The sequence below is a fragment of the Pseudomonas sp. B3(2017) genome (genome assembly GCF_002113595.1).
Classification (GTDB): domain Bacteria; phylum Pseudomonadota; class Gammaproteobacteria; order Pseudomonadales; family Pseudomonadaceae; genus Aquipseudomonas; species Aquipseudomonas ekonensis.
Window position 1 is genome coordinate 1 of the sequence record NZ_NEIU01000015.1, and the last position, 115,343, is coordinate 115,343.

Below are 115,343 nucleotides of genomic sequence, written 5' to 3' on the forward strand. Positions count from 1 at the left end.
GCGTTACTACATCGATTACATGAAAGAAAAAGCCGAGGAGCGTGGCTGGGTTTTGACCATTCGAGGATGTCGGGGTGGGGCAGGTCGGGGGGTGGATAAAGCTTCTTCCTTTGCAGATATGTGGCGAGAGGAGCGTTGAAGATAAAGACGCCGACGACGCCTTCCCACAGCAGTGTCAAAACCCAGCCACGCTCCTCGGCTTTTTCCTTCATGTAATCGATGTAGTAACGCAGGTTCACGCCCGCCCCGAGTGCCGCGGCATCCGGCACTGCTTGCGGCCCGACCTCCATGTAACTGCGCATGCATTCCCACAACGCCATCGCCGTGGTGCCGCCGCCGCAAGGGAAGCCCAGCGAAAAATGCCTGTTGTCCTCGCTGGCGGTCGGGTCGGGGTTTTCGAAGCCGATGACCAACAGGCCCATCGTGGCCCTGCCGCCCTGACTGACCGATGAATGCTGGGTGGCGGCGGCGGTCACGGTCTCCCAGGGGACGATCCAGTATTCGCCGTTGTCGCGGGGCACGCAGACTTCGCGGCGCTGGCGGTTGAAGCGGACGGGCAAGGGGACTTCGCGGAGGAGGCCCTGGATCAACCAAAAAATCGGGAGGGCCATGACGCAAGCGCCGAAGATCAAAACATCGCGACTGAACTCAGGGTCGAAATTCCGAGTAAAGAATGACATGGCAAGAACCACCATTACTCCCGGCCACATCACCATCACCGCCGAGCCAATGCTGTAGTTGCCGATGTCAATAAAGACATCGCTCTTGCGCCAGATGGTATTGAGCACGTCACAGGGCTTCTTCCCCGTAGGGATCGGCAACGGCGCCAGATAGTCATTGCGCGAAAACAGCCCTTTCTTCGTGGTGCCTGCCGTTGGCGTGCTCATCGTTTGTCCTTGGGTTGCAGGTAAATGGCGCCGGGGTGACCGTCGCCGAGCGGGTAGTTCGGCACGCGATCCAGCTCGGGGGTCGGGTCGCCCCGCAGCGCGACGACGCCGGTGTCGTTGTTCAGGGTAAACGCCAGCCCTCGCTCCCCGCCGATGAACGTGCGGGCACCGAGCATCCCGGTGAGGGGCGTGCGGTAACGCAAGCGAAACGACACCGTGCTCGGCGGGGAACCGAGCACGTTCGGCAGTTCCTTGAACGGCCCGCTGAGGCGCAGCCCCTGGCCTTCCTTGACCGGTATCCACCCGCACCGGCTGCCGGACAGCCAGTGCGGCGCCAGGTCTCGCCAGGGCCGTGGCGCCTTGTAGCCGTTGGCCGGGCTGTTCTTGATCAGGTGCCTGTAGCCCTGGGTGTCGATGGGATCGCCGATCATGCTCAGCTCCAGGTAGGCACTGCCGGGTTCGGCACCCGGCAGGTCGATGGTCAGCGCGTCAACGGCGCTGACGTGTTTCAGGCCGGCAAAGCTGTCGTCACGGGCCGGCCTTGCGCTGCTCTTCATGCTGACCCGGGGGGTGTAGAGGATCAGGTACAGGCGGTCGAGCTCGTCCTGCTGGGCTTTCGGCGCGATGGGCGCCAGGTCGCCAGCCCGTGCCTTGGACCAGCAGCAGGTGTTCAGGAAATGCTGCAGCGGCGTTTTCTCGAAGATCCAGGCCGTCAGGTACAGCACGCCCAGTGCGGCGATGACCCAGTTCACCGGGCCCATGTACAGCGTGTAGCGCAGGATGGCGACGTCCACGGTTATGGAACCGGCGAGCGCGCGAGCGGTGTAACTGAATCCCAGAATCGCTTGGGCACCGAAGGCGGCTGCTTGCCCACCGACCACGATCTGACGCATCTCCAACCATGGATCGACGGCGTTCTGGGCTTTTTCAATTTGCTCCTGAAGAGACTTGAATTCGGCCGATGCGGCACCGCCAGATATAAGGCCAATCACCCCACCAAACAACGTAAGCGCTGGCGCAGCAGAACCAAAGAAGTAAAACCGATCCCTCCCCAGCCCCACCCTAACCTGACTATCCACCACCGCCACCAACGCCGCCGCCCCATACAGGCTCGCCGAAACCGTTTCACCCGCCGGCTTCCCATCCCCTCCAGCACCGCAGCCTCGCGCAAGTGGTTCTGCACATTCACCACGTTCACCAGCAACGCCGCCAGCGGCACCACGCCGCCGCTGTTGACCACCGCTGGCGAGTTCAGGATCCGCTCTCCCCGCCCGGCCCCGATCGCCTTGCCGGTCTTGCGCACCCATTCATCCAGGGCTTCGGCCCGTTGACCCAGCAGCTTCCACACCTGCCGCGCGCCCTCGTTCACGCGCTGCAAGCGGCTTTCGCCGCCCAGTCTTGCGGCGATGAAGAGGCTCATCCACGACGCACTGAAACTGCTGTCGCCCTTGAGCAACAGCAGCGCGGCGCCCAGCCGGTTGACCAGCACGTTCCATTGGCTGGCGGTGTCCCGGGCCATGCCGGCGATGTCGTCGAGGATGTCGCTGCCCAGCGGCGCCAGTGCCTGATGGGTGGCGCTGAGGTTGTCGGCGGACAGCGCCGCCAGCAGTTCGCTCAGGCGCGAGGCGTTGTTGACGACGGCTTCCAGCGACGGCGTCCAGGCGTTGAACAGTTGCCGCAGGGCGCCGCCGTCGGCCGAGCGCACATGGTCGGCGTACTGCTCGGCCCCCTGGGCGCGGATGCATTGGGCGCTCAGGCAGCCGGCGGCCAGTTCGCTCAGCCAGCGGCGCGTCGGCAGGTCGTCGTAGTCTACGAACCAGGTGCCGCTGGCCGAGCGTTTGAGGTACACGCCACGGTCGGCGAACAGCACCGTGTGGCGCTGCTCCAGCTGCCGGAAATGCGCGGCGGCGGTGTCGCTGAACCAGGTGTCCATCGCATCGAGGTCGATGCAGTCGCCGACCTTGGCGCTGAAGGCATGGTTGTCGCGGTTGGCGCTTTTCTGCGCCCGGTACTCGCGGACAACGGCCTGGATCTCGTGGTGCAGGTCGGCCGGGATGAAGCCGCGCACAGGGGCCAGGATCTCGGCGATCCGGGCATCGCGGGCCGCCGTTTCTGCCGGGCCCGGCTGCCCGCCGTACTGACGGGCGCGGGTCTCGGACTTCAGTTCCTCGTCCAGCCGATGCTGGCTGTCGAGGATGACCTGCCCCTGTTCGGACGTGAGCCGGATGTCGCGGTCCTTGTAGCGGTAACTGAGGTCGCCGGCCAGTTCGGCGCCATCCTCGGTGATCAGGCTGCGCACGAAGCCGCCGATGCTCAGGCGCAGGCTGTTCTCGCCCAGCCACTGTTCGTGATCGGCTTCCAATCGCTCCTGTTCGTGGTTGATGTCGCGCAAGACGCCCAGGTCGTCGTCCAGGCAGGCGAACACCGCGTACAGCCCCTCGGCTTGGGTCTTGGCATTGTCCAGCCAGTCGCGGGTGCCCTGCCCGTCCCATGGTTCGGCGCTCCACTCGCCCGGCGGCTGGTCGCTGGCGCCGGGGTGTTGCGCGATGACACGCTCGCGCTCACGGGCGCGGTGCATGGCATCGGTGTAGGCCTTGATGTTGGCCCGGGTCGGATCCTTCAGCAGCGTCGCGCCGAGGGCGTCGGTGTCCTCGGCGTTGTCCTTGCGGTCGGCCTTCATCGAGCGGGCGTAGGTGCCGTGGATGAGTTCGGCCATGACCGCCTCGCCCTTGTCCAGCGGCGGGCAATGCGGCGCCTGCAGTTCGTCGGCCACGGTGCGCAAGGCGATCTGGCGCATGTGCTGGCGGCGCTTGGCGTCGCTGTCGCCCAGCGCCCGGCAGTGTTCGGCGTTCAACGGAAATTCGCTGTACAGCATCCAGGCGTCGTGGACTTTCGCCAATCGCAGGCCGGCCGACGGCGCGTCGGCCACCGGGCCGGGGGCAGCATCCAGCGCCTGCTCCTGCAACAGCCCCTGCGACGAGACGGCAAAACGCCTGAGCGGCCCCTGATGCTGCCAGAGGTACACGAAACCCGCCCGCAGGCGACGGGCCGCCATCGGGCGGCTTGCGGGGGTGACGCCGGGCATGACGCAGGCGTTTTCGGCCTGCTCGTGCGCCAGCGCATAACGCACCGGCACGACGAACAGCTCGGCCTGGCTCGCCGGGCACGGCATCACCGGGCTGTTGATGTCCACATGGGGCTGGGCTCTGGCCGCGCGGTAGGCCTGAGCAGCCTGGTCAACCATGGCCAGTTTTTCGGCGCTCATCGGGCGAGGTCCTTTTCAGTCAGTAACTGTTGCGTCAATGCATGGTTGAGGTTGTCCAGACGCTGATGGGGTGTGACGCCGGGTTCGGTCAGTAGCTGCCGATAAACGCCATGCTCCGAACCATCGGGGAAATCCCTGCCCAGCACGGCCGGCAATCGAGACCAGATCAGTACTTCATCGACGGCGCTGAAACCGCTGCGCGCGGCGCTCGACTGACAGTCCGATGCCCATTGCCGCAGCGCGCAGACGTCCAGGGACTTGAGCGATCCGGGAAAGTGGCGCCGAACGTGCTCGATCAGTTGCCGGTCGAAAGACTCGCGCCTCGCGGTGTCGAGGTGATCGAGCTGCTCGGCTGCCAGCCCCAGCCAAGGCTGCTGCGCATAGGGGATTGCCGGTTGCGCGGCTTGCTGACGGATCTCCAGGCCCGGCAAACGGATCAGTCGAATCGGCCCCATCAGGCGATCCCGCTCAAGAAAGGGCAAATCCGCCAGCCAGGAGGCTGTGACGCGCGGATCGTAGAAGCGGAAAAAAACCGTCGCGCCTCCTTCGACCCGTGCGTGGACCAAACCACGCAGATGCTCCAGCACCTGAAGTTCGTCGGCCTCCGACTCCAGCCAGATACCCGCTGTCGCGCTCCACGCCTGCCAGAACACCCGTTCCAGCGGGCTGTCAGGCAGAACTTCCGTCAACAACGGCCCGACACCGTCCAGGTCGCTGTAAGCGGTGTGCTGATAAAGCGAATGAACCGCCGCGCGGCCCGTCAGCTCGAACAGGCGATCGGCAAGGTTGGCGATCTGGATTCGATCCAGTAACAGATAAGCCCGGTTCATGCGCCCACCTGCGCCAGTTTTTCGCACACGGCGCACACTGAAGAGGCCTGCTCGGCGGCCTGGGCCAGCGCGACCTGTTGTGCGGTCACGGACAACAAGACCTGCGCGTGCTGTTCCTCGGGCACCGCCGCCAACGCTGTCTGCGCAACCACGCCTGCCACCGGCGCACCGCCCTCGACGATGGCGACACTGCTGAAGATCCCGCCCGAATTGATCACGATGTGATGACCGCCTGCCGTCAGCGTCAAGCTAGCGCCGGCATCGATCACCACCTGGCTGGCGGTCACCCGTGCATGCGGGCCGGCCTGAATCACCAGCGTGCCGCTGGCCGTGGTGCTGCTGTTGCCGCTGATGCTGAGCAGGTCATCGGTGCCGATGACCGTGTTGCGCGTGCCGTCGGTGGTGTGCCGTTCATCAGCCTTGATCAGGCTGACGCTGTGCTGGTCGACCTGCTCGAAACGGTCGCGGCGGATCTGGCTGCGGCTGTCGTTGAGGATCAGTTGCTCGAAGTCGCGCTCGGCGCGCAGGTAGATTTTTTCCTGGCCGGCGCGGTCTTCGATCATCAGTTCGTTGTAGCCGCCGGTGTGCGGTGTGCTGTGACTGCGCAGCACGGTTTTGCTTTTGTTATCCGGCAAGGCATAGGGCACCGAGTTGACCTTGTTGGCCACGCAACCGGTGATCAAAGGCCGATCCGGGTCACCCTCCAGAAAGGTCACCAACACTTCCATGCCGATGCGCGGAACCGTCACCGAACCGAAGGCTTCACCGGCCCAATTCGACGAGACCCGCAGCCAGCAACTGCTGCGTTCGCTGTTGAGTTCGGCGCGATCCCACGGGAATTCGCACTTCACCCGCCCGTATTCGTCGCAGTAGATCTCTTCGCCGGAGGGGCCGGTCACCCGCGCCGTTTGCGCGACCAGCGGTCGGCGTCGCGGTGGCAGAGCAGGACGAAACACCACCTCGGCAGGGATCACACTGAACGTGTTGCGATAGCCCTGGGTGAAGCCGTCAGTGTCTTGAGTGTCACCGGTGACCGACTCCTCAAGCACTTGCGGCTGCTTCCCGGCATGGCTGACGCTCACCAGCAACCACAGGTCATTGCAGTGCGGACGCGGATGCCCGGTGAGTTCGAAGAGGTGGCCGCAACGCAGATGGGCCTGATCGCTTTGCCCCTCGCCCAGTTCATAGTCGCTGCGATGGCGCTCAAGGGCCTGACGCGCCAGTTGCTTGCCGCGCCGTTCATTCTCGATCAACAGCGGATAGCGATAGTCCTCCAGCACTGGGGTGAACTCGGCGGTGAAACGGCTTTCGAGCAACAGGCTGGGGCGCTTGAAGTCGTAGTCGCGGCGGGTGACGGTGCTGGTTCGTGTGCGGTTACGCAGGCTGAAGCGGCTGACCACCGAGTGCTCGGCGACCATGCCCGAATCCTGCTGGTACGGCGTGGAGCCAAGCTTGGGCAGGAACACCTGATCATCGGTAAACACCAACAAATGGCCATCCGCCGAATGCTGGTGATGCCAGGCGATGCCCTCCTCGGCGCACAGACGCTGGATGAATTCGAAGTCCGATTCCCCGTACTGGGTGCAGTACTCACGCGGTGGATTCGTCGCGACATGAAAGCGAAAGGCATCGCCTTGAATGCCATGCCCCTTGAGCACGTGCGCGATGATCTGCGGCACGGTGCGCTGTTGAAAAATCCGCTGATCGTGGCTGAACTGCAGGTAATAGAGGGCCGGCACCAGCGTCAGGTGATAGCGGGTCAGGCGTTTGCCCGACTCGCCAGCCATCACCTCGTCGATGTGCCCGTGAAGGCCTTCGCCGTTATGGCCGAACTGCAAAAACGCCGGTTGGCCGAGCAGCCCACCCAGATCGAAATCGGGATGCTCGCTGACCAGTTCAACGTGGATGCCGTAAAGCGTGCTGATGGTTTCGGTGCCGCTGAAAGCCAGCACCTTGAAGTCATGACGAACAGCGGGAATCTGCAACGCGAAAGGCGCGGCACTGACCGACCGGAACATACGCTTATCCTTAAGCAATGAGGAGAAGAAGCGCGATGTCCAAACCGTCCGTGGTCTGTGCTCGCGAAAACTGGCGGGCACACTAACAAAGCAGAAAAGGGCCGAATGTAGGACAGGTCTTTAAACAAAGAAGGACGCCTCCCAAGTCGGTAAACCTGTCCGGACAACGCCCACAAAAAAACCGACATGACTGTCGGTTTCTTGTGGGTTGTGAGTGGAGCGGCGAACTATTTCATCAGCCGGCCCAACCCTTCCAGCAACCGCTGCAACGCCCCCTGATTGCGGCGCATCACGTCCAGCCCCGCCTCGGCCATGCGCTGCGCATCCCGGGGCAGCTCGAACAGGCGCTGCACTTCAACCGCCAATCCTTCGGCATCGTCCACCTCGGCCAATGCCCCGGCGCTGCGCAGCTGCGCGGCGATGTCGAGGAAGTTGAACAGGTGCGGGCCGCTGATCACAGGCTTGGCCAGCGCCGCCGGCTCCAGCAGGTTGTGCCCGCCGTTGGGCACCAGGCTGCCGCCGACGAAGGCGCTGTCGGCCAGGGCGTACAGGAACAGCAGTTCGCCCATGGTGTCGCCGAGCAGCACCGACGTGCCGGCCTCGACATTCGCGCCCGTGGAGCGGCGCACCGTGGCGAAGCCTTGCCCTTGGCACAGCTCGAACACGGCGTTGAAACGTTCCGGATGACGCGGCACCAGGATCAGCAGCGCATCGGGATGGTTGGCCAGCAGGCGACGGTGGGCGTCGAGCACCACTTCGTCCTCGCCGACGTGGGTGCTGGCGGCGATCCACACCGGACGCTCCAACGCCTGCCACTGCCCGCGCAGTTCGGCGGCGCGCTGCAGCAATTGCGGGTCGACGGTCAGGTCGAACTTGATCGAGCCGGTGACCTCGACCGTCTCCGGTCGTGCGCCCAGGTCGCGGAAACGCTGGGCCTCGGCCTCGGTCTGCACGGCGAACAGGCTCATCTCGGCCAGCATCGGCCCGGTGAGCTTGCCGAACCGCGCATAACCCTTGGCCGAACGCTCGGACAGCCGCCCGTTGGCCAGCGCCACCGGTATCCCGCGCTTGGCGCACTGGTGGATGTGGTTGGGCCACAGTTCGGTTTCCATGATCACCGCAAGCTTGGGCTGCGCACGGTCCAGGAAACGCGCCGCCGCGCAAGGCAAGTCGTAGGGCAAGTAGCAGTGCTGGATGCGCGGCTCGTCGGCGAACAGGGCGCGGATCCGCTCCGAACCGGTCGGGGTCATGCAGGTCACGGTGATCGGCAGCTGCGGATAACGCTGCAGCAAGGCGCGGATCATCGGCGCGGCGGCGATGCTTTCGCCCACCGACACCGCGTGTACCCAGATCCCGCCGTGCCGCAGCGCCGGCATCCCGTAGGAGAAACGCTCGCCGATCCGTTTGGCGTAGGCCGGCGCCTTGCGCGAACGCAGCCACAGCCGAATCGCCACCAGCGGCAGCCCCAGGTAAAACAGCGCGGAGTAAAGAGTTCTATTCATGGCGGCGCAGTCTATCGGCTTTTGTCGCCGATCGCCCGCAAGTGCACGGCAAATCGTTCGGCCAGCCAACGGGCCGCCGGCCCCAGCGGTTCGTCGCGGCGCCAGACCAGCTCCACCACCAGCGCCGGCGGCGTCCATTCGCTGTCGAGTTCGACCATCAGGCCCTGGTACGCCGAATACTGCACCACATGGCGCGGCAGCCAGGCCCAGCCCAGATCCCGCACCAGCCATTCGGCCATCACGTAGAAGCTGTCGGCCCGCCACACCTGCGGGCTGGCGGGCTCATTGCCGGGGTAGACGCTGGTCTGGGTCGACATCAGCAACTGCCGGTGCTGCGCCAGTTGCCGGGCATCAACGTACGGCTGCGCCGCCAGCGGATGGTTGACGCCGCACACCGTGACCATGTCCACGCTGCCCAGCACCCGGCGCTCCAGCGCTTCGGGGATTTCATCGTGATAGAACAGCAGCCCCAGATCGGCACGGCGCTCCACCAGCTTGCGCGCCACTTCGCCCTGGGCGGCGCTGGTCAGCTGCACTTCCAGGCTGGGGAACTGCTCGGCCAGCGCGCCGAAACTTTCCACCAGGGCCTGATAGGGCATCGCCTCGTCCTGGGCCACCCGCAGTTGCGCTTCCTCACCGCGCATCATCGCGATCGCCCGGCCGTTGAGGCGCTCGCACTGGCGCAACACTTCCCGGGCGTCCTCCAGCAGCGCCTCGCCGGCCTCGGTGAGGCTCGGCTGGCGCCCGCTGCTGCGCTCGAACAGGCTGACGCCCAGGTCATCCTCCAACTGGGCGACCGCGCTGCTGATCGCCGACTGCGCCTTGCGCTGCCGGCGCGCCACGGCGGAAAACGAGCGCTGCTCGGCGACGTCCACGAAGACCCGCAACTGATCCAGGTTCCATTGCATGTTCATTGCGCAACCCATCTTCAAAACAGATAGGTAATGACTTTACCGCATCCGGGCAATCCCTAAAATGCGGACTCGAAAAGCAACGTTTCACATGAGGATCGAACCATGACCGCCTACGCCTACCTGGCCATTGCCATCTGCGCCGAAGTGATCGCCACCGTCTCGATGAAAGCGGTCAAGGGATTCAGCACGCCCCTGCCGCTGCTGCTGGTCATCGTCGGCTACGGCATCGCCTTCTGGATGCTGACCCTGGTGGTGCGCAGCGTGCCGGTGGGCGTCGCCTACGCGGTGTGGGCCGGCATGGGCATCGTGATGGTCAGCGTGGCGGCGCTGTTCATCTACGGGCAGAAGCTGGATATCCCGGCGATGCTGGGCATGGCGCTGATCGTGCTGGGCGTCGTCGTGATCCAGCTGTTCTCCAAGACCGCCGGCCACTGACGGCGAACCCGTGGCGAGCAAGCGCGCTCGCCACGGGAATCTGTCTGGGCTTGCAGACGGATGATCAGCAGCAAATCCCCTTTTCCCCGAGTCTGTATACTGCGCCCTCGTCTTGAACACTGAGGTCGTCGCATGCCATCCACAATTTCCACCGACGTGCTGATTGTCGGCGCCGGTGTCGCCGGTCTCTGGCTCAACGCGCGCCTGCGCCGCCAGGGCTTTTCGACCGTGCTGGTGGAAAGCGCCAGCCTCGGCGGCGGGCAGAGCGTGAAGTCCCAGGGCATCATCCACGGCGGCGCCAAGTACGCGCTGCACGGCGCCCTGACCGGCGCCTCGGAGGCCATCGCCGACATGCCGCGCCGCTGGCGCGAAGCGCTGGCCGGGGACGGCGAGCTGGACCTTGCCGGCGTGCGCCTGCTGTCCGAGGCCCATTACCTGTGGTCGCCGGGCACCCTGGCGGGCAACCTCACCAGTTTCTTCGCCAGCAAGGCCGTGCGCGGGCGGGTCGATCAGGTCAAGGGCGAGCAACTGCCGCCGGCCCTGCAGGACAAGCGCTTCAAGGGCAAGGTCTACCGCCTGGCCGAACTGGTGATCGACGTGCCGAGCCTGATCGCACGCCTGGCGGAACTGGCGGGCGACGGTCTGCTGTCCGGCCAGAAGATCGAGCCGCTGCTGGAGAACGGCGCGCTGGTGGGCCTCAAGGTGGACGAACGCGAGATCCGCGCCCAACGCATCGTCCTCAGCGCCGGCGCCGGCACCGCCGACCTGCTGGCGGCGCTGGGCCTGAGCCAGCCGGCCATGCAGACCCGCCCGCTGCACATGATCATGGTCAAGGGCCCTGGCCTGAAGCCGCTGTACGCCCACTGCCTGGGCGGCGGCACCAAGCCGCGCATCACCGTGACCACCCACCCGGCGGCCGACGGCCAGTGGGTCTGGTACCTGGGCGGCGACATCGCCGAAGCCGACGGCGTGGCCCGCGAGCCGGCCGAGCAGATCGCCACCGCACAGAAAGAGCTCGGCCAACTGCTGCCGTGGATCGACCTCGGCAGCGCGCGATGGGCGACCTTGCGGGTGGACCGCGCCGAGCCGCTGCAGACCGGCCTGACCCGCCCCGACAACGCCTTCCTCGCCGAACAGGACCGCCTGCTGGTGGGCTGGCCGACCAAACTGGCCCTGGCGCCGGACTTCGCCGACCGGGTGCTTGCCGCCCTGGAGCGCGACGGCATCAAGCCGGGCGCCCCCACCGCCCTGCCGGCCCTGCCCAAGCCGCCCCTGGGTGTGCCGGCCTGGGAGCAATTGCTGCCATGAGCCAAGCGACCCTGCACGATCTCCACCGCCCCCTGGGCAGCACCGGCCTGAGCGTTTCGCCGCTGGGCCTGGGCACGGTCAAGCTTGGCCGCGACCAGGGCGTGAAATACCCCAACGGCTTCCGCATCCCCGACGACGACGAAGCCCGCATGCTGCTCAAGCTCACCCGGGACCTGGGCATCAACCTGATCGACACCGCACCGGCCTACGGCCGCAGCGAAGAGCGCCTCGGCCCGCTGCTGCGCGGCCAGCGCCATGACTGGGTGATCGTCAGCAAGGTCGGCGAAGAGTTCGCCGACGGCCAGTCGCGCCACGACTTCAGCGCCGCCCACACGCGGATGTCGGTGGAACGCAGCCTGCAGCGGCTGGAGACCGACTTCATCGACCTGGTGCTGGTGCATTCGGACGGCAACGACATGGCCATCCTCGAAGGCTGCGAAGTGTACGCAACCCTTGCGGCGCTCAAGGCCGAAGGCAAGATCCGCGGCTTCGGCATGTCCGGCAAGACCGTCGAAGGCGGCGTGAAGGCGCTGGAGCAAGGCGACTGCGCGATGGTCACCTACAATCTGAACGAACAGAGCGAAAGGGCCGTCATTGACTATGCTGCTGCCCACGGCAAGGCCATTCTGGTGAAGAAGGCCCTGGCCAGCGGTCACATTTGCCTCGATCCCGGCGTGGATCCGGTGCGCGCCAGTTTTGAGCTGCTGTTCGGGCAGCCCGGCGTGGCCAGCGCCATCGTCGGGACGATCAACCCGCTGCACCTCGCCCACAACGTCGCGACCGTTGCACAGGTCCTTCGTGGTCTCTGACGCCGCCCCGCGGCCTTAAGCAGGAGCCGACATGCCGCGCACGCTCATCAGAAAGAACCCGAGCAATTTCAAGACCCTGCCGCTGTTCGTCGAAGCCACCCCGGAAGGCCTGACCTACCAGAGCGTCGGCAGGCCGCTGAACTTCGCCCAGACCCTGCAGCGGCGGCGGCCGGTCACGGTGCCGGACGCCGAGCGCTTTGCGCTGGAGCTGGCCAACCTCGGGGTTTCGGTGCGCCTGACCCTGCGTTGGCAGAGCCGCGACTACTGGGTACTGGTGCGCCAGCGCCGGCAGGACCGCGGCGATGTGGTGCTGAAGCTGATCTCAGGCTATGTGCCGGCCCATGAGCTGAACCTGCCCTTGCACACGGCCATCCAGGAAATCGCCGAGGAATGCCTGCTGGAGACGCCCGAAGGCTGGCTCGGCGGGCGCTTCAACGACACCTGGCTGCCGGCGCCTTACGCCTCGGCACTGCATTACCGCGAAGCCCTGCCGTTTCGCCTGACGCCGGAGTCCGGCTCGGCGCGGCCGGTGCGCTGCGCCAGCCTGCAACTGATGGAACGCCCGCGGGCCTACGTGCACCTGCCGACCGCCTCGTTGCAGCTGATCTACGACCTGCGCCTGGACGTGCCCAAGGAAGCCAAGAACCTGAGCCTGTTCCATGTGGACGAGCGGCTGGAAGGCGACCAGTTGGTGGCGCGGCTGGACCGCAAGCGTCCGGACCTTTACCTGATGCCGCTGCAGGACGGCGAGCCGCTGGCCGAGCTGTACACACTCAAGAAAGGCCAGCTGCACCCGGCCGGCACCCGGGGCCTGTACCTGGCCGAAAGCTTCGCCCGGCAGGACGGCTGGCTGGTGCGCGATGAGCGGATCCGCTGGAAGGACTGGCTGCGCCAGCAAGGGCTGACCGCGCCCGCCAAGGACACGGGGCTGGCCCGGTTGCGGGGCAAGGCGACGCAACTGCTCAAGCGAATCGTGCCGAGCAAGAACGTGGGTTCCTGAAAGCCAAAGACCGCGCCGGCGATGGCTCTTGCGAGCGCATCACCGGCGCGGTCTTTTTCAGGGCTTCACTCGGACTTGCGGATCTTTTCCACGATCGCCGTGGTGGAGCTGTTTTCCACCAGCCCCAGCACCTTCACCGTGCCGCCGTAGGCCTTGACGATGTCGGCGCCGACCACTTGGTCGATCCCGTAGTCGCCGCCCTTGACCAGCACGTCCGGCTTGACCTCGCGCAGCAGGTTTTCCGGGGTGCCTTCAGGGAAGCTGATCACCCAATCCACCGCACCGAGGCCGGCCAGCACGGCCATGCGCCGGTCGACGCTGTTGATCGGACGGCCCGGCCCTTTCAGGCGGCTGACCGACGCGTCGTCGTTGATCGCCACGATCAGACGGTCGCCCTGGGCCCGAGCTTGCTCGAGGTAGGTCACGTGGCCGGCGTGGAGGATGTCGAAGCAACCGTTGGTGAACACGATCCGCTCGTTGTGCGCGCGGGCATCGGCCACCGCCAGCAGCAGTTGCTCCAGCCCCAGCACGCCGCGCTCGGAGCCTTCTTCGCGCTGGATCGCGCGGCGCAGTTCCGGGGCGCTGATCGCCGCCGTACCGAGCTTGCCCACCACGATGCCGGCGGCCAGGTTGGCCAGCGCCACCGCATGGGGCAGGTCCTCGCCGGCGGCGATCGCCGCCGCCAAGGTGGAGATCACCGTGTCGCCGGCGCCGGTCACGTCGAACACTTCGCGGGCGCGGGCCGGCAGGTGCAGCGCCGGATGCTCCGGGCGCAGCAGGGTCATGCCGTGTTCGCCGCGGGTGACCAGCAGCGCGCCCAGCTCAAGGTCGTGCATCAGCGCCGCGCCCTTGCTCACCAGTTCGTGCTCGTCGGCGCACTTGCCGACGATGGTCTCGAACTCGCTGAGGTTCGGGGTGATCAGGCTGGCGCCGCGGTAGATCGAAAAGTCCTTGCCCTTCGGATCCGCCAGCACCGGGATGCCCTTGGCGCGGGCGGCCTGGATCAGCGCCTGGTGGTTCTTCAGCGCACCCTTGCCGTAGTCGGACAGCACCAGCACCTTGATGCCTTCGAGCAGGTCGTCGACCTGTGCGCCCAAGGCCAGGGCATCGGTGGCGAACGGTTCTTCGAAATCGATGCGCAGCAATTGCTGGTGCCGGCTCATGACCCGCAGCTTGACGATGGTCGGCTGGTGCGCGATGCGCTGGAACAGGGCCCGCACGCCCGCGCCCTTGAGGCTGTTGCTCAGGCTGTCGGCGGCCTCGTCGTCGCCGGTCACGCCGACCAGCGAAGCCGGCGCACCCAGCGCGGCGATGTTGAGGGCAACGTTGGCGGCGCCGCCCGGACGGTCTTCGATTTGCTCGACCTTGACGACCGGAACCGGCGCCTCAGGGGAAATCCGTGAGGTTCCGCCATGCCAGTAACGGTCGAGCATGACATCGCCGACCACCAAGACAGGGGCTTGATCGAATCGCGGCATGGACAACTTCATGGAGCAACCCACATACAAAATGAACAGGGGCGCGATATTAGCACAGGGTGGGCGAAGGCTTGTGCAGCGGCTGCAACAGGATGAAACAGCTGACTTTTTTGCTCGTTTTTTGAGCACCTACGCCGCCGTAGGCAGGCCGGCGCACGTCACCGTTCACTCATAGCCGAGCAGGTCGTAGTCGCGCTGGTACACCCGCCGCACCAGCCGACGGGTGCGCACCGAGCAGAACTCCCGCGCCGGCATCGGCTGACGCTGGCGGGAGCCGTTGACGTGAGGCAACCGCCCTTCGATCCCCAAATGTTCGCAGACCAGGTGGAAATCCCGCTCCAGATGTTCCTGGTAGCCGATGAAGTCCAGCGCCAGGTGCCCCAGCGAATCGACGAGAAAGTCGGTTTGCGCGGCGAAGTGCAATTGCCGCGGGATCGTTTCGGCGTGCAGCCAGCGGGCGACGAAGTCATCGAAATCGCGGTAGCGCCTGACCAGCCGCTGGGCCCCTTGGTCACGGCTGCCCAGCTCATTGCCCCGCAGAAAGACATAGGCCGAGTAGGCGCGCTCAAGCGGATCGCGCACAAAGGCGAACTTGTACGCCGCCGCGTAGCGCTCGGGGAACTGCTCTTCGTACCAGTACAGCGGCAGGTGGCCGGGGCGCCAGCCTTCGAACAGCGCCGTGCAGATGCTGCTGCCGGCGCATTTGGGCACATGGATGAACAGGCAGGCACGCTGCTCGAACGCCTTGGGAAAGGCCCGTTGGGCCGACATCGACTTGTTCACCACTTGCCGGTCGACCACCGGCAGGCGCCCCAGCAGGAAGGCGCGCTGGGGTTTGGGCAGCAGTTTCCAGAGATAACGTTGCAGCATGACGGGATCCGCGTGAAGGGGATGGCCCTTCGGTTCAGGTTCTGGGTTCGTTCAGGAACCTTAACAAGCGCGGTGCCGGGATTTATTCCGGTTTGGTCAAGAAGCGTAAAGGAGCGGATACAAACCGGACCGGTGGCGAGGGGAACTGCTCCCTCGCCACCGCAAGGGGTCAGGCGATGTCTTCGGCCGGGGCGTCCAGGCCCATGGCGTTGAGGCGGGCGTAGTAGCCGTTCTGCGCCAGCAGCGACTGGTGGGTGCCGCGCTCGACGATCCGGCCCTGATCCATCACCAGGATCAGGTCGGCCTTCTCGATGGTCGACAGGCGGTGGGCGATCACCAGTGTGGTGCGGCCCTTCATCACTTGATCCAGCGCTGCCTGGATGTGCCGCTCGGATTCGGTGTCGAGCGCCGAGGTGGCCTCGTCGAGAATCAGCAACGGCGCGTTCTTGAGCAAGGCGCGGGCGATCGCCAGGCGCTGGCGCTGGCCGCCGGAGAGCAGCACGCCGTTTTCGCCGACCTGGGTGTCCAGGCCCTGGGGCAGCTGCGCGATGAAGTCCATGGCGTAGGCGTCGCGGGCCGCCTTCTCGATGTCCTCGCGCGGCGCGCCGGCCAGGTCGCCGTAGGCGATGTTGTTGGCCACGGTGTCGCTGAACAGGGTCACGTGCTGGGTCACCTGGGCGATGTGCCGGCGCAGGTTCAGCAGCTTGTATTGCTCCACTTCCACGCCGTCGATCAGGATTTCGCCCTTGTCGTGGTGGTAGAAGCGCGGAATCAGGTTGGCCAGCGTCGACTTGCCGCTGCCCGAACGCCCCACCAGCGCCACCATCTGCCCCGGCTCCGCCGAGAAGCTGATGTCGTCGAGCACCTGACGTTCGGTGCCCGGGTAGGTGAAGCTCAGGTTGCGCACATCGAGACGGCCGCTGACCGAATCGCGCGTGACCGTGCCGGTGTCGATTTCCGGCTCGACGTCCAGCTGTTCGAAGATGCTTTCGGCGCCCGCCACGCCCTTCTGGATGGTCGAGCTGACTTCGGACAGCTGACGGATCGGCTTGGGCAGCAGGCCGGCCAGGGTGATGTAGGCCACCATGTCGCCGGCCGAGGCGTCGCCGCGCAGGAACAGCACCAGGAACATCAGGATCGCCATGGCGGTGTAGATGACCAGTTGCAGCAGCGGCGTGTAGATCGCGCCGGTGCGGGTCATGCGCAGTTGCTTGTCGGTGTTGCCTTGGCTGGCGTCGAAGAAGCGCTTCTCTTCATAGGCTTCGCCGCCGAAGCTGCGCACCACGCGGTAGCCCTGGATGGTTTCCGAGGCGACATGGGTCACGTCGCCCATGGCCAGCTGGATCTTCTTGCTCTGCTTGCGGAATTTCTTGCTCGCGGTGCGCACCATCAAGGCGATGAGCGGCAGGATCGCGACCATCACCAGCGTCAGCCTCCAGTTCATGAACAGCAGCGAGGCGAACAGGAAGACGACGGTCATGCCCTCACGGATTACGACCTTGATCGCATCTGTTGCCGCCCCCGTGACCATCGTCACGTTGAAGGTGATGCGCGAAATCAGGTGGCCGGAGTTATGCTTGTCGAAATAGCGGTTGGGCAGGATCAGCAGGTTGTTGAACAGCTGCACCCGCAGGTCATGCACCAGGCCCAGGGAGACCTTGGCCAGGAAGTAGTTGCCCAGATAGGAGCCCAGCCCCTGCCACGCGGCGATCAGGATGATCAGCAGCGGCACGGCCTGCAGCAGCTGCAGGTCGCGCAGGTAAGGCACGGAGGGGAACAGCGCCGCCTCGGGGTTGGACAGGCCGTCGACGAAGTACTTGAGGATGTAGCCGAGCATCGGCTGGGTCGAGGCGAAGATCAGGAAACCGACGATGCTGATCAGGAACAGACTGATGTACGGCCTGACGTAACCGAGCAGGCGGAAGTAGATTTTCAAGCTCGATGGGCTTGCGGCGGGACTGGAGTCGGTCATATCACGCAGAAGTCGATAAAAAGGACGCTGACTTTAGCACAGCTTCTTCAGGTCTCTGGCAATCGGCGAAAGGCTGGTATTGTTAGGCGTCTCGTTCAGCGCCAAATAGCCATCATCCGAATGGCCGTACCTTTTCAGGATTTAAACTCACAGCATGCAACTTCGCGGCTTCAACAGCACCTCTAACCGGGTCTTCGATTTCATTTGCCTGTGGATTCTTCCCCTCGGCTATCTCCTGCTCCTGTGCGCGCTGTTTTTCCTGCCGGGACGCAGCCTGCACCACAAGCTGTTCTACGGCCTGTTCAGCATTCCGACGCTGATCGCCCTCTGCCTGCGCCCCAGGGAAGCCCGGGAACTGCTGCGCGAGCCGCTGATCGTCGCCCTCCTGCTGTTCGTCGGATGGGCGCTGCTCAGCCTGTGCTGGGGCCCCGCCGATGAACCGGTCGGCGGCATGTTCAAGCCGCCGCTGCACACCGTGCTGCTGTTTGCCGGCTGTTACCTGCTCGTGCGCTACCGCAGCGAGCTGCTGCAGCCGCTGCTGTTCACCGCCGCGCTGATCGCGCTGGCGGCCACGGCCGTGTTCCTGTTCCTGTTCGCCCGCGCCTACGAACCCGGCATGCGCCTGGTCGGCGGCGGGGCGTTCGACAACCCGCTGCTGAGCTCGCACCTGTTCGGCTTCTTCAGCGCCTACTGGCTGGGCATGACCATGATCGCCAAGCGCCGGCAGTTCCTGTGGCTCAGCGTGCCGGCCATGGCGGTGATGTTCATGGCCGTGATCGCGACCGGCTCCAGGACTCCGCTGGTGGCCCTCACGCTGGCGGCGCTGTGGCTGTGCTTCATCTGCTGGAACCGGCGCTCGCTGTTCCTGCTCGGCGCCATGGCCGTCGGCGGCCTCGGGGTGTCCTGGCTGTTCGGCCAGATGCTGATCGAGCGCGGCGACTCCTACCGCCTGGAGATCTGGCAGATGGCCCTGCACAAGATCGCCGAACACCCGTGGATCGGCCATGGCTACAACGCCAGCCTGGCCATCGACCCGGGGGTCGGCTACGACTTCGCCGAGCCCCACAGCTTTACCTTGGGCGTGCTCTATTACGTCGGCATCCTGGGCCTGCTGCCCTGGCTGTTCTTCCAGGTCTGGGGTCTGTACAGCAGCTGGCGCCAGCGTGTGCAGCCGCTGCTGATCCTCGCCTCGGCCCTGCTGGTGTTCGGCATCGGCGCCGGCCTGACGGAAGGCGGCGGCATCATTTCCCGGCCGAAGGAACACTGGTTCCTGCTGTGGATTCCCCTGGCGCTGATCGCCGCCCTGTCCATCAACCAGCGGGCCCGGCGCCTGCTGGCGCTGCCGGTGGAGCCGCTGTCGGCGGCCGGACTGCAGCAGATGGCCAGCGATGCCCAGGTGATCGAAGAGGACGGCCTGGGCCCGAAGGTCCTGCGCCTTGGCGACGGCAGTTTCCTGAAGCTGTTCCGCCCGCGCCGCTGGTACACCTCCGGCAGCTTCAACCCCTATTCGGAGCGCTTTGCCGTCAACAGCGAACAGTTGCGCCGGATGGGCATCCCGACCCCGCAAGTGCTCGGCCTCTATCGCCTGGACGACGGCAGCAGCGCCGTGCACTACTCGCCGCTGCCGGGCCACACCCTGCGCCAGGTGCTGCAGGGCATCACCGCCCCGGCGGTGCGTCAGGCACTGGTGGAGCGCTTCGGCCGGTTCATGGCGCAACTGCATGAGCAGGGCGTGTACTTCCGCTCGCTGCACCTGGGCAACGTGCTGGTGCTCGAGGACGGCGAGTTCGGCCTGATCGACCTGGCCGACCTGCGCATCTACCCGTCCGCGCTCGGCCTGTCGCTGCGTCAGCGCAACCTGCGCCACATGCAACGCTACACCGTCGACAAGCGCTGGCTGTTCGAAGACCATCTCGACGCGCTGCTTCAGGGCTATGCCATGACCGCGTCGCAATCCGCTGTGGATAACCTGCACAGGCAAGTGCTGGCCAGCACCGCTCCGGCCCGGGTTCACTGATGAACGAAACCAATCCCCTCATCGCGTTGGCCGCCTATGCGCTGGCCATCGCCAGCGCCGCCCTGCTGCTGCGGGCGGTCCCGACCATCACCCGGCACCTGCAGCACGCCGGAGAGAGCCGTTTCGCCAGCATCGACGGGCTGCGCGGCTACCTGGCGTTCGGCGTGTTCGTGCACCACTCGATCATCACCTGGATATTCCTGCGCACCGGGGTGATCGACTTTCCGCCGAACAACCTCTACGCCATGCTCGGCCAGGGCAGCGTCGCCCTGTTCTTCATGATCACCGGGTTCCTGTTCTGGGATCGGCTGCTGACCCACGGCCGCCGGCACGACTGGCTGGCGTTCGGGATCTCGCGGGTGTTCCGGCTGTATCCGCTGTACCTGCCCCTGATGCTGCTGGTGTTCGTCACGGTGTTCCACCTGCAGGGCTGGGAACTGAAGGAGCCGGGCAGCCAACTGGCCCGGCAGGTGCTGGCCTGGCTGACGTTCGACCGGCCCGACATCAACCGCTACCCGCAGACCGGCATGCTGATCTCCAACGTGACCTGGACGCTGGCCTATGAAGTGTTCTTCTACCTGGCGCTGCCGCTGGCCGGCATGGTGTTCATCTACCGCGGCAGCTGGCGGCAGGTCTTGCTGTGCCTGATCAGCATCTACGCGCTGTATCAGGCGGTGGGCTGGGAGCACTCGCTGAAGAAGCATTTCCTGGCCAGTTTCCTCGGCGGGATCGCGGCGGCCTACTGGATCCGCCGGCCGCAGCTGGTCGCCTGGAGCCGGACACGCACGGCCGGCATCGTCGCCCTGCTGGCCCTGGCGATCGCCTTCACGGCGTTCAACCGGGCGTTCAAGGCGCCGCCGCTGCTTCTGCTGGGGCTGTTCTTCGTGATCGTGGCGTCGGGCAATTCGCTGTTCGGCGCACTCAAGCCGCGCAGCATCCGCTGGATGGGCGAAATCAGCTACAGCACCTACCTGCTGCACGGTTTCGTGCTCTGGGCCATGGTGCAGCGCCTGCCGCTGTGGCTGCAGGTCGATGCACGGGACGCGTGGGTCTACCTGCCGCTGCTGGCGGTGTGCACCTGCCTGCTGATCCTCATCAGCAGCCTGACCTTCCTGTACATCGAGCGGCCGGGGATGGCCCTCGGCAAGACGCTGCTGAACCGGCTGCGCCAGCGCAAGGAAAGCCAGAAACGCCTGGCCCAGAAGGTCGCCCGCTGAAGCCGGGCGCCCTTCCCGGGGGTGGGCTCAATCCTTTTCCAGCGGCGAAAACAGCAAGCGGCCCAGGCCGCGCCAGGTTTTCTTGTTCCAGGCCTTGAACGGGATCTGCGCCAGCAGTTCCCGCGCCAGCTTGCGGTCGCGGTTGGCGGTCTTGAGGAACATCGAGTTGAGCGACTTGAAGCGCACCTCGTCGTACAGCGGATGGTCGCTGAACAACGCGTAGGTGCGCAGGATGTTGTCGATCATGAACCGGTGGTTCTTGTAGGAGTTGGTGGCGTGCTTGCGGTAGCGCGCCATCACCACGTTCAGGCCGTCGATGAAGTAGCCGGCGCGGGTGACCTTCAGTTCGATCAGCAGGTCCTCCAGCCGGATCGTCGGGTCGAAGCCGCCGACCTTCTCCAGCGCTTCGCGGCGGATCATCAGGGTCGGCGCCGGCGGATACGGCTTGCGCTCCAGGAACATGTCATCGAAGTCCAGGCGGCGGAACGGCACGTCGCGGCGCTGGCGCTTTTCCGGGTACAGGTTGCCGTCGGCGTCGATCAGTTCGATGTTGCCGGCGCAGATGCCCACCTCCGGCTTGCCGTCCATGTACGCGACCTGGGTGGCGATCCGGTCCGGGTACATGATGTCGTCGGAACCGAACGGCACGATCAGGCTGCCCTTGGCCCGGGCGATGGCGCCGTTGAGCGTGTTGGTCAGCCCCTGGTTCTGCTGCACGCGGAAGTCGAAGCCATGCTGGGCCTGCAAGGCGCCGATGCGCTGGGCGCTGTCGTCCTTGGAGCCGTCGTCGACCACCAGCAGCTCGATGTTCGGGTAGGTCTGGTTGATGACGCTGAGGATGCTTTCCTCGATGTACGGGCCGTGGTTGTACGACGCGATGATGACGGTGACGAGAGGTTGCGCGTCGCTCATGGCTGTTCCTTGCGGGCCTGTTCCAGGCCGGAGTCGATCAGGTTCAGGTATTCCTGACGGAACACCTCGATGTCGTGCTGTTGCTGCAGATAGCGGTAAGCTTGCGCGCCCTTGGCCTTGAGTTCCTCGTCCGACAGGCCGAGGTAGGCGTCCAGTGCCGCGGTCAGGCCCGACACGTCCTTGGGCGCGACCGCCAGGCCGCCGGCGCCTTCGATCAGCGGCAGCATGGCCGGCACGTTCGAGGCGATCACCGGCAGATGCCCGCTCATGCCTTCCAGCAGGGCCAGGCCCAGGCCTTCGGCCAGCGACGGCATGGTCCAGATGTCGAAGGCGCGAACGTACTGCAGGGCGTTTTCCTTGAAACCGAGCAGGTGCGCGCGGCCGGTCAGGCCCAGTTGCGCGATCTCCTCGGCCAGCGGCGCCTGCAGGCGGCCGGCGCCGATGATCGCCAGTTGCGTGTTCGGGTACTTGTCTTTCAGCGCGGCAAAGGCCTGCAACAGGTAGGTGTGGCCCTTGACCGACACCAGCCGCCCCAGGGCACCGACCAGACGCACGTCCGGGTCGATCCCCAGCAGCTCGCGGGCACGCTCGCGGCTGTGCTGCAGGCCTTCGGCCTGCTCGATGTCGATGGCGTTGGTGATGGCCCAGGTGTTGGCGTCGGTGAAGCCGCAGGCGCAGTCCAGCAGGTACTGCTTGACCGCCGGCGACACGCCGACGAAGCGCCAGTGCCGGTCGATCAGGCGCTGGGTCTGGCGTCGCCGGTAGAAGCGGTCGTATTCACCGAAGCCATGGGAGATGCCGATGCACAGCGGCACCTTCAGCCAGCGGTTGAGGGCCAGCATCATGTTCACCGGCTTGAAGCGGTTGCAGATCACCACGTCGAACTTTTCCCGGCGGCAGAACTTGTACAACTGCCACATCGCCCGCAGGCGCATGCCCTTGAGGGACTTGTCGGAAAACTCGAAGTACACCGAACGGTCGGCGCGGCTCACCGGCTCGCCCGGGCCAGGCTTGCCGCGCAGGAACGCGGCGGTCACCTCATAGCGATCCTTGGGCAGGGCCTTGACGATCTGCTCCGCGAGGTCGGCAAAATCATGGGCCTTGACGTTGTAGTCCGGCTGCAGCTGCAGCACCTTTGAACGTTGACTCATACCTCTCCCCGCTGGACGCCTGTCTCACCTGGGCGGACCTGCCAGAACAACTCCTGGCGCCGCACCGCTTTTCTGAAGAATTCGTTTTCGCCGTACACCGACGGCTTCCGGCCCGCCAGCAGCCGCTGGAGGCAACGGCGCAGGCGCCGCTTGAACGGGGCCGGCGGCTGCAGGTCGTGCATCATGCCCAGCGCCATGGCCTTGTCGCGCTGCTGCGCGAGCGACAGCGGCAGGCACAGCGGCTGCATCGCCACCGTCGCGTCGAACGCAGGCGGCAGCGCGATGCCCTGGCCGTTGTCGCCCATCGGCCAGCGGTCGTTGTCGTGCAGATGGTTGGCGTAGCCGAGCAGCGTCGGCTGCCAGTCCAGGCCCTCCAGCACCTGCATCACCGCCTGCTGCGAGCAGAGGTGGTCGGGGTGCGGATCGAGGGTCGGGTGCGGCAGCACAATCACGTCGGGACGCGCCCGCAGCAGCACTTCGCGCAGGTCCGCCAGCAGGTTGTTCCAGGTCGGCGCGCCGTCGGCATCGCCAGGCAGCGTGAACGGATTCAAGCGGCGGAACAGCCGGGTGTCGTTGAGGTCGGCCTCCCGCGAGCCCACCGGCCGATCCGGCGCGGCCTGCATCGCCGCCAGTTGCAGGCAGAAGTAGCCGAGCTGCACACAATGCGCCTGCGGCACGCCGGCCCAACGCGGCACGGCCAGGCTGTCCCAGGCACGCAGACGGCCCTTGAGCCGCGCCGCCTCGACCTTGTCCAGGCCCATCTGCCGGTAGTGATCGGCTTCGATCTCACCGGCGGTCAGCGTCACGATCCACGCCTCGTCGGCCTGGCTGTACAGCCCGTAGGCCGCCAGTTCGGCGTCGTCGGCGTGCGGCGCAATCACCATCACCCGCTGACGGCGGTAGTCCGGCTGCTCCAGCGCCCACAGCAGCGGCTCGCCGGACACCCGGCAAAAACGTCCGCGCAGGCGCAGCCGGCCTTGGGAAAGCGCCTGGGCCTGGCCGCTCAGGTTGAGGTAGCGCAGGCCGTTGACGCCCCGCTCGAAGGTCTGCGCATCCGGGTCGTCGCCGCCGAGCAACTCGACCCGCGGATCGAGAAAACGCCCCAGCCAGGTGCTCTTGACCTTCACGGCGAGGATCAGGGTGGCGTCGTCCACCAGCATCACGCCGTCATCCAGACGCAGTTGCCCACCGTTGAGGTGCACCTTGGGCTGCGGGGTGAACGGCGGGAAGCTGTAGCGATAGTCGTCCTTCGGCGAATAGAACAGGTGATCGGCGAACCAGGCCTCGTGGGCGATCCAGCCGAGCACCGCGAGCAGCGGCGGCAACCACCACGCCACCGCGAAGCCCAACACAGCCAGGACGATCAAGGCGACCAGCAGACCGATGCGCTTGTTGCGCCGGTGACGCTTGAGCAGTTGCTGTTTGCGGTTCATGGGCGCACTCATACGGTGAACACCGGCACAGGATTGCACCAGCGATCCTTGTATTCACGGTCGGCGCGACCGAAGGAGAAGCGCAGCGGCTTGCCCAGCGCCCGGGCGTCTTCCCAGGCGCTCTGGGTGTTGAGGAAGCTCAGCACGCTGCCTGGGCTGAATTCGCGGGTTTCCGGATCGACGCCGCCGTTGATGTATTCGACGCTGATCCATTGCGGCGCTTCGACGCGGTACACCAACTGGATGGCGATCGGCGCATCGTTGAGGAAGATCACCGAACCGATCAGCAACTCGCGCAACAGCTCGATCACCTCGGCCATCCGCGCCGCGCCGGTGGCCGGGAAGCCCCAACGGCGCTGGAACAGGTCGCAGTAGATCGCCGCCAGCTCGCTGCTGGAGAACCCGCCCACCGGCCGCACCACGCCGCCCGCCTCTTCCAGCAGGCGCAGTTCGCGGCGCTGGTTGTAGCGGAATTTCTTCGACAGTTCTTCCGGGGTGCGGGCCATGGCCAGCTGTTCGGCCTGCGGCTTGAGGCCGCTGAAGCGGGTTTCGTTGAGCGCCGACAGGTAGCGGCCGCGATGGCGCAGCGGCGCTTGGGCGTCGGGCGCCGCCGGCAGGATCAGCTCGGCGTTGCCGAGGTCGAACAGGCCCTTCTTGCCGCTGCGCTTGAGCACGTCCTTGGACAGCGCCAGATCGCGGCCCCAGGTCGGGATCGCGGCCTTGATCTCGCCGTGCTGCTCCCAGGCCAGGTAACGCACCGGGATCCCGGCCAGGGCCGCCAGACGTTCGACCACCATCGGGTGGGTCGCGACGCTGCCGCCGAAACGCTGCCAGGCCTGTGCATAAGTGGAGGCGTCGACGGGCGACCAGCCACGTTCGCGCCAGCCTTGAAAACGATTGAGCATCAGCCCCTCGGTGCCAGATCGGTGACTTGCGGCAAGCGCCAGAACGTGTCGCGCACCGCACGGTCGCTGAAGCGCTCGCGCAGCCGGTCGAACATCAGTTCGGCGCACTGGCGGCGCTGCTGTTCGTCCATGCCGGCCAGGTGCTGCAGGCCCTGGGCCAGGTGTTCGGCATCGCCGAGCGGGAACAGGATCCCCACGCCTTCGACCACTTCCTTCGCCCCGCCGCAGGCGGTCGCCAGCAACGGCACGCCGGCGGCCATGGCCTCCAGCAGCACCATGCCGAACGGCTCGTGGTCGGAGCTCAAGGCAAACACATCGAAGGCGCGGAAGTAGTTGCGCGCCTCCGGCACCTGGCCGAGAAACAGCACCCGGTCGCCGATGCCCAGTTCCCGGGCGAGGGCCTTGAGGCTGTCCTCAAGTCGCCCCTTGCCGAGGATCACCAGTTGACTGTTGGCCGGCAGCCCCGGCAACGCCGCGGCGAAACCGCGCAACAGGGTGGCCTGGTCCTTGTCCGGGTGCAGGCGGCCGACGTTGCCGACGATCCAGGCATCCGCCGTCAGCCCCAGGGTTTCCCGGGCTTCGCGGGCGGAGACCTGACGGGTCTGCAGCGCACCCACATCGATGCGGTTGTAGAGGGTCTGGATCCGGGTCGCCGGCCATTTCGGCAGGCAGCGCCGCATGTCGTCGCGCACCGCATCCGACACGCCGAGCAGGCTCAGGCGCTTGCGGAAGATGTGGGCGAACAGTTTGCGCGAACCGCGCTTGTAGTCGCCGAACGCGTGGTGCACGCCGATCACCGGCAGCGACGTGCCGAGCAAGGCGATGTAGATCGGCTTGAAGCGATGGGCGATGCAGAAACTGAAGTTGCGCGAAGCGGCGATCTTGCGCAGATCGCCGATGGCGCCCAGCTTCAGGCCACGGATGGCCTTGGAGCTGTATTCCATGAACAGCACTTCGTCGGAAGCGCAGGCCGCGGCCACCTCGCTGTCGGCGGCCCCGGTCAGGAAGACCGTGGTCACCCGGTAGCCGGTGCCCGCGAACAGGCTGGCGTACTGCCGCGCGCAGTCCAGGAACGGCCCGTCATAGCCGTGGCAGAACTGCAGCACATGGCGTTCAGCCGAGCGTGTCATAAGCGTTTGCGCCTTCTTTGACCACCAGAATGTCTTCCATGATCAGGTACTGCAGATCAGAACCGAAGAACATGTTCAGCGCGTCGGTCGGCGAGCAGATCATCGGCTCGCCGCGGCGGTTGAGCGAGGTGTTCAGCGACACGCCGTTGCCGGTCAGGTTCTCCAGCGCCTTCATCATGTCGTAGTAGCGTGGGTTGTATTCGCGCTTGAGCACCTGGGCACGGGAGGTGCCGTCTTCGTGGACGACTTCCGGCACGCGGGTCTTCCACTCTTCCGCCACTTCGAAGGTGAAGGTCATGAACGGCGCCGGGTGGTCGATCTTGATCATCTGCGGCGCGACGGTGTCGAGCATCGACGGGCAGAAAGGCCTCCAGCGCTCACGGAACTTGATCTGGTGGTTGATCCGGTCGGCCACGCCCTCGACGCTCGGGCAGCCGATGATCGATCGCCCGCCCAACGCGCGCGGACCGAACTCCATGCGGCCCTGGAACCAGGCCACCGGATTGCCGTCGACCATGATCTTGGCGATCTGCTCGGGCATGTTGTCCAGCTTGCGCCAGACCGGCTTGTTCTCGTGACGGGCGCACGCGGCGATCACGTCTTCGTTGCTGTACGACGGGCCGAGGTAGACGTGCTCCATCTTCTCGACCGGCACGCCGCGGGCGTGGGACACATAGGCCGCCGCGCCGACCGCGGTGCCGGCGTCGCCGGAGGCCGGCTGCACGAACAGCTCCTTGATGTCGTCGCGGGCGATGATCTTCTGGTTGAGCTTGACGTTCAGGGCGCAGCCGCCGGCGAAGGCCAGCTTGCCGGTTTCCTTGAGCACGTCGCCCAGGTAATGGTCGATCATCTGCAGGGCCAGCTTCTCGAACAGCGCCTGCATGCTCGCCGCGTAGTGGATGTACGGCTCGTCGGCGATGTCGCCTTCGCGTTTCGGGCCGAGCCATTCGATCAGCTTCGGCGAGAAGTAGAAGCCCTTGCCCTTCTCTTTGTAGCGGCGCAGGCCGATGACGTTGGCGTAGTCGGTGTTGATCACCAGCTCGCCGTTCTCGAACGAGGCCAGGCGCGAGAAGTCATACTTGCTGGCATCGCCGTACGGCGCCATGCCCATGACCTTGAACTCGCCGTCGAGCATTTCGAAGCCGAGGAACTCGGTGATCGCGCCGTACAGGCCGCCGAGGGAGTCCGGATCGAAGAATTCCTTGATCTTGTGGATCTTGCCGTTTTCGCCGTAGCCGAAGAAGGTCGTGGCGTATTCGCCCTTGCCGTCGATGCCCAGGATCGCGGTCTTCTCCTTGAAGCCCGAGCAGTGGTAGGCGCTGGAGGCGTGGGCCAGGTGGTGCTCGACCGGCTCGATCTTGATCTTCTTCGGATCGAAGCCCAGTTGCTCCAGGCACCAGACGATCTTCTTGCGGTAGCGCTTGTAGCGGCGGTTGCCCATCAGGATCGCGTCGAGGGCGCGGTCCGGGGCGTACCAGTAACGCTTGGCGTAGTGCCAGCGGGCCTTGCCGAACAGGCTGATCGGGGCGAACGGGATCGCCACCACGTCAACGTCGGACGGCTTGATGCCGGCCTGTTCCAGGCAGAACTTCGCCGATTCGTAGGGCATGCGGTTCTTTGCATGTTTATCGCGCACGAAGCGCTCTTCTTCAGCCGCCGCCACCAGCTTGCCGTCGATGTATAAGGCTGCGGAAGGATCATGGCTAAGGGCGCCGGACAGGCCAAGAATCGTCAATGCCACAGGGGTCTAGCCTCTTTAGTCTGCATGCAGGCGCGGTGCGCCTTGAAAAGATGATGTGCCCTCGCACCGGGCGAGAGACAGCTAAAGGGCGGGATTATAGCTTAAAAGCACCGACAAACCTCTAGCGGGAACTGGCCGGAAGCTGCGTTGACATGCCGCATCCCCCGCCATAGACTCAGGCGCAAATGGACTGGGAGATCCCGGTCGGCGTTAATGCCTCGGTGAGATCACCGGGGCTTTTCGCTTTCTGGAGACGGGAAAAGCTTCAGCCCCCAGTTTTCGAAACCCTCTCCAACTTTGTTCCGACCACCGCTGCAATAGAACTTGCGTTTGAGCACATCGAAAGCTCGATTCTCTTGCCCCGCCCTCAGTACGCTCATGCCAATGGGCCTCGCAACAAGGTCAGCCAGTTGCAATCCCGTGGAGTTCACCTGCTTGGTGGCAAACACGATGTCAAACGGCAGTTGAATGCCCAATCGGTTCGCACCACTGCACATCCTGCGAAACTCCAGCTCAAGCTCGTTATCCTCTCGCCTCCCCCGGCGCTCGAAAATCACATGCGTCAGTGCCTGCTGCTGATTCTTCTCCTGCAAAAACTCATAGAGCGTTTCCAGACAAAAACCGAGAGCAAGGTGATACGGGTTGTGGCCCAGGCCTTGTTTTTCACGAAGTGAAGCTTTGTCTATCACACAACTGATCAGAACGAAGTTGCTGGCCTCAATGATGCAGGTCAGTTCCTCAAGAAAAGCATTCTTGTGCTCCCTGGATACGAACAGACCGGAGAACGCTCCTTTTTCTTTACGGATTTCGAGCTCATGCAGACCAATCAAATCGTGCCCCATATGGGTGAACTTGAACTTCTGCAGGGCCGGAATGACTTTCTCGCAATAATGCTTTTTATGAAAGGCGCAAAACGCGAGCACAAAGACTGGATAGTTGCGATCCAGAGTCTGCATCCCATGATCACCGCTCTCATCGACATAAACGATGAAATCGCCGTACTGACAGGCCGAGGGCAATGGAATCACCTAAGGCTTGTTCGCCAGCAAATATGGTTTTCGCAGTCCTTGGACTGGCAATAGATCGCGCAGGGCAGCAGCATCGCGCAGAGGGCGCCGGACATCGACAGATTGACCAGCGGTCACAACCATTTTGATCTTCAAGATTTGCCCTCCAGAAACATCGGGGCAAACTAGCATCGGGGCTTTACGGGGGGCAGCTCATCGCTTCTGACAAGGCCGTAGGACAAGTCACTAGGATTTGTCACCACATGCCTTGCCCGATTCCATTGCAGAAATTTCTTACGTGCGTACGAACAATCACGCAGCGCCCAATACATCCTTAGGCAACCGCTGATCAATCACCCGGTGCAACGCACTGCCCTCAGGCCAGTTGCGCATGAACCGTGCGCGGTCGCGCGCGTAGGCCGGTGCGAAGCGGCTGGCCGATCCGTGCTGGCACATCGAGTCCAGGTCGATCAGCGCCCAACGGTCGCCCTGCCAGAACAGGTTGTGGCCCTTGAAGTCACCGTGGCTGATGCGCTCGGCGATCAGTTGCGCAAACAGCAGGTCCAGCGCCTTCAGTTCCGGCTCCGGGGCCTCGCCGCTTTCGACGTACGGCGCGAAGCGCTCGATGATGTCCGGCCCCGCCAGATGCTCGGTGATCAGGTAGGCCTTGCGGCGCAGCCAGAAAAACCGCGTTTCCAGCACCGCCAGCGGTTTGGGCGTGGCGATGCCGAGGAACGCCAGGCGATTGCCTTCGCGCCACGAATGCCAGGCCCGGCTCGGCCGCCAGAACCGCTTGAGCCAATGGGCGAAGCCCTTGATGTTGTAGCGTTTGATCACCAGCGTGCGCCCGGCCGCCTCGACCTTGCCGACGCTGGCCGCGCCGCCGGTCTTGTACAGGTGTCCACGGTCGAGCAAGGCATCGGCCTGTTCCAGCACCGGCAGCATCGCCGGCTCTTCTTCGCGGCGCACCGCGCGCAGGCCGAACGCGCCGCGCACCACGCTGAACAGCGTGCAGTCGCGGCCGACCTTGGTCAGGTAGTCCTTCAGGCGCCAGGCGCGCACCTTGTCGATCTGCTTCTGCAAGGCCTCCAGCGGCAGCGCGTGCTCGCTGTTGCCCAGCAGGTAATACACCAGCAATTCTTCGGTGAACGGCGCCAGCGACGGGGGCAACTGGGCGAAGAACACACCGAGGTTCTCCAGCACTTTCTGGCGCGACAGCGGCTGGCCGACGTTTTCGGCACGGATGCCGGCGCCGTCGATCAGGTACAGCTGCCCGCCATGGCGCAACAGGTTGTCCAGGTGCAGGTCTTCCTGCCACAGGCCTTTGCCGTGCAACTGCGCGATGGCGCCGAGCGCCTCGGCCAGCACCGCCGACTGTTCGTCCGCCAACACCGGCAGCGACTCGACCTGGCGCCACGCATCGCCCAGGCTTTCGGCGCCTTCGAGGAACTCGAACAGCAGCCAGCCGCCCTCACCGTCCTTCAGGCCGTCGGCCAGCAGCAACGGCGTGGTCATGCCTTGGGCCGCGAGCCGTTTCACGCCATCCAGCTCACGCTGAAAATGCCGCGCCGCCTTGCCGCCCACCAGCAGCTTGGCCAGCACCGGCCGGCCGCGCCACACGCCGGCGCCGACATAACGCTGCCCCGGCAGCACCCGCAGCAGGCTGAGCAGCTGCAGGTCCGCCGGCCCCGCCGCATCGGCCAGCGACACGGTCAACGGCAGCGGCGGCGTACGTCCGGCATCCTTGAGTTCAGACAACTGCATCAGCGGGTCTCCTTGCGGCTGCGCCGTGCGGTCAGGCGCGTGACCCAGCTGTCGACCAGCGATGCGTCGGCCGGCTGGTCGAGATAGGCGGCCAGCAATTCGCGCAACTGCGCCTCGTTCCATTCCGGCGCGCGGCGCAGCAAGGGCTCCAGGTCCTTGACCCGGTCACGCAGGCCGAACAGCAAGGGACGGGTCTTCTCAAGGTCAATCAGTTGCGCCTGATACGCAGCGCCGTCGGCCTTGAGGAAAATGTGCTTGGGATAGAAACAGCCGTGCACCTGGCGCCTGCCGTGCAGGTGACGGGCCAGTTGGCCGCAGGCCTTGAGGATGGCCGACTGCTGCGCCGCGCCCAGATCCGACCAGCGCTGCAGCAGCGAATCGAGGTCGTCCCAGCCGTCGAGGGCGCGGGTCAGCAGGATCGCACGGACTTCGCCGTTGACCTTGCGCGCGCCGAAGAACGCCGCCTGCAACGCCGGGATGCCGAGCTGGCGGTACCGGCTGATGTTGCGGAACTCACGGGCGAACGTCGGCTCGCCGAACGGCGCGTGCAACGTGCGGGTCAGGTAGTCGCTCTGGCGCTTGAGGTAGTAGCCGCAGCCTTCGAGCTCCAGCCTGTACACACTGCTCCAGCCGCCGCCGTCGGTGTTCGGCTCGTCCACCGCGTCGAGCTGCTTGGCCCACAGCGCCTCGAAGGTGCCGAGGCCGTGGCGCTCCAGCAGCGCACGGTCTTCAGCGGCCAGGAAATCAGTCATTCGCGTCCCTCGAAAAATCTCACCACGTGACGGATCCGTTTCTTGTCGGCGGCATTGAGCCGGTCACGCTGACGGTATTGCAGGTAGAAGCGCAGGCGCTGGGTGTTCGACAGGTGATACTTGGCCACCTTGTCGAGGCAGGCCAGGTCCTTGGTGATCCGGTACTTGAGCCAGAAGCCGCGCCAGAAGTCGCCGTTGGGGCAGTCGATCAGGAACAGCTGCGCCTGGTCGTCGATCAAAAGGTTGCGCCACTTCAGGTCGTTGTGGGTGAAGCGGTGGTCGTGCATCGTGCGGGTGTACACCGCCAGTTGCCGGCTGATGCCGTCGACCCAGGCGCGGTCCTTGAGCTTGGGATCGTTGCGCTCGGCGAGCGCCGAAAGGTCTTCGGTGCGCGGCAGCTCGCGGGTGATCATCGCGCCGCGGGCATAGGCCGCGCCCCGGCGCTCCAGGCCCCAGGCCACCACTTCGGCGGTGGGGATGCCCCACTTGGCGAAGCGCTTGAGGTTCTGCCACTCCATCTTCACCCGCGGCTTGCCGATGTAGCGGCGCAGGCCCTTGCCGGCGCCGGAGTAGCGCTTGACGTAATAGTTGACCCCGTCGCGCTGCACGCGGATGACCTCCGACAGCGGATCGCGGGTCAGGCGCTCGCCCTGAAGGGCGAACACCGCTTCGAGGGAACCGAAGTCTGCGCTGAGGTCGCGGTAAGTCGGCTCAAGGTTCCAACCCGCCATCAGAGCGCATCCCCGTAACGTTGCTTGCGTGCGTAGAGTTTGTTGGCCTTGCCCTCCAGCCAGCTCAGCAGCGACGCCTCTTCGGCGAGGATCCGGCGCAGCGGCTGCTGGAAGTAGCCCTTGAGGAAACGCAGCTTGTCGCGGCGGGTCAGGCCGATGTCCAGCGCGGAGAAGTACAGCGCCGCCAGGTCCTTGTCGCGCCAGCGCCGGGTGATGGCCGGGCGGGTCTGGGCGCGGTGCAGGTCGATCACCGATAGCTTGAGGTCACCGGCGGTGACCGGTCGGTCGGTGTGCAGCAGGAAGTGGCAGATGTAGCAGTCACGGTGGTTCACGCCGGCCCGGTGCATCATGCCGGTCATGCGCGCGACCTCGGCGATCAGCGCGCGCTTGAGCGCAGGCTGCGGCGGCTGCCGGACCCAGTCGATGCTGAAGTCTTCGAGGCTGACGGTCGGCGCCAGCTCCTCGGTGACGATGAACGAATGCTGGCCCGCCGGGTTGCTGCCCTTCTCGCCGTAGGCGACGGCGGTCATGGTCGGCACGCCGACCTGCTGCAGGCGCTGGATGGCTCGCCATTCCTGGCCCGCACCGAGCACCGGCAGCTTGGCGGTGAGCAGGTTCTTGAAGATCTCGCCCCAGCCGATGCCCCGGTGGATCTTGACGAAATAACCGTTGCCGTCGACTTCCGTGCGCAATGTCCGGCGGGCTTCCAGCTCGCGGTAGACCTCGCCCTTGAGCCCTTCGACCTGCGCGAACGCATCGCGGCCGGCCCACAGGCTCTTGAACGGTTCAGCCAGCATCAACTTCATTTAAGCGTGCTCCGCCAGAATCACATCGGCCGCGTGCTGCGGCATGCTGTACAGATCGGCCGTCCCGGCGAACGCCACGCCGTTGCGGCTCCAGGCCGCCCGCGCCGAGGCGTCGCCGAGCATGTCGGCCAGGTAGCGGGTCAGTTGCGCCTGGTCGAACGGCTCGTCCAGCACCCGCCCGGCGTCGGCCTCGGCGATGTAGTGGGCGTAGCCGCAGACCGCGCTGACCAACACCGGCAGGCCGGCCACCAGGGCTTCGAGCAGCACCGTCCCGGTGTTCTCGTTGTACGCCGGGTGGATCAACAGATCCGCGCCCAGCAGGAAACGCGGGATGTCGCTGCGCCCCTTGAGGAACGTCACGTTGTCGCCCAGGCCCAGGGTGGCGCTCTGCATCTGGAACAATTTGGGGTCATCCTGGCCGATTACAAACAGCCGGGTGCGTTTCCTCAGTTCCGCCGGCAGCGCGGCCAGCGCCTTCAGGCTGCGGTCGACGCCCTTGGTCTTGAAGCCGGAGCCGATCTGCACCAGCAGCAGCTCATCATCCTTGAGGTTGAATTCGGCGCGGAAACCGGCGCGGATCTCGTCCGCATCCGCCGGACGCCGACGGTCCTGGGCGATGCCCGGCGGCAGCAGGTGGAAGCGCTCCACCGGCGTGCCGTAATGCTTGATGAACAGCGGCTGCTGCACTTCGGAAATCATCAGCACTTCGGTCTTCGCATCTTTGGCGAACACCGCCCGCTCGTACTCGGCGAAGTGGCGGTAACGGCCCCAGCGGCGGTACAGCGAATGGCGCAGGTTCTGCGCCTTGTCTTCGAAGCAGCCGTCGGCGGCGTAGTAGACGTCCAGCCCCGGCATCTTGTTGAAGCCGATCAGACGGTCCACCGGGCGCTTGGCCAGGTCGGCCTCCATCCAGGCGCTGAGCTTTTCGTTGCGCCGATGGTTGAACAGCGCCTTGACCGGCGCCACCAGCACCTCGAAACCGGGCGGCACGTCGCCTTCCCAGATCAGGGTGTAGACGCGGATCGCATGGCCGCGCTTCTGGCATTCAAGGGCGATGCGCATGAAATCGCGCTGCAGGCCGCCGAACGGGAAATACTTGTACAGGACAAATGCCAATTGCATCAGCGCAGCTCCTCAGCCATCAACAACGTGCTCAGTCGGCTGGCGACACGCTCGGGGTTCACACGCGTGAAGCACAGGGGCGACTCGCGTTTCAGGTCGAATTGACGGGCGTCTTCGGCCGTCGGTTGGTAAGTGCATTTCTTCTGCAGGCACGGCGCGCAGGGGAAATCGCTGCCCAGGTGGATCTGCACCTTGCCGTAGGCGCCGGTCAGGCCGGGATTGGTCGGGCCGAACAGCGACAGGGTCGGCACATCCAGCGCGGCGGCCAGGTGGCCGAGGCCGGTGTCCACCGCCACGCAGGCCTGGGCGCCGGCCAGCACCTTGCCGACACCGGCCAGGTTGAGCTTGGGCAGCACCTCGGCGTGCCTGAAGCCGGCGGCGATGCGCTCGGCCCGGGCCTTCTCCACCGGGTTGCCCCACGGCAGCCTCACGCCGACGCCGAGGTAGCCGACCCGCTCGGTCAGCTCGCGCCAGTAGGCTTCCGGCCAGTGCTTGGTGTCCCAGGTGGTGCCGTGCAGGAACACCACGTAGGCGCTCTTGCGCGGCAGCTCGACCAGGCGCTCGACGTTGAGGCCGTAGTCGCCCAGACCTTTGGGCAAGTCATAGCCCAGGGCGATGGCGAACAACTGGCGCACCCGCTCGACCGCGTGCTGACCGCGGGCCACCGCCAGCTTGCGGTCGTAGAACCGCGCCGCGATCGGCTCGCGGGCCGAGCCCTTGTCCAGGCCCGCCACCGGTGCCTTGACGTAACGGGTCAGCCAGGCGCTCTTGAGCAGGCCCTGGGCGTCGATCACCAGATCGTACTTGGCCGCCCGCACGCTTTGCTTGAAGCGTTTCCACTCGCCGCTCTTGACGGTTTGCCAGAGGTTCTTGCGCCAGCGGCGGATCGCGACCGGAATCACCTTGCCCACGGCCGGGTGCCAGCTCGGGATTTCGGCGAAGCCTTCCTCCACGACCCAGTCGAACTTGATGCCGGGGATCGCCCGGGCCGCGTCGGTCAGCGCCGGCAACGCATGGATCACGTCACCCAGCGACGAAGTCTTGATCAGCAGTACCCGCAACTTAATGAACCTCGACCACGTTGCCCTGCAAACGCAGCAAGGCGTCGGTCACCGCATCCGGCATCAGTTGGCGCAGGCAGTTGTAGTGGCCGAACCGGCAGGTGCGGTCGAAGCACGGGCTGCACTCCAGACCCAGCCGCACGATTTCCACCTGGTCGGCCAACGGCGGGGTGAAGCCCGGCGACGTCGAGCCGTACACCGCCACCAAAGGGCGGTTCAGCGCGGCGGCCACGTGCATCAGGCCCGAATCGTTGGACACCACCGCGTCGGCGCAGGACATCAGGTCGATGGCCTCGGCCAGCGACGTGCCGCCGCTGAGGTTGACCGATTCCTCGCGCAGGCCGGGAATCAGCCGGGCGCGGATGTCTTCGCCGACCGCGTGATCGTTCTTGGAACCGAACAGCCAGACCTGCCAGCCTTCGCGGATCCGCGCCTCGGCGACCTTGGCGTAATGCTCGGACGGCCAGCGCTTGGCTTCGCCGAACTCGGCGCCGGGGCACAGCACCAGCACCGGGCGGTCGAGGGTCAGGCCGAACTTGGCCAGCGCCGCTTCGCGGGTCACCGGGTCGATCTGCAGGCTCGGGCGCGGATAGGGCTTGGGCAGTTCGGCGTTCGCGTCATAGGCCAGCGCCATGAAGCGCTCGATCATCAGCGGGTAGCGTTCTTTGTCGAGGGTGCGCACGTCGTTGAGCAGGCCGTAGCGGAACTCGCCGCGCCAGCCGGTGCGTTTCGGGATCCCGGCGAAGAACGGCACCAGCGCCGACTTCAGCGAGTTCGGCAGCAGGATCGCCTGGTCGTACCGGCCGGCCAGGGACTTGCCGATCCGCCGACGGGTCGCCAGTTCCAGCACGCCATGGCCGAGCGGGAAGCTCAAGGCCTGGCGCACCTCTGGCATGCGCTCAAGGATCGGCCGGCTCCACTCGGGGGCCAGCACGTCGATCTCGCACTGCGGGTGACGCTGCTTCAGACACTGGAAGAGTGTCTGGGCCATCACCATGTCACCGACCCAACTGGGCCCAACGATCAGAATATTCATGTGGTTTCCAAAAACGAACCGGGGAGGCATCACGCCTCCCCGCCTCGAGAGTTCTACAAACACTGTAGAGCCACTGTGGGAGCCGGCCTGCCGGCGATGGGGCCGTCGCATCCGGCATCGGTGCGGGCCTGCCATCCGCTTTCGCGCCCACAGGGATAATCAATGTGGCGACAGGGCGGTGTCAGCTCAACCCCAGCCCGCGCCAGATCCGCATCACCTGTCGCCGTTCGTCCGCGAACTGGTCGCCCGGTATCACCCCGGCCTCTTTCTGCAAGGCCTGCCGGTGGGCGGCGGAGCGGTAGGCCTTGTAGGCCTCGCGCAGCAGCGCGGCGTCTTCGACGGGCATCAGCCCTTCGTGCTCCAGCTCCTCCAGGATGCGGATGTTGTCCGTCCAGCGCAGCAGCGGCGGGTGCTTCTGCGACCACGCCAGGGCCGCGTATTGCACCATAAATTCAATATCGACGATACCTCCGGCGTCCTGCTTGAGGTCGAACGGCGCCGTGGCCTCGAAGGCATTCGCCCCGGTGCCGGCGGCGGTGGCCTTGCTGCCGAGGTTGTCGCGCATCTTGGCGCGCATCTCGCTGACTTCCTGACGCAGCGTCGCCGGATCCCGCACCTTGCCCAGCACTTGGGCGCGCACGCCCTCGAAGGCCTGGCCGACATCCTGGCTGCCCACCAGCACCCGCGCCCGCACCAGGGCCTGATGCTCCCAGGTCCAGGCTTCGCTTTCCTGATAACGGGCGAACGCCCCCAGCGAACTCACCAACAGGCCCGACGCCCCGGACGGCCGCAGGCGCATGTCCACCTCATAGAGCTGGCCGGAGTTGGTCTGCGCCGTCAGCAGATGGATGATCCGCTGGCCCAGCCGGGTGAAGAACTGCGCGCCGTCGATCGGCTTCGGCCCGTCGGTCTCCGCCTGGGGGTCGCCGTCATGGATGAACACCAGGTCCAGATCCGAACCATGCCCCAACTCGATGCCGCCGACTTTCCCGTAACCGACAATGATGAAGCCGGGATCGCACAACGTGCCGTCGGTGCGCAGCGGAGTACCGTACTTGGCCACCGTCTGGCGCCAGGCCAGGGCCAGCACCTGCTCCAGGATCGCCTCGGCCAGCCAGGTCAGGTAATCGCTGACCTTCATCAAGGGCAGGCTGCCGGCGATTTCGGAGGCCGCGACACGCAGGCGGTGCGCCAGCTTGAAGTGGCGCAGCGCTTCCATCTGCTGTTCGAGGTCGTCCTCCGGGATCCGGGTCAGGCGCTCGCGCAGTTCGGCCGCCAGCTCCGGGGCCAGCGGCGGCTTGAACAGCCGGCCTTCGTTGAGCAGTTCGTCCAGCAGCAGCGGGAACCGGGTGATCTGCTCGGCGATCCACGGGCTGGCGGCGCACAGGGTCAGCAGGCGGCGCAAGGCGCCGGGGTTTTCCGTCAGCAGCACCAGGTAGGCCGAACGCCGGGCCACCGCTTCGACCAGCGGCAGCACCCGTTCCAGCACCAGGTCCGGGTTGTCGTGCTCCACCGCTTGGGCCAGCAGGCGCGGAATGAAGGCATCGAGACGCTCACGCCCCAAGCGCTGCATCGCCCGCAACTGGGCGCTGCCGCGCAGGTTGGCCAACGCCTTCAGGGCCTTGGTCGCGTCCGCGAACCCGGCCTCTTCCAGCTGACGGCAGGCAGCCTCTTCATCCTGGGCCTCCTCCCACAGCGGCAGCCATTCGCCGCCGACCGCCACTTCGCTCGGGGCACCCTCTTCCTCGTCCGGATCGGCGATCACCTGGGCGAAATGCCAGGCCACCCGGTCGCGCCAGAACATGAGCTTTTCGTGGAAGGCGTCCCAATCGGCGAAGCCGAGCATGAAAGCGATGCGCGCCTGGTCCTGGGCGCCGTCCGGCAGCATCTGGGTCTGGCGGTCGGCGATCGCCTGGATGGCGTGCTCGGTGTAACGCAGGAACAAATAGCCTTCGCGCAACTCGCTGACCACCGCCGGCGGCAGGTAGCCTTGCCCCTCCAGCGTGGCCAGCACCTTTAATAGAGGGCGCTGCTGCAGGCTGAGGTCGCGGCCGCCGTGGATCAGCTGGAAGGCCTGGGCGATGAACTCGACTTCGCGGATGCCGCCTGCGCCCAACTTGATGTTGTCGGCCATGCCCTTGCGCCGCACTTCCTGCTGGATCAGCTGCTTCATGGTGCGCAGGGCTTCGATGGCGGAGAAGTCCAGGTAGCGCCGGTACACGAACGGACGCAGCATCTCCAGCAACTGCGCGCCGGCCGCCTGGTCGCCGGCCACCACCCGCGCCTTGATCATCGCGTAGCGTTCCCAGTCGCGACCCTGGTCCTGGTAGTACTGCTCCAGCGCATTGAAGCTCAGCACCAGCGCCCCGGACGAGCCGTAAGGGCGCAGGCGCATGTCGACGCGGAACACGAAGCCGTCGACGGTCATCGGGTCGAGGGCCTTGATCAGGCGCTGGCCGAGGCGGATGAAGAATTCCTGGTTGTCCAGCGGCCGTTTCACGCCGACGGTCTCGCCCCCTTCGGGGTAGGCGAAGATCAGGTCGATGTCGGACGACAGGTTCAGCTCGACCGCGCCGAGCTTGCCCATGCCGAGGATCACCATCGGCTGCGGCTGGCCGCTGCGCCGGCCGGTGGGCGTGCCGAACTGGGTGCAGTGGCGCTCGTACAGCCAGCGGTAGGCCTGGTCGATGCAGGCGTCGGCCATGTCCGAGAGGTCGCGGCAGGTCTGCGCCAGGTCGGCCTGGCGGGTCAGGTCGCGCCAGATGATGCGTACCTGGTGCCGGGCGCGCTGGCGGCGCAGGACACGCCCCAGTTCGTCGTCGGTCTGCGCGGCGCTCACGGCGTCGGCGATCTGCCCGCACAGCTCGCCGGGGGCGAACGGCCGGTCCAGTTCGCCGCAGCGCACCAGCGACAGCAACATCAAAGGGTCACGCAGGCTCTGTTCAATGACGAAGTCGCTGGCCGCCGTGACTCGGGCGAATTGTGACCAGCGCTCGGGCGTCCAAGTCGAAAGGCCATGGTCGTCGTCCAGGACACCGACGGCGGCACGGAACGACTGCTCGGATCGGCTGACCAACGGCAGGAGAATGGCGGGCAGTTCGGCAAGCGCAGGCAGGGTCATGGTCTATCCTTGATCGGCGTGTGAACGGCCGTTTGTAGTGACGAGTGAAAAACCGCTACGCGAAGGAGTGTCGAACAAAAGTGAGAAATAGCTGAAATTTCTTTCTCTTTGGCAGCCAGCATCAAACTTTCACCTTCTTCAGATGGAAAACGACCAAGCTTAACGATTATTCTCACAACGCAGTCCGAGGCCACAAGCCTTTCATCTGTAGTTTTACTACTCGTCTATACATCCGGGAGGCTGAAATGCCGGATCATTTGTAGTAAAACTACACGCCGCCGGAACAACCTGTCGGCAATCCAAGAATTTTAAATCGTCTGCCCACAAGGCCAGTCGCAACTCAGGCAACCGATTCTGGAAGCCTTTCCGCCCTGGAGCAAGCCATGCAAGACCTCGATCCCGTCGAAACCCAGGAATGGCTGGACGCCCTGGAATCGGTTCTCGACAAAGAAGGCGAAGACCGTGCTCACTATCTGATGACCCGTATGGGCGAACTGGCGACCCGCAGCGGCTCGCAGCTCCCTTACGCCATCACCACGCCTTACCGCAACACGATCCCCGTCACCCACGAAGCACGCATGCCAGGCGACCTGTTCATGGAACGCCGCATTCGCTCGCTGGTGCGCTGGAACGCGATGGCCATGGTAATGCGCACGAACCTGAAAGATTCTGACCTGGGTGGTCACATCTCCAGCTTCGCCTCCAGTGCGACCCTGTACGACATCGGCTTCAACTACTTCTTCCAGGCCCCGACCGACGAGCACGGCGGCGACCTGATCTACTTCCAGGGCCACACCTCTCCGGGCGTCTACGCCCGTGCGTTCATGGAAGGCCGCATCAGCGAAGACCAGATGAACAACTTCCGTCAGGAAGTCGACGGCAACGGTCTGTCGTCCTACCCGCACCCATGGCTGATGCCTGACTTCTGGCAGTTCCCGACCGTGTCCATGGGTCTGGGCCCGATCCAGGCGATCTACCAGGCGCGCTTCATGAAGTACCTGGAGCACCGCGGCTTCATCCAGCCGGGCAAGCAGAAAGTCTGGTGCTTCCTGGGCGACGGCGAGTGCGACGAGCCGGAATCCCTGGGCGCGATCTCCCTGGCCGGCCGCGAGAAGCTGGACAACCTGATCTTCGTCATCAACTGCAACCTGCAGCGCCTCGACGGCCCGGTCCGCGGCAACGGCAAGATCATCCAGGAACTCGAAGGCGTGTTCCGCGGCGCCCAATGGAACGTGACCAAAGTCATCTGGGGCCGTTTCTGGGATCCGCTGCTGGCCAAGGACGTCGACGGCATCCTGCAGCGCCGCATGGACGAAGTCATCGACGGCGAATACCAGAACTACAAGGCCAAGGACGGCGCGTTCGTCCGCGAGCACTTCTTCAACACGCCTGAACTCAAGGCCATGGTCGCCGACCTGTCCGACGACGAGATCTGGAAGCTCAACCGTGGCGGCCACGACCCGTACAAGGTCTACGCGGCGTACCACGAAGCGGTCAACCACAAAGACCAGCCGACCGTTGTCCTGGCCAAGACCATCAAGGGTTATGGCACCGGCGCCGGCGAAGCGAAGAACACCGCGCACAACACCAAGAAGGTCGACGTCGACAGCCTGAAGCTGTTCCGCGACCGCTTCGACATCCCGGTCAAGGACGAAGACCTGGAGAACCTGCCGTTCTTCAAGCCGGAAGAAGGCAGCGCCGAAGCCCGCTACCTGGCCGAGCGCCGCGCCGCGCTGGGCGGTTTCGTGCCGCAGCGCCGTGCGCAGAGCTTCAGCGTGCCGACCCCGGACCTGGACACCCTCAAGGCCATCCTCGACGGTTCGGGCGACCGTGAGATCTCCACCACCATGGCGTTCGTGCGCATCCTCGCGCAACTGGTCAAGGACAAGGAAATCGGCCCGCGCATCGTGCCGATCATCCCGGACGAGGCCCGTACCTTCGGCATGGAAGGCATGTTCCGTCAGTTGGGCATCTACTCGTCCGTCGGTCAGCTCTACGAGCCGGTCGATAAAGACCAGGTGATGTTCTACAAGGAAGACCAGAAAGGTCAGATCCTTGAGGAAGGCATCAACGAAGCGGGCGCCATGAGCTCCTTCATCGCGGCCGGTACTTCGTACTCCAGCCACAACCAGCCGATGCTGCCGTTCTACATCTTCTACTCGATGTTCGGCTTCCAGCGCATCGGCGACTTGGCCTGGGCCGCCGGCGACAGCCGTACCCGTGGCTTCCTGATCGGCGGCACCGCCGGCCGCACCACCCTCAACGGTGAAGGCCTGCAGCACGAAGACGGTCACAGCCACATGCTGGCCGCGACCATCCCGAACTGCCGCACCTACGATCCGACCTACGGCTACGAGCTGGCGGTGATCATTCAGGACGGCATGAAGAAGATGACCGAAGAGCAACAGGACGTCTTCTACTACATCACCGTGATGAACGAGTCCTACCAGCAGCCAGCCATGCCGGCCGGTGCCGAAGAAGGCATCAAGAAAGGCATGTACCTGCTGGAAGAAGACACCCGCGACGCGGCGCACCACGTTCAGCTGATGGGCTCCGGCACCATCCTGCGCGAAGTGCGCGAAGCGGCGAAGATCCTGCGTGAAGAGTTCAACATCGGCGCCGACGTGTGGAGCGTCACCAGCTTCAACGAACTGCGTCGCGACGGCCTGGCCGTAGAGCGCAGCAACCGTCTGCACCCGGGCCAGAAGCCGAAGAAGAGCTATGTCGAAGAGTGCCTGAACGGCCGCAAGGGTCCGGTCATCGCCTCCACCGACTACATGAAGCTGTTCGCCGAGCAGATCCGTCAGTGGGTGCCGTCCAAGGAGTTCAAGGTCCTGGGCACCGACGGCTACGGCCGCAGCGACAGCCGCAAGAAACTGCGTCATTTCTTCGAAGTCGACCGTCATTTCGTGGTGTTGGCAGCCCTGGAAGCCCTGGCTGACCGCGGCGATATCGAACCTAAGGTGGTGGCCGAGGCCATCGTCAAGTTCGGCATCGACCCGGAAAAACGCAACCCACTGGACTGCTGAGGAGAAACTCTGTGAGCGAACTCATTCGCGTACCTGACATCGGCAGCGGTGAAGGTGAAGTAATCGAACTGTTTGTGAAGGTCGGCGACCGCATCGAAGCCGACCAGAGCATCCTGACCCTGGAATCGGACAAGGCCAGCATGGAAGTGCCGGCCCCGAAGGCCGGCGTCATCAAAAGCCTGAAAGTGAAGCTGGGCGACCGCCTGAAGGAAGGCGACGAGCTGCTGGAGCTGGAAGTCGAGGGCGCCGCCGCTGCGGCCCCTGCGCCTGCCGCCCCTGCTGCTCCGGCCGCCGCGCCTGCCGCTGCACCGGCTGCCGCCCCTGCGGCAGCTGCAGCCCCTGCCGCCGCTTCGGTGCAGCAAGTGCACGTGCCGGACATCGGTTCGTCGGGCAAGGCCCAGATCATCGAGATCCAGGTCAAGGTCGGCGACAAGGTCGAGGCTGACCAGTCGCTGATCACCCTGGAATCCGACAAGGCGAGCATGGAGATCCCGTCGCCCGCCGCTGGCGTGGTCAAGGCCATCAGCGTCAAGCTCAACGACGAAGTCGGCACCGGCGACCTGATCCTGGACCTGGAAGTGGCGGGCGCTGCGGCCCCTGCCGCCGCTCCGGCCCAGGCGGCAGCCCCGGCGCCCGCCGCTGCCGCGCCTGCCCCGGCTGCCGCCCCTGCGGCGCCGGTGGCCGACAGCGTCCAGGACATCCACGTTCCGGACATCGGCTCGGCCGGCAAGGCCAAGATCATCGAAGTGCTGGTCAAGGCCGGCGACAGCGTCGAAGCCGACCAGTCGCTGATCACCCTGGAATCCGACAAGGCGAGCATGGAGATTCCATCGCCTGCCGCCGGCGTGGTGGAAAGCGTCTCCATCAAGCTGGATGACGAAGTCGGCACCGGCGACCTGATCCTGAAGCTGAAGGTCAAGGGCGCCGCTCCGGCTGCTGCCCCGGCTCCAGCTGCCGCTGCTGCTGCCCCAAGCGCTCCGGCACCAGCCGCTGCTGCTCCGGCTGCCGCTGCACCTGCCGCTGCCGCTCCGGTCGCCGCCCCAGCCAAACCGGGCGCCAAGGTTCACGCAGGTCCGGCCGTGCGTCAGCTGGCCCGCGAGTTCGGCGTCGAGCTGAGCGCCGTGAGCCCGAGCGGTCCGCACGGTCGCATCCTGAAGGAAGACGTGCAGGTCTACGTCAAGGCCATGATGCAGAAGGCCAAGGAAGCCCCGGCCGCCGCTGCCGGCGCGACCGGCGGCGCGGGCATCCCGCCGATCCCGGCCGTGGACTTCAGCCGCTTCGGCGAGATCGAAGAAGTGCCGATGACCCGCCTGATGCAGGTCGGCGCCGCCAACCTGCACCGCAGCTGGCTGAACGTGCCGCACGTGACGCAATTCGACTCGGCGGACATCACCGAGCTGGAAGCCTTCCGCGTCGCCCAGAAAGCCGTTGCGGAGAAGGCCGGCGTCAAGCTGACCATCCTGCCGCTGCTGCTCAAGACCTGCGCGCACCTGCTCAAGGAACTGCCGGACTTCAACAGTTCGCTGGCCCCGAGCGGCAAGGCGATCATCCGCAAGAAGTACGTGAACATCGGCTTCGCCGTCGACACCCCGGATGGCCTGCTGGTGCCGGTCATCAAGAACGTCGACCAGAAGAGCCTGCTGCAACTGGCTGCCGAAGCCGCTTCCCTGGCTGAGAAAGCCCGGACCAAGAAGCTGTCGTCGGACGAGATGCAGGGCGCCTGCTTCACCATCTCCAGCCTCGGCCACATTGGCGGCACCGGCTTCACGCCGATCGTCAACGCGCCGGAAGTGGCGATCCTCGGTGTCTCCAAGGCAACCATCCAGCCGGTCTGGGACGGCAAGGCCTTCCAGCCGAAGCTGATGCTGCCGCTGTCGCTGTCCTACGATCACCGTGTGATCAACGGCGCCGCCGCCGCACGCTTCACCCAGCGCCTGGGCAGCCTGCTGGCGGACATCCGCACCATCCTGCTGTAAAACGCTCGGCCCTCCCGCCACGGAGGGCCGAACGCCGCACGATTTCGGGCGCCACACGCCCGTACCTCAACCCCGCCTTTGGCGGGGCTTTTTTTGCCCTGAATACCCGCCTTCGCAGCGCTTATTCCCACAAGCCACGCTGACTTCGGCCACAGCCCGGGTCGACTTCCCGTCGATATTTTTTTAAGCCCCGCAACTAACCTTGGCGCGCAAAAGTTCACCCAGAAACTTCATTGCCTGTTTCTTTTTGTTCCACCTACATTCGAATGGATTCGAACATGTTCAAACCGACCGTTGGGCCGATTCTCGGCCACGTAACAACTCATCACGCCCGGATATTCATTCGCGGCGAGCACAATGGAAACACACCGGTATTTGCCGGTGTCCGCTATCGAAAGATCGGCGAAGCGCGTTGGTCAAACGCAACTTTCGTCAAACTCGATGCATGCAGTGACATGTCAGGCGTCGTGGCGCTCAACAACTTGAGCGAAGACACCGAACACGAATACCAGGCGGGCTGGTTCAGCCCGATGAGTCCGGCGCACACCGTGGAGAGCGTCGCGGAGTTGCCGCTGCAATGGCCCAGGGCGACCTATCGCCTGCGTACGCGCTCGGGCAAGCGGTCGCAGCCCCGGGCCTATGTCGTGGGCTCGTGCCGCTACTTGCGGATGACCGCCGGCATCGCCACGCTGCCCGCTCTGGGTGACCGGATCTTCGCGTCGATCCATCGGCTGGCCCATGATGCGCAACCGCCGGTGAGCGCCATGCTGATGACCGGGGATCAAGTCTATGTCGATGACCTGAACCGGATCGCGCCGGATCGGGAACACGAGGACATTCATAAAAAGTATCGAACTGCGTTCTCTCAACCGAACATTCGGCAACTAATGTCCGGCACTTCCACTTACATGATCCTCGATGACCACGAGATCGAAGACAACTGGCCGGCCAATGCCACAAAGAACGATCACGCGTTGTTTCGCAATGCCATGGCCGCCTACGAAAGTTACCAAGTCAGCCATAGCCCGGCACATGAGCTGGATGAACAGTCGCAAATCAATCGCGCGAAACCCGAACGCTATTGGTATCGGTTCGCCGACGGTGACATCGAATGGTTCGTGACCGACAGCCGCACCCGGCGCAACCTGGCAGCCGGCGACCGGCGCATCCTCGACGAGGAACAGGAGCAGGCCCTGCTCAAGTGGCTGATCCACAGCCCGGCGCGGGTGAAGTTCGTGGTCACCAGCGTGATGTTCTACCCGGACCGCAAGCTCAACGGCGACGATGCCTGGATGGGTTTCCCCGAGCAGCGCCTGCGCCTGTTGGAGACCATCCGCCGGCACAGGATCGAGAATGTCGTGTTCGTCAGCGGCGACGTGCACGGCTCACTGACCGCCCGCCTGAGCCACAGCGAAGATCCGGACTTCGAGGTGCACACCGTCGTGTCCTCGCCGCTGCACAACAGCATGCTGTTGCCCTACGCCAAGGCGTCCACCTTCATCCTCGACAAGCCGCTGGCCTGCACCGCGACCGGCGATTACCGACATGAACTGACCGGTCAGGTGATCAGCCAGGACAATTTCGCCCACCTGGTGGTGGAGGCCGACCGTCTGCAGGTTCACTATCACGACCGCGACGGCAAGCGTCTGCAGTCGGTCAGCATCCCGCTGCGCTGATCCGCCAGCACTGCCGTTCCGTGAGCAAAAGGCTCTGGGACGGCACTCTTGCGCCACCCCCGGATTGTTTTTCGCGGCCCGCTGGAGAAATGCGCCGGTCAGCCGACACATTCTTATAGCACTTGGCCTTCATCTCTCTTGTCAGTCGGTGCCGCAATGATGCAACCTTGCCGCAGGCAACAGTAAAGAGGGCGAGAGCCCGGCGCGTTCAGCATATTTCCAAGCGAGTTCCCTTCATGAAGAGCCAACCCGATGCCGCCAGCCGTATGGTGGCCGAGGTAGTGACGCAGTTGCCTGTGCCCTCGCGGCTCGGCATGCTGCGTTTCGAGCGCCTGAATGAAGCGAGCTGGGCGATGCTGTTCCTCGACCCCAACTGCGAACGCCAGTTCGGCCAGCCGGCCGTCGAGCTCTGCGCCCTGGTCGGCTCGCCCTACGCCAGCCTGATGGAGCCGGAGGCGCGCTATCAGCTGCACGACACGATCCAGCAGCAACTGAGCGCGAGCCCCCATTACCTGGTGCGCTACACCCTGCACACCGCCGCCGGCGTGCTGAGCGTGCTGGAACTGGGAGAGGCCTACAAACAGCACAACCGCCATCTGCTGCGCGGTTACCTGCTGGTGGTCGACGATGTGTTCGACGACGTGCCGGCGCTGCCCTCCGTCGACCTGGAAACCCAGAACTCACGCCTGCAGATCGCCCTGGAACTCAACCAGCGCGCCCAGCAGGAACAACTGCAGCACCTGGAGCGGGTGCGCGCCCAGCAAGACCTGATCCTGCTGCTGGCCCGCCAGCGCTACAGCAGCCACAACTCACTGCAGGAAGCGGCCGAACTGATCACCCGCTGCGCCTGCGACATCTATGAGATCGACTGCGCCAGCCTGTGGAACCTCGAAGGCCAACAGTTGGTGCCGATCTCGGCCTACCACCGCGCCAGCCAGGAATACCTGCTGCCGGACGTGATCGACGTCAGCGGTTTCCCCGACTACATGGAGGCGCTGCACAGCAGCCGCGCCATCGACGCCCACAATGCGATGCACGACCCGCGCACCCGCGACATGGCCGAAGCCCTGCGCCCGCGCGACGTCAATGCGATGCTCGACGCCAGCATCCGGGTCGACGGCCAGGTGGTCGGCGTGCTCTGCCTGGAGCAGACCGGCGTGACCCGCGCCTGGCAATCCGACGAGATCGCCTTTGCCGGCGAACTGGCCGACCAGTTCGCCCAAGTCATCAACAACCACAACCGACGCACCGCCACCAGCGCCCTGCATCTGTTCCAGCGAGCGGTCGAGCAGAGCGCCAACGCCTTTCTGCTGGTCAACTGCGAAGGCGTGGTCGAGTACGTCAACCCCAGCTTCACCGCCATCACCCAGTACACCACCGAGGAAGTTCACGGCCAGCGCCTGTCTGAGCTGCCGGCCCTGGAGAACCTCAGCGAGCTGCTGTTCGACGCGCCGTCGGCGCTGGCCAAGAGCAACAGTTGGCAGGGCGAATTCAAGAGCCGGCGCAAGAACCTCGAACCGTACTGGGGGCAACTGTCGATCTCCAAGGTCTACGGCGACAACCGCGAGTTGACCCATTACATCGGCATCTACGAAGACATCACCCAGAGCAAGCTGGCGCAGCAGCGCATCGAACGCCTGGCCTACACCGACAACCTGACCAACCTGGGCAACCGCCCCGCGTTCATCCGCAACCTGGACGAGCGCTTCGCCCGAGACAGCGATACCCCGATCAGCCTGCTGCTGGTGGACATCGACAACTTCAAGCGGATCAACGACAGCCTCGGCCACCAGACCGGCGACAAGCTGCTGATCAGCCTGGCCCGGCGCCTGCGCAACAGCCTGAGCCCGAGCGGCAGCCTGGCGCGGTTCGCCAGCAACGAATTCGCGGTGCTGCTGGACAACACCGACCTTGAGGCCGGCCAACAGATCGCCAGCCAGCTGCTGATGACCCTCGACAAACCGATGTTCGTCGACAACCAGCTGATCAGCGTCACCGGTTCCGTGGGCCTGGCCAGCGCGCCGCTGCACGGCCGCGATCCGCAGACCCTGATGCGCAACGCGGGCCTGGCGCTGCACAAGGCCAAGGCCAACGGCAAGCATCAGGTGCAGGTGTTCACCGAAGCCTTGAACGCCGAGGCCAGCTACAAGCTGTTCGTCGAGAACAACCTGCGCCGGGCCCTGACCCAGAACGAACTGGACGTGTTCTACCAGCCCAAGCTGTGCCTGCGCAGCGGCCGGCTGCTGGGCATGGAAGCGCTGCTGCGCTGGAATCACCCGGAGCGCGGCATGATCCGCCCGGATCAGTTCATCAGCGTCGCCGAAGAAACCGGGCTGATCATCCCGATCGGCAAATGGATCGCCCGCCAGGCCTGCCGCATGAGCAAGGCCCTGACCGCCGCCGGCCTGGGCAACCTGCAGGTGGCGATCAACCTGTCGCCCAAGCAGTTCTCCGACCCGGACCTGGTGGCGTCCATCGCCAACATCCTCAAGGAAGAAGCGCTGCCGGCCAACCTGCTGGAACTGGAACTGACCGAAGGCCTGCTGCTGGAGGCCACCGAAGACACCCACCTGCAGCTCGACCAGCTCAAGCGCCTGGGCCTGACCCTGGCCATGGACGACTTCGGCACCGGCTACTCGTCGCTCAGCTACCTGAAGAAATTCCCGATCGACATCATCAAGATCGACCGCAGCTTCATCCATGAGATCCCGGACAACCAGGACGACATGGAAATCACTTCCGCCGTGATCGCCATGGCCCACAACCTGAAGCTGAAGGTGGTGGCCGAAGGCATCGAGACCGCCGAGCAGCTGGCGTTCCTGCGCCGCCACCGCTGCGACGTCGGCCAGGGCTACCTGTTCGACCGGCCGATCCCCGGCGCCGAACTGATCGGCACGCTCAAGCGCTACCCGCGCGGCCCGCTGTCCCTGTAAGACCTGCCCCGGCCCGGATGGGCCAATCCCACATCGTTTGGCTAGTGATTAACTCGGCATCATTGGGCACACTGGCGGTCTGCTGATTGAACATCCCATCCTGACTGAGAGGAACGATCATGGTTCTGCGCTCGGAAATTCTGGTGAACAAAAACGTGCTACCGACTCAAGATCAAGCCCTGCCCGGCCGAGAAACCCCGATGGCCCTGCCCGAAAACCATTTCGTCTTCAAAGACACCCCGCTGCTCGGCCCGTTCTTCGACGATGTCGAGTTCGCCATTTTCGGCCTGGGTTGCTTCTGGGGCGCCGAGCGCCGCTTCTGGCAGCGCGAGGGCGTGGTCAGCACCGTGGTCGGCTACGCCGGCGGCTACACGCCGAACCCGACCTACGAAGAAGTCTGCTCGGGCCTGACCGCTCACGCCGAAGTGGTGCTGGTGGTGTTCGACAAGGCGAAAGTCAGCTACCAGGACCTGCTGAACATGTTCTGGGAACTGCACAACCCGACCCAGGGCATGCGCCAGGGCAACGACATCGGCACCCAGTACCGTTCGGTGATCTACGCCACCACCCCGGAGCAGCTGGATGCGGCGAACAAGAGCAAGGCCGTGTACCAGGCCGAGCTGAACAAGGCCGGCCTGGGCGAGATCAGCACCGAGATCGAGCAGGCCCCGACCGTGTACTTCGCCGAGGCCTATCACCAGCAGTACCTGGCGAAGAACCCGGAAGGCTACTGCGGAATCGGCGGCACCGGCGTGTGCATGCCGCCGAGCCTGGCGGGCAACTAAGCTTGAAACCGTGGCGAGGGCGTTGCTCCCTCGCCACAACTGGTTAAATGTTGATCAGCTCTCGGCGATCAACCAATCCATCTGCCAGCCGCCCTGGGTCTGCCCAAGCTTCTTGGACAGCCACGGCAGCAGCTCGCGCAACTCCTCTTCCAGCCCCCACGGCGGATTGGCGATCGCCAGTCCCGAGCCGTTCAGGCTGTTGGGCGTGTCCAGGGGATGCACCAGCAGTTCGACCCGCAGCAGTTTCGGTGCGCCGGTGCCGGCCAGGTCCTGGTAGAAACGGCGCAGGGCGCGCTGGTCCTTCACCGGGTACCAGATCGCCGCCACGGTCTGACGCATCCGCGAGATCGCCTCTTTCAGGGAAGCGGCGCAGCGCTGCATCTCGTCGAGCTTCTCGAACGGCGGATCGATCAGCATCACCGCACGTTTTTCGGCCACCGGCAGCAGCGCCCGCGCCACGTGCCAGCCTTCGCCCAGGTGCACCGCCACCCGACGGTCGCCCTTCATGTTGTCCTTGAGCAGCACGCCGTCCTGCGGGTGCTTCTCGTTGAGCAACACCCGGTCCTGCGGCCGGGTCAGGCGCCGCGCCAGTTCCGGCGAGCCGGGGTAGTAGCGCAGCTGGCCGTCCGGGTTCATCTCGTGCAGCACCTGCATGTAGTCGGCGGTCAGCGCCGGCAGGTCAGGCTGGTTCCACAACCGTGCGATGCCTTCCAGGTATTCGCCGGTGCGGTTGGCCTGATCGCCCTGCAGGTCATACAGGCCGATGCCGGCGTGGCTGTCGAGATAGGCAAACGGCTGCTCCTTGCGCGACATCAGGGCGATGAGGCGGGTCAAGGTCAGGTGTTTGAACACATCGGCGTGGTTGCCGGCATGGAAGGCGTGACGATAATTCATGGTGGCTCCTGCGAGGGCCGCAAAGTTTACCTTTTACCGGGCGGCAAGTCAGGGGGCCGCAGCCGAACGGGCCGCTAAGGCCCCTCGCCCGCCAACCTCACTGCGTTTCCTCCAACAGGTAATCCAGCAGCGCCGTTTCCGACGCCTCTTGCGACACCGAAACCCGATAAAACCTTGCGACCTTGTGGCGCAGCACATCGGCCGGAAATGCCTGGGCCAGCGCCGGATGCGCCTCGTTCAGCCACTGCAAAGCGTTGCGCATCCGGACATCGCCGCCGAACGACGCCAGCAGCCCTTGCGGCACCCGCCACCAAGGAAAGGCACACCCCGAGGCTTGCCCCCGGCCACCGACCGTCACCGCCCGGCCATTGACCAGGGCACGCCCGAAGACCGCCAGCAGCGTCTCCGCATCGACCTCAGGCGACGCCAGGATCGGCAATAGGAAGCGCCCGTCCCAGAACCGGAAGAACGCCGGGCGCCCATCCGACAGAAGCACTTGCGTCAGGCTGCAAAGATGCGCGGCCACTTCTTCAAGGCTTGCCGAGGACACCCCCAGCCACCCCCAATCCTCAGACTCGGTGCTCGCCGCCCATTCCAGAAACTCACTGTCGGCGGCAACGACTCCCACGTAAGGCATTACCGCTTCCCACTCGGAAAATGCCGTTTCCGCCCAGACCGGTGTCGGCGCCTGCGAGGGCCAAGCCTTGAGCGGCTCTCCCGCGCTGGCACCGCTCAACACCGCAAACAACTGTTCCGAAGGCTTCAGCGGCTCAGCCGCCAGCCATTGATCAGGTCGCACAGATTCCCTCCTTGCACCGCTCGCACTCTTCGCAGAACGGCGCATCACTTTTCAGGCTCATGATTTGCGCGGCGGTCAGGATCGCCGCCGGCGCTGCCGCCAACCCCGCCGCCTGCCCCGCCACCGCCGGGGCCGCCGCCATCGGCGCCATCGGCGCGCCGCCCACCTGGATCGGCACGCTGCTGAAGATCCCGCCGGGGCCGATATTGATCCACTGTCCGCCCGCCTGGATCGTCGCGCTGGCGCCGCCGTCGATCACCACCTGCTGGCCGGCGCTGACGTGGAACTGTGCACTGGCGCTGAACGCCTGACTGCTCACGCGGACATGCCGGTCGCCGGTCACCGTGAGGTGGTCGTCCTGCTTCACCTCGGCCTGGCGCCGGCCGTGGGTGATGCGCTGTTCGTCGGCCTTCAGTTCGTGCTTCGCCAGACCGGTGACGACGACGCTGCGCTGGTTGTCCACCCGCACCTGTTGGTCGTGCAGCACATGCTGCGTCCAGTTGCGCTGGGCGCGCAGGTAGATTTCCTCGGCGCCCTTGCGGTCCTCGATGCGCAGTTCGTTGTAGCCCCCGCCGCCGGGGCTGCTCTGGCTGCGGAACACACTGCGGGTCTTGTCTGCCGGAAGCTCCAGCGGCACTGGGGTGGCGGCGTTCGGCAGGCAGCCCATGACCAGCGGCTTGTCCGCGTCGGCATCGACGAACCCCACCAGCACTTCCATGCCGACCCGCGGGATCAGCACGCTGCCGTAGCGGTCGTGGGCCCAACCGGTGGCGACCCGCAGCCAGCAACTGGAATGCTCATTGAGTTCGCCGTCCCGGTCCCAGGCCAGTTGCACCTTGATCCGCCCGTACTCGTCGCAGTGGATCTCGCTGTCTTTCGGCCCGGTGACGGCCGCCGGCTGGTAGCCGGACATCCGCGGTTTTTCCGGAACCGCTGACGGGCGGAAGAAGACGTCCCACGGCGTGGCGAGAAAAGTGTTGCGGTAACCCTGGAACGCTTCCCCGTCGCTGGTGACCGATTCCTCCAGCACCTGTGGCTGGCGCCCCCGGTGCTCGACGGCGGTCAACAGCCACAGGTCGTTCCAGTCCTGGCGTGGATGCTCGATCAGTTGCAGGAAATGTCCGCTGAGCAACGCGGATTCGTCGCTGTGCCCCTCCGCCAGGCAGTGGTCGGCCAGGTGCCGCTCCAGGGTTCGCCGGGCCATTCGCTTGCCGGCCTCCCGCTCGGTGAACTGGCCGGGAAAGTGATAGTCCTCCAGCACCGGCCGCTGCTCGCTGTCGACCCGGGCCTCCAGGGACAGCTGCGGCTTTTCGAAATCGTAGTCACGGCGGGTGACCACGCTGGTGCGGGTCTCGACCCGGACACTCAGGCGCTTGACCGCCGGCGCCGCGGCGGCCATGCCGCTGCCCGGCAGGTAGGGCGTCGCCCCGGCCAGGCGGGGAAACACGGTCTGGTCATCGCCGAACACCAGCAGATGCCCTTCCGGGCTGTGCTGAAAGTGGAAGTGAATGCCGACTTCGCCGCACAGCCGCTGAATGAACGTCAGGTCGCTTTCGGCGTATTGCACGCAGTATTCCCGGGGCGGGTATTCGCTGCCCAGACGGAATTCGAAGGCATCGCGCAGGATCCCGTGATCCTTGAGCACTTGCGCCACGATCTGCGGGACGCTCTGCCGCTGGAAGATCCGTTGGTTGATCCGGTGCCCGAGGTACGCCAGGCGCGGAACGAGGCTGACGTGATAGCGGGTCAGACGCTTGCCCGAATCCCCTTGGCCGACGCGATGGATCTGACCGTGGATGCCGGATCCTTGCACACCGAAACTCAGAAACGCCTGACGGTGCAGCAGGCTTTCGAGATCCAGGTCCGGTCGTTCGCTGACCAGTTCCAGGTCGAAGCGAAAAGGTTGGCTGATGGCTTCCTTGCCCGTGAACTCAAGCACTTTGAGGTCATAGTGGGCGCCTTCGAGGGTCAACGTGAAACGCGGTTGATGGGCAGGCGCGAACATCCGATGTGTCTCTGCAGAATGAAGGCGGGCGATTCTGCATGAGGGGCCAAGACTGGAGAGCCAGTGACAGGAAAATCAGATTTGCCCTACTTGAAACTTCGATCTCCCCTTCAAAAATCAGCGCTTTCAACTACAGACACATCCCTCAAATACATCGCTGAATCTGTGGGAGCTGGCTTGCCAGCGATGAGGTCGGCAGATTCGACTGTTCGCTGACCGACACGCCGCCATCGCTGGCAAGCCAGCTCCCACAGGGTTCTCCAATACTCTTGAAAAATTGCAGGCATGAAAAACGGCCCGCCTCCGGGGGGAGACGGGCCGTTTTCAGGTCAGGCAATGGGCTGAGGCTCAGCCCGTCGCCCTCACTTGTTCAGGTGGTAATCCTGCTCGGCCGCCTCGAAGCGCTGAACCATGCCGGCGCTCGGCTGGCCCATCAGGCTGACCAGGTAGATCGCCAGGCTGGCGAAGATGAAGCCCGGGATGATTTCGTACAGGCCCAGCAGTTCGAAATGCTTCCACACGATCACGGTCACCGCGCCGACCAGGATGCCGGCCAGGGCGCCGTTGCGGGTCATGCCCTTCCAGATCACCGAAATCAGCACGACAGGGCCGAACGCCGCACCGAAACCGGCCCAGGCGTAGGACACCAGACCCAGCACGCGGTTTTCCGGGTTGGCCGCCATGGCGATGGCGATCAGCGCCACCAGCAGCACCATGGCGCGGCCGACCCACACCAGTTCCAGCTGCGAAGCGGACTTGCGCAGGAAGGTCTTGTAGAAGTCTTCGGTCAGGGCGCTCGAGCACACCAGCAGCTGGCAGCTCAGCGTGCTCATCACCGCCGCCAGGATGGCCGACAGCAGCACACCGGCGATCCACGGGTTGAACAGCAGCTTGGCCAGTTCGATGAACACACGCTCATGGTTCTCGCTGACCGGAGTGGCCACGGCCGGGTTGGCCGAGAAGTAAGCGATGCCGAAGAAGCCCACCGCCACGGTGCCGCCCAGGCACAGGATCATCCAGGTCATGGAGATGCGGCGGGCGTTGGCGATGGATTTCACCGAGTCGGCGGCCATGAAGCGCGCCAGGATGTGCGGCTGGCCGAAGTAGCCCAGGCCCCAGCCCATCAGCGAGATGATGCCGATGAAGGTGGTGCCCTTGAGCATGTCGAAGTTGCTCGGGTCGTTGGCCTCGATGGCCAGGAACGTGGTGTCCACGCCGCCGGTGGCCAACAGCACGATGATCGGCGTGAGGATCAGGGCGAAGATCATCAGGGTGGCCTGGACGGTGTCGGTCCAGCTCACCGCCAGGAAGCCGCCGACGAAGGTGTAGGCGATGGTCGCCGCAGCGCCGGCCCACAGCGCGGTCTCGTAGGACATGCCGAAGGTGCTTTCGAACAGGCGGGCGCCGGCCACGATGCCGGACGCGCAATAGATGGTGAAGAACACCAGGATCACCACCGCCGAGATGATCCGCAGCAGGCCGCTCTTGTCTTCGAAACGGCTGGCGAAGTAGTCCGGCAGGGTCAGCGCATCGCCGTTGTGCTCGGTCTGCACCCGCAGGCGGCCGGCGACGAACAGCCAGTTCAGGTAGGCGCCGACGATCAGGCCGATGGCGATCCAGCTTTCGGACAGGCCGGACATGTAGATGGCGCCCGGCAGGCCCATCAGCAGCCAGCCGCTCATGTCGGAGGCACCGGCGGACAGGGCCGTCACGACGCTGCCGAGGCTGCGGCCGCCAAGAATGTAGTCGGAGAGGTTGTTGGTGGAGCGATAGGCCATGAAGCCGATCAGCACCATTGCTGCGATGTAGATCACGAACGTGATCAGTGTTGGATTGCTTGCGCTCATTACGTTTCGGCCCTGGCTTTGTTTTTATGTAGCGGCGGCGGTTGCACCGTCTGCAGACTGACGCCTGAAGGACGAAATGCACGGCCGCGCATTTATGACCGATGTTTCCCCAGGAAAGCCATCGGCCGATGCACCGGGTTGTCCCGGTTGCACCTAGGGCGCGAATCCTATGCAACAAAACAGAACAGGTGCAACCTGTTTCTTGGGAATCAGTTGCACCTACATCGCTTTTTCGGACGAAACGACTGTTTTTGCCCCCAGCCTGGCGCATTGTCTGCACGACGCCCCCGCGAAAGCAGCACGCTAGAGCGGTCACTTCAAGCCAGAAAATAATTCCTGACGAGCTGCCGATAATTCCGACAAAAAATGGGTTGCACCCGGTTGCACCTCTTCCGGGCCGAAGCTAATCTTGCCGCCAGCTGTTGCCGCGCAATTGCGGCACCTATGAGGATAAGAATATGGCTACCACCACCCTTGGGGTCAAACTCGACGACCCGACCCGCGAGCGCCTGAAAGCCGCCGCGACCTCGATTGACCGCACGCCGCACTGGCTGATCAAACAGGCGATTTTCAATTACCTGGAAAAACTCGAGGGTGGTGCAACCCTGAACGAGCTCAACGGCCTGGCCGTCAAGGACGCCGATGACGCGGGCGAAGTCCACGTGGACCATGCCCACCAATGCTTCCTCGAATTCGCCGAAAGCATCCTGCCGCAATCGGTGCTGCGCGCCGCGATCACCGCCGCCTACCGCCGCCCCGAGCCGGAAGTGGTGCCGATGCTGATCGAACAGGCCCGCCTGCCGGCGCCGATGGCCGAAGCCACCAACAAGCTCGCCGCGACCATCGCGGAAAAACTGCGCAACCAGAAGAGCGCCGGCGGCCGTGCCGGCATCGTCCAGGGCCTGCTGCAGGAATTCTCCCTGTCGTCCCAGGAAGGCGTGGCGCTGATGTGCCTGGCCGAAGCGCTGCTGCGCATCCCGGACAAGGGCACCCGCGACGCCCTGATCCGCGACAAGATCAGCACCGGCAACTGGCAGCCGCATCTGGGCAACAGCCCGTCGCTGTTCGTCAACGCCGCCACCTGGGGCCTGCTGCTGACCGGCAAGCTGGTCTCCACCCACAACGAAGCGGGCCTGACCTCGTCCCTGAGCCGCATCATCGGCAAGAGCGGCGAGCCGATGATCCGCAAGGGCGTGGACATGGCCATGCGCCTGATGGGCGAGCAGTTCGTCACCGGCGAAACCATCGCCGAAGCGCTGGCCAACGCGAGCAAGTTCGAAGCCAAGGGCTTCCGCTACTCCTACGACATGCTCGGCGAAGCCGCGCTGACCGAACACGACGCCCAGAAGTACCTGGCCTCGTACGAACAAGCCATCCACTCGATCGGCAAAGCCTCCCACGGCCGTGGGATCTATGAAGGCCCGGGCATCTCGATCAAGCTGTCCGCCCTGCACCCGCGCTACAGCCGTGCCCAGTACGAGCGCGTGATGGACGAGCTGTACCCGCGCCTGCTGTCGCTGACCCTGCTGGCCAAGCAGTACGACATCGGCCTGAACATCGACGCCGAAGAGGCCGACCGCCTCGAACTGTCGCTGGACCTGCTGGAACGCCTGTGCTTCGAGCCGCAGCTGACCGGCTGGAACGGCATCGGCTTCGTGATCCAGGCCTATCAGAAGCGCTGCCCGTACGTGATCGACTACGTCATCGACCTGGCGCGCCGCAGCCGCCACCGCCTGATGATCCGCCTGGTGAAAGGCGCGTACTGGGACAGCGAGATCAAGCGCGCCCAGCTCGAAGGCCTGGAAGGCTACCCGGTCTACACCCGCAAGGTGTACACCGACGTTTCCTACATCGCCTGCGCCCGCAAACTGCTGTCGGTGCCGGAAGTCATCTACCCGCAGTTCGCCACCCACAACGCCCACACGCTGTCGGCCATCTACCACATCGCCGGCCAGAACTATTACCCGGGCCAGTACGAGTTCCAGTGCCTGCACGGCATGGGCGAACCGCTGTACGAACAAGTCGTGGGCAAGGTCGCCGAAGGCAAGCTGAACCGTCCGTGCCGCGTGTACGCCCCGGTCGGCACCCACGAGACCCTGCTCGCCTACCTGGTGCGCCGCCTGCTGGAAAACGGCGCGAACACCTCGTTCGTCAACCGCATCGCCGACCAGTCGATCTCGATCCAGGAACTGGTGGCCGATCCGGTCGCAAGCATCGAGCAGATGGCCACCGTGGAAGGCGGCTTCGGCCTGCCGCACCCGCGCATTCCGCTGCCGCGTGACCTGTACGGCTCCGAGCGCGCCAACTCCAGCGGCATCGACATGGCCAACGAACACCGTCTGGCGTCGTTGTCCTGCGCCCTGCTGGCCACCGCGCACAACAACTGGAAAGCCGCGCCGATGCTCGGCTGCGCCTCCAGCAACGAAGCGCCGGCGCCGGTGCTGAACCCGGCGGACCACCGCGACGTGGTCGGCCACGTGCAGGAAGCCACCGTCGACGACGTCAACAATGCGATCCAGTGCGCCCTGAGCGCCGCGCCGATCTGGCAGGCCACCCCGCCGGCCGAACGCGCCGCGATCCTCGAGCGCGCCGCCGACCTGATGGAAGCCGAGATCCAGCCGCTGATGGGCCTGCTGGCCCGCGAAGCCGGCAAGACCTTCGCCAACGCCATCGCCGAAGTCCGCGAAGCCGTCGACTTCCTGCGCTACTACGCCGTGCAGGCCCGCAATGACTTCAGCAACGACGCCCACCGTCCGCTGGGCCCTGTGGTGTGCATCAGCCCGTGGAACTTCCCGCTGGCGATCTTCAGCGGCCAGGTCGCCGCCGCGCTGGCCGCCGGTAACCCGGTGCTGGCCAAGCCGGCCGAACAGACCCCGCTGGTGGCCGCCCAGGCCGTGCGCCTGCTGCTCGAAGCCGGGATTCCGGAAGGCGTGCTGCAACTGCTGCCGGGCCGCGGCGAAACCGTCGGCGCCGGCCTGGTGGGCGACGAGCGCGTCAAAGGCGTGATGTTCACCGGCTCCACCGAGGTGGCGCGCCTGCTGCAGCGCAACATCGCCGGCCGCCTGGACAACCAGGGCCGTCCGATCCCGCTGATCGCCGAGACCGGCGGCCAGAACGCGATGATCGTCGACTCTTCGGCGCTGACCGAACAGGTGGTGATCGACGTGGTGTCCTCGGCGTTCGACAGCGCCGGCCAGCGTTGCTCGGCCCTGCGCGTGCTGTGCCTGCAGGAAGACTCCGCCGACCGCGTCATCGAAATGCTCAAGGGCGCGATGGCCGAATCCCGTCTCGGCAACCCTGAGCGCCTGGCCGTGGACATCGGCCCTGTCATCGACGCCGAAGCCAAGGCCGGCATCGAGAAGCACATCCAGGGCATGCGCGACAAAGGCCGCAGCGTGTACCAGGTGGCCATCGCCGACGCCGAGGAAGTCAAGCGCGGCACCTTCGTCATGCCGACCCTGATCGAGCTGGAAAGCTTCGACGAGCTGCAGCGCGAAATCTTCGGCCCGGTGCTGCACGTAGTGCGCTACAAGCGCAAGGACATCGACCAGCTGATCGGCCAGATCAACGCCTCCGGCTACGGCCTGACCCTGGGCGTGCACACCCGCATCGACGAGACCATCGCCAAGGTGATCGACAACGTCAACGCCGGTAACGTCTACGTCAACCGCAACATCGTCGGCGCCGTGGTCGGCGTCCAGCCGTTCGGCGGCGAAGGCCTGTCGGGCACCGGCCCGAAAGCCGGCGGCCCGCTGTACCTGTACCGCCTGCTGTCCACCCGCCCGGCCGACGCCATCGGGCAGTCGTTCGCCCGCGGCGACGCGACCAACGCGCCGGACGTGCGCCTGCGCGACGCCATGGCCAAGCCGCTGGCCGCCCTGAAGGCCTGGGCCGACAGCAACCAGTACGCTGACCTCAGCACCCTGTGCGTGCAGTACGGCGCCCAATCGCAGAGCGGCATCACCCGCGTGCTGGCCGGCCCGACCGGCGAGCGCAACAGCTACACGATCCTGCCGCGCGAGCACGTGCTGTGCCTGGCGGACATCGAAGGCGACCTGCTGACCCAGCTGGCCGCGGTGCTGGCGGTGGGCGGCTCGGCGGTCTGGCCGGAGTCCGACACCAGCAAGGCATTGTTCGCACGCCTGCCGAAGGACATTCAGGCGCGGATCAAGCGCGTGGCCGACTGGAACAAGGACGAGACGATGTTCGACGCCGTGCTGCACCACGGTCATTCCGACCAGCTGCGCGCGGTGTGCGAGCAGGTGGCCAAGCGCAGCGGCGCGATCGTCGGCGTCCAGGGCCTGTCCCAGGGCGAGACCAACATTGCGCTGGAGCGTCTGGTGATCGAGCGGGCGTTGAGCGTCAACACCGCCGCGGCGGGCGGCAACGCCAGTCTGATGACTATCGGTTAATCAGCGACTCTGCCAGCCACATAAAAATGGGCGCCCTCACCGGCGCCCATTTTTTTTGCCTCTCCATCACCGTTATCAATCTTCCTGTTCAGCCTTTATTCGCACACCTAGACTCGATCCATTCCAAATACAGGTAGGCCGCCATGTCCGAGACGCTGCTCAGTTCCCGCAATCTGGCTTTCGAGCTGTACGAAGTCCTCGACGCCGAAGGTCTGACCCGGCGCGAGCGGTTTGCCGAACACAGCCGCGAAACCTTCGACGCCGCCATCGACACCGCCCGCAGCATCGCCGAGCAGCGCTTTGCGCCGCACAACCGCAAGGGCGACGAGAACGAACCGCGCTACGAGAACGGCCAGGCGATCCTGATTCCTGAAGTGAAGCCGGCGGTGGACGCGTTCCTGGAGGCCGGCTTCCTCAATGCGGCGCGCAGTTTCGAGGCCGGCGGCATGCAGTTGCCGACGCTGCTGTCCCAGGCCTGCTTCGCGCATTTCCAGTCGGCCAACGCGGCGACCACCTCGTACCCGTTCCTGACCATGGGCGCGGCCAACCTGATCGAGAGCTTCGGCACCGAGGAGCAGAAGCAGCGCTTCCTGGAGCCGATGATCGACGGCCGCTTCTTCGGCACCATGGCCCTGACCGAGCCCCACGCCGGCTCGTCGCTGTCGGACATCCGCACCCGCGCCGAACCGGCGGCCGACGGCACCTACCGCCTGAAGGGCAACAAGATCTTCATTTCCGGCGGCGACCATCCGCTGTCGGAAAACATCGTGCACATGGTGCTGGCCAAGCTGCCGGACGCGCCGCCGGGCGTGAAAGGCATTTCGCTGTTCATCGTGCCCAAGTTCCTGGTCAACGACGACGGCAGCCTCGGCAAACGCAACGACGTGCTGCTGGCCGGGCTGTTCCACAAGATGGGCTGGCGCGGCACCACCTCCACGGCGCTGAACTTCGGCGACAACGGCGAGTGCGTCGGCTATCTGGTGGGCAAGCCGCACCACGGCCTGAGCTACATGTTCCAGATGATGAACGAGGCGCGGATCGGCGTCGGCATGGGCGCGGTGATGCTCGGTTACGCCGGCTACCTCTATTCGCTGGAATACGCCCGCGAACGGCCGCAAGGGCGGCTGCCGGACAGCAAGGATCCGACCACGGCGCCGGTGGCGATCATCCGCCACGCGGACGTGCGGCGCATGCTGCTGACCCAGAAGGCCTATGTGGAAGGCGCCTTCGACCTCGGCCTGTACGCCGCCCGACTGTTCGACGACACCACCACGCTCGAGACCGAAGACGGGCGCAAGCAGGCCCATGAGTTGCTGGACCTGCTGACGCCGATCGTCAAATCCTGGCCGTCGGAGTTTTGCCTGAAGGCCAACGAACTGGCGATCCAGATCCTCGGCGGCCACGGCTACACCCGTGAATACCCGGTGGAGCAGTATTACCGCGACAACCGCCTGAACCCGATCCACGAGGGCACCCACGGCATCCAGTCCCTCGACTTGCTCGGGCGCAAACTGGCGCAGAACGGCGGCGCGGGGCTCAAGCAACTGATCCGCCTGATCGCCGACACCGCCGAACGCGCCCAAGCGTTCGATGCGCTCACGCCGCTGCGTGAGCCGTTGGAGAAACTGGTGGCCCGCCTCCAAGGCTTGACCCTCGGCCTGCTGACCGACCTGGCCCAAGGCAAGGTCAACGGCAGCCTGGCGAATTCGGCGCTGTACCTGAAAGTGTTCGGCCACGCGGTGATCGGCTGGCGTTGGCTGGAGCAGTCGATCCGTGCCGAGGAAGGCCTGGCCAAGGGCAATGCGGCGGACGCCGACTTCTATCAGGGCAAGCTGCAGGCGGCGCGGTATTTCCTGACCTGGGAGGTGCCGGGGTGCCACCATGAGCTGACCTTGCTGGAGGCTCGGGACGATACCTGCCTGGCCATGCAGGACGCCTGGTTCTGATCCAAGTCATGTGTGGTTTTTGAGGGCCATTCGCCAACAGGCTGGCTCCCACAGGAGAACGCGCTCCAATGTGGGAGCCAGCCTGCTGGCGATGGCGTCGACCCCATCAACTCAGCTTGAACCCGCCCATCTGCCGCGCCAGGTCATCGGCCAGGCGCCGCAGCATCTGACAGTCCTCGCGGCACGCCCTGACCTCTCCCGCCGTGGCCCGGGCCAGATCGGAAATGCCCTGAACGTTGCGGTTGATCTCTTCGGTCACCGCCGACTGCTCTTCGGTCGCCGTCGCCACCTGATGGTTCATGTCGCTGATGCGTTCCACCTGCCCGGTGATGGCGGTCAGCGACGCGCCGGTGCGCTGGCTCGACTCAACCCCGGTGCCGGTGGCGGCCTGGCCGGAGCGCATCGACGAGACGGCGTTTTCCGCGCCTTGCTTGAGGCTGCCGATCATCTGCTGGATTTCGTCGGTGGAAGCCTGGGTGCGCCGCGCCAGCGTGCGCACCTCATCGGCCACCACCGCAAAGCCACGGCCCATGTCCCCGGCCCGGGCCGCCTCGATGGCGGCGTTGAGCGCCAGCAGGTTGGTCTGTTCGGACACGCCGCGGATCACCGCCAGCACCTGATCGATGGACGCCACCTGCTGGGCCAGCTCGCCGACCGCGCCGGCCGCGACACCGATCTCGTCGGACATGCTTTCGATATGGCGGATTGAGCCGCCGACCACTTCCTGCGCCTGCTGAGCCTCGTCGCGGGCGGTCTGCGAGGCGAGCGCGGCATTGCCGGCGTTCTGCGCGATCTCCTGCACGGTGAGGCCCATTTCGTGGACGGCGGTGGCGACCATGTCGGTCATTTCCTGCTGGCGGCCGGAACGCTCGGCGGTGTTGTCCACCACCCGGGCAACCTGGCCGACGGCGACGCGCAGGCTTTCGCTGGTGGTCAGCACTTCGCCGATCATGGCGCGCTGGCTGTCCAGGAAACGGTTGAAGCCGCGGGCGAGGTCGCCCAGCTCATCGGCCCGGCTGGAATCTAACCGATGGGTCAAATCTCCACCACCGCTACCGATCGCTACCAATGCCGCTGTTACCTGACGGATCGGCCGCACCAATCCCTGGGCCAGCCACACCACCAGCGCCAGGCACAGCAGCGCCACCGCGACGCCGATGCCGCTGCTCATCCACATCGCACGGCGGGCCTCGGCGTAGATCTGCGACTGCGGCACTTCGGCCACCAGCGTCCAGCCCAGATCGCGCAGCGGCAGGCTGAAGGCGAGGAAATCTTCGCCATCGCGCCTGAAGGTGGCGCTCACCGCGGTCTTCTGGCCCAGCACGGCTTGCGCGGCACCTGCGCCGATCTGCTCGCTCAGCGTGCGCTTGCCGCTGAACTGCGCCTCGGGGTGCACCTGGATCAGACCGTCGGAACGCACGAGATAGACCTTGCCACGCTCGCCGAAGCTGAAGTCGTGGATCAGCTGCGACAGCTCTTTCATGCTCAGCCCGAGCCCCGCCACGCCCACCGTCTTGCCGGCCTGCTCGACCTTGAGGTCGATGAACAGCGCCAGCTCGCCGGTGGCGCCGTCCTTGTCGATGTTGAGGGTACGCGGCTGGCCGCTGTCCAGAAAGGCATAGAACCAGGCATCGGCCGGGTTGGAGCGGCTGAGGGTGCGGTCCAGGCCTTTTTCGGTGAGGTAATGGTTGGAGGCGGTGCCGACGATCAACGCCGTGAATGCTTTATGTTCGGCGCGGATGCCTTCCAGATACTGCACGAAGGCTGCCGTTTGGCTGCTGTCTTCGCCGTTGGCGAGCCAGTCGCGCACCATCTGGTTGCTGGCGATGTCCTTGGCGGCCGTCAGCGGCTGGACGAGGATGCGTTCGATGTCGTTGCGCGTCGCCTCGATGCTCGACGGCAGCGCCTGTTCCACCAGATAGCTCTGGGCGAGGCGGTTGACCACCAGGGTATAAATGCCGACCACGATCAGAATGCTGACCAGCAGGGCGGTGCCCATGCCGAGGATCAACTGCCACTGAATACTGCGCCGCCAGAACTGCATGGATCACCCCCGAGGAATAAGAGGCTGAAACACTGCAACAGCCGTGCCGATTGTATACAGCTCAATCGACAATCTTATTCCCAGGTTGTGCTCAGGCCATCAACCCTGGTGGATGGTCTTGGCGATGGTCTCGACCGTGGCGCTGACTTGCTCTTGGTAACGCTCGAGTTCCTGCTGGTGCTGCTTCTTCATTTCGATCTGCTGCGAGCACAGGTTCATCGCCGCCAGCACCAGCAGGCGGTCGCCGATCAGGGTCGGGTACTTGCGCTTGGTGTCGGCCAGCGCGGCCTTGAGCATCATGGCCGCGTCCATCAGGGTCTGTTCTTCCCCGGCCGGTGCCTTGATCGAATAGTCTTCCCCGAGAATGGAGATGACCTTTACCCCGGCTCCGTGGCTCATACGCTGACCGGACCTGCGTTGACCCGGTCGACCAGCGCCTGGATGCGGGCGGCGGTGGCGCCGTGCTTCTCTTCCTGCTCCATCAGGCTCAGTTGCAGGCTTTCGTTTTCATCCTTGGCCTGGGCCAGTTCCGCGGTCAGGGACTGGTTGGTGTGCGAAAGGGTCTGGTTCTGTTGCACCAGGTCGCTGACGAGCTGTTCCAATTGGCTGAGGGAGGCTTCCAACATTTTGATTTCCAGGCATTTTTCAAAGGGCGCGTACGATAAAGAAAAGTCACCGTGGATGCCAGGGTTAAACCGGCGCAAGGCCTTGATTTTCCTGGCGGTCGACCGTTCTCGCGAGCTTTAGAGACTGCCGTCGGCCGATTGGGTTCCTGCACTTCGTCGCTTGGGGCCCGATGCGGCAAATGCGCACAGGGGCTCAAGACTTCCATCCCATGACCGATAAGTCAGCCAACAGCAGTCTCAGCCCGCAAGGACGCGGCCCTTCCTGGTATCCCCAATGTCCCTTCGCAACATGAACATCGCCCCCCGGGCCTTCACCGGTTTCTCGCTGATCGGCGCCCTGATGCTGATCCTCGGCGTCTTCGCCCTGAACCAGATGAGCAACATCCGCAGCGCCGCCGAGAACATCACCACCAGCAGCGTGCCGAGCATCAAGAACCTCGACGAGTTCACCCAGCTGTCCCTGCGCCTGCGGGTGCTGTCGTACCGCCTGCTGGTGAACCGCGAGCCGGACGTCCAGCAAAAGACCATCGAGCTGCTGGAGATGCGCAACCAGCAGATCCGCAAGGCCCAGACCGACTACGAGCCGCTGATCAGCAGCCCGCAGGAACGTGCCGCCTATGACCAGTACGTGCAGTTGCTGGCGCAGTACCGCCAGATCGAAGACCGGATGAAGACCCTGTCGCGCAACAATCAGGTGGATGCGCTGCGCAATCTGGTGAACACCGAGCTTTTGGACAACTCCGAAGCAATCAACACCGTGCTCAACCAGCTGATGCAGATCAACGGCGAGCAGATCCGCAAGACCAACCAGAACGCCGCCGACCAGTACGCCACCGCGTTCACCCTGGTGGTGAGCCTGCTGGTGATCGCCACCGGCCTGACGTTCCTGTTCGCCTGGCTGCTGACCGTCAGCATCACCAAGCCGATCGCCAAGGCCCTGGACGCGGCGGAAACCATCGCCGAAGGCAACCTGACCCGTTCGATCCACGTCGACGGCAGCGACGAAGCCGGTCGCCTGCTGGCGGCCATGGCCAAGATGCAGTCCAAGCTGCGCGACACCCTGCAGCGGATCTCCGGCTCGGCCACCCAACTGGCCTCCGCCGCCGAAGAGCTCAACAGCGTCACCGACGAAAGCGCCCGTGGCCTGACCCAGCAAAACAACGAGATCGAGCAGGCCGCCACCGCGGTCAACGAAATGACCAGCGCCGTGGAAGAGGTCGCCCGCAACGCGGTCAGCACCTCCGAAGCCTCCAGGCACGCCACCACCTCCGCCGGCGACGGCCGCGACCTGGTGATGGAGACCGTCAGCGCCATCGAACGCATGAGCGCCGACGTGCAGAGCACCGCCACCCTGATCGGCGACCTGGCCAACGAATCCCGCGACATCGGCAAGGTGCTAGACGTGATCCGTGGCCTGGCCGACCAGACCAACCTGCTGGCCCTCAACGCCGCCATCGAGGCCGCCCGTGCAGGCGAAGCCGGTCGCGGCTTCGCGGTGGTGGCCGACGAAGTGCGGGCCCTGGCCCACCGCACCCAGCAGTCGACCAGCGAGATCGAGCGGATGATCGGCAGCATCCAGAGCGGCACCGAACACGCCGTGGACTCGATGCGCAACAGCACCGAACGCGCCGAATCGACCCTGAACATCGCCCGCGGCGCCGGCCTGTCGCTGGACACCATCAACAGCGCCATCGTCGAAATCAACGAGCGCAACCTGGTGATCGCCAGCGCCGCCGAAGAGCAGGCGCAGGTGGCGCGGGAAGTGGACCGCAACCTGGTGAACATCCGCGACCTCTCGGTGCAGTCGGCCACCGGCGCGAATCAGACCAGTGCGGCGAGCAACGAACTGTCGCGCCTGGCGTTGGATCTGAACAACATGGTCGGCCGCTTCAGCCTCTAAGCCCTCCAGCGGTGAGGGAGCCTGCTCCCTCACCACAAAATCCAAGTCTGTCCGCGGTATCGCAAGGGGTGCGCAAAAAGCTCTTTGACAGCCGCGCATTTGCGCAGGTTATTATCGCTGGCACACAGACTGCATGGTCAGTCCGTGCCCGCCTTTACGCTTTTCTGGAGTGATGCCTTTGAATGCGACGACCATCAACAGCCTGTTCTTGATCGGCGCGTTGCTGGTAGGTGCAAGCATTCTGGTGAGCTCACTGTCCTCCCGCCTGGGCATCCCGATCCTGGTCATCATCCTCGCCGTGGGCATGACCGCCGGGGTCGACGGCGGCGGGATCATCTTCGACAACTACCCGACGGCCTACCTGGTCGGCAACCTGGCGCTCGCGGTGATCCTGCTCGACGGCGGCCTGCGCACCCGGGTGTCGAGTTTCCGCGTGGCGCTGTGGCCGGCGCTGTCGCTGGCCACGGTCGGGGTGCTGATCACGACGGGCCTGACCGGCATGGCCGCGGCCTGGCTGTTCGACCTGAACCTGATCCAGGGCCTGCTGATCGGCGCCATCGTCGGCTCCACCGACGCCGCGGCGGTGTTCTCGCTGCTCGGCGGCAAAGGCCTGAACGAGCGGGTGACCGCCAGCCTGGAGATCGAATCCGGCAGCAACGACCCGATGGCGGTGTTCCTCACCGTCACCCTGATCGACATGCTCGCCAGCGGCCAGACCGGCCTGCACTGGAGCCTGCTCACCCACCTGATCCGCGAGTTCGGCATCGGCGGGGTGATCGGCCTGGGCGGCGGCTGGCTGATGCTGCAACTGGTCAACCGGATCAACCTCGCCACCGGCCTGTACCCGATCCTGGTGATCGCCGGCGGCCTGGTGGTGTTCGCCCTGACCAACGCCCTGCACGGCAGCGGCTTCCTGGCGGTCTACCTGTGCGGCCTGGTGATCGGCAACCGCCCGGTGCGCAGCCGCCACGGCATCCTGCACATGCTCGACGGCATGGCCTGGCTGGCGCAGATCGGCATGTTCCTGGTGCTGGGGCTGCTGGTCACCCCGCACGACCTGCTGCCCATCGCCCTGCCCGCCCTGGGCCTGGCGCTGTGGATGATTCTGTTCGCCCGGCCGCTGTCGGTGGTGGTCGGCCTGCTGCCGTTCAAGGCGTTCCACGGCCGCGAGAAAGCCTTCATTTCCTGGGTCGGCCTGCGCGGCGCGGTGCCGATCATCCTGGCGGTGTTCCCGCTGATGGCCGGGCTGCCCAATGCGCAGCTGTACTTCAACCTCGCCTTCTTCATCGTGCTGGTGTCGCTGCTGGTGCAGGGCACCAGCTTGCCCTGGGTCGCCCGCCTGCTGAAGGTCACCGTGCCGCCGGAGCCGGCGCCGATCTCCCGCTCGGCGCTGGAGGTGCACGTCACCAGTGAGTGGGAGCTGTTCGTCTACCGCCTCGGCGCGGAGAAATGGTGCATCGGTTCGCCCCTGCGCGAGCTGAAAATGCCCGAAGGCACCCGCATCGCAGCCCTGTTCCGTGGCCAGCAACTGCTCCATCCGTCGGGTAGTACGGTGCTGGAAGTCGACGATCTGCTGTGCGTCATCGGCCACGAACACAACCTGCCGGCCCTCGGAAAACTGTTCAGCCAGGCGCCGCAGCGGGGCCTGGACCTGCGCTTCTTCGGCGACTTCGTGCTCGAAGGAGACGCCCAGCTTAAAGCCGTCGCCGCCCTTTACGGCCTGTCCGCCGAGGGCATCGATCCGGACATGACCCTGGGCCGCTTCATCGCCCAGAAAGTCGGGGGCGCCCCGGTGGTCGGCGACCAGGTGGAGTGGAACAACACCCACTGGACGGTCGCGGTCATGGACGGGAACAAGATCGGCAAAGTGGGCGTCAGATTCCCCGAAGGAAGTCGCCCGGGCCCCGGGCTCTTCCTCTAAACTGCGTCCACCTTCACTTGCTTGACCGGTCTCTATGCCTACCCTGCGTTCCTTTTTCGCCGCGGCCCTGCTGGGCCTGAGTCTTTCCGTCGGCCCGCTCCACGCCGCCGAGCCGCCGTCCAGCGAAGCCGTGCAGGCCAGCCTGGACAAGATCGCCGACCGCAAACTGCCGGAGGCCGACCAGAAGGCCCTGCAGACAGTGCTGCAGAACACGCTGACCCAGCTCAACAACCGGCGCGACTACGAACGCAAGCTGAGCGACCTCAAGCAGCAGCTGGCCACCGCCCCCAAGCAGACCCTCGACAACACCCGCGAACTGACGCGGCTCAAGGCCAGCAGCGTGGTGCCGGTGGCGCAGCGCTTCCCCAAGGAATCGATCGCGCAACTGGAACAGATGCTGGCCGAGCGCTCGACCCAGCAGAGCGACATGCAGAAGGCCCTGGCCGACGCCAACAGCCTGATCATCACCGCCCAGACCCGCCCCGAGCGCGCCCAGGCCGAGATCGCCGGCAGCCAGACGCGCATCCAGCAGATCAACACCGTGCTCAAGACCGGCAAGGACAGCGGCAAGCCGCTGACCGCCGAACAGCGCGACCTGCTCAATGCCGAACTCGTGGCCCTGAACGCCCTGATCCCGCTGCGCCGCCAGGAACTGGCCGGCAACAGCCAGCTGCAGGACCTGGGCAACAGCCAGCATGACCTGCTCTCGGAGAAGTCCGACCGCCTGGACCGCGAGCTTCAGGAACTGCAGACCCTGATCAACCAGAAGCGCCTGGCCCAGTCCCAGGAGACCGTCACCCAACAGTCCATCGAGGCCCAGAAGGCCGGCGGCAGCAGCCTGCTGGCCACCGAAAGCGCGGCCAACCTGAAACTCTCGGACTACTTGCTCAAGAGCACCGACCGCCTCAACGAAGTCACCCAGCAGAACCTGCAGACCAAGCAGCAGCTGGACAGCCTGACCCAGAGCGACTCGGCCCTCGACGAGCAGATCAACGTGCTCAAGGGCAGCCTGCTGCTGTCCAAGATCCTCTACAAGCAGAAGCAGGCGCTGCCGCGGCTGCGGGTCGACCGTGACCTGGCGGACCAGATCGCCGACATCCGCCTGTACCAGTTCGAAGTCAGCCAGCAGCGTGAGCTGCTGAGCAACCCGGCCGCCTACGTCGACAACCTGCTGTCCACCCAGCCGCCGGAGCAAGTCACCCCGCAACTGCGCAAAAGCCTGCTGGAGCTGGCCAACACCCGCGCCGACCTGTTGGAGCGCCTGAACCGCGAACTGAGCGCGGTGCTCAACGAATCGATCACCCTGCAACTGAACCAGAAGCAATTGCTGAGCACCGCCCAGAGCCTGCGCGCGACCCTCGACGAGCAGATGTTCTGGATCCCCAGCAACAAGCCGCTGGACCTGGAATGGATGCGCGGCATTCCGGAGCGCCTCAAACGGCAGATCGACACCCTGCCGCTGGCCTCCAGCCTCAGCGAACTGACCGACGGCCTGACCCAGCGTCCGCTGCTGTTCCTGCCGCTGGCGCTGCTGATCGGCGCGCTGCTGTGGCGGCGCAAGCACCTGTATGCGCGCCTGAACAAGGTCCACCAGGACATCGGCCACTTCAAGCGCGACAGCCAGTGGCACACGCCTCAGGCGATCCTGATCAACATCCTGCTGGCGATGCCGGTGACCCTGGGCCTGGCCCTCTGCGGCCTGGCCCTGCAGATCGACGCCCGGGGGCAGAACGCCAACATGGGCGCGGCCTTGCTGCAGATGGCCCAGGCTTGGCTGGTGTTCTACACCGCCTACCGGATCCTCGCGCCGGGCGGCGTGGCCGAGCTGCATTTCCGCTGGGAAAAGCCGCAGGTCGAGTTCCTCCAGGGCTGGATCCGCCGGCTCGGGCTGGTGGTGATGGCGCTGGTGGCCGTGGTGGCGGTCGCCGAGCTGCAACCGGCGGCGCTGGCCGACGACGTGATCGGCATGCCGGTGGTGCTGACCTGCTACGCCCTGATGGCCTGGCTGCTCAGCCGCCTGCTGATCAGCAGCCCGACCCACGAGAACGCCTCGCTGTTTCGCAAGGCCGTGGGGATCATGTTCACCCTGCTGCCGATCGCGCTGTTCGTCGCCGTGTGCTTCGGCTACTACTACACCGCGCTGAAGCTCAGCGACCGCCTGATCAACACCCTGTACCTGCTGATGCTCTGGCTGGTCATCGAGGCCACCTTCGTGCGCGGCCTGGCCGTGGCGGCGCGGCGCCTGGCTTACCAGCGGGCGCTGGCCAAGCGGCAGGCGGCCAAGGAGGCCGGCGACGGCGAGGCCGTCATCGAAGAGCCGACCCTGGACATCGAGAAGGTCAACGAACAGTCCCTGCGCCTGATCCGCCTGGCCCTGCTCGGCGGCTTCATCGCCGCGCTGTACTGGGCGTGGGCGGACCTGATCACGGTGTTCTCGTACCTGGACAACGTCACCCTCTACGAATACACCAGCGGCACCGGCGCCAACATGAGCATGGTGCCGATCAGCATCGGCGACATGCTCGGCGCGCTGATCATCATCGGCATCACCTTCGCCCTGGCGCGCAACCTGCCGGGCCTGCTGGAAGTGTTCGTGCTGTCGAAACTGAACCTGGCCCAGGGCAGCGCCTATGCCACCACGACGCTGCTGTCCTACGTGATCGCCGGGGTCGGTTTCGTCTCCACCCTCTCCACCCTCGGCGTGAGCTGGGACAAGCTGCAATGGCTGGTGGCGGCGCTGTCGGTGGGCCTGGGCTTCGGCATGCAGGAGATCTTCGCCAACTTCATCTCCGGCATCATGATCCTGTTCGAGCGCCCGGTGCGGATCGGCGACACCATCACCATCGGCAACCTGTCGGGCACGGTGAGCAAGATCCGCATCCGCGCCACCACCATCACCGACTTCGACCGCAAGGACATCATCGTCCCGAACAAGACGTTCATCACCGGGCAACTGATCAACTGGTCGCTGACCGACACCATCACCCGGGTCACGCTCAAGCTGGGCGTGGACTACGGCTCGGACCTGGACCTGGTCAAGGAACTGCTGCTCAAGGCCGCCCGGGAAAACCCGCGGGTGCTCAAGGAGCCGGAGCCGCACGTGTACTTCCTCAACTTCGGCGAAAGCACCCTGGACCACGAGCTGCGCATGCACGTGCGCGACCTCGGCGACCGCAACCCGGTGATCGACGAGGTCAACCGCTTCATCAACCGCGAGTTCAAGAAGCAGCACATCAACATCTCGTTCCGCCAGATGGAGGTCTACCTGAAAAACCTCCACGGCCAGGAATACAAGATGGTGCCCATCGAGCCCGAGGCCAAAACCATCGTGCCGGTCGCCGACAACCAAAAGCCGCTGCAGGAACCGCCGCCGGCCAAGCTCGACTAACCGGCCTATTCCCAGCAGAATGCTCGGACATTCTGCTGGAGCCGGCCCTTGAAAGCCCTCGACGAACTGACCTTCGACAACCGCTTCGCCCGCCTGGGCGATGCGTTCTCGGCCCATGTGCTGCCCGACCCCATCGACAATCCGCGGCTGGTGGTCGCCAGCCCGGCCGCCCTGGCGCTGCTGGACCTCGACCCCGCAACGGCCGAAACGAAGGAATTCGCCGAACTGTTCGGCGGCCACAAGCTCTGGGCCGAGGCTGAACCGCGGGCGATGGTCTATTCCGGGCATCAGTTCGGCGGCTACACGCCGCAGTTGGGCGACGGTCGCGGCCTGCTGCTGGGCGAAGCGGTCAACGATGCCGGCGAACACTGGGACCTGCACCTCAAGGGCGCCGGGCAGACGCCGTTCTCGCGCATGGGCGACGGCCGTGCGGTGCTGCGTTCGTCGATCCGCGAGTTCCTCGCCTCCGAGGCGCTGCATGCCCTGAACATCCCCACCAGCCGCGCCTTGTGCGTGATCGGCTCAGACACCCCGGTATGGCGCGAGAAACAGGAACGCGCGGCGATGGTGCTGCGCCTGGCGCCGAGCCACATCCGCTTCGGCCACTTCGAATACTTCTACTACACCCAGCGCACCGAGCAGCAGAAGCAACTGGGCGAACACGTGCTGGCCGAGCATTTCCCCCATTGCCTGGAACAACCGGAACCGTACCTGGCGATGTTCCGCGAGATCGTCGAGCGCAACGCCGGACTGATCGCCCAATGGCAGGCCTACGGCTTCTGCCACGGAGTGATGAACACCGACAACATGTCGATCCTCGGCATCACCTTCGACTACGGCCCGTATGCCTTCCTCGACGACTTCGACGCCCACTTCATCTGCAACCACTCCGACGACCAGGGGCGCTACTCCTTCAGCAACCAGGTGCCGGTCGGCCAGTGGAACCTCAGCGCCCTGGCCCAGGCCCTGACGCCGTTCATCAGCGTCGAGGCCCTGCGCGAAACCCTCGGCCTGTACCTGCCGCTGTTCCAGGCCCATTACCTGGACCTGATGCGCCGCCGCTTCGGCTTCACCACCGCCGAGGACGGGGATCAGGCATTGCTCGAACAGTTGCTGCAACTGATGCAGAACAGCGGCGTCGACTACACCCTGTTCTTCCGCCGCCTGGGCGAAGAGCCGGCGGAGCAGGCCGTCGCCCGGCTGCGCGACGACTTCGTCGACATCAAGGGCTTCGATGCCTGGGGCGAGCGCTATGTCGCCCGCGCCGCACGGGACGGCGACACCGGCCAGGAGCAGCGCCGGGCGCGCATGCACGCGGTCAATCCGCTGTACATACTGCGCAACTACCTGGCCCAGCGGGCCATCGAAGCGGCCGAGAGCGGCGACTATTCAGAGGTTCGCCGCCTGCACGCGGTGCTGAGCAAGCCGTTCGAGGAACAGCCGGGGATGGAAAGCTACGCCGAGCGACCGCCGGAGTGGGGCAAGCATCTGGAGATCAGTTGTTCGTCGTGAGCCGTTTCATTCCAGAGGGTCGATGGCGCTCACGACACGGGCGACGATGTCCGCCATCGTCACGTCGTCCAACCGCTCGATGAACTTGGCCGAGCCTTCTCGCACGCGCTGCTCGATATCGAAACTTCGCACCTGGTTGCACACCGCCACACCATTGGTCTCATGGCCGCTGACGGTCACGGCAAGGCCAGAACTGCGGGCAAAGTTGCCTCCGCTGGTCACCGGGACGGTCATGCTGACGCCCAACGCGTTGATCTCGCATGGCGTGATAACGACAAAGCGGTGGCGGTTCATCATTTCCCTTCCGGCAACGGGATTGGGATCAATCCAGTACACATCCCCCCGCTGCGGGGGTTGCCTGCGCACCATCAACCCAATTCCCGCCCGATCGGACTGCCTTCCCGGGCTTCAGCCGTCTGAGCATTCAACTCTTGAAGCTGCTCGGCCCCCTCAAGCAGCTCAGACAACCGGTAGCGTTTACGTGCGGATGGATCCACCGGGCGGGCAATCAGTTCGCCATCCACCACATTCAGTTCAAGCTGCGCCCCCACTTCGAGGTGCATGAGCTTGAGCAGTGTCGGCGGTATCGTGATGATCGCCGCCCCACCTTGGCGACGGATCCTGGAGGTCACAGACATGGCGTCACTCCGTTCCGAGAAAAAGGAGTCGTTGGACTCCCCGAAAGTGCAACAAAAGTAGCACGCAGATTCAGGCAAAGCGATCTCCTGACGATAGACGCACAAAACGTTCAGGTGCCTTGCAGCGTAGTTTTGATTCGAGCCGGGAACCGGTTGAAACTGTGAGCAGTTGCGACATTGATAATTCGCTCCCGCGACACCAATTAATGCTCACCGAACGCCTATCGAAGAATCCCCATGACTGAAGCACTGCTCATCCCCTGCCCCACCTGCAACGGCCTCAACCGCATCCCCGCCGATCGCTTGGGCGACCACCCGAAATGCGGGCGCTGCAAGGCCGATGTCCTGCTGGACAAGCCTTTCGAGCTGAATCAGGGCGACTACGCCAGCCAGATCAAGGGCGACCTGCCGTTGCTGGTGGACGTGTGGGCGGACTGGTGCGGGCCGTGCAAGTCGTTTGCGCCGGTGTTCGCGCAGGCCGCGGCGCAACTGGCGGGCAAATGCCGGCTGGCCAAGCTCGACAGCGAGGCCAATCAGCAATTGTCGGCGCAGTTGGGGATCCGTTCGATCCCGAGCCTGATCCTGTTCAGGAACGGCAAAGAGGTGGCGCGCCAGAGCGGCGCGTTTCCGCTGCCGCAACTGATGGCCTGGCTGCGCAGCCAGGGCATCTGACAGCGGCCCCAACAATGTGGGAGCGAGCCCGCTCGCGAAGGCGGTTTGCCGTTCGGCATCTGCGCTGAGCAAACGTCCCTCATCGCGAGCAGGTTCGCTCCTACCCTTTTCAGGCGTCCGTCAGCAGGTTGTGCAGCTCGACGAACTGCTGGGTGAGCTTGTGCCGCGGATCCAGGTGGATCAACGGGATGCTGGCCTGGTGCGACTCACGCATCTTGACCGAACTGGCCAGGTAAACCGGCAGCACCGGCAGGCCTTCGGCGATCAGTTCGTCGAGCATCTGCTGGGGCAGGCTGGCCCGGGCCTGGAACTGGTTGACCACGATGCCCTCCACCTCCAGCGCTTCGTTGTGGTCGTCCTTCAGTTCTTCGATCTCCGCCATCAGGCCGTACAGTGCCTGGCGCGAGAAGCTGTCGCAATCGAAGGGGATCAACACACGGTCAGCGGCGATCAACGCCGATACGGCATAAAAGTTCAACGCCGGCGGGGTGTCGAGGTAGATCCGGTCGTACTCGCCGTCCAGCTCTTCCAGCAGCTTTCGCAGCTTGTTGATCTTGTGCTTGGCCTCAAGCTTGGGCTGCAGGTCGGCCAGCTCGGCGGTGGCGGTGATGACATGCAGGTTGTCGAACGGGGTCTCGTAGATGTCCACCTGGTTCTTCTTCGAGAACGGCCCCGACGAGAGCGTCTGTTTGAAGAAGTCGGCGATGCCCATCGGGATGTCTTCCCCGGTGAGCCCGGTCAGGTACTGGGTCGAGTTGGCCTGGGCGTCGAGATCCACCAACAGCGTGCGATAGCCTTCGCTGGCGCTGACCGCCGCCAGATTGCAGGCAATGCTGGATTTGCCCACGCCACCTTTCTGATTGAACACCACGCGCCGCATGACTAGACCTCCGTCCATCAAAGAATGACCGAGTGTAGATGCGCCTGGCCCTGCTTCGCTACCTTCGCCGAAGCGGACTACAAGGTCATACGCAAATAGCCGACAACATTCGCGCAGACTCTGCCCGCTCACGCTGACTTGGCTGACAGACACGGCTTGCTCAATCTGGAAAATAGCCACCGGCAGTCCGCAATGCGTACCATTCGGTACATTGTGCTGTACAAAATGTAACCAACATTTGCTACACACTCGTCGCACCGGGATAATGCGCGCCACCCGGCGCCAAGCGCCGCGCCCACGGCACCTGAAGCCCGGCCGCGGCATCGGTCGAACCGCGTCAACGAAGCCCGCAGGGGCGGGATGAATGTCCGTGATCAACTTCAACATCGCCCAATGGCGCGCATGGGCCCCGGGGCTCGACAGCGAGCAGGCCTGGCAGGAATGGAGCCAGCGGCCGCTCGTGCCCGAGGCCAGCGACGCCGCCCCCGATGTGTCGTTCCTGCCGGCCATGCAGCGCCGCCGTCTCAGCCGTCTGGCACGGATGGCGTTCAGCGTCGGCTGGCCCCTGGCCGAAGGCCGGGACGACCTGCCGCTGGTGTTCGTGTCGCGGCACGGCGAGACCCCGCGCACCTTCGACATCCTCAGCGATCTGGCCACGGAACAGCCACTGTCGCCGACCCAGTTCAGCCTGTCGGTGCACAACGCGATCATCGGCCTGTGGTCGATCATGCGCGGCGAAACCAGCGAGATGACCGCGCTCGCCGCCGCCGGCGACGGGCTGGAGCACGGCATGCTCGAAGCCTGCGCACTGCTGGACGAAGGCGCACCGGCCGTCCTGCTGGTGATCGCCGAAGAACAGCCGCCCCAGGCCTATTCGGCGTGGATCGACGACGTGCCGTTCCCCTACGCCCTCGGCCTGCTGCTGACGCCGGGCACCGGCTGGCGGCTGACGCTGAACAGCACCCCCGGTGCGCTGTCCAACGCGCACTGGCCCCACGCGCTGAACCTTGTGCAGACCCTGCTCGGCCAGCAAACCCTTTGCCAACATGCCTGGAAAAATCGAGTATGGACCTGGCAACGCAACCTGTGACCGGAAAACACCGCGACGCCTACCACTGGCGCCTGCTGGCCACTGCCGCAAGCTTCGCGTTGTTCGGGCTCGGCGGCCTGTGCCTGCGCCTGCTGGTGTTTCCGTTGCTGGCCTGCCTGCCGGGCGACGCCCAGGCCCATCGCCGGCGGGCGCGCCAGACCGTCAGCCGGCTGTTCTGGTTCTTCGTGCGGTTCATGGCCCGCACCGGCGTGCTGACCTACGACATCCAGGGCGCCGAACGCCTCGGCCGGCCCGGCCAGATGATCATCGCCAACCACCCGTCGCTGATCGACGTGGTGTTCCTGATCGGCCTGGTGCCCCACGCCAACTGCGTGGTGAAACAGAGCCTGTGGACCAACCCGTTCACCCGCGGCCCGCTGCGCCGCACCGGCTACATCAGCAACGACGGCAGCCTGGAAATGCTCGATGCCGCCGCCGACGCCCTGAAGGACGGCCAGCCCCTGATCATTTTCCCCGAAGGCACCCGCACCCGCCCGGGCCAGGCGCCGGCCTTTCATCGGGGGGCCGCGGCCATCGCGCTGCGCGGTGCCAGACTTCTCACACCGGTGATCATCAAGGTCAGCCCCACCACGCTGACCAAGGCCGAACCCTGGTATCGGATCCCCAGCCGCCGCGTGCATTTCAGTTTTCGCGTCGGCGCCGATATAGACCCACAGACCTTTGCCGCGCAGGGGCCCGCACCCCAGGCCTCGCGCAAGCTCAACGATTATTTGCACCAACTTTTCATTAAGGAGCTCGCCGAAGATGAGCGATCTGCACCGTGAGATAAAACGGCTGATCATCGATGCCCTGGGCCTCGAAGACATCAGCGTCGACGACATCGGCGACGACATGACGCTGTTCGGCGAAGGCCTGGGCCTGGATTCCGTCGACGCCCTGGAACTGGGCCTGGCCATCCAGAAAAAGTACGGCATCAAGATCGACGCCGATGCCAAGGACACCCGCAACCACTTCGCCAACGTGACCAGCCTCGCGGCTTTCGTCACGGCCAAACAGGCAGCTTGAGACCCACCATGCAAACTCGTGACGACATTTTCAACACCCTGCGCGACGCCCTGGTCGAACTGTTCGAACTGGATCCGGCCCGCGTGAGCCTGGAGTCGAACCTGTACCAGGACCTGGAAATCGACAGCATCGACGCCGTCGACCTGATCGATCACATCAAGCGCCAGACCGGCAAGAAAATCGCCGCCGAGGAATTCAAGTCGGTGCGCACCGTCAGCGACGTGGTCGAGGCGGTCTACCGTCTGGTTCAGCCGGCCGCATGAGCCGACTGATCGGCCTCGGCCTGCTGCTGGCGGGTCTGCTGTACCCCTTTGCGGTGTATTTCGGCATGGAGCACTTTGCGCCGTGGCAGTTCGGGCTGCTGCTGGGCGGCCTGTGGCTGGCCCGGGCGCTGACCGGTCGGCGCAAGCCCGGCAGCCTGTGGATGGCCGCCACGGCCATCGGCTTCTGCCTGGTGCTGGCGGTGTTCGACAGCCCGCGCCTGCTGCGCTGGTATCCGGTGCTGATCAGCGGCTTCATGCTGGCGCTGTTCGGCCTGAGCCTGAAGTACGGCCCGCCGATGGCCGAGCGCCTGGCGCGCCTGCGTGAACCGCACCTGCCGCCCGCCGCGGTGCGCTACACCCGCCGGGTCACCGTGGCCTGGAGCGTGTTCTTCTTCTGCAACGGTTTGTGCGCCGCCCTCCTGACCCTGTGGGCGCCGCTGCATTGGTGGATGTTGTACACCGGCCTGATCTCCTACGGACTGATCGGCCTGATGTTTGCCATTGAATGGCTGATACGACAACGGGTAAGAGGCCGTACATGAACTGGACAAGACTTGAGCGACTGTTGCTCAAGGAACTGCCGGCCCGCGCAGTCGCCTGCGCACCGGCGCTGAACCACGCGCAACTGCGCCGGCAGGCCCTGAGCCTGGCCGCCGGCCTGCAGGCCCGGGGCGTGCGGCAGATCGCCGTGCACCTGGAGGACGCCGCCGAGCTGGCCGTGGCGCTGCTCGGCGCCTGGCGCGCAGGCGTCGGCGTGCTGCTGCCTGCGGACCTGCAGGCCCAGACCCGCCAGCGCTGGTCGGACGACGTCGACCTGTGGCTGACCGACCAGGCCGGCGACCCGCACCTGAACGATTTCGACCCTCCGCCCCTGGACGCCGCCGAGCTCGACCTCGACCGGTGCCGGCTGAGCCTGTGCACGTCCGGCTCCAGCGGCGAACCCAAGCGCATCGACAAGACCCTGCGCCAACTGGCCAACGAGGTCGAAGCCCTCGAACAGCTCTGGGGCGCGGATCTGGGCCAGGCGTGCATCATCGGCAGCGTGGCCACCCAGCACATCTACGGCCTGCTGTTCCGCGTGCTGTGGCCGCTGTGCGCCGGGCGCCCGTTCGTGCGCCGGCAACTGCCGTTCCCCGAAGACCTGCAACGCGCCAGCCGCGAACACCCGTCCTTCGCCTGGGTCGCCAGCCCGGCCTTGCTCAAGCGCATGGGCGACAACCTCGACTGGCCGGCCCTGAGCGCCGTGCGCCGGGTATTTTCCTCCGGCGGCGCGCTGCCGCCGGACGCCGCGCAGGATCTGCACCGGCGCCTGGGGCAATGGCCGACGGAAATCCTCGGCAGCTCCGAGACCGGCGGCATCGCCTGGCGCCAGGGTGAACCGCTCTGGCAGCCCTTCCAGGGCGTCGAGCTGAGTCAGGACAACGACGGCGCCCTGCTGATCGCCTCGCCTTACTTGCCCGCCGGCCACATCGAGCACACCGCCGACGCCGCCCGCATGGCGGCCGATGGCCGGTTCGAGCTGCTGGGCCGGCTGGATCGGATCGTGAAACTGGAGGAGAAGCGCATCTCCCTGCCGATGCTCGAACAGGCACTGACGGCCCACGACTGGGTCGCCGAGGCGCGACTGGGCGTGGTGCAGGAAAACCGCGCCTCCCTCGGCGCCTTGCTGGTGCTCAGCGAGCAGGGATTGCACACCCTGCGCGAGCACGGCCGGCGCCACCTGACCGAAACCCTGCGCCGGCACCTGAGCCCGCACTGCGAAGCCCTGGCCCTGCCCCGGCGCTGGCGGTTGATGCGGCAATTGCCCCTGAACACCCAGGGCAAACTGCCCCAGGCCGATGTCGACGCATTGCTGCTGGCGCCCCGGCCGAAGGCGCCGGAGGTGCTGGAGCAACTCGAGAGCGACGGCGAATGGAGCCTGCAACTGGCGGTGCCGCCGGATCTGGCCCACTTCAGCGGGCACTTTCCCAAGGCGCCGGTGCTGCCCGGCGTGGTGCAGGTGGAATGGGCGTTCAACCTCGCCCGGCACTGCATGAACCTCGGCGGAACGTTCGCCGGCATGGAAGTGCTCAAGTTCCAGCAACTGGTGCGCCCCGGCGACGAGATCCAGTTGCACCTTCGCTTCGATCCCGAGCGCGGCAAAGTGTATTTCGCCTACCGCAACGAAACCGCCACCTGCTCCAGCGGCCGGATCCTGCTGGGGGATCCCCGCCCTTCCCAAGCGGAGGGCCGGCATGCATAACCCTTGCGCGGTGATCCCCGTCTACAACCACGAAACCGCCGTCACCACGGTGGTTGACGCCCTGCTCGCCCAAGGCCTGCCGTGCATCCTGGTGGACGACGCCAGCCACCGCGCCTGCGCCCAGGTGCTCGACGCACTGGCCGGGCGCGAACGGGTTCACCTGGTGCGCCTGACCGCCAACCAGGGCAAGGGCGGCGCGGTGATGACCGGCCTGCGCGAAGCGGCGCGGCTGGGCTTCACCCACGCCTTGCAGGTGGACGCCGACGGCCAGCACGACCTGCAGGACGTCGCCCGCTTCATCGAAGCCTCCCGCGCGCTGCCCGGCGCGGTCATCTGCGGCTATCCGCTGTACGACGCCAGCGTGCCCAAGGGGCGCCTGTACGCGCGTTACCTGACCCACGCGATGGTGTGGATCAACACCTTGTCGCTCAAGATCCGCGATTCGATGTGCGGCTTTCGCGTGTACCCGCTGGAGCCGACGCTGGCGGTGATCGACTCGGCGCGGATCGGCAAGCGCATGGACTTCGATTCGGACATCCTCGTGCGCCTGGCGTGGCGCAACCGGCCGATGCACTGGCTGCAGACCCGCGTGCACTACCCGCTGGACGGCGTGTCGCACTTCCGGCTGTTCCACGACAACCTGCTGATCTCGGGCATGCACACCCGGCTGTTCTTCGGCATGCTCGTGCGGGCGCCGGCGATCCTCTGGCGACGGTGGCGGACATGAGCGCCGAGACCGAAGACAAGCACTGGGCCGACCGCCAGGAACGCGGCAGCTTCCTGCTGATGAAATTCACCGCCTTCGCCGCACGGGTGCTGGGCCGGCGCCTGCTGAGCCCGCTGCTCTACGGCATCGTCCTGTACTTTTTCCTGTTCGGCCGCAGCGCCCGGCAGAGCGCCTGGCAGTACCAGCGGCGCCTCGCCGACTGGAGCGGGCGCAGCGACCTGCGCCCCGGCCTGTGGCGGGTGTTCAGCCAGTTCATGGCGTTCGCCGATGCGATGCTCGACAAGCTCGACGTGTGGCACGGCAAGATCGGCCTCGAACAGATCGAGATCGTCGACCCGGCGCTGCTGCGCCACCAGATGCGCGGCAAGCGCGGGCAACTGCTGGTGGGCTCGCACCTGGGCAACCTGGAGGTGTGCCGGGCGTTGGCGGAGATCGGCGAGAAGGTCACCATGAACGTGCTGGTGCACACCAAGCACGCCGAACAGTTCAACCGCCTGCTGGGCGAAGCCGGGGCCACCAACCTGCGGCTGATCCAGGTCAGCGAGCTGGATCCTGTGATCATGCTGCAGCTGCACGAACGCCTGGAGCGCGGCGAATGGCTGGCGATCGCCGGCGACCGCGTGCCGCTGCACGGCGGGCGCAGCGTGACCGTGGACTTCCTCGGCCATCCGGCCGCGTTCCCCCAGGGACCGTGGCTGCTGGCCGGGCTGCTCAAGTGCCCGGTCAATCTGCTGATGTGCCTGAAGCGGCCCGACGGCCGCTACCGCCTGACCCTCGAACCCTTCGCCGACAGCGTGGAATGGAAGCGCAGCGAACGCGAACAGGTCATTCATCAGTGGGCATCCCGCTATGCCCGGCGACTGAGTCACTATTGCCTCGAAGCACCGCTGCAATGGTTCAATTTCTACCCATTCTGGAAAACCGATGACCACGCCAACCCCTGAGCCGGTAACCTTCGGCGAACGCCCCTTGCGCATCGAAGACGTGCTGGCCCTGGCCGAACGCCGGGCGCCCGCGCAGTTGCAGAGCGACGCCGACTACCGTCGGCGCATCGCCAAGGGCGCGCAGTTCCTCGACTCGCTGCTGGACAAGGAAGGCGTGATCTACGGCGTGACCACCGGCTACGGCGACTCCTGCGTGGTCGCGGTGCCGCTGCACCACGTCGAGGCGCTGCCGCAGCACCTGTTCACCTTCCACGGCTGCGGGCTGGGCAAGCTGCTCGACGCCCAGGCCACCCGTGCGGTGCTGGCCGCGCGGCTGCAGTCGCTGTGCCACGGCGTGTCCGGGGTGCGGGTCGAACTGCTGGAGCGGCTGCAGGCATTCCTTGAGCACGACATCCTGCCGCTGATTCCGGAAGAGGGCTCGGTGGGCGCCAGCGGCGACCTGACGCCGCTGTCCTACGTCGCCGCGACCCTGTCCGGCGAGCGCGAAGTGATGTTCCGCGGCGAGCGCCGCCAGGCCGCCGACGTGCACCGCGAACTGGGCTGGACGCCGCTGGTGCTGCGGCCCAAGGAGGCCCTGGCCCTGATGAACGGCACGGCCGTGATGACCGGCCTGGCGTGCCTGGCCTTCGCCCGCGCCGATTACCTGCTGCGGCTGGCCACCCGCATCACCGCGCTCAACGTGGTGGCGCTGCAAGGCAATCCGGAGCACTTCGACGAGCGCCTGTTCGCCGCCAAGCCGCATCCGGGGCAGATGCAGGTCGCCGCATGGCTGCGCCAGGATCTGGCCATCGACGCGCCGACCGCGCCGCTGCACCGCCTGCAGGACCGCTACTCCCTGCGCTGCGCGCCCCACGTGCTCGGCGTGCTGGCCGACAGCCTGGGCTGGCTGCGCGGGTTCATCGAGACCGAACTCAACAGCGCCAACGACAACCCGATCATCGACGCCGAGGCCGAACGCGTGCTGCACGGCGGGCACTTCTACGGCGGCCACATCGCGTTCGCCATGGACAGCCTGAAAAACCTTGTGGCCAACGTCGCCGACCTGCTCGACCGCCAGCTCGCCCTGCTGGTGGACGAGCGCTACAACCACGGCCTGCCAAGCAACCTGTCCGGCGCCGACGCCGAACGGGCGATGCTCAACCACGGCTTCAAGGCCGTGCAGATCGGCGCCAGCGCCTGGACCGCCGAAGCCTTGAAGAACACGATGCCGGCCAGCGTGTTCTCGCGCTCCACCGAATGCCACAACCAGGACAAGGTGAGCATGGGCACCATCGCCGCCCGGGATGCGATCCGCGTGCTGGAGCTGACCGAGCAGGTGGCCGCCGCCACGCTGCTCGCCGCCCAGCAGGGCGTGTGGCTGCGCAGCCGGGCCGAAGACGCGCGGCCGTTGCCGCCGGCGCTGGCCGCGATGCACGAAGCGCTCGCCGAGGACTTTGCCCCGGTGATCGAAGACCGCGCCCTGGAAGGCGAACTGCGCCTGTGCCTGCAACGCATCGGCGAACGCCGCTGGAGGCTGCATGCGTAGCGCCGGGGTGCTTCACGCCGATGCGGAAGTGGTCGTGCCGTTCTTCGACGTCGATTCCATGCACGTGGTCTGGCACGGCCATTACGTCAAATACCTGGAAGTGGCGCGCTGCGCGCTGCTGGACAAGATCGGCCACAACTACAGTCAGATGTCCGACTCGGGCTACGCCTGGCCAGTGATCGACCTGCAGTTGCGCTATGTGCGCGGCGCGGTGTTCGGCCAGCGGCTGAACGTGCGCGCCAGCCTGGTGGAATGGGAAAACCGGCTGAAGATCCATTACCTGATCACCGACGCCGTCACCGGCGAGCGCCTGACCCGCGCAAGCTCGGTGCAGGTGGCGGTGGAGATCGGCAGCCGCGAGATGCAACTGGCGTCACCGAAAGTCTTCACCCAAGCCGTGGAAAGGATGCTGCGATGACCGTTCTCTGCAAATGGCTCGGCGCTTTGGCGTTGCTGGCCGTGACGACGCTGGCCAATGCCTTCGACCTGGAGCAGCTGCGCGATCAGTTGGCCAAGCCTGACGTGATCCATGGCCGGTTCATCCAGGAAAAGCACCTGCGCGCGCTGCCCAAGCCGCTGATCAGCCAGGGCCGTTTCGTCCTGGCCAAAGACCACGGCCTGCTCTGGCTGCTGAAGACCCCGCTGCAGCAGGACTACCGCATCACCGCCCAAGGCATCGCCCGGCGCGATGCCGGCGGCTGGCAGATGCTGCCGGACAAGAGCGCCGGCGCCGAACAGAACCGACTGTTCCTCGCCGTGCTGCAAGGCGACAGCAGCGGCCTGCAGCGGGATTTCGAACTGGCCCTGAGCGGCGACGCCGGTCAGTGGAAACTGACCCTGACCCCGCGTTCGGTGCTGCTCAAGCAGGTGTTCGACCGGATCGACATCGGCGGCGGCGCCTTGGTGCAGACCATCGAACTGCAGGAAACCCAGGGCGACAGCACCGTGCTGCGCATGCAGGACAGCACCGCCGGCCAACCGCTGAGCGACGCGGAGCGCCATGACTTTGCCCCGTGAACGCACGCCGGGCGAACGCCGGCTGCCATGGCTGTTCCTGATCCTGCTGCTGGCGGTCGTCGCCCTGGGCGCCTGGCAATGGCGCAACGGCGCGCCGCTGTCGGCCAACCTGATGGAGCTGGTGCCGGGCACCCACCCCGACGCGCTGGAGCTTAAGGCCGAACAGCGCATGCAGGAGCCGCTCAACCGCGAGATCCTGGTGCTGGTGGGCCACGCCGACCGCCGGCAAGCCGTCGCCATGGCCCAGGCCCTGGGCGAGCGCTGGCAGGCCAGCGGTCTGTTCGACAAGGTGCAGTGGAACCTTCAGGCGAACCTGCCGGCCCTGCGCACGCAACTGCTGCAAGGGCGGCTGGCGATGCTGTCGGCGGATGACCGGCAACTGCTGACCGAGCACCCGGATGCGTTCATCCAGCAACGGGTACAGGCGCTGTTCGACCCCTTCGCCGGTTTCAGCCTGGTGCCCAGCCAGGACGACTGGCTGGGCCTGACCGGGCGCATCCAGAACAGCCAGCCCAAGCACGGCACCGTGCAGCTGGACATCGGCAGCGGGGCGCTGGTCGCCGAGGCCGACGGCAAGCAGTGGGTGCTGCTGCGCGCCCGCAGCACCGGCAACGCGTTCGACATGAACCTGCCGCCGCAGGTCGCCGCATTGCTGCAGCACAGCCGCGAACAGGCGGCGACGGCGGACGTGCAACTGCTGGCCGCCAGCGGCCTGCTGTACGCCGCCAGCGGCCAGCGGCAAGCCACGCAGGAGATGACCTGGGTCGGCGGCGGCGCCACCCTCGGCATCCTGTTGCTGCTGCTGTTCGCCTTCCGCCGCTGGCGGGTGCTGCTGGCGTTCGTTCCGGTGCTGGCGGGCATGTTGTTCGGCGCGGTCGCCTGCGTGGCGCTGTTCGGCCACCTGCATGTGATGACCCTGGTGCTCGGTTCCAGCCTGATCGGCGTGGCGGTGGACTACCCGCTGCATTACCTGTCCAAGGGCTGGAGCCTCAAGCCCTGGCGCAGCTGGCCGGCCCTGCGCCTGACCCTGCCGGGGCTGACCCTGAGCCTGGTGACCAGCGCCATCGGCTACCTGGCCCTGGCCTGGACGCCGTTCCCGGCCCTGACCCAGATCGCCGTGTTCTCCGCCGCCGGGCTGCTCGGCGCGTACCTGTCGGCGGTGTGCCTGCTGCCGGCGCTGCTGGACAACGTCGAGCTGCGGCCGGCGCAATGGCCGCTGCGCCTGGCCGAACGACTGGTGACCCTGCGCGAACGTCTGCTGGCGCACGCCAAGACTCCCGTCCTGTTGGCGCTGCTGATCGCCTTCTGCACCGCAGGCCTGCTGCAGCTGGACACCCGCAACGACATCCGCCAGTGGATCGGCGCACCGAAACGACTGACCGACGAAGCCCAGGCCATCGCCCGCATCACCGGCTTCCAGCCCACCAGCCAGTTCTTCCTGGTCCGCGCCGCCAACCAGCAGGAACTGCTGGAGCGGCAAGCGGCGTTGAGCGAACGCCTGCAGCAACTGGTCAACCTCGACAAGCTGCAGGGCTATCTGGCCCTCGACCAGTTGCTCGGCCCGCCGGACCAACAGCAGCGGGTGCGCGAAGCCTTGGGCAAGCTGCCGCAGTTCTGGCAGCCGCTGATCGACCTCGGCGTGCCGCCCGAAGCGCTGCACGCCGAACTGGCCCGGTTGCAGGCCCTGCCCGCCGAGGACATCGACACCGCCCTGGCAGGCCCGCTCGGCGAGCCGTACCGCACCTTGTGGCTGGGCCCCACAGAAAACGGCGGCGTGGCGGCGATGACCAGCCTGCAAGGCCTGAACAACCCGGCGCTGCTGCGGGTGCAGGCGCGGGACTTGCCGGGGGTGGTGTTGGTGGACCGCCTCGGCGAGCTGAACGAGGTGTTCGCCGCCACCCAGATCAGCGCCGCCGAACTGAAGCTGGCCTCCTGCGTGCTGATCGTGCTGGTGCTGATCCTGCCGTTCGGCCTCGGCGGCGCGCTGCGCATCGTGTCCCTGCCGCTGCTGGCGGCGCTGTGCAGCCTGGCCAGTCTCGGCTGGCTGGGCCAGCCTTTGACCCTGTTCAGCCTGTTCGGCCTGTTGCTGGTGACGGCGATCAGTGTCGATTACGCGATCCTCATGCGCGAACAGGTCGGCGGCGCCGCCGTCAGCCTGCTCGGCACCCTGCTGGCGGCGGCCACGACCTGGCTGTCGTTCGGCCTGCTGGCGGTGTCGAGCACCCCGGCGGTGAGCAACTTCGGCCTGTCGGTGAGCCTGGGGCTGGCGTTCAGCTTCCTGCTCGCCCCCTGGGCCGGCCGTCATGCCCATGAGACCGTCGCCGCGGAGCCGGCAGCATGACGGTCGCCGCGTTCTGGCTGATGGCCTTGGCGCTGTTCGCCGGGGCGACCCGTGCCGGCCGGTGCCTGGGCCTGATCCCGATCGTCAGCCAGTTGCTGCTGGCCAGTTTCGTCCTGCCGGTGCTGATGTATTTCTGGATCGAACCGCAGTGGCACCTGAGCGGTGCGCAACTGATCGCGCCGGACTGGCTGAAACACCTCTACAGCCTGAGTTTCGCCCTGCTGCTGGGGCACATCCTCAGCGACGTGATCGACCTGCGCCTGGACCGCCAGAGCGTGAAGATCGCCGCGCCGAGCTTTGCCGTGCCGTTCGCCTGCGGCCTGGCGACCGCGCACTGGCTGCTGCCGGCACAACCGTGGATCAGCTCGCTGGCCATCGGCCTGGTGTTCGCCATCACCGCGATCCCGGTGCTGTACCTGTACCTGCGCCACATCGGTTACCCGCCGGCCGCCACCCGGCGCCTGGTGCAGACCGCCATCCTGATCGACCTGGCCTGCTGGACGCTGTTCGGCCTGGCCCAGGGCAGCCTGCACCTGAGCAGCCTGCTGCTGCCGCTCGGGCTGGCCTGCGTGCCGTTGCTGCTGCGCCTGTTGCGCGTGCGTCGGCCGCTGTCCTACAGCCTCGCTTTCTTCGGCCTGCTGGTGACGGCCGAACACTTCAAGCTCAATGCGCTGATCTTCGGCATCGGCTACCTGCTGTGCATGGCGGCGCTCAAGGTACCGCTGGTGCTGCCGCTGCCGGCGCACTGGATGAACCGCCTGCAGACCTGGGTCGCCATTCCGTTGATCCTCACCTTCGGCATCGTCCAGATCGACGTGCACAGCGCCCTCGCCAGCCTCGGAGCCGCGCAATGGGCGGCGCTGCTGCTGTTACCGGTCGCCAGCAAACTGCTGGGCAACTGGCTCGGCCTCGGCTGGGCCGGCGCCTCGTTCCCGGGCGCCAGCCGCTGGCGCGAAAGCGTGCTGCTGAACATCCGCGGCCTGAGCGAAATCGTCTTTCTCAACCTGCTGCTTCAACAAGGCCTGATCAGCCCGGCGCTGTACTTCGCGCTGATGCTGATGGGGCTGTTCGCAACGCTGATGCCGGCCCTCATCGGCCTGCACCGCGCGTCGCCGAACCCTACCGCCGCCCCGGCCAGGAGCTCACGTGCCGACCGTTGAAATGGAATCCCGCCAGGTGGCCATGATCGGCGCCGGCCCGTCCGGCGCCATCGCCGCCGCGCTGCTCAAGCGCCAGGGGCACGATGTGCTGGTGATCGAGCGCCAACACTTCCCGCGTTTCTCCATCGGAGAAAGCCTGCTGTGCCATTGCCTGGACTTCGTCGAGGAGGCCGGCATGCTCGACGCCGTCAACGCCGCCGGGTTCCAGCGCAAGACCGGCGCCGCGTTCGCCTGGGGCGAGCGTTACAGCGCCTTCGACTTCAGCGACACCTTCACCGCCGGCAAACCGACCACCTTCCAGGTGCAGCGCGCCGCTTTCGACAAGCTGCTGGCGGATCAGGCCGCCCTGCAAGGGGTGGAGATCCGCTACGGCGAAACCATCGCCGGCGTCGACTTCGACCGTCCGCGGCCACAACTGACCGTGCAGCGGGAGGACGGCGGCGAGTACCGCGTCGAAACGGATTTCGTGCTCGACGCCAGCGGTTACGGCCGGGTGCTTGCGCGCTTGCTGGACCTGGAGGCGCCGTCGGACTTCCCGCTGCGCCAGGCGGTGTTCACCCACGTCGAAGACCGCATCGCCCACCCGGGCTTCGACCGCGAGAAGATCCTCGTCACCGTCCACCCGCAGCAGCGGGACGTCTGGTTCTGGACCATTCCGTTCAGCGACGGCCGCTGCTCGGTGGGCGTGGTGGCCGGTGCCGAACACTTCCAGGGGCACGAGGGCGACCTCGACGCCTGCCTGCGCGGCTTCATCGCACAAACGCCGAGCCTGGCCGGCGTGCTGGCGCATGCCGTGTGGGACACCCCGGCGCGTTCCCTCGGCGGCTACGCGGCCAACGTCAAGGCCCTGCACGGCCCGGGCTTCGCGCTGCTGGGCAACGCGGCGGAATTCCTCGACCCGGTGTTTTCCTCCGGGGTGACCATCGCAATGCGCTCGGCGAGCATGGCCGCCGGCCTGCTGCACCGCCAGCTGCAGGGCGAAACGGTCGATTGGCACAGCGAATTCGCCGTCCCCCTCAAACGCGGCGTCGACACGTTCCGCGCCTACGTCGAAGGCTGGTATGCCGGCACCTTCCAGGACGTGATCTTCCATGAGCACGCCTCCCCCGACATCCGCCGGATGATCTGCTCGATCCTCGCCGGCTACGCCTGGGACGGGCGCAACCCGTTCGTCAGCGAAGCGCGCCGCCGGCTGAAAACGATTTCCGAACTCTGCGCAAAGGACGCCCCATGAACTACTTGAGCGACAGCTACGTCGAGGAGACCCGTTTCGGCTTCTGGTTCCTGCGCAGCCACACCTGGCAGCACCATGTGCTGCGCGTGGCGATCAATGACCTGCGCGGTCTGTTCGACGGGCCGCTGCCGGAGCGCCCGGTGCTGCTGGACGCAGGCTGCGGCCAAGGCAAGTCCTTCCGTCACCTGCACCAGACCTTCGCGCCGAAGCACCTGATCGGCCTCGACGCCGACCCCCACAGCCTCGCCCTGAGCGCCGAGGAAGCCGCCAGCCTGAACCTGGACGTCGAGCTGATCGGCAGCGACTGCGCCAGCCTCAAGGTGGCCGACAACAGCGTCGACCTGCTGTTCTGCCACCAGACCTTCCATCACCTGGTGGAACAGGAAAAGGCCCTCGCCGAGTTCTACCGGGTGCTCAAGCCCGGCGGCCACCTGCTGTTCGCCGAGTCCACCGAGGCCTACATTGATACATGGGTGATCCGCTGGCTGTTCCGCCATCCGATGCAGGTGCAGAAGAGCGCGGCGCAGTACCTGGAGATGATCCGCGGGCAGGGCTTCGAGTTCACCGGGCGCAACGTCTCGTACCCGTACCTGTGGTGGAGCCGGGCGAAGGATTTCGGCCTGCTCGAACGCTTCGGCCTGCGCCGGCCCAAACCGTTCGGCCAGCGTGAGGAAACCCTGGTCAACGTCGTCGCCCGCAAACCGCTGGAGGTCGCAGACTGATGCTGTGCGTACCGTATGGGCGCGGGCTCGCCCGCGAAGGCCGTGTGCCGGCCGCCCCCGTTGCCGGGCTTTGGCGCGCCGTGTCCGCGCTGCTGCGCCTGTTCGCGCTCGCGGGCCTGGCCTTGCTGGGCGCCTGCGCCAGCCAGGCGCCGCTGCCGGCGGCCGACCCGACGCTGCCTTTGCCGCTGCAACTGCACATCGAGCGGCAACTGGCCGGCCAGCGCCAGGACTGGCTGCTGGTGATCCAGCGCGAAGGCGGCGGGATCCGCTGGTCGATGATGGATCCCTTGGGCATTCCCCAGGCCCGCCAGCGGCTGGTCGACGGACGCTGGCAGGCCGACGGCCTGCTGCCGCCCAACCCGGAAGCCCGGGAACTGTTCGCCGCGCTGCTGTTCGCCCTGACCCCGTCCGCCGAACTGACGCACAATTACCCCGCCGCGCAACAGGGCGGCGGGCATCGTTCCCTGCCGGCGCGCTGGGACATCCGTTACGCACAACCGTTGAGCTTCGAATTGAATCTGCCCCAAGGCCCGCACTACCGCGTGTCCCCGCTCGGTGAACCGACGCCATGACCACCTACCTCAATGCCCTCGGAGTGGTCTGCGCCCTGGGCCGCGACAAGCCTGAAGTCGCCCGCAACCTGTTCGCCGGCGACTGCTCGGGCATGCGCCGCGAGGCCGGCTGGGTGCCGGAACGCGAGCTGCCGGTGGCGGGCGTCCACGGCGACCTGCCCCCCGTTCCGCCGGCGCTGACGGCGCACGGCAGCCGCAACAACCGGCTGCTGCTCGAAGCCGCCCTGCAGATCCGCGACGACATCGAACAGGCGATCCGCACCTACGGCCCCGACCGCGTCGGCGTGGTGCTCGGCACCAGCACCTCGGGCATCGACGAAGCCAGCCAGGGCCTGGCCCGCTACCTCCGCGAGCAGCGCTTCCCGGCCGACTACGACTACCGGCAACAGGAACTGGGCGCTCCGGCGGACTTCCTGGTCGACTGGCTGCAACTGAGCGGCCCGGCCTATGTGATTTCCACCGCCTGCACCTCCAGCGCCCGCGCGCTGATGAGCGCCCGCCGCCTGCTCGATCTGGGCGTGTGCGACGCGGTGCTGTGCGGCGGCGTCGACAGTCTGTGCAAGCTGACCCTCAACGGCTTCACGGCGCTGGAAGCGGTATCGGACGAACGCTGCAATCCGTTCTCGGCCAACCGCGACGGCATCAACATCGGCGAGGCGGCGGTGCTGTTCGTGATGAGCCGCGAACGCGGCGCAGGTCCTGCGATCGCGTTGCTGGGCGATGGCGCCAGTTCCGATGCGCATCACATCTCCGCACCGGAGCCCTCCGGCCGCGGCGCGCTGCAAGCGATGCAGAAGGCCTTGGCCCGCGCCGGCCTGCAAGCCTCGCAGATCGGCTACCTGAACCTGCACGGCACGGCGACCCAGCACAACGACGCCATGGAAAGCCTGGCCGTCGCCGGCCTGTTTCCGGACGGCGTGCCGTGCTCCTCGACCAAGCCGATGACCGGCCACACCCTCGGCGCCGCCGGGGCCCTGGAGGCCGCGTTCTGCTGGCTGAGCCTGGCGGCCGAGAACCGCGAAGGGCGCCTGCCGCCGCACATCTGGGACGGTCAGGCGGATCCGGCGTTGCCGGCCCTGCGCTGGGTGACCGCGCACGACCGCCTGTCGTCCATTGCACCCCGCTACCTGATGAGCAACTCGTTTGCCTTCGGCGGCAACAACGTCAGCCTGATTATCGGAGACGCACCATGAACGACTGGCCGCTCGCCGAACTGCTGCCCCACGCCGGCGACATGATCCTGATCGACCGGATCCTAGGCTTCGACGACGAGCAGATCCGCACCTGCCTCACGGTCCGCCCCGACGGCCTGTTCAGCCTGCCCGACGGCAGCCTGCCGGCATGGGTCGGCCTCGAACTGATGGCGCAGAGCGTCGCCGCCTTCGCCGGCTGCCACGCCCGGCAAAAGGGCAACCCGGTGGAGCTGGGCTTCCTGCTCGGCACCCGCCGCTTCGAGTGCAATGTCGAGGCGTTCCCGGCCGGCAGCGAGCTGACCGTCCACGGCATCCGCTCGCTGGAGGACGACAACGGCATGGGCGTGTTCGAATGCCACATCGATGCCCCCGGCATCCACGCCAGCGCCCGGCTCAACGTGTTCCGCCCGCCGCGGCCGGCCGCTTACCTCGATCAAACAACCTCTGGACAGAAAAGGGAGTCGAACGATGACTGAATCCGTACTGGTCACCGGCTCCAGCCGTGGCATCGGCCGCGCCATCGCCTTGCGCCTGGCCCGCGCAGGCCATGACATCGTCTTGCATTGCCGCAGCGGCATGGCCGAGGCGCAGGCCGTGAAGGCCGAGATCGAAGCGATGGGCCGCAACGCCCGGATCCTGCAGTTCGACGTGGCCGACCGCGAGGCCTGCAAGGCCGTGCTGGAAGCCGACGTCGAAGCCCACGGCGCCTGCTACGGCGTGGTGCTCAACGCCGGCCTGACCCGTGACGGCGCCTTTCCGGCCCTGGGCGAGGACGACTGGGACGTGGTGCTGCGCACCAACCTCGACGGTTTCTACAATGTCCTGCACCCGCTGACGATGCCGATGATCCGCCGCCGCGCCGCCGGTCGGATCGTCTGCATCACCTCGGTGTCGGGGCTGATCGGCAACCGCGGCCAGGTCAACTACAGCGCCTCCAAGGCCGGCGTGATCGGCGCGGCAAAGGCGTTGGCGATCGAGCTGGCCAAGCGCAAAATCACAGTGAACTGCGTCGCGCCGGGCCTGATCGACACGGCGATGCTCGACGAGAACGTGCCGGTGGAGGAACTTATGAAAATGATCCCGGCGCAACGCATGGGCACCCCGGAAGAGGTGGCCGGCGCGGTGAATTTCCTGATGTCGGCGGAAGCGTCGTACATCACCCGCCAGGTGCTGGCGGTCAACGGAGGCCTGTGCTGATGAAACGCGTCGTCGTCACCGGCATGGCCGGCATCACCTCGCTTGGCAGCGACTGGGATACCATCGCCGGCAACTTCGCCGCCAACCGCAGCGGCATCCGCCGGATGGACGAATGGGACCGGTTCAGCGAACTCAACACGCGCCTGGCCGGCCCCATCGATGACTTTTCCGTGCCCGCGCACTGGACGCGCAAGCAACTGCGCAGCATGGGCCGGGTTTCGCGCCTCGCCGTCGGCGCCGCCGAACAGGCGCTGGCCGACGCCGGGCTGCTCGGCGACGACTCGATCCGGGACGGCCGCATGGGCGTGGCCTGCGGTTCGTCCACCGGCAGCACCGACGAGATCAAGGCGTTCGGCAACATGCTGCTCAACTCGGTGGCCGAAGGCCTGAACGCCAACTCCTACGTGCGGATGATGCCGCACACCACGGCGGCCAACATCAGCATCTTCTTCGGCCTCACCGGGCGCCTGATCCCGACGTCCAGCGCCTGCACCAGCGGCAGCCAAGGCATCGGCTACGCCTACGAGGCGATCAAGTTCGGCCGTCTGCCGATGATGCTCGCCGGCGGCGCCGAAGAGCTGTGCCCGACCGAAGCCATGGTGTTCGACGCCCTGTACGCCACCAGCCTGAAGAACGACGCCCCGCACACCTCCCCGCGCCCCTACGACAAGGGCCGCGACGGCCTGGTGATCGGCGAAGGCGCCGGAATGCTGGTGCTGGAGGAGCTGGAGCACGCCCTGGCCCGCGGCGCGCGGATCCACGCCGAGATCGTCGGCTTCGGCAGCAACGCCGACGGCCAGCACACCACCCGTCCCGAGCTGGTCACCATGCGCCGGGCCATGGAACTGGCGCTGGAGGACGCCGGCCTTGCGCCGGACGCCATCGGCTACGTGAACGGCCACGGCACCGCCACCGAACAGGGCGACATCGCCGAGACCCTGGCCACCAGCGGCCTGTTCGGTGAACGCATGCCGATCAGCTCGCAGAAGAGCTTCCTGGGCCACACCCTGGGGGCCTGCGGGGCGCTGGAGTCGTGGTTCAGCATCGAAATGCTCAACCGCGACCTGTACGTGCACACGCTCAACCTCGACGAGATCGATCCGCTGTGCGGCAAGCTCGACTACCTGCGCGGCGAATTCCGGCAGATGAGCCATGACTACGTGATGAACAACAACTTCGCCTTCGGTGGCGTCAACACGTCGTTGATCTTCCGGCGTTGGCGCTGAAAGGCGATCTGATGAAGGTGCAGTGGCGCCGGAAATGACAAAGGGCGCCTTGCGGCGCCCTTTCACAGGCAGGTCGGCGTGTCATGGCCCATCACCTGCCTGGCTCTGCGATAGCTGCTTGCACAGGATCCTCAGAGTCTCACAAGCCCCTTGCGGGAACATCGACAGTATTGGCCGACAAGCGATATCGGGCAACGGCTGGCATTTGGCCCCTAACCATCAGAAGACGGCCATGAGACTCGTTTTAATGAAGGGCTGATTCTGGGCAAGACCGAAGACTTTCCCAACGACAGTTCCGTTACGCGAGATGTATAGCGGCAACCTCAATACCGAATCCCTTCGCCAGCACCATCTACACTCGCTCAAGCAGGCCTGCGCAAACGCCTGTCGGAACGGCGGGCCTTTCACTCGCGGTTCTCTTTCGCGTCAAGGAGTAGACCATGCCAGTGAAAGCCCTGATCGCCGCCGCTGTCCTCGCCCTGCTGCCGGTGGCCAGCCACGCCACCAACCTGATGTACATGCCGTTCGAGACCGTGCTGTCGGACGCGATCCGCGCCGGGCGGCTGGACGGCAGCGTGAAGTTCTACCTGACCGGCAACACGCCGCCGGGGGTTCAGCAGATGCTGCGCCGGGACGTGGTCAGCGATCTGGAAACCAACGGGTTCAACAAGAGCGATCACGACTCGTGCGAATGGGTGCTGCAATCGAACCTGATCGCGTTGCAGGCCGAGGCCAAGCGCGTCGGTGCGAATGCGGTGACCAACATCGTGAGTGTCTACGACGGGCACGTGCGCAAGGATCTGAACACCTACGAATGCCGGGCCGGGGTGTTCGTGACGCGGGTGGCGCTCAAGGGGGATCTGGTCAGAGTGCCTTGAGCGTCCTGGCCCCTCCCACAATAGCCGACGCAATCCCTGCGGGAGCGAGCCTGTTCGCGATCGACGGCGCAGCCCTCACGCCGTCAAGGGCTCGACCTTGCGCGTCAGCAGCTCCACGAACGCCTTGGCCATCGGCGATTTCTGATCCTTGCGCTGCACCAGCCACACCGCCGACACCGCCGCCGGGTCGAGCAGCGGGCGGTAGACCACGCCGTCGATGCGCATCCGCTGGAAGGACGCCGGCAGCACCGACACGCCCAGCCCTGCCGCCACCAGGCCGATGATGGTCATCGCCTCGCCGGCCTCCTGGGCGAAATGCGGGCTGAAACCGGCGTCGCGGGCCAGGCTCAGCAGTTGTGCATACAGGCCGCTGCCGTAGCTGCGCGGGAAAAACACGAACGGCTCCAAGGCCAACGCCGACAGGAACAGGCCGTCTTCGCTGCCCGACGCCAACGGATGCTTGGCGCTGAGCACCGCCACCAGCGGCTCCCGGGTCAGTTCCACCACGCTCAGCGAATCCGGCAGCCCCGCCAGCGGGCGCATGATGCCGACCTCGATCGACTCGTCCAGCAGCGCATCGGCCACCATCGTGCTGCTCATCTCCCGCAGCTTCAGGTGCACTGCCGCAAAACGCTGGCGGAAAGCGAAGATCGCCTGGGGAATGGTCGAGTTGAACGGCGCCGACGAAGTGAAACCGATCTTCAGTTCACCCAGTTCCCCCAACTGCGCACGCCGTGCGACGTCCGCCGCCTTGTCGACCTGGGCCAGCGCCAGCCGCGCCTCTTCCAGGAACAGCCGTCCGGCCTCGCTGAGCTCGACCCGACGGTTGGTGCGCTCGAACAGGCGCGCACCGATTTCCTGCTCCAGCGCCTGGATCTGCTGGCTCAACGGAGGCTGGGAAATGCCCAGCGACTGGGCGGCGCGGCCGAAATGCAGCTCTTCGGCCACGGCGATGAAGTAGCGCAGGTGACGTAATTCCATGGCGTTCCCAATAGGTCGTCAAAGCTATCAAACAGGTCGAACAATATATTGGATAGAAACATTAGCCAGCTATATGATTTTTTCACTGCCCGCCTGCCTGTGCCCTCCGAGGTCTGAAGTGAAAACCGCCGTCGCACCCCTCGCCCATGAAATCCCTCCCGTCGCGAAAGACGACGTGATGGCCGAACTGCAAGAGATCTACATCGAAAAAGGCACGCCGGCGTTCATGCGCACGGTGCTGGCGCTGTTCTGCGGCGGCTTCGCGACGTTCGCCCTGCTGTACTGCGTGCAGCCGATGATGCCGCTGCTGTCCAAGGAGTTTTCGGTCAATGCCGCGCAAAGCAGCCTGATCCTGTCGGTCGCGACCGCGCTGCTGGCCGTGGGCCTGTTGATCACCGGTCCCGTATCCGACCGCATCGGCCGCAAGCCGGTGATGGTGGCCGCCCTGTTCGCCGCGGCGCTGTGCACGGTCGGCAGCGCCCTGATGCCGGGCTGGCACGGCGTGCTGTTCATGCGTGCATTGGTCGGGCTGTCGCTGAGCGGCCTGGCGGCGGTGGCCATGACGTACCTGAGCGAAGAGATCCATCCGCAGCACCTGGGCCTGGCCATGGGCCTGTACATCGGCGGCAACGCGATCGGCGGCATGTGCGGGCGCCTGATCGTCGGCGTGCTGATCGATTTCGTCAGCTGGCACACGGCAATGCTGGTGCTCGGCGCCTTGGCGCTGATCGCGGCAGCGGTGTTCTGGCGGATCCTCCCCGAGTCGCGCAACTTCCGCCCGCGTTCGCTGCACCCGCGCAGCCTGCTCGACGGTTTCCTGATGCACTTTCGCGACGCCGGCCTGCCGCTGCTGTTCCTGGAAGCCTTCGTGCTGATGGGCGCGTTCGTCACCCTGTTCAACTACATCGGCTACCGCTTGCTGGCCGAGCCGTATCACCTGGATCAGGCGTTCGTCGGCCTGCTGTCGGTGGTGTACCTGTCGGGCATCTACAGCTCGGCGAAGATCGGCGCTTTGGCCGACCGGCTGGGCCGGCGCAAAGTGCTGTGGGCCACCATCGTGCTGATGTCCGCCGGCCTCGCCTTGACGATGGCCACACCGCTGGCGCTGGTGATCACCGGCATGTTGATCTTCACCTTCGGCTTCTTCGGCGCGCACTCGGTGGCCAGCAGTTGGATCGGCCGCCGCGCGACCAAGGCCAAGGGCCAGGCCTCGTCGCTGTACCTGTTCAGCTACTACGCGGGGTCAAGCATCGCCGGCACGGCGGGCGGGGTGTTCTGGCACGTGGGCGGGTGGAACGGCATCGGCCTGTTCATCGGCGCGCTGTTGCTGGTGGCGCTGCTGGTGGCGTTGAAGCTGGCCAAACTGCAACCCCTCGGCGGCGTGAAGGCCTGACAGACCGCCAAAAAACAACGGTGGGAGCGAGCCTTCCCGCGATAGCGGTGAATCCGTCAGAACTTGCGTGTCTGACGCTCCGCCATCGCGAGCTGGTTCGCTCCCACCATTCGTATCGGGTGTCGGTTACTCGTGATACTGCGCCGACAACTCATGCACCGCCCGCAGGAAGGCGCCGGCGTGTTCCGGATCGACCTCGGGGGTGATGCCGTGGCCGAGGTTGAACACATGGCCGCTGCCCTTGCCGTAGCTGGCGAGGATGCGTCCGACTTCGGTGCGGATCGCTTCCGGCTTGGCGTAGAGCACGGTCGGGTCCATGTTGCCTTGCAGCGCGACCTTGTCGCCGACACGGGCGCGGGCGTTGCCCAGGTCGCACGTCCAGTCCAGGCCCAGCGCGTCGGCGCCGGCCTCGGCGATGCTCTCCAGCCACAGGCCGCCGTTCTTGGTGAACAGGATCACCGGCACCTTGCGGCCTTCGTGCTCGCGGATCAGGCCGCTGACGATTTTCTTCATGTAGGCCAGGGAGAATTCCTGGTAAGCCGCCGCCGACAGGTTGCCGCCCCAAGTGTCGAAGATCTGCACCGCCTGCGCGCCGGCCTTGATCTGGCCGTTGAGGTAGGAAGTCACCGACTGCGCCAGCTTGTCGAGCAGCAGGTGCATGGCCTGCGGGTTGTCGTAGAGCATGGCCTTGGTCTTGCGGAAGTCTTTCGACGAGCCGCCTTCGACCATGTAGGTCGCCAGGGTCCACGGGCTGCCGGAGAAACCGATCAGCGGCACGCGGCCGTTCAGTTCGCGGCGGATGGTGCTGACCGCGTCCATCACGTAGCCCAGGTCCTTCTGCGGATCGGGGATCGGCAGGGCTTCGATGTCGGCCAGGGTGCTGACGACTTTCTTGAAGCGCGGGCCTTCGCCGGTCTCGAAGTACAGGCCCTGGCCCATGGCGTCGGGAATGGTGAGGATGTCGGAGAACAGGATCGCCGCGTCCAGCTGCGGATAGCGGTCGAGGGGTTGCAGGGTGACTTCGCAAGCGAACGCCGGGTTCATGCACAGGCTCATGAAGTCACCGGCCTGGGCACGGCTGGCGCGGTATTCAGGCAGGTAGCGGCCGGCCTGGCGCATCATCCACACCGGGGTGACGTCAACGGGTTGCTTGAGCAGGGCGCGGAGGAAACGGTCGTTCTTCAGGGCAGTCATGTCGGCATCCGGAAAAAAAGTGCGGGCATTTTCTCAGAGCGCGACGCAAAAGGCACGGATGCAGGTCAGCCTTTTGTCTATCGGGTCAATTTGTCGCAATGAATGCGCAGGTTTCGGCAACACCGAGAAACAACTGTAGGAGCGAGCCTGCTCGCGATGGCGGCGGATCAGCCACTGTGCAGTGACTGAAATACCTTCATCGCGAGCAGGCTCGCTCCTACAGGGCTTTGTGCCGCCCGGTCAGACACCCAGGTAGTCGAGGATCCCTTCCGCCGCATTGCGGCCTTCGAAGATCGCCGTCACCACCAGGTCAGAACCGCGCACCATGTCGCCGCCGGCGAAGATCTTCGGGTTGCTGGTCTGGTGCTTGTACTGGCCCTTCTCCGGAGCCACGACGCGGCCCTGGCTGTCGGTCTGGATGCTGAACTGCTCGAACCACGGCGCCGGGCTCGGGCGGAAACCGAAAGCGATGACCACGGCGTCGGCCGGGATGATCTCTTCGGAGCCCGGGATCGGCTCAGGGCTGCGGCGGCCGCGGGCGTCCGGTTCACCGAGACGGGTCTCGACCACCTTCACGCCTTCGACCTTGTCTTCGCCGACGATGGCGATCGGCTGGCGGTTGTAGAGGAACTTCACGCCTTCTTCCTTGGCGTTCTTCACCTCTTTGCGCGAGCCGGGCATGTTCGCTTCGTCACGGCGGTAGGCGCAGGTCACCGATTTGGCGCCCTGGCGGATGGAGGTGCGGTTGCAGTCCATCGCCGTGTCGCCGCCGCCGAGCACCACGACCTTCTTGCCTTTCATGTCGACGAAGTCTTCCGGCGACTTCTCGAAGCCCAGGTTGCGGTTGACGTTGGCGATCAGGAAATCCAGCGCGTCATAGACGCCCGGCAGATCCTCGCCGGCGAAGCCGCCCTTCATGTAGGTGTAGGTGCCCATGCCCATGAACACCGCATCGTATTCGGCGAGCAGTTGCTCCATGGTCACGTCCTTGCCCACCTCAGTGTTGAGGCGGAACTCGATGCCCATGCCGGTGAAGACTTCGCGCCGGTTGCTCAGCACGGTCTTCTCCAGCTTGAACTCGGGGATGCCGAAGGTCAGCAGACCGCCGATTTCCGGGTTCTTGTCGAACACCACCGGGGTCACGCCGCCGCGCACCAGCACGTCGGCACAACCCAGGCCCGCCGGGCCCGCGCCGATGATCGCGACGCGCTTGCCGGTCGGCTTGACCCTGGACATGTCCGGACGCCAGCCCATGGCGAACGCGGTGTCGGTGATGTACTTCTCGACCGAACCGATGGTCACCGCGCCGAAGCCGTCGTTGAGGGTGCAGGCACCCTCGCACAGACGGTCCTGCGGGCACACCCGGCCGCAGACTTCCGGCAGGGTGTTGGTCTGGTGCGAGAGTTCTGCGGCCTGGAGGATGTTGCCCTCGGCCACCAGCTTCAACCAGTTGGGAATGAAGTTGTGCACCGGGCACTTCCATTCGCAGTACGGGTTGCCGCAACCCAGGCAGCGGTGGGCCTGGTCGGCCGACTGCTGGGGTTTGAACGGTTCGTAGATCTCGACGAACTCTTTCTTGCGCTGACGCAACAGTTTCTTCTTCGGATCCTTGCGCCCGACATCGATGAACTGGAAGTCGTTATTCAGACGTTCAGCCATTGTTAAAACCTCATCAAACTCTTCAGGCGCATCACTGCGGGTTGGCACGGGTGCTGGAAAGCAACGATTTCAGGTTGGCGGCCTTCGGCTTGACCAACCAGAAACGGCGCAGGTAATCGTCGAGGTTCTCGGCGAGCTCACGACCCCACTCGCTGTCGGTTTCCGCGACGTACTCGTTCAGCACGTTCTGCAGGTGGCTGCGATAGGCCTCCATCGCCTCGCCGCTGATCCGCTGGATCTCCACCAGTTCGTGGTTGACCCGGTCAACGAAGGTGTTGTCCTGGTCGAGCACGTAGGCGAATCCGCCGGTCATGCCGGAGCCGAAGTTGTAGCCGGTCTTGCCCAGGACGCAGACGAAGCCGCCGGTCATGTATTCGCAGCAGTGATCGCCGGTGCCTTCCACGACCGTGTGGGCGCCGGAGTTGCGCACGGCGAAACGCTCGCCCGCGGTGCCGGCGGCGAACAGCTTGCCGCCGGTGGCGCCGTACAGGCAGGTGTTGCCGATGATGGCGCTGTTCTGAGTCTGATAGGCGCTGCCCTTGGGCGGCACGATGGTCAGCTTGCCGCCGGTCATGCCTTTGCCGACGTAGTCGTTGGCGTCGCCTTCCAGGTGCATGTTCAGGCCGCCGGCGTTCCACACGCCGAAGCTCTGGCCCGCCGTGCCCTTGAAGCGGAAGGTGACCGGCGCCTTGGCCATCCCTTGGTTGCCGTGCTTGCGCGCGATTTCGCCGGAGACCCGCGCACCAATCGAACGGTCGCAGTTGCAGATGTCCAGGCTGAATTCGGCGCCGCTGAGGTCGTTGATCGCCGCGGTCGCCATCTCGACCATTTTCTCGGCCAGCAGGCCCTGGTCGAACGGCGGGTTGCGTTCCACGCCGCAGAACTGAGGCTTGTCCGCCGGCACGTGGTCGCTGCCCAGCAGCGGCGTCAGGTCCAGGTGGTGCTGCTTCTCGGTCTGGCCTTCGAGCACTTCCAGCAGGTCGGTGCGGCCGATCAGCTCTTCGAGCGAGCGCACGCCGAGCTTGGCCAGCCACTCGCGGGTCTCTTCGGCGACGTAGGTGAAGAAGTTCACCACCATGTCGACGGTGCCGATGTAGTGATCCTTGCGCAGCTTCTCGTTCTGGGTCGCCACGCCGGTGGCGCAGTTGTTCAGGTGGCAGATGCGCAGGTACTTGCAGCCCAGGGCGATCATCGGCGCGGTGCCGAAGCCGAAGCTTTCGGCGCCGAGGATCGCGGCCTTGATCACGTCGAGGCCGGTCTTCAGGCCGCCGTCGGTCTGCACCCGCACCTTGCCGCGCAGGTCGTTGCCGCGCAGGGTCTGGTGGGTTTCGGCCAGGCCGAGCTCCCACGGCGCGCCGGCGTACTTGATCGAGGTCAGCGGGGAAGCGCCGGTGCCGCCGTCGTAGCCGGAGATGGTGATCAGGTCGGCATAGGCCTTGGCCACGCCGGCGGCGATGGTGCCGACGCCCGCTTCAGCCACCAGCTTCACCGAGACCAGCGCCTGGGGGTTGACCTGCTTCAGGTCGAAGATCAGTTGCGACAGGTCTTCGATCGAATAGATGTCGTGGTGCGGCGGCGGCGAAATCAGGGTCACGCCCGGCACCGCATAGCGCAGCTTGGCGATCAGGCCGTTGACCTTGCCGCCCGGCAGTTGACCGCCCTCGCCCGGCTTGGCGCCCTGGGCGACCTTGATCTGCAGCACTTCGGCGTTGACCAGGTACTCGGGAGTCACGCCGAAACGGCCGGTCGCGACCTGCTTGATCTTCGAGCTCTTGAGGGTGCCGTAACGCGCCGGATCCTCACCGCCTTCGCCGGAGTTGGAACGCGCGCCGAGGCGGTTCATGGCTTCGGCCAGGGCCTCGTGGGCCTCGGGCGACAGGGCGCCGAGGGAGATGCCGGCGGAGTCGAAGCGCTTGAGCACCGATTCCAGCGGCTCGATCTCACTGAGGTCCAGCGGCTTGTCGAGGGTCTTGACCTTGAGCAGGTCGCGGATCATCGACACCGGACGGTTGTCCACCAGCGCGGTGTATTCCTTGAACTTGGCGTAGTCGCCCTGCTGCACGGCGGCCTGCAGGGTGTTGACCACGTCCGGGTTGTACGCGTGGTATTCGCCGCCGTGGACGAACTTCAGCAGGCCGCCCTGCTGGATCGGCTTGCGCGGGCTCCAGGCTTCGGTCGCCAAGGCCTTCTGCTCGGCTTCGATGTCGACGAAACGCGCGCCCTTGATGCGGCTCGGCACGCCGCGGAAGCTCAGGTTGCACACTTCCTCCGACAGGCCGATGGCTTCGAACAGCTGGGCGCCGCGGTACGAGGCGATGGTCGAGATGCCCATCTTCGACAGGATCTTGAGCAGGCCCTTGGTGATGCCTTTGCGGTAGTTCTTGAACACCTCGTAGAGGTCGCCCAGCACTTCGCCGGTGCGGATCAGGTCGCCCAGCACCTCATAGGCCAGGAACGGGTAGACCGCCGACGCGCCGAAGCCGATCAGCACCGCGAAGTGATGCGGGTCGCGGGCGGTGGCGGTCTCGACGAGGATGTTGGAATCGCAGCGCAGGCCCTTTTCGGTCAGGCGGTGGTGCACCGCGCCGGTGGCCAGCGAAGCGTGGATCGGCAGTTTGCCCGGCGCGATGTGGCGGTCGCTCAGGACAATCTGGGTACGGCCGGCGCGCACGGCTTCTTCGGCCTGGTCGGCGACATTGCGGATCGCCGCTTCGAGGCCGACGCTTTCGTCGTAGTTCAGGTCGATGATGTGCCGCTCGAACCCCGGACGGTCGAGGTTCATCAGCGAACGCCACTTGGCCGGCGAAATGACCGGCGAGCTGAGGATCACGCGGGAGGCGTGCTCCGGCGATTCCTGGAAGATGTTGCGCTCGGCGCCGAGGCAGATCTCCAGCGACATCACGATCGCTTCGCGCAGCGGGTCGATCGGCGGGTTGGTCACCTGGGCGAACTGCTGACGGAAATAGTCGTACGGCGTGCGCACGCGCTGGGACAGCACGGCCATCGGCGTGTCGTCGCCCATCGAGCCGACGGCTTCGTAGCCTTGCTCGCCGAGCGGACGCAGCACCTGGTCGCGCTCCTCGAACGTGACCTGGTACATCTTCATGTACTGCTTGAGCTGGTCGACGTCGTAGAAGGCCGAACCGTGGTCGTTGTCTTCCATGGTCGCCTGGATGCGCAGGGCGTTCTTGCGCAGCCATTGCTTGTACGGATGGCGGGACTTGAGACGGTTGTCGATGGCGTCGGTGTCGAGGATCTGCCCGGTTTCGGTGTCCACGGCGAAGATCTGGCCAGGGCCGACGCGGCCCTTGGCGAGCACGTCCTCAGGCTGGTAGTTCCAGACGCCGATTTCCGACGCCAGGGTGATGAAACCGTTCTTGGTGGTGACCCAGCGCGCCGGGCGCAGGCCGTTGCGGTCGAGCAGGCACACGGCGTAGCGGCCGTCGGTCATCACCACGCCGGCCGGGCCGTCCCACGGCTCCATGTGCATCGAGTTGTACTCGTAGAACGCACGCAGGTCCGGATCCATGGTCTCGACGTTCTGCCAGGCCGGCGGAATGATCATCCGCACGCCGCGGAACAGGTCGATGCCGCCGGTGACCATCAGTTCGAGCATGTTGTCCATGCTCGAGGAGTCGGAACCGACGCGGTTGACCAGCGGGCCGAGCTCTTCCAGGTCCATCAAATCGTTGGTGAACTTGGTGCGGCGGGCCTGGGCCCAGTTGCGGTTGCCGGTGATGGTGTTGATCTCGCCGTTGTGGGCGAGGAAGCGGAACGGCTGGGCCAGCGGCCACTTCGGCAGGGTGTTGGTGGAAAAGCGCTGGTGGAACACGCAGATCGCGGTCTGCAGGCGCTGGTCACCCAGGTCCGGATAGAACGCGGCCAGGTCGGCCGGCATCATCAGGCCTTTATAGATGATGGTCTTGTGGGAAAAGCTGCAGATGTAGTGGTCGGTGTCGGCGGCGTTGGCCACGGACGAGCGACGGCGGGCGCTGAACAGCTTGACCGCCATGTCCTGGTCGCTCAGGCCTTCGCCGCCGATGAACACCTGCTCGATCTGCGGCAGGCGCTCCAGGGCCAGGCGGCCGAGGACGCTGGTGTCGATCGGCACCTTGCGCCAGCCGATCAGCTGCAGGCCTTCGGCGAGGATCTCGCGGTTCATGTTTTCGCGAGCGGCTTCGGCCTTGGCCGGATCCTGATTGAAGAAGACCATGCCCACGGCGTATTGCTTGGGCAGTTCGACGCTGAAGGCTTCCTGGGCGATGGCGCGCAGGAACGCATCAGGCTTTTGAATCAGCAGACCGCAACCGTCACCGGTCTTGCCGTCCGCGTTGATCCCACCGCGGTGGGTCATGCAGGTCAGGGCCTCAATGGCCGTTTGCAAAAGGGTATGACTGGGCTCGCCCTGCATGTGGGCTATCAGGCCGAAGCCGCAGTTATCCTTGAATTCATCTGGTTGGTACAGACCTGCTTTCATAGACACTTTCTCACCAGGCTGCCTCTTTTCGAGGCAAATTTCTTTTCAATTCAACCACTTGCGTCTCGCGCCGAACGTACGCCGGCTTTGCGGGGGCAAAAGGGTGGTCATTGTACACAGCGACACAGAGGCTCACAAATTTGACGACGAAATGTCGCAAATTCATGTCGCGTTTGTGAAATGTTTAAAGCGATCTGCTGTGCTAGTCAAAACTTTTTTAATTCTGACCGCAACGACTCAAAGACTACTGTGACGCAGACACCACAAGGCACGCGACCTTGGAAGGAAGCGCGCACTCGTGGAGATTTTGAGGTGCCGGGAGAGGCGGCCTGGGTAAGGCCGCCGAATCTTCAGCGAGTTGTAGCCAGTTCCTGTTGGACGCTGGCGACAGTGCGAGGCCAAGGTTTACCAGCCTGAACCTTCGCTGGCAAGGCCTTGATGGCAGAAACGGCCGCATCACGGTTGGCGAAGCTGCCATAGGTGATCACGTAGAGAGGCTTGCCGTTGAGGACTTTCTTGAAATAGCGGTACTCGCCGCCCTGCTCCTTGATGAAGCTTTGCGCGGTCGCTTCGGAGCTGGTGCCGAGGATCTGCACCACGTAGTTGCCCGGCGCCTGGCCGGCGTACCAGCTGCCGCCGGCAGCCTTGGCGACCGGCTTCTCGGCGGGCTTCTCGGCTGGTTTGGCGGCCGCCACAGGCTTGGCCGGCGCCGGGGCCGGTTTGGCCGCAGGCGCGACAGGGGCAGGCTTGGCGACGGCGACTTGGGTCGGGGCCGGCGCAGGCTTCGCCGCCGGCACGGGCACAGGCACCGGAACCGGGGTCGGTGCAGGGCCGGCCGGCACACCCGCCGGCGGCGCGGTGGTGGTCACGGTCGGCGGCGTGGCGCTGGAGCCCTCGACCGGCACACCGTCGTCGCCTTCGGTGATGCCGCCGGCCGCTTCGGCCAGCGGGCCGCGCATCACCGGCTGCGAGTTGCCGACCAACGGCAACGGCATCGGCTGGGTGTTGCCGTTGAACTCGACGGACGGAGCACCGCCCTGACCGCCCTGCCCCAGCGGCAGCTGGGCCTGTTCGTTGGCCGGTGCGCCGGCGGTCGGCGCCTTGCTGCGGCCCGGCATCAGCCAGGCGGCCGCGACCGCGACCACGACCACGGCGGAAATCGCCAATACGTGTTTCTTCGGCATGTTGAACCCCATACTTGGACGCTTGACCGCAGTGCGGCTGGCGATCATGGCTTCGATCATCGCATCGCGGGCGACCTGGTTGATGTTGCCCGGCCAGCCCTCGGAGCTTTCGTGAATATCAGAGATCTGATCTGCGGTGAAAAGTTCGATGCCGCGGCCTGCGCCTTCGAGCCGCTGGTCGAGGTACTCGCGGGTTTCCTCTTCCGTGTACGGCTGCAGCTCGATCACATGGAAGCGCTCTTCCTCAAGCTGCAGCGCGTCGAGCTGGGCGATCAGCGACGACTCGCCGAACAGGAACACGTGCGGACGGCCCTCCGGCGCACCGGCGCCCAAGGCCATCAGGGCCTCGAGGGCCGACTCGTCGAGCTGCTCGGCGTCATCCACCAGCAGGTAGACCTCCTGACCGGTCAGCGCCAGCTGCACCACCTGGGCGAGGATCGCGTTGACGTCGGCCTGGGCCACGTCCAGCGCCTGGGCCACCTGGCGCAGCACACCGGCCGCGTCGCCGGCGCCACGGGCCGAGACGACGACGCTCTGCACCGACTGCTTGTTGGTGCTGGCCACCAGCGCCTGGCGCAACAGGGTCTTGCCGCTGCCCTGAGGGCCGGTGACCACCAGCAGCAACTGGCTGTAGCGCGCCAGATGATGGAGCTGGCCCAGCACTGGCTTGCGCTGGGCGGGGAAGAATTTGAAGCCCGGCACCCTTGGCGCGAACGGGTCGTGACTTAACTGGAAATGGCCGAGGAACGCCTCGTCGGCATGCAAACTGGTCATCGGAATCCTATCAACCTTTAAGCTGAGCCAGGGCGCGGTAGTCCGCTCCCAGCGTGGCCTGTAGAACCTCTTTCGGATAATCGTCGGTCACCACCGCTTCGCCCATCCGGCGCAGCAGCACCAGGCGCAAGCGACCGTCGATCACTTTCTTGTCAATTGCCATGTGTTCGAGGAAATCGGCCTCGGTCATCTCTTCGGGCGGCACCACCGGCAGGCCGGCGCGCTGGAACAGGCGGATGCCGCGGTCACGCTCCCGGGCGCTGATCCAGCCCAGGCGCGCGGACATGTCCAGGGCCATGACCGTACCGGCGGCGACCGCCTCGCCATGCAACCAGACACCATAGCCCATGTGGGTCTCGATGGCGTGGCCGAAGGTATGGCCGAGGTTGAGGGTGGCGCGAACGCCGGACTCCCGTTCGTCGGCGCCGACCACGGCCGCCTTGGCCGCGCAGGAACGCTCGATGGCGTAGGTCAGCGCCTGCGGGTCGAGGTTGCGCAGCTTGTCGACGTTGTCTTCGAGCCAGGTCAGGAACGGCTCGTCGCAGATCAGCCCGTACTTGATGACTTCCGCCAGACCGGCGGACAGCTCGCGCGCCGGCAAGGTCTTGAGCGAGGCGGTGTCGATCAGCACCACGTTCGGCTGATAGAACGCGCCGACCATGTTCTTGCCCAGCGGATGGTTGATCCCGGTCTTGCCGCCCACCGACGAATCGACCTGGGACAGTAGCGTGGTGGGGATCTGGATGAAGTCGACGCCGCGCTGGTAGCAGGCGGCCGCAAAACCGGCCATGTCGCCGATGACGCCGCCGCCCAGGGCGATCACGGTGGTGCGGCGGTCGTGCCGGGCGGTCAGCAGGCCGTCGAAGATCAGTTGCAGGGTTTCCCAGTTCTTGTGCGCCTCGCCGTCTGGCAGCACCACCGAGATCACCGAGTACGGCGCCAGAGTGCGGGTCAGACGCTCAAGATAGAGCGGCGCCACGGTCTCGTTGGAGACGATCGCCACTTGCCGCCCATGGATGTGCGGAGCCAACAGTTCAGGTCGGTCCAACAAACCTTCGCCAATATGAATCGGGTAGCTGCGCTCGCCCAGATCGACCTTGAGTGTCTGCATGTGTCCCCACAGTGAAGATGGCTGAATTATCGGATGTCCGCGGTCTTAGCCGGTATGACGTCGCCCGCACGCCATCCGCCACACCCCCGGGCATGACGGGACGCCGAGGATAGCGCATTTCGGGCGGCGCTTTAACGGGGCGGAAGCTGCTGCAGACGGTCGAGGATGTCGAGCACCACCAGGCGCGGTGGCCGCTCGTCGGTTTCCACCACCAGATCGGCGATCTCCCGGTACAGCGGGTCACGGATCGCCAGCAGGTCGCGCAGGGTCTTTTCCGGATCGGCGGTGCGCAGCAACGGCCGGTTGCGGTCGCGTGACGTGCGCCCGACCTGCTGCTCGACGGAGGCGTGCAGGTACACCACCCGCCCGCCCTCGTGCAGGGCCTTGCGGTTGGCGTCGCGCATCACCGCGCCCCCGCCGGTGGCCAGCACCACGCCGTCGAACGCGCACAGCTCGGCGATCATCGCCTGCTCGCGGTCACGAAAGCCGGGCTCGCCTTCCTTGTCGAAGATCCACGGGATATTGGCGCCCGTGCGCAGTTCAATTTCCTTGTCGGAATCTTTGAACGGCAGGCGCAGCTCTTTGGCCAGCAACCGGCCGATGGTGCTTTTTCCAGCGCCCATCGGGCCTACAAGAATCAAATTTCGCACAGAATCAACGACTCACAGCAATCGCCTGGTTATTCATGATACGCGGAGTGAGGAAGACCAGCAGCTCGGATTTTTTCTCCGAGACCACATCACGCCGGAAAAGGCGGCCAAGATACGGCACATCGCCAAGAAATGGCACCTTATCTACGACCTTGCTTTGAGTATTTGAGAAAACGCCCCCGATCACGATGGTTTCGCCGTCGTTCACCAGCACCTTGGCGTTGACCTCGTTTTTCTTGATCGGCGGCACATCCTGCACCTTGTTCAGGTAGTCCGGTTCGTCCTTGGTGACCTTGACCTCCATGATGATGCGGTTGTCCGGGGTGATCTGTGGCGTCACCTCCAGCGACAGCGAAGCCTCCTTGAACGACACCGAGGTGGCGCCGCTGGAGCTGGCTTCCTGGTAGGGGATTTCGGTGCCCTTGAGGATCTTGGCGGTTTCCTTGTCGGAGGTGACCACCTTCGGCTGGGAGACGATTTCCCCGTTGCCGGTCTTCTCCATGGCAGTCAGTTCGAGATCGAGCAGCACGTTGTCGGTGATGAAGGCGATGCCGATCCCCGAGGTGTTGCCGGTGGTGCCCATGTCGACGAACGGCGTGTTGGTGCTGGTGCTGCCCGGCGTGCCGATGGTGGTGGACGCGCCGTTGGTCACGCCGGAGGTGTTCCAGTTGCCCTTGTTGCGGATCGATCCGCCCCAGCGCACGCCCAGGCTCTTGTCGTAATCGACGTTGGCCTCGACGATCCGCGCCTCGATCATCACCTGGCGCACCGGGATGTCCAGTTGCGCCACGATCCGCCGCAGCTCGTCGAGGCGATCCTGGGTCTGGTAGGCAATGATGTTGTTGGTGCGTTCATCGACGGTGATCGACCCGCGTTCGTCGACTTTCGCCTCGGCGCTGGTCACCGACTGGAACAGCTTGGCGATGTCCGCCGCCTTGGCGTAGTTGACCTGCAGCAGCTCGCGGCGCAGCGGCGCCAGTTCGGCGATCTGCTTCTGCGACTCGAGTTCCTGCCGCTCGCGGGCGGCGATCTCATCGGCCGGCGCCACCAGCAGCACGTTGCCGATCTTGCGCTTGTCCAGCCCCTTGGTCTTGAGCACCAGGTCCAGGGCCTGATCCCACGGCACGTTCTGCAGACGCAAAGTGATCCCGCCCTGCACCGTGTCGCTGGCCACCAGGTTGAGGTTGGTGAAGTCGGCGATCAGCTGCAGCACCGAGCGCACGTCGATGTCCTGGAAATTCAGCGAAAGCTTCTCGCCGCTGTAGCTGTTGCGGTCGGCGTTGCGCTTTTGCAGGTCATCGACCGTCATCGGCCGGATGCTGACGGTGAGCTTGTTGTCGGTCTGGTAGGTCGAGTACTCGTAGGTGCCGACGGGCTCGACGGTCACGGTCGCCCGGTCGCCGCTGACGCTGGAGCTGACGAACTGCACCGGCGTGGCGAAGTCCTTGACGTCGAGGCGCACCCGCAGCGGTTCGGGCAGTTGGGTGCGGGTGAAGTTGAGGACGATCTTGCCGTCGCGTTCCTGGATGTCCGGGGCGATGGCCGGGTCGGACAGGTCGATGACCACATTGCCCTCGCCCGCCGTGCCACGCTGGAAGTCCACGCCCCGGATGGCCCTGGCCGTCGGGGCGTAAGCCTTGGCCGGCGCGGCGGCCGGCACGGGGCGCGATGTGGCCGCCGCCGTGCGGGGCGCAGCCTTGCGGGCGCCCTGGCCGACCACGACGAACAGCGTGTTGCCTTCGACCCGGGTGTCGTAGGGCACCAGCTGGGTCAGGTTGATGATCATCCGCGTCCGGTCCTTGGCCTCGACCACCGTGGCCGAGCGGGCATTGCCGCTGCCCAGGTCACGGGTCTTGTTCGCCAGCTGGCTGGAGACGCCCGGCAGGTCGAGGGCGATCCGTGCCGGCGAATCGGTGGTGTAGCCCTTGGGCTGCGGCGGCGGGCCGTCGAAGGACAGCTTCAGCTCGACCCGCTCACCCGGCAGCGCCGCCACGTCCAGGGCCTTGAGGGTGGCCGCATCGACCATCGGCGACAGCAGCGCTATCCATAGCGAAAGACCGAAGGTTGCGAAAATCCTGTTCATTGTTCGTCTTCCACTATGAGTGCTCTTTCAAAGGAATGGTGCGCGGCCGCTCCAGCCAGGCGCCCTCGCCGTCGGGAACGATTTCGACCACATCGACCTGGGAGGCGCTGATGGCGACGATGCGACCGTCGTTGCGCCCCAGGTAGTCGCCGACCTTCAGCCGGTGCACCCCGCCCGCCCCGCGCAGCAGCGCGAAGGCGCCGGAGGCGTTGGAAATCGTGCCGACCATCTCGAACTGCTCGATGTTGAAACCTTCGAGGTACTGCTTGACCCGGTTGGGGTCGGGCCGAACATTGCGCGAGCCGTGCCGCTGCCCCGCCAGGTCGACCCGCACCTGGCGGGAGAACGGGCTGCGCAGGTTCGCTGCGCTGTAGGTGAAGGTCGGATAGGCATGGAAGACCGGCGTGGGCTCGATCTTGCCGGGCGGGCGCTGGCGGATCTCGTTCATGTACGCGTCGAGGTCGCTGAAGTCGCCGCCCCCGCAGCCACCCAGCCCCAGCGCCAGGGCAAGCGCAATGAAACACCGGATCGGGCTCATGGCGTCGGCCCCTTGTCTTGCGGCTGTCCCTTGTCGTTGTAGCGGTAGGTCTTGGCCAGGATGCTCATGCGCAGCTTCGAGCCGCCTTCGGGGTTGGCCGGCGCGAGTTCGAAATCGTGCAGGGTGACGATCCGGGGCAACCCGGCCACGCCGCTGACGAATGTCGCCAGGTCGTGATAGCCGCCGGTGACGGTGATCTGGATCGGCAGCTCGATGTAGAACTGCTGGACCACCTCCGGCAGCAGCTTGATCTCTTCGAACTCGAGCCCGCTGCCGAGCCCCGTCCGGGTGATGTCCTCCAGCAGGCCCGGCACCTCGGTGTCGCTGGGCAACTGACGCAGCAGCACGCCGAACGAGTTTTCCATCTCCTTCATCTGCCGGGTGTAGAGCTCGAGGTTGGCCGCCATGTGCGCCTTGGTCGCGAACTGCTCCTTCAGCGTGGCCTCTTCCTCGCGCTTGAGCTCGAGCTGGTTCTCCAGGTCGCTGATGAAGAAGTTGTAGCCAAGCGCCAGCACCAGCACCATCAGCAACGCGCCGGCCAGCCCCTTCACCGCGGTCGGCCAGGAGCCGATGTTGCCGGTGTCCAGGTCGTTGAAGTCGATGCTGCGCAGGCTGCCCAGCCATTCGGACGGCTTCATTGGACGTCCTCCGCCAGCTTGGGCCGGGTCTGGCGAACGGTCAGCTGAAAGGTGTTGGCCTGATCCAGCTGCCCGGCGGTGGTCGCCTTCACTTCGTTGAGGACCGGCGCATCGAACCAGTCGGAGGCGTCGAGGTTGCGCATCAGGTCGGAGACGCGGTTGTTCGACTCCGCCGCACCGCTGATCGACAAGGTCTTGCCGACCATCTTCACGTCGGTGAAGTACACCCCGTCAGGCAGGGTGCGGGCGAGCTGGTCGAAGATCCGCCCGCTGACCTGCCGGTTGCCCTGCAGATCCTGGATGATGCGCATGCGCTCCACCAGTTGCTGGCGACGGGCCTTGAGTTCGCTGATCTGTTTGATCCGCTCGTCGACCGAGGCGATCTGCTTGCCGATGTAGTCGTTGCGCGACGTTTGCCGCTCGATGGCCGCGCCGATGATCTGGTCGGCGATCAGCACCGCGCCCACCGACCCCACCAGCACGCCGGTCAACGCCAGCAGGAAACGCTTGCGCCGCTCTTCGCGGCGCTCCTCGCGCCAGGGCAGAAGGTTGATCCGCGCCATCAGTCGAAACTCCTGAGCGCCAGCCCGCAGGCGATCATCAGGGCCGGCGCATCGCTGGCCAGCGCCCCGGCGTTGACCTTGCCGCTCAACGCCATGTCGGAAAACGGGTTGGCGACCTGGGTCAGCGTGCCCAGGCGCTGTTCGATCAGGCTGTCGAGCCCCGGCACCGATGCCGTGCCCCCGGCCAGCAGGATATGGTCGACCGCATTGTACTGGCCGGACGCGAAGAAGAACTGCAGCGAACGCGACACCTGCTGCACCAGCGCCTCGCGGAACGGCTGGAGCACTTCGCCGACATAGTCGTCCGGCAGGCCGCCCTGTTTCTTCGCCAGCCCCGCCTGCTCAAAGGTCAGGCCATAGCGGCGCTGGATCTCCTCGGTGAGCTGGCGCCCGCCGAACAGTTGCTCGCGGGTGTAGATGATCCGGCCATTGTGCAGGACGCTCAGGGTGGTCATGGTCGCACCGATGTCGACCACGGCGACCGTCAGGCGCTCCTGGGATTGCGCCAGCTGGGTCGCGAGCAGGCCGAACGAGCGCTCCAGGGCATAGGCCTCGACATCCACCACCCGCGCCGTGAGTCCCGCCAGGGCCAGGGCGGCTTCGCGGACTTCGACGTTCTCCTTGCGGCAGGCCGCCAGCAGCACGTTGACCCGCTCGGCGTTGCGCGGCGACACGCCCTGCACCTCGAAATCGATGGCGACTTCGTCCAGCGGATAGGGAATGTACTGATCGGCCTCGATCCGGAGCTGGTTCTCCATCTCGTCGTCGGACAGGCCGGCATCCATCTCGATGACCTTGGTGATCACCGCCGATCCGGCCACCGCCACCGCCACGCCCTTGAGCCCCGTGCGCGCCTTGGCCAGCACCCTGGACAGGGCATGGCCGACGCCTTCGAGTTCGGCGATGTTCTTTTCGACCACGGCGTTCGCCGGCAACGGCTCCACCGCGTAGGCCTCGACCCGGTAGCGCTCGCCCTGGCGGCTCAGCTCCAGCAGCTTCACCGACGTGGAGCTGATGTCGATCCCCAGCAGCGTGTTGGTCTTTTTGTTGAAGAGTCCTGGCACTGCCCAATCCCTATGACTATCCGTGACTTACGGACTCCGTTATGCGCCTTGCGTTCCCTCGCCCCGTCTTGACAGAAGCGCAAATGACGCCCCCAGCGGAAAAGTGCTTATAATGCCCAGCGATTTTTTCCGCTTTTACCGCCAGCGCGGGCCCTTCGTGCATGTCGCCGCAAGCCCGTCGCCAATTTCATTCTTTGCCCTGGATGTCCAAGAGCCTTGATTCGTCTGCTGAAATTTTTCGGTTGGTCCATCGTCGCCGTTTTCTGCGGACTGCTTTTAGGTCTCAGCGGCGCGTTCCTTTACCTTAGTCCGGGTTTGCCATCTGTGGAGGCGCTGAGAAGCATTCAGTTGCAGATTCCGCTCCGGGTGTACAGCAGCGACAACAAGTTGATCGCAGAATTTGGCGAAATGCGCCGCACGCCGATCCGTTTCGCCGACATTCCCCCCAATTTCATCAATGCGTTACTAAGTGCTGAAGACGACAACTTCGCCAACCACTACGGCGTCGATCCGAGCAGCCTGATGCGCGCCGCGACCCAACTGCTCAAGAGCGGCCATATCCAGTCCGGCGGCAGCACCATCACCATGCAGGTGGCGAAGAACTTCTTCCTGACCAGCGAACGCAGCTTCTCGCGCAAGACCACCGAAATTCTCCTGGCCCTGCAGATCGAGCGGCAGCTGACCAAGGACGAGATCCTTGAGCTGTACGTGAACAAGATCTATCTGGGCAACCGCGCCTACGGCATCGAGGCCGCGGCGCAGGTGTACTACGGCAAGTCGATCCGCGAGGTCAGCCTGGCGCAGATGGCGATGATCGCCGGCCTGCCCAAGGCCCCGTCGCGCTTCAACCCGCTGGCCAACCCGGCGCGCAGCAAGGAGCGCCGCGACTGGATCCTGGGGCGCATGTACAAGCTGGGCAAGATCACCGAGGCGGACTACACCGCCGCCGTCAACGAGCCGCTGAACGCCAGCTACCACGTGCCGACCCCGGAAGTGAACGCCCCGTACATCGCCGAAATGGCCCGGGCGGAAATGGTCGGTCGCTACGGCAGCGACGCTTACACCGAAGGCTTCCGCGTCACCACCACGGTGCCGAGCAACCTGCAGGAAATGGCCAACAACGCCTTGCATGAAGGCCTGATGACCTACGACCAGCGCCACGGCTACCGCGGCCCCGAATCGCGCCTGCCCGGCAAGACCCGCGAGGCCTGGGCCAACGAGCTGACCAAGCAGCGCACCATCAGCAGCCTGGAGCCGGCCATCGTCACCCAGGTCGACAAGAACGGCCTGCAGGTGCTCACCCGCACCGGCGAAGAACACGTCGCCTGGGACACCATGAAGTGGGCCCGGCCGTTCCTCAACACCAACAGCATGGGCGCCGCCCCGCGCCAGCCATCGGACGTGGCGCAGGTGGGCGACCTGGTGCGCGTGCAGCGCCAGGCGAACAACTCGCTCAAGTTCAGCCAGATTCCTCAGGCCCAGGGCGCGCTGGTGTCCCTGGATCCGCAGAACGGCGCGATCCGCTCGCTGGTCGGCGGTTTTGCCTTCGAGCAGAGCAATTACAACCGCGCCATGCAGGCCAAGCGCCAGCCGGGTTCGAGTTTCAAGCCGTTCGTCTACAGCGCCGCGCTGGACAACGGCTACACCGCCGCCAGCCTGGTCAACGACGCGCCGATCGTGTTCGTCGACGAATACCTGGACAAGGTCTGGCGTCCGAAGAACGACACCAACACCTTCCTCGGCCCGATCCGCCTGCGCGAAGCGCTGTACAAGTCGCGTAACCTGGTGTCGATCCGCCTGCTGCAGGCGATGGGCGTCGGCAAGACCATCGACTACATCACCCGCTTCGGCTTCAACAAGCAGGACCTGCCACCGAACCTGTCCCTGGCGCTGGGCACCGCGACCCTGACGCCGATGGAGATCGCCACCGGCTGGAGCACCTTCGCCAACGGCGGCTACAAGGTCACGCCGTACATCATCGACAGGATCGAAAGCCGCAACGGCGACACCCTGTTCGTCGCCAACCCGCCGACGGTGCCTCAAGGCACGGCGGCCACCGACGGCATCGCCGCCCCGGCCACCCCGTCGTTCACCGTCAACGCCACACCGGGCGAAGCCCCCGGCAGCAACGTGGCGCCGCAGACGCCGGCGGTGGCCGAACGGATCGTCGACGGCCGCACCACCTACATCCTCAACAGCATGCTGCAGGACGTGATCAAGCTCGGCACCGGCCGCCGTGCGCTGGCCATGGGCCGCAGCGACATCGCCGGCAAGACCGGCACCACCAACGAATCGAAGGACGCCTGGTTCTCCGGCTACAACGCAGACTACGTGACCACGGTCTGGACCGGTTTCGACCAGCCGGAAAGCCTCGGCCGCCGGGAGTTCGGCGGCACCGTGGCGCTGCCGATCTGGATGAACTACATGTCCGCCGCCCTCAAGGACAAGCCGCCGCATGTCCAGGCGGAGCCGGAAGGCATCCTCAGTCTGCGGGTGGATCCGGTCAGCGGCCGCGCCGCCTCGCCGAGCACGCCGGGCGCGTACTTCGAGCTGTTCAAGGCCGAAGACACACCGCCGTCGGTCAACGAGATCGGCAATGG

87 protein-coding genes and 3 pseudogenes (1 of these 90 running past the window's edge) are annotated in these 115,343 nt (G+C 65.6%); 42 read left to right on the forward strand and 48 right to left on the reverse strand.

Going from position 1 to position 115,343, the window contains the following annotated elements; all coding sequences use genetic code 11:
• The 7 genes from CAG33_RS20535 to CAG33_RS20560 all read right to left on the reverse strand — a co-directional run.
• Positions 1-887 (reverse strand): hypothetical protein (locus CAG33_RS20535; protein ID WP_139835919.1); only part of this gene is annotated, 887 nt, incomplete at its 3' end.
• On the reverse strand, positions 884-1,681 hold the full coding sequence (locus CAG33_RS28580; RefSeq protein WP_256576747.1) for a hypothetical protein: 798 nt from the start codon (positions 1,679-1,681) through the stop codon (positions 884-886). The genes CAG33_RS20535 and CAG33_RS28580, both read right to left, overlap by 4 nt.
• Before the next feature lie 194 nt (positions 1,682-1,875).
• Positions 1,876-4,152, reverse strand: coding sequence for a toxin VasX (locus tag CAG33_RS20540; protein ID WP_256576748.1), 2,277 nt, complete (start codon positions 4,150-4,152; stop codon positions 1,876-1,878).
• Positions 4,149-4,982, reverse strand: coding sequence for a DUF4123 domain-containing protein (locus tag CAG33_RS20545; RefSeq protein ID WP_085640344.1), 834 nt, complete (start codon positions 4,980-4,982; stop codon positions 4,149-4,151). Before CAG33_RS20545 ends, CAG33_RS20540 begins: the two co-directional genes overlap by 4 nt.
• Complete coding sequence (tssI, locus tag CAG33_RS20550; protein WP_085640346.1) at positions 4,979-7,000, reverse strand: type VI secretion system tip protein TssI/VgrG; 2,022 nt, start codon at positions 6,998-7,000, stop codon at positions 4,979-4,981. The genes CAG33_RS20545 and tssI overlap by 4 nt, the downstream gene beginning before the upstream one ends.
• A gap of 227 nt (positions 7,001-7,227) precedes the next feature.
• Entirely contained in the window at positions 7,228-8,502 is a 1,275-nt protein-coding gene (waaA, locus tag CAG33_RS20555) for a lipid IV(A) 3-deoxy-D-manno-octulosonic acid transferase (protein ID WP_085640348.1), read from the reverse strand.
• 11 nt (positions 8,503-8,513) lie between these two features.
• On the reverse strand, positions 8,514-9,416 hold the full coding sequence (locus CAG33_RS20560) for a LysR family transcriptional regulator (protein WP_085585268.1): 903 nt from the start codon (positions 9,414-9,416) through the stop codon (positions 8,514-8,516).
• Positions 9,417-9,518: 102 nt separating this feature from the next.
• Between CAG33_RS20560 and CAG33_RS20565 the strand changes: the two genes are divergently transcribed.
• The 4 genes from CAG33_RS20565 (at position 9,519) to CAG33_RS20580 (ending at position 12,968) form a co-directional block, all read left to right on the forward strand.
• Positions 9,519-9,851, forward strand: coding sequence for a multidrug efflux SMR transporter (locus CAG33_RS20565; RefSeq protein ID WP_085585270.1), 333 nt, complete (start codon positions 9,519-9,521; stop codon positions 9,849-9,851).
• Between the two features lie 132 nt (positions 9,852-9,983).
• The gene (locus CAG33_RS20570; protein WP_085640350.1) at positions 9,984-11,159 is read left to right on the forward strand and encodes an FAD-binding oxidoreductase; all 1,176 of its coding nucleotides are present in this window, start codon (positions 9,984-9,986) and stop codon (positions 11,157-11,159) included.
• Positions 11,156-11,968, forward strand: a complete 813-nt coding sequence (locus CAG33_RS20575) for an aldo/keto reductase (RefSeq protein ID WP_085585275.1) — start codon at positions 11,156-11,158, stop codon at positions 11,966-11,968. Before CAG33_RS20570 ends, CAG33_RS20575 begins: the two co-directional genes overlap by 4 nt.
• Positions 11,969-11,999: 31 nt before the next feature.
• Entirely contained in the window at positions 12,000-12,968 is a 969-nt protein-coding gene (locus CAG33_RS20580) for a metal ABC transporter ATPase (RefSeq protein ID WP_085585277.1), read from the forward strand.
• 65 nt (positions 12,969-13,033) lie between these two features.
• Here the strand turns inward: CAG33_RS20580 and hldE are convergent, their stop codons facing one another.
• The 3 genes from hldE to msbA form a co-directional block, all read right to left on the reverse strand.
• Entirely contained in the window at positions 13,034-14,458 is a 1,425-nt protein-coding gene (gene hldE / locus CAG33_RS20585; protein WP_085585279.1) for a bifunctional D-glycero-beta-D-manno-heptose-7-phosphate kinase/D-glycero-beta-D-manno-heptose 1-phosphate adenylyltransferase HldE, read from the reverse strand.
• 153 nt (positions 14,459-14,611) lie between these two features.
• Positions 14,612-15,316 carry a sulfotransferase family 2 domain-containing protein gene (locus CAG33_RS20590; RefSeq protein ID WP_085640352.1) on the reverse strand — a complete coding sequence of 235 codons (705 nt, stop codon included), beginning with the start codon at positions 15,314-15,316 and terminating at the stop codon, positions 14,612-14,614.
• 169 nt (positions 15,317-15,485) lie between these two features.
• On the reverse strand, positions 15,486-17,288 hold the full coding sequence (gene msbA / locus CAG33_RS20595) for a lipid A export permease/ATP-binding protein MsbA (protein WP_085585283.1): 1,803 nt from the start codon (positions 17,286-17,288) through the stop codon (positions 15,486-15,488).
• A 154-nt stretch (positions 17,289-17,442) separates the two neighbouring features.
• On the opposite strand from msbA, the gene CAG33_RS20600 reads away from it, so the two are divergent.
• On the forward strand, positions 17,443-19,305 hold the full coding sequence (locus CAG33_RS20600) for a bifunctional O-antigen ligase/aminoglycoside phosphotransferase family protein (RefSeq protein ID WP_085640354.1): 1,863 nt from the start codon (positions 17,443-17,445) through the stop codon (positions 19,303-19,305).
• A complete protein-coding gene (locus CAG33_RS20605) occupies positions 19,305-20,522 on the forward strand; it encodes an acyltransferase (RefSeq protein ID WP_085640356.1) in 1,218 nt (405 codons plus the stop codon). The genes CAG33_RS20600 and CAG33_RS20605 overlap by 1 nt, the downstream gene beginning before the upstream one ends.
• 27 nt (positions 20,523-20,549) lie before the next feature.
• Here the strand turns inward: CAG33_RS20605 and CAG33_RS20610 are convergent, their stop codons facing one another.
• The 15 genes from CAG33_RS20610 to glnE form a co-directional block, all read right to left on the reverse strand.
• Positions 20,550-21,434, reverse strand: coding sequence for a glycosyltransferase (locus tag CAG33_RS20610; RefSeq protein ID WP_085585289.1), 885 nt, complete (start codon positions 21,432-21,434; stop codon positions 20,550-20,552).
• Positions 21,431-22,585, reverse strand: coding sequence for a glycosyltransferase (locus tag CAG33_RS20615; protein WP_085640358.1), 1,155 nt, complete (start codon positions 22,583-22,585; stop codon positions 21,431-21,433). Before CAG33_RS20615 ends, CAG33_RS20610 begins: the two co-directional genes overlap by 4 nt.
• Positions 22,582-24,018, reverse strand: a complete 1,437-nt coding sequence (locus CAG33_RS20620; RefSeq protein WP_085640360.1) for a PIG-L deacetylase family protein — start codon at positions 24,016-24,018, stop codon at positions 22,582-22,584. The genes CAG33_RS20615 and CAG33_RS20620 overlap by 4 nt, the downstream gene beginning before the upstream one ends.
• Before the next feature lie 8 nt (positions 24,019-24,026).
• On the reverse strand, positions 24,027-24,923 hold the full coding sequence (locus tag CAG33_RS20625) for an antimicrobial resistance protein Mig-14 (protein ID WP_085585295.1): 897 nt from the start codon (positions 24,921-24,923) through the stop codon (positions 24,027-24,029).
• Positions 24,923-26,053 carry a glycosyltransferase gene (locus CAG33_RS20630; RefSeq protein WP_085585297.1) on the reverse strand — a complete coding sequence of 377 codons (1,131 nt, stop codon included), beginning with the start codon at positions 26,051-26,053 and terminating at the stop codon, positions 24,923-24,925. The genes CAG33_RS20625 and CAG33_RS20630 overlap by 1 nt, the downstream gene beginning before the upstream one ends.
• A complete protein-coding gene (locus tag CAG33_RS20635; protein WP_085585299.1) occupies positions 26,037-27,794 on the reverse strand; it encodes a carbamoyltransferase in 1,758 nt (585 codons plus the stop codon). The genes CAG33_RS20630 and CAG33_RS20635 overlap by 17 nt, the downstream gene beginning before the upstream one ends.
• Positions 27,795-28,021: 227 nt before the next feature.
• On the reverse strand, positions 28,022-28,822 hold the full coding sequence (locus CAG33_RS20640; protein WP_085585301.1) for a DUF3800 domain-containing protein: 801 nt from the start codon (positions 28,820-28,822) through the stop codon (positions 28,022-28,024).
• A 291-nt stretch (positions 28,823-29,113) separates the two neighbouring features.
• A complete protein-coding gene (locus tag CAG33_RS20645; protein WP_085640362.1) occupies positions 29,114-30,565 on the reverse strand; it encodes a lipopolysaccharide kinase InaA family protein in 1,452 nt (483 codons plus the stop codon).
• Positions 30,565-31,317 carry a lipopolysaccharide kinase InaA family protein gene (locus tag CAG33_RS20650; protein WP_085585305.1) on the reverse strand — a complete coding sequence of 251 codons (753 nt, stop codon included), beginning with the start codon at positions 31,315-31,317 and terminating at the stop codon, positions 30,565-30,567. Before CAG33_RS20650 ends, CAG33_RS20645 begins: the two co-directional genes overlap by 1 nt.
• Positions 31,314-32,048, reverse strand: coding sequence for a lipopolysaccharide kinase InaA family protein (locus CAG33_RS20655; protein WP_085585307.1), 735 nt, complete (start codon positions 32,046-32,048; stop codon positions 31,314-31,316). The genes CAG33_RS20650 and CAG33_RS20655 overlap by 4 nt, the downstream gene beginning before the upstream one ends.
• Positions 32,048-32,854: a lipopolysaccharide core heptose(I) kinase RfaP gene (gene rfaP, locus CAG33_RS20660; protein ID WP_085585309.1), complete on the reverse strand. Its 807-nt coding sequence runs from the start codon at positions 32,852-32,854 to the stop codon at positions 32,048-32,050. The genes CAG33_RS20655 and rfaP overlap by 1 nt, the downstream gene beginning before the upstream one ends.
• On the reverse strand, positions 32,855-33,976 hold the full coding sequence (locus CAG33_RS20665; RefSeq protein ID WP_085631002.1) for a glycosyltransferase family 4 protein: 1,122 nt from the start codon (positions 33,974-33,976) through the stop codon (positions 32,855-32,857).
• On the reverse strand, positions 33,976-35,037 hold the full coding sequence (gene waaC / locus CAG33_RS20670; protein ID WP_085585313.1) for a lipopolysaccharide heptosyltransferase I: 1,062 nt from the start codon (positions 35,035-35,037) through the stop codon (positions 33,976-33,978). Before waaC ends, CAG33_RS20665 begins: the two co-directional genes overlap by 1 nt.
• Position 35,038: 1 nt before the next feature.
• Positions 35,039-36,073: a lipopolysaccharide heptosyltransferase II gene (gene waaF / locus CAG33_RS20675; protein ID WP_085640364.1), complete on the reverse strand. Its 1,035-nt coding sequence runs from the start codon at positions 36,071-36,073 to the stop codon at positions 35,039-35,041.
• A gap of 181 nt (positions 36,074-36,254) precedes the next feature.
• Positions 36,255-39,194: a bifunctional [glutamate--ammonia ligase]-adenylyl-L-tyrosine phosphorylase/[glutamate--ammonia-ligase] adenylyltransferase gene (gene glnE, locus CAG33_RS20680; RefSeq protein ID WP_085640366.1), complete on the reverse strand. Its 2,940-nt coding sequence runs from the start codon at positions 39,192-39,194 to the stop codon at positions 36,255-36,257.
• 383 nt (positions 39,195-39,577) lie between these two features.
• Between glnE and aceE the strand changes: the two genes are divergently transcribed.
• The 5 genes from aceE to msrA all read left to right on the forward strand — a co-directional run bounded on the left by aceE (position 39,578) and on the right by msrA (position 49,593).
• Entirely contained in the window at positions 39,578-42,223 is a 2,646-nt protein-coding gene (aceE, locus tag CAG33_RS20685) for a pyruvate dehydrogenase (acetyl-transferring), homodimeric type (protein WP_085585318.1), read from the forward strand.
• A gap of 11 nt (positions 42,224-42,234) precedes the next feature.
• Positions 42,235-44,199: a dihydrolipoyllysine-residue acetyltransferase gene (aceF, locus tag CAG33_RS20690; protein WP_085640368.1), complete on the forward strand. Its 1,965-nt coding sequence runs from the start codon at positions 42,235-42,237 to the stop codon at positions 44,197-44,199.
• Between the two features lie 278 nt (positions 44,200-44,477).
• Positions 44,478-45,875, forward strand: coding sequence for an alkaline phosphatase D family protein (locus CAG33_RS20695; protein WP_085640370.1), 1,398 nt, complete (start codon positions 44,478-44,480; stop codon positions 45,873-45,875).
• A gap of 236 nt (positions 45,876-46,111) precedes the next feature.
• A complete protein-coding gene (locus CAG33_RS20700) occupies positions 46,112-48,808 on the forward strand; it encodes a GGDEF and EAL domain-containing protein (RefSeq protein ID WP_085585324.1) in 2,697 nt (898 codons plus the stop codon).
• A 119-nt stretch (positions 48,809-48,927) separates the two neighbouring features.
• The gene (gene msrA / locus CAG33_RS20705; RefSeq protein WP_085585326.1) at positions 48,928-49,593 is read left to right on the forward strand and encodes a peptide-methionine (S)-S-oxide reductase MsrA; all 666 of its coding nucleotides are present in this window, start codon (positions 48,928-48,930) and stop codon (positions 49,591-49,593) included.
• 54 nt (positions 49,594-49,647) lie between these two features.
• Here msrA and CAG33_RS20710 read toward each other — a convergent pair whose 3' ends face one another.
• From CAG33_RS20710 to putP, 4 genes are all read right to left on the reverse strand, one after another.
• Entirely contained in the window at positions 49,648-50,487 is an 840-nt protein-coding gene (locus CAG33_RS20710; protein WP_085585328.1) for a 23S rRNA (adenine(2030)-N(6))-methyltransferase RlmJ, read from the reverse strand.
• 97 nt (positions 50,488-50,584) lie between these two features.
• A complete protein-coding gene (locus CAG33_RS20715) occupies positions 50,585-51,331 on the reverse strand; it encodes a DUF4123 domain-containing protein (RefSeq protein ID WP_085585330.1) in 747 nt (248 codons plus the stop codon).
• Positions 51,276-53,291 (reverse strand): type VI secretion system tip protein VgrG, encoded by a 2,016-nt coding sequence (locus CAG33_RS20720; protein ID WP_085640372.1) that lies wholly within the window; start codon positions 53,289-53,291, stop codon positions 51,276-51,278. Before CAG33_RS20720 ends, CAG33_RS20715 begins: the two co-directional genes overlap by 56 nt.
• Positions 53,292-53,653: 362 nt before the next feature.
• On the reverse strand, positions 53,654-55,138 hold the full coding sequence (putP, locus tag CAG33_RS20725; RefSeq protein ID WP_085585334.1) for a sodium/proline symporter PutP: 1,485 nt from the start codon (positions 55,136-55,138) through the stop codon (positions 53,654-53,656).
• Between the two features lie 458 nt (positions 55,139-55,596).
• Between putP and putA the strand changes: the two genes are divergently transcribed.
• Together putA and CAG33_RS20735 are read left to right on the forward strand one after the other, a co-directional pair.
• Complete coding sequence (gene putA / locus CAG33_RS20730; RefSeq protein ID WP_085640374.1) at positions 55,597-59,550, forward strand: trifunctional transcriptional regulator/proline dehydrogenase/L-glutamate gamma-semialdehyde dehydrogenase; 3,954 nt, start codon at positions 55,597-55,599, stop codon at positions 59,548-59,550.
• 143 nt (positions 59,551-59,693) lie between these two features.
• Positions 59,694-61,496, forward strand: a complete 1,803-nt coding sequence (locus CAG33_RS20735; protein ID WP_085640376.1) for an acyl-CoA dehydrogenase — start codon at positions 59,694-59,696, stop codon at positions 61,494-61,496.
• A gap of 106 nt (positions 61,497-61,602) precedes the next feature.
• Here CAG33_RS20735 and CAG33_RS29090 read toward each other — a convergent pair whose 3' ends face one another.
• From CAG33_RS29090 to CAG33_RS20750, 4 genes and pseudogenes are all read right to left on the reverse strand, one after another.
• The gene (locus CAG33_RS29090) at positions 61,603-62,448 is read right to left on the reverse strand and encodes a methyl-accepting chemotaxis protein (RefSeq protein WP_371856122.1); all 846 of its coding nucleotides are present in this window, start codon (positions 62,446-62,448) and stop codon (positions 61,603-61,605) included.
• 21 nt (positions 62,449-62,469) lie between these two features.
• Positions 62,470-63,540 (reverse strand): annotated as a pseudogene (locus tag CAG33_RS29095) (cache domain-containing protein); the annotation flags it as partial.
• Between the two features lie 99 nt (positions 63,541-63,639).
• Positions 63,640-63,939: a cell division protein ZapA gene (locus tag CAG33_RS20745; RefSeq protein ID WP_085585342.1), complete on the reverse strand. Its 300-nt coding sequence runs from the start codon at positions 63,937-63,939 to the stop codon at positions 63,640-63,642.
• Entirely contained in the window at positions 63,936-64,166 is a 231-nt protein-coding gene (locus CAG33_RS20750) for a hypothetical protein (protein ID WP_085585344.1), read from the reverse strand. Before CAG33_RS20750 ends, CAG33_RS20745 begins: the two co-directional genes overlap by 4 nt.
• 340 nt (positions 64,167-64,506) lie before the next feature.
• On the opposite strand from CAG33_RS20750, the pseudogene CAG33_RS29100 reads away from it, so the two are divergent.
• From CAG33_RS29100 to selO, 5 genes and pseudogenes are all read left to right on the forward strand, one after another.
• Positions 64,507-65,163: pseudogene (locus CAG33_RS29100) on the forward strand (MCP four helix bundle domain-containing protein); the annotation flags it as partial.
• 303 nt (positions 65,164-65,466) lie between these two features.
• Positions 65,467-66,066 (forward strand): annotated as a pseudogene (locus CAG33_RS29105) (methyl-accepting chemotaxis protein); the annotation flags it as partial.
• 178 nt (positions 66,067-66,244) lie between these two features.
• A complete protein-coding gene (locus CAG33_RS20760; RefSeq protein ID WP_085631022.1) occupies positions 66,245-67,987 on the forward strand; it encodes a potassium/proton antiporter in 1,743 nt (580 codons plus the stop codon).
• 34 nt (positions 67,988-68,021) lie between these two features.
• Entirely contained in the window at positions 68,022-71,375 is a 3,354-nt protein-coding gene (gene mscK / locus CAG33_RS20765; RefSeq protein WP_085585351.1) for a mechanosensitive channel MscK, read from the forward strand.
• Between the two features lie 48 nt (positions 71,376-71,423).
• On the forward strand, positions 71,424-72,887 hold the full coding sequence (selO, locus tag CAG33_RS20770) for a protein adenylyltransferase SelO (protein WP_085640380.1): 1,464 nt from the start codon (positions 71,424-71,426) through the stop codon (positions 72,885-72,887).
• 6 nt (positions 72,888-72,893) lie between these two features.
• Here selO and CAG33_RS20775 read toward each other — a convergent pair whose 3' ends face one another.
• Both CAG33_RS20775 and CAG33_RS20780 read right to left on the reverse strand, forming a co-directional pair.
• Complete coding sequence (locus tag CAG33_RS20775) at positions 72,894-73,256, reverse strand: type II toxin-antitoxin system PemK/MazF family toxin (protein WP_085640382.1); 363 nt, start codon at positions 73,254-73,256, stop codon at positions 72,894-72,896.
• The gene (locus tag CAG33_RS20780; protein WP_085640384.1) at positions 73,256-73,525 is read right to left on the reverse strand and encodes an AbrB/MazE/SpoVT family DNA-binding domain-containing protein; all 270 of its coding nucleotides are present in this window, start codon (positions 73,523-73,525) and stop codon (positions 73,256-73,258) included. Before CAG33_RS20780 ends, CAG33_RS20775 begins: the two co-directional genes overlap by 1 nt.
• 237 nt (positions 73,526-73,762) lie before the next feature.
• Between CAG33_RS20780 and trxC the strand changes: the two genes are divergently transcribed.
• Positions 73,763-74,197 carry a thioredoxin TrxC gene (gene trxC, locus CAG33_RS20785; protein WP_085631024.1) on the forward strand — a complete coding sequence of 145 codons (435 nt, stop codon included), beginning with the start codon at positions 73,763-73,765 and terminating at the stop codon, positions 74,195-74,197.
• Positions 74,198-74,306: 109 nt separating this feature from the next.
• On the opposite strand, the gene CAG33_RS20790 is transcribed toward trxC, so the two are convergent.
• Complete coding sequence (locus CAG33_RS20790) at positions 74,307-75,077, reverse strand: ParA family protein (RefSeq protein WP_085585361.1); 771 nt, start codon at positions 75,075-75,077, stop codon at positions 74,307-74,309.
• A gap of 364 nt (positions 75,078-75,441) precedes the next feature.
• Here CAG33_RS20790 and CAG33_RS20795 point away from each other — a divergent pair, with 364 nt between their 5' ends.
• The 21 genes from CAG33_RS20795 (at position 75,442) to CAG33_RS20895 (ending at position 94,434) form a co-directional block, all read left to right on the forward strand.
• Positions 75,442-76,167 carry a beta-ketoacyl synthase chain length factor gene (locus CAG33_RS20795; RefSeq protein WP_085640386.1) on the forward strand — a complete coding sequence of 242 codons (726 nt, stop codon included), beginning with the start codon at positions 75,442-75,444 and terminating at the stop codon, positions 76,165-76,167.
• On the forward strand, positions 76,143-76,952 hold the full coding sequence (locus CAG33_RS20800; RefSeq protein ID WP_085640388.1) for a 1-acyl-sn-glycerol-3-phosphate acyltransferase: 810 nt from the start codon (positions 76,143-76,145) through the stop codon (positions 76,950-76,952). Before CAG33_RS20795 ends, CAG33_RS20800 begins: the two co-directional genes overlap by 25 nt.
• A complete protein-coding gene (locus CAG33_RS20805; protein WP_085585367.1) occupies positions 76,933-77,193 on the forward strand; it encodes a phosphopantetheine-binding protein in 261 nt (86 codons plus the stop codon). The genes CAG33_RS20800 and CAG33_RS20805 overlap by 20 nt, the downstream gene beginning before the upstream one ends.
• Positions 77,194-77,201: 8 nt before the next feature.
• The gene (locus CAG33_RS20810; RefSeq protein ID WP_007947135.1) at positions 77,202-77,456 is read left to right on the forward strand and encodes an acyl carrier protein; all 255 of its coding nucleotides are present in this window, start codon (positions 77,202-77,204) and stop codon (positions 77,454-77,456) included.
• Positions 77,453-77,998 carry a hypothetical protein gene (locus CAG33_RS20815; RefSeq protein WP_085585369.1) on the forward strand — a complete coding sequence of 182 codons (546 nt, stop codon included), beginning with the start codon at positions 77,453-77,455 and terminating at the stop codon, positions 77,996-77,998. Before CAG33_RS20810 ends, CAG33_RS20815 begins: the two co-directional genes overlap by 4 nt.
• Positions 77,995-79,698, forward strand: a complete 1,704-nt coding sequence (locus tag CAG33_RS20820) for an acyl-CoA synthetase family protein (protein ID WP_085640390.1) — start codon at positions 77,995-77,997, stop codon at positions 79,696-79,698. The genes CAG33_RS20815 and CAG33_RS20820 overlap by 4 nt, the downstream gene beginning before the upstream one ends.
• Positions 79,691-80,425, forward strand: coding sequence for a glycosyltransferase family 2 protein (locus tag CAG33_RS20825; RefSeq protein ID WP_085585373.1), 735 nt, complete (start codon positions 79,691-79,693; stop codon positions 80,423-80,425). Before CAG33_RS20820 ends, CAG33_RS20825 begins: the two co-directional genes overlap by 8 nt.
• A complete protein-coding gene (locus CAG33_RS20830) occupies positions 80,422-81,369 on the forward strand; it encodes a glycosyl transferase (protein WP_085640392.1) in 948 nt (315 codons plus the stop codon). The genes CAG33_RS20825 and CAG33_RS20830 overlap by 4 nt, the downstream gene beginning before the upstream one ends.
• Positions 81,350-82,894: a histidine ammonia-lyase gene (hutH, locus tag CAG33_RS20835; protein ID WP_085631032.1), complete on the forward strand. Its 1,545-nt coding sequence runs from the start codon at positions 81,350-81,352 to the stop codon at positions 82,892-82,894. The genes CAG33_RS20830 and hutH overlap by 20 nt, the downstream gene beginning before the upstream one ends.
• Positions 82,887-83,312 carry a thioesterase family protein gene (locus CAG33_RS20840; protein WP_085585379.1) on the forward strand — a complete coding sequence of 142 codons (426 nt, stop codon included), beginning with the start codon at positions 82,887-82,889 and terminating at the stop codon, positions 83,310-83,312. The genes hutH and CAG33_RS20840 overlap by 8 nt, the downstream gene beginning before the upstream one ends.
• Positions 83,309-83,911 (forward strand): outer membrane lipoprotein carrier protein LolA, encoded by a 603-nt coding sequence (locus CAG33_RS20845; protein WP_085585382.1) that lies wholly within the window; start codon positions 83,309-83,311, stop codon positions 83,909-83,911. Before CAG33_RS20840 ends, CAG33_RS20845 begins: the two co-directional genes overlap by 4 nt.
• Positions 83,895-86,252, forward strand: coding sequence for an MMPL family transporter (locus tag CAG33_RS20850; protein ID WP_085640394.1), 2,358 nt, complete (start codon positions 83,895-83,897; stop codon positions 86,250-86,252). The genes CAG33_RS20845 and CAG33_RS20850 overlap by 17 nt, the downstream gene beginning before the upstream one ends.
• Positions 86,249-87,412 carry a sodium:proton antiporter gene (locus CAG33_RS20855; RefSeq protein ID WP_085631039.1) on the forward strand — a complete coding sequence of 388 codons (1,164 nt, stop codon included), beginning with the start codon at positions 86,249-86,251 and terminating at the stop codon, positions 87,410-87,412. The genes CAG33_RS20850 and CAG33_RS20855 overlap by 4 nt, the downstream gene beginning before the upstream one ends.
• The gene (locus CAG33_RS20860; protein WP_085640396.1) at positions 87,399-88,646 is read left to right on the forward strand and encodes an NAD(P)/FAD-dependent oxidoreductase; all 1,248 of its coding nucleotides are present in this window, start codon (positions 87,399-87,401) and stop codon (positions 88,644-88,646) included. The genes CAG33_RS20855 and CAG33_RS20860 overlap by 14 nt, the downstream gene beginning before the upstream one ends.
• The gene (locus tag CAG33_RS20865) at positions 88,643-89,368 is read left to right on the forward strand and encodes a class I SAM-dependent methyltransferase (RefSeq protein WP_085640398.1); all 726 of its coding nucleotides are present in this window, start codon (positions 88,643-88,645) and stop codon (positions 89,366-89,368) included. The genes CAG33_RS20860 and CAG33_RS20865 overlap by 4 nt, the downstream gene beginning before the upstream one ends.
• 89 nt (positions 89,369-89,457) lie before the next feature.
• Entirely contained in the window at positions 89,458-89,940 is a 483-nt protein-coding gene (locus CAG33_RS20870; protein ID WP_085585501.1) for a hypothetical protein, read from the forward strand.
• Positions 89,937-91,133: a beta-ketoacyl-[acyl-carrier-protein] synthase family protein gene (locus tag CAG33_RS20875; protein ID WP_085640400.1), complete on the forward strand. Its 1,197-nt coding sequence runs from the start codon at positions 89,937-89,939 to the stop codon at positions 91,131-91,133. Before CAG33_RS20870 ends, CAG33_RS20875 begins: the two co-directional genes overlap by 4 nt.
• Complete coding sequence (locus CAG33_RS20880; RefSeq protein WP_085585394.1) at positions 91,130-91,609, forward strand: hotdog family protein; 480 nt, start codon at positions 91,130-91,132, stop codon at positions 91,607-91,609. Before CAG33_RS20875 ends, CAG33_RS20880 begins: the two co-directional genes overlap by 4 nt.
• Positions 91,602-92,330, forward strand: a complete 729-nt coding sequence (fabG, locus tag CAG33_RS20885; protein WP_085640402.1) for a 3-oxoacyl-ACP reductase FabG — start codon at positions 91,602-91,604, stop codon at positions 92,328-92,330. Before CAG33_RS20880 ends, fabG begins: the two co-directional genes overlap by 8 nt.
• Positions 92,330-93,556, forward strand: a complete 1,227-nt coding sequence (locus CAG33_RS20890) for a beta-ketoacyl-ACP synthase (RefSeq protein WP_085585397.1) — start codon at positions 92,330-92,332, stop codon at positions 93,554-93,556. The genes fabG and CAG33_RS20890 overlap by 1 nt, the downstream gene beginning before the upstream one ends.
• A 440-nt stretch (positions 93,557-93,996) precedes the next feature.
• A complete protein-coding gene (locus tag CAG33_RS20895; RefSeq protein ID WP_085640404.1) occupies positions 93,997-94,434 on the forward strand; it encodes an excinuclease in 438 nt (145 codons plus the stop codon).
• Positions 94,435-94,509: 75 nt separating this feature from the next.
• On the opposite strand, the gene CAG33_RS20900 is transcribed toward CAG33_RS20895, so the two are convergent.
• Positions 94,510-95,415: a LysR family transcriptional regulator gene (locus tag CAG33_RS20900; RefSeq protein ID WP_085585403.1), complete on the reverse strand. Its 906-nt coding sequence runs from the start codon at positions 95,413-95,415 to the stop codon at positions 94,510-94,512.
• Between the two features lie 178 nt (positions 95,416-95,593).
• Here CAG33_RS20900 and CAG33_RS20905 point away from each other — a divergent pair, with 178 nt between their 5' ends.
• Entirely contained in the window at positions 95,594-96,808 is a 1,215-nt protein-coding gene (locus CAG33_RS20905) for an MFS transporter (protein WP_371857676.1), read from the forward strand.
• A 126-nt stretch (positions 96,809-96,934) separates the two neighbouring features.
• Here the strand turns inward: CAG33_RS20905 and hemE are convergent, their stop codons facing one another.
• From hemE to CAG33_RS20965, 11 genes are all read right to left on the reverse strand, one after another.
• Positions 96,935-98,002, reverse strand: a complete 1,068-nt coding sequence (hemE, locus tag CAG33_RS20910) for a uroporphyrinogen decarboxylase (RefSeq protein ID WP_085585407.1) — start codon at positions 98,000-98,002, stop codon at positions 96,935-96,937.
• A gap of 240 nt (positions 98,003-98,242) precedes the next feature.
• The gene (locus CAG33_RS20915; RefSeq protein ID WP_085585409.1) at positions 98,243-99,661 is read right to left on the reverse strand and encodes an FAD-dependent oxidoreductase; all 1,419 of its coding nucleotides are present in this window, start codon (positions 99,659-99,661) and stop codon (positions 98,243-98,245) included.
• Positions 99,662-99,692: 31 nt separating this feature from the next.
• Complete coding sequence (gltB, locus tag CAG33_RS20920) at positions 99,693-104,138, reverse strand: glutamate synthase large subunit (RefSeq protein ID WP_085640408.1); 4,446 nt, start codon at positions 104,136-104,138, stop codon at positions 99,693-99,695.
• A gap of 350 nt (positions 104,139-104,488) precedes the next feature.
• The gene (locus CAG33_RS20930) at positions 104,489-106,096 is read right to left on the reverse strand and encodes an AAA family ATPase (protein ID WP_085640410.1); all 1,608 of its coding nucleotides are present in this window, start codon (positions 106,094-106,096) and stop codon (positions 104,489-104,491) included.
• Between the two features lie 10 nt (positions 106,097-106,106).
• Positions 106,107-107,207: a 3-dehydroquinate synthase gene (aroB, locus tag CAG33_RS20935; RefSeq protein WP_085585415.1), complete on the reverse strand. Its 1,101-nt coding sequence runs from the start codon at positions 107,205-107,207 to the stop codon at positions 106,107-106,109.
• Between the two features lie 131 nt (positions 107,208-107,338).
• On the reverse strand, positions 107,339-107,857 hold the full coding sequence (aroK, locus tag CAG33_RS20940; RefSeq protein ID WP_085585417.1) for a shikimate kinase AroK: 519 nt from the start codon (positions 107,855-107,857) through the stop codon (positions 107,339-107,341).
• Between the two features lie 4 nt (positions 107,858-107,861).
• Complete coding sequence (gene pilQ / locus CAG33_RS20945; protein WP_085640412.1) at positions 107,862-109,940, reverse strand: type IV pilus secretin PilQ; 2,079 nt, start codon at positions 109,938-109,940, stop codon at positions 107,862-107,864.
• Positions 109,941-109,953: 13 nt separating this feature from the next.
• Positions 109,954-110,478 (reverse strand): pilus assembly protein PilP, encoded by a 525-nt coding sequence (locus CAG33_RS20950; protein ID WP_085585421.1) that lies wholly within the window; start codon positions 110,476-110,478, stop codon positions 109,954-109,956.
• The gene (gene pilO, locus CAG33_RS20955) at positions 110,475-111,116 is read right to left on the reverse strand and encodes a type 4a pilus biogenesis protein PilO (protein WP_085585423.1); all 642 of its coding nucleotides are present in this window, start codon (positions 111,114-111,116) and stop codon (positions 110,475-110,477) included. The genes CAG33_RS20950 and pilO overlap by 4 nt, the downstream gene beginning before the upstream one ends.
• Positions 111,113-111,679 (reverse strand): PilN domain-containing protein, encoded by a 567-nt coding sequence (locus CAG33_RS20960; RefSeq protein ID WP_085585425.1) that lies wholly within the window; start codon positions 111,677-111,679, stop codon positions 111,113-111,115. Before CAG33_RS20960 ends, pilO begins: the two co-directional genes overlap by 4 nt.
• Entirely contained in the window at positions 111,679-112,743 is a 1,065-nt protein-coding gene (locus CAG33_RS20965) for a pilus assembly protein PilM (RefSeq protein WP_085640414.1), read from the reverse strand. The genes CAG33_RS20960 and CAG33_RS20965 overlap by 1 nt, the downstream gene beginning before the upstream one ends.
• 219 nt (positions 112,744-112,962) lie before the next feature.
• On the opposite strand from CAG33_RS20965, the gene CAG33_RS20970 reads away from it, so the two are divergent.
• Positions 112,963-115,343, forward strand: the 5' portion of a protein-coding gene (locus CAG33_RS20970) for a penicillin-binding protein 1A (protein ID WP_371857677.1). Its footprint extends 58 nt past the window's final position; the window shows 2,381 of its 2,439 coding nt (coding positions 1-2,381); it begins with the start codon at positions 112,963-112,965; the stop codon falls past the right edge of the window.

Bases quoted from the DNA above. Each gene is read 5' to 3' on its own strand.
- putA (WP_085640374.1), top strand. From the start codon at position 55,597: ATGGCTACCACCACCCTTGGGGTCAAACTCGACGACCCGACCCGCGAG.
- CAG33_RS20575 (WP_085585275.1), top strand. From the start codon at position 11,156: ATGAGCCAAGCGACCCTGCACGATCTCCACCGCCCCCTGGGCAGCACC.
- rfaP (WP_085585309.1), bottom strand. From the start codon at position 32,854: ATGAAGTTGATGCTGGCTGAACCGTTCAAGAGCCTGTGGGCCGGCCGC.
- CAG33_RS20905 (WP_371857676.1), top strand. From the start codon at position 95,594: ATGGCCGAACTGCAAGAGATCTACATCGAAAAAGGCACGCCGGCGTTC.
- CAG33_RS20900 (WP_085585403.1), bottom strand. From the start codon at position 95,415: ATGGAATTACGTCACCTGCGCTACTTCATCGCCGTGGCCGAAGAGCTG.
- CAG33_RS20710 (WP_085585328.1), bottom strand. From the start codon at position 50,487: ATGAATTATCGTCACGCCTTCCATGCCGGCAACCACGCCGATGTGTTC.
- CAG33_RS20625 (WP_085585295.1), bottom strand. From the start codon at position 24,923: ATGCTCAATCGTTTTCAAGGCTGGCGCGAACGTGGCTGGTCGCCCGTC.
- gltB (WP_085640408.1), bottom strand. From the start codon at position 104,138: ATGAAAGCAGGTCTGTACCAACCAGATGAATTCAAGGATAACTGCGGC.
- waaF (WP_085640364.1), bottom strand. From the start codon at position 36,073: ATGAATATTCTGATCGTTGGGCCCAGTTGGGTCGGTGACATGGTGATG.
- CAG33_RS20915 (WP_085585409.1), bottom strand. From the start codon at position 99,661: ATGGCTGAACGTCTGAATAACGACTTCCAGTTCATCGATGTCGGGCGC.
- CAG33_RS20790 (WP_085585361.1), bottom strand. From the start codon at position 75,077: ATGCGGCGCGTGGTGTTCAATCAGAAAGGTGGCGTGGGCAAATCCAGC.
- CAG33_RS20890 (WP_085585397.1), top strand. From the start codon at position 92,330: ATGAAACGCGTCGTCGTCACCGGCATGGCCGGCATCACCTCGCTTGGC.
- CAG33_RS20815 (WP_085585369.1), top strand. From the start codon at position 77,453: ATGAGCCGACTGATCGGCCTCGGCCTGCTGCTGGCGGGTCTGCTGTAC.
- CAG33_RS20720 (WP_085640372.1), bottom strand. From the start codon at position 53,291: ATGTTCGCGCCTGCCCATCAACCGCGTTTCACGTTGACCCTCGAAGGC.
- pilO (WP_085585423.1), bottom strand. From the start codon at position 111,116: ATGAAGCCGTCCGAATGGCTGGGCAGCCTGCGCAGCATCGACTTCAAC.
- CAG33_RS20560 (WP_085585268.1), bottom strand. From the start codon at position 9,416: ATGAACATGCAATGGAACCTGGATCAGTTGCGGGTCTTCGTGGACGTC.
- CAG33_RS20795 (WP_085640386.1), top strand. From the start codon at position 75,442: ATGTCCGTGATCAACTTCAACATCGCCCAATGGCGCGCATGGGCCCCG.
- msbA (WP_085585283.1), bottom strand. From the start codon at position 17,288: ATGACCGACTCCAGTCCCGCCGCAAGCCCATCGAGCTTGAAAATCTAC.
- CAG33_RS20830 (WP_085640392.1), top strand. From the start codon at position 80,422: ATGAGCGCCGAGACCGAAGACAAGCACTGGGCCGACCGCCAGGAACGC.
- CAG33_RS20645 (WP_085640362.1), bottom strand. From the start codon at position 30,565: ATGCAGTTGTCTGAACTCAAGGATGCCGGACGTACGCCGCCGCTGCCG.
- CAG33_RS20950 (WP_085585421.1), bottom strand. From the start codon at position 110,478: ATGAGCCCGATCCGGTGTTTCATTGCGCTTGCCCTGGCGCTGGGGCTG.
- CAG33_RS20845 (WP_085585382.1), top strand. From the start codon at position 83,309: ATGACCGTTCTCTGCAAATGGCTCGGCGCTTTGGCGTTGCTGGCCGTG.
- CAG33_RS20735 (WP_085640376.1), top strand. From the start codon at position 59,694: ATGTCCGAGACGCTGCTCAGTTCCCGCAATCTGGCTTTCGAGCTGTAC.
- CAG33_RS20820 (WP_085640390.1), top strand. From the start codon at position 77,995: ATGAACTGGACAAGACTTGAGCGACTGTTGCTCAAGGAACTGCCGGCC.
- CAG33_RS20610 (WP_085585289.1), bottom strand. From the start codon at position 21,434: ATGAGCGACGCGCAACCTCTCGTCACCGTCATCATCGCGTCGTACAAC.
- putP (WP_085585334.1), bottom strand. From the start codon at position 55,138: ATGAGCGCAAGCAATCCAACACTGATCACGTTCGTGATCTACATCGCA.
- CAG33_RS20745 (WP_085585342.1), bottom strand. From the start codon at position 63,939: ATGAGCCACGGAGCCGGGGTAAAGGTCATCTCCATTCTCGGGGAAGAC.
- msrA (WP_085585326.1), top strand. From the start codon at position 48,928: ATGGTTCTGCGCTCGGAAATTCTGGTGAACAAAAACGTGCTACCGACT.
- CAG33_RS20665 (WP_085631002.1), bottom strand. From the start codon at position 33,976: ATGCAATTGGCATTTGTCCTGTACAAGTATTTCCCGTTCGGCGGCCTG.
- CAG33_RS20615 (WP_085640358.1), bottom strand. From the start codon at position 22,585: ATGAGTCAACGTTCAAAGGTGCTGCAGCTGCAGCCGGACTACAACGTC.
- fabG (WP_085640402.1), top strand. From the start codon at position 91,602: ATGACTGAATCCGTACTGGTCACCGGCTCCAGCCGTGGCATCGGCCGC.
- CAG33_RS20540 (WP_256576748.1), bottom strand. From the start codon at position 4,152: ATGAGCGCCGAAAAACTGGCCATGGTTGACCAGGCTGCTCAGGCCTAC.
- CAG33_RS29090 (WP_371856122.1), bottom strand. From the start codon at position 62,448: ATGATCGGCGAAGTGCTGACCACCAGCGAAAGCCTGCGCGTCGCCGTC.
- CAG33_RS20800 (WP_085640388.1), top strand. From the start codon at position 76,143: ATGGACCTGGCAACGCAACCTGTGACCGGAAAACACCGCGACGCCTAC.
- CAG33_RS20895 (WP_085640404.1), top strand. From the start codon at position 93,997: ATGCCAGTGAAAGCCCTGATCGCCGCCGCTGTCCTCGCCCTGCTGCCG.
- waaA (WP_085640348.1), bottom strand. From the start codon at position 8,502: ATGAATAGAACTCTTTACTCCGCGCTGTTTTACCTGGGGCTGCCGCTG.
- CAG33_RS20590 (WP_085640352.1), bottom strand. From the start codon at position 15,316: ATGCTGCAACGTTATCTCTGGAAACTGCTGCCCAAACCCCAGCGCGCC.
- CAG33_RS20580 (WP_085585277.1), top strand. From the start codon at position 12,000: ATGCCGCGCACGCTCATCAGAAAGAACCCGAGCAATTTCAAGACCCTG.
- aceE (WP_085585318.1), top strand. From the start codon at position 39,578: ATGCAAGACCTCGATCCCGTCGAAACCCAGGAATGGCTGGACGCCCTG.
- CAG33_RS20715 (WP_085585330.1), bottom strand. From the start codon at position 51,331: ATGCGCCGTTCTGCGAAGAGTGCGAGCGGTGCAAGGAGGGAATCTGTG.
- CAG33_RS20695 (WP_085640370.1), top strand. From the start codon at position 44,478: ATGTTCAAACCGACCGTTGGGCCGATTCTCGGCCACGTAACAACTCAT.
- CAG33_RS20865 (WP_085640398.1), top strand. From the start codon at position 88,643: ATGAACTACTTGAGCGACAGCTACGTCGAGGAGACCCGTTTCGGCTTC.
- pilQ (WP_085640412.1), bottom strand. From the start codon at position 109,940: ATGAACAGGATTTTCGCAACCTTCGGTCTTTCGCTATGGATAGCGCTG.
- mscK (WP_085585351.1), top strand. From the start codon at position 68,022: ATGCCTACCCTGCGTTCCTTTTTCGCCGCGGCCCTGCTGGGCCTGAGT.
- CAG33_RS20650 (WP_085585305.1), bottom strand. From the start codon at position 31,317: ATGACTGATTTCCTGGCCGCTGAAGACCGTGCGCTGCTGGAGCGCCAC.
- CAG33_RS20605 (WP_085640356.1), top strand. From the start codon at position 19,305: ATGAACGAAACCAATCCCCTCATCGCGTTGGCCGCCTATGCGCTGGCC.
- CAG33_RS20880 (WP_085585394.1), top strand. From the start codon at position 91,130: ATGAACGACTGGCCGCTCGCCGAACTGCTGCCCCACGCCGGCGACATG.
- trxC (WP_085631024.1), top strand. From the start codon at position 73,763: ATGACTGAAGCACTGCTCATCCCCTGCCCCACCTGCAACGGCCTCAAC.
- CAG33_RS20960 (WP_085585425.1), bottom strand. From the start codon at position 111,679: ATGGCGCGGATCAACCTTCTGCCCTGGCGCGAGGAGCGCCGCGAAGAG.
- CAG33_RS20805 (WP_085585367.1), top strand. From the start codon at position 76,933: ATGAGCGATCTGCACCGTGAGATAAAACGGCTGATCATCGATGCCCTG.
- CAG33_RS20620 (WP_085640360.1), bottom strand. From the start codon at position 24,018: ATGAACCGCAAACAGCAACTGCTCAAGCGTCACCGGCGCAACAAGCGC.
- CAG33_RS20810 (WP_007947135.1), top strand. From the start codon at position 77,202: ATGCAAACTCGTGACGACATTTTCAACACCCTGCGCGACGCCCTGGTC.
- tssI (WP_085640346.1), bottom strand. From the start codon at position 7,000: ATGTTCCGGTCGGTCAGTGCCGCGCCTTTCGCGTTGCAGATTCCCGCT.
- CAG33_RS20630 (WP_085585297.1), bottom strand. From the start codon at position 26,053: ATGACACGCTCGGCTGAACGCCATGTGCTGCAGTTCTGCCACGGCTAT.
- CAG33_RS20565 (WP_085585270.1), top strand. From the start codon at position 9,519: ATGACCGCCTACGCCTACCTGGCCATTGCCATCTGCGCCGAAGTGATC.
- CAG33_RS20875 (WP_085640400.1), top strand. From the start codon at position 89,937: ATGACCACCTACCTCAATGCCCTCGGAGTGGTCTGCGCCCTGGGCCGC.
- CAG33_RS20930 (WP_085640410.1), bottom strand. From the start codon at position 106,096: ATGACCAGTTTGCATGCCGACGAGGCGTTCCTCGGCCATTTCCAGTTA.
- hemE (WP_085585407.1), bottom strand. From the start codon at position 98,002: ATGACTGCCCTGAAGAACGACCGTTTCCTCCGCGCCCTGCTCAAGCAA.
- CAG33_RS20700 (WP_085585324.1), top strand. From the start codon at position 46,112: ATGAAGAGCCAACCCGATGCCGCCAGCCGTATGGTGGCCGAGGTAGTG.
- CAG33_RS20600 (WP_085640354.1), top strand. From the start codon at position 17,443: ATGCAACTTCGCGGCTTCAACAGCACCTCTAACCGGGTCTTCGATTTC.
- CAG33_RS20825 (WP_085585373.1), top strand. From the start codon at position 79,691: ATGCATAACCCTTGCGCGGTGATCCCCGTCTACAACCACGAAACCGCC.
- CAG33_RS20840 (WP_085585379.1), top strand. From the start codon at position 82,887: ATGCGTAGCGCCGGGGTGCTTCACGCCGATGCGGAAGTGGTCGTGCCG.
- CAG33_RS20850 (WP_085640394.1), top strand. From the start codon at position 83,895: ATGACTTTGCCCCGTGAACGCACGCCGGGCGAACGCCGGCTGCCATGG.
- CAG33_RS20545 (WP_085640344.1), bottom strand. From the start codon at position 4,982: ATGAACCGGGCTTATCTGTTACTGGATCGAATCCAGATCGCCAACCTT.
- CAG33_RS20750 (WP_085585344.1), bottom strand. From the start codon at position 64,166: ATGTTGGAAGCCTCCCTCAGCCAATTGGAACAGCTCGTCAGCGACCTG.
- hutH (WP_085631032.1), top strand. From the start codon at position 81,350: ATGACCACGCCAACCCCTGAGCCGGTAACCTTCGGCGAACGCCCCTTG.
- CAG33_RS20775 (WP_085640382.1), bottom strand. From the start codon at position 73,256: ATGGTGCGCAGGCAACCCCCGCAGCGGGGGGATGTGTACTGGATTGAT.
- hldE (WP_085585279.1), bottom strand. From the start codon at position 14,458: ATGAAGTTGTCCATGCCGCGATTCGATCAAGCCCCTGTCTTGGTGGTC.
- CAG33_RS20855 (WP_085631039.1), top strand. From the start codon at position 86,249: ATGACGGTCGCCGCGTTCTGGCTGATGGCCTTGGCGCTGTTCGCCGGG.
- CAG33_RS20655 (WP_085585307.1), bottom strand. From the start codon at position 32,048: ATGGCGGGTTGGAACCTTGAGCCGACTTACCGCGACCTCAGCGCAGAC.
- aroB (WP_085585415.1), bottom strand. From the start codon at position 107,207: ATGCAGACACTCAAGGTCGATCTGGGCGAGCGCAGCTACCCGATTCAT.
- CAG33_RS20780 (WP_085640384.1), bottom strand. From the start codon at position 73,525: ATGTCTGTGACCTCCAGGATCCGTCGCCAAGGTGGGGCGGCGATCATC.
- glnE (WP_085640366.1), bottom strand. From the start codon at position 39,194: ATGACCCTGCCTGCGCTTGCCGAACTGCCCGCCATTCTCCTGCCGTTG.
- CAG33_RS20570 (WP_085640350.1), top strand. From the start codon at position 9,984: ATGCCATCCACAATTTCCACCGACGTGCTGATTGTCGGCGCCGGTGTC.